The 112,104-nt window shown below is 59.6% G+C and carries 110 protein-coding genes, 3 tRNA genes, 1 other RNA gene and 1 pseudogene (1 of these 115 only partly in view); 64 read left to right on the top strand and 51 right to left on the bottom strand.

Annotated features, from left to right (window positions below):
- From OK142_RS10935 to recN, 7 genes are all read left to right on the top strand, one after another.
- Positions 1-767: the 3' portion of a D-alanine--D-alanine ligase gene (locus OK142_RS10935; RefSeq protein WP_035242234.1), read on the top strand. It extends 160 nt beyond the left edge of the window; the window shows 767 of its 927 coding nt (coding positions 161-927); the start codon falls outside the window, past its left edge; the stop codon is at positions 765-767.
- Positions 755-1,687, top strand: a complete 933-nt coding sequence (locus tag OK142_RS10930) for a cell division protein FtsQ/DivIB (protein WP_164056496.1) — start codon at positions 755-757, stop codon at positions 1,685-1,687. The genes OK142_RS10935 and OK142_RS10930 overlap by 13 nt, the downstream gene beginning before the upstream one ends.
- Complete coding sequence (gene ftsA / locus OK142_RS10925) at positions 1,684-3,015, top strand: cell division protein FtsA (RefSeq protein WP_003513208.1); 1,332 nt, start codon at positions 1,684-1,686, stop codon at positions 3,013-3,015. The genes OK142_RS10930 and ftsA overlap by 4 nt, the downstream gene beginning before the upstream one ends.
- 92 nt (positions 3,016-3,107) lie before the next feature.
- Positions 3,108-4,859 (top strand): cell division protein FtsZ, encoded by a 1,752-nt coding sequence (ftsZ, locus tag OK142_RS10920; protein WP_082182642.1) that lies wholly within the window; start codon positions 3,108-3,110, stop codon positions 4,857-4,859.
- Between the two features lie 271 nt (positions 4,860-5,130).
- The gene (lpxC, locus tag OK142_RS10915) at positions 5,131-6,087 is read left to right on the top strand and encodes a UDP-3-O-acyl-N-acetylglucosamine deacetylase (RefSeq protein WP_498682713.1); all 957 of its coding nucleotides are present in this window, start codon (positions 5,131-5,133) and stop codon (positions 6,085-6,087) included.
- Positions 6,088-6,322: 235 nt separating this feature from the next.
- On the top strand, positions 6,323-7,189 hold the full coding sequence (locus OK142_RS10910; protein ID WP_313611941.1) for an outer membrane protein assembly factor BamD: 867 nt from the start codon (positions 6,323-6,325) through the stop codon (positions 7,187-7,189).
- A gap of 15 nt (positions 7,190-7,204) precedes the next feature.
- Complete coding sequence (gene recN, locus OK142_RS10905; protein ID WP_082182640.1) at positions 7,205-8,878, top strand: DNA repair protein RecN; 1,674 nt, start codon at positions 7,205-7,207, stop codon at positions 8,876-8,878.
- On the opposite strand, the gene OK142_RS10900 is transcribed toward recN, so the two are convergent.
- Positions 8,875-9,489, bottom strand: a complete 615-nt coding sequence (locus OK142_RS10900) for a LysE family translocator (RefSeq protein ID WP_137037957.1) — start codon at positions 9,487-9,489, stop codon at positions 8,875-8,877. The two genes, recN and OK142_RS10900, sit on opposite strands and share 4 nt — an antisense overlap.
- A gap of 130 nt (positions 9,490-9,619) precedes the next feature.
- Between OK142_RS10900 and ligA the strand changes: the two genes are divergently transcribed.
- Positions 9,620-11,794 carry an NAD-dependent DNA ligase LigA gene (ligA, locus tag OK142_RS10895; protein ID WP_498682711.1) on the top strand — a complete coding sequence of 725 codons (2,175 nt, stop codon included), beginning with the start codon at positions 9,620-9,622 and terminating at the stop codon, positions 11,792-11,794.
- 64 nt (positions 11,795-11,858) lie between these two features.
- Complete coding sequence (locus tag OK142_RS10890; RefSeq protein ID WP_498682710.1) at positions 11,859-12,752, top strand: aminoglycoside phosphotransferase family protein; 894 nt, start codon at positions 11,859-11,861, stop codon at positions 12,750-12,752.
- Positions 12,753-12,756: 4 nt separating this feature from the next.
- Here OK142_RS10890 and OK142_RS10885 read toward each other — a convergent pair whose 3' ends face one another.
- Together OK142_RS10885 and OK142_RS10880 are read right to left on the bottom strand one after the other, a co-directional pair.
- Positions 12,757-13,287 (bottom strand): GNAT family N-acetyltransferase, encoded by a 531-nt coding sequence (locus OK142_RS10885; RefSeq protein WP_035242238.1) that lies wholly within the window; start codon positions 13,285-13,287, stop codon positions 12,757-12,759.
- A gap of 187 nt (positions 13,288-13,474) precedes the next feature.
- Positions 13,475-14,407: a DMT family transporter gene (locus OK142_RS10880; protein WP_313608301.1), complete on the bottom strand. Its 933-nt coding sequence runs from the start codon at positions 14,405-14,407 to the stop codon at positions 13,475-13,477.
- Between the two features lie 196 nt (positions 14,408-14,603).
- On the opposite strand from OK142_RS10880, the gene gcvA reads away from it, so the two are divergent.
- Genes gcvA through OK142_RS10865 form a run of 3 tightly spaced genes read left to right on the top strand, consistent with a single transcriptional unit; the run spans position 14,604 to position 16,696 of the window.
- A complete protein-coding gene (gene gcvA / locus OK142_RS10875) occupies positions 14,604-15,506 on the top strand; it encodes a transcriptional regulator GcvA (protein ID WP_498682708.1) in 903 nt (300 codons plus the stop codon).
- Between the two features lie 43 nt (positions 15,507-15,549).
- Positions 15,550-16,158, top strand: a complete 609-nt coding sequence (locus tag OK142_RS10870) for a 3'-5' exonuclease (protein ID WP_137037954.1) — start codon at positions 15,550-15,552, stop codon at positions 16,156-16,158.
- A 46-nt stretch (positions 16,159-16,204) separates the two neighbouring features.
- On the top strand, positions 16,205-16,696 hold the full coding sequence (locus OK142_RS10865; protein ID WP_498682707.1) for a CreA family protein: 492 nt from the start codon (positions 16,205-16,207) through the stop codon (positions 16,694-16,696).
- Positions 16,697-16,903: 207 nt separating this feature from the next.
- Here OK142_RS10865 and OK142_RS10860 read toward each other — a convergent pair whose 3' ends face one another.
- Entirely contained in the window at positions 16,904-17,371 is a 468-nt protein-coding gene (locus OK142_RS10860; protein ID WP_003522339.1) for a chemotaxis protein CheW, read from the bottom strand.
- A 69-nt stretch (positions 17,372-17,440) separates the two neighbouring features.
- Between OK142_RS10860 and OK142_RS10855 the strand changes: the two genes are divergently transcribed.
- From OK142_RS10855 to OK142_RS10845, 3 genes are all read left to right on the top strand, one after another.
- The gene (locus OK142_RS10855; protein ID WP_498682705.1) at positions 17,441-17,755 is read left to right on the top strand and encodes a hypothetical protein; all 315 of its coding nucleotides are present in this window, start codon (positions 17,441-17,443) and stop codon (positions 17,753-17,755) included.
- Positions 17,756-17,896: 141 nt separating this feature from the next.
- Complete coding sequence (gene sco / locus OK142_RS10850) at positions 17,897-18,496, top strand: cytochrome oxidase assembly protein Sco (protein WP_003494931.1); 600 nt, start codon at positions 17,897-17,899, stop codon at positions 18,494-18,496.
- Positions 18,497-18,680: 184 nt separating this feature from the next.
- A complete protein-coding gene (locus OK142_RS10845; protein ID WP_498682704.1) occupies positions 18,681-19,559 on the top strand; it encodes a 50S ribosomal protein L11 methyltransferase in 879 nt (292 codons plus the stop codon).
- 150 nt (positions 19,560-19,709) lie between these two features.
- On the opposite strand, the gene OK142_RS10840 is transcribed toward OK142_RS10845, so the two are convergent.
- Positions 19,710-19,883: a hypothetical protein gene (locus OK142_RS10840; protein ID WP_003494935.1), complete on the bottom strand. Its 174-nt coding sequence runs from the start codon at positions 19,881-19,883 to the stop codon at positions 19,710-19,712.
- Between the two features lie 293 nt (positions 19,884-20,176).
- Here OK142_RS10840 and OK142_RS10835 point away from each other — a divergent pair, with 293 nt between their 5' ends.
- Positions 20,177-22,018, top strand: coding sequence for an aminopeptidase P family protein (locus OK142_RS10835; RefSeq protein WP_498682703.1), 1,842 nt, complete (start codon positions 20,177-20,179; stop codon positions 22,016-22,018).
- Here OK142_RS10835 and OK142_RS10830 read toward each other — a convergent pair.
- Together OK142_RS10830 and OK142_RS10825 are read right to left on the bottom strand one after the other, a co-directional pair.
- A complete protein-coding gene (locus tag OK142_RS10830; protein WP_003494938.1) occupies positions 22,015-22,329 on the bottom strand; it encodes an AzlD family protein in 315 nt (104 codons plus the stop codon). The genes OK142_RS10835 and OK142_RS10830 overlap by 4 nt on opposite strands.
- The gene (locus OK142_RS10825; protein WP_498682701.1) at positions 22,326-23,045 is read right to left on the bottom strand and encodes an AzlC family ABC transporter permease; all 720 of its coding nucleotides are present in this window, start codon (positions 23,043-23,045) and stop codon (positions 22,326-22,328) included. The genes OK142_RS10830 and OK142_RS10825 overlap by 4 nt, the downstream gene beginning before the upstream one ends.
- Positions 23,046-23,195: 150 nt before the next feature.
- Between OK142_RS10825 and OK142_RS10820 the strand changes: the two genes are divergently transcribed.
- A complete protein-coding gene (locus tag OK142_RS10820) occupies positions 23,196-23,432 on the top strand; it encodes a DUF2164 domain-containing protein (RefSeq protein WP_498682699.1) in 237 nt (78 codons plus the stop codon).
- A gap of 193 nt (positions 23,433-23,625) precedes the next feature.
- On the opposite strand, the gene pncA is transcribed toward OK142_RS10820, so the two are convergent.
- Entirely contained in the window at positions 23,626-24,252 is a 627-nt protein-coding gene (gene pncA / locus OK142_RS10815; RefSeq protein WP_003494944.1) for a bifunctional nicotinamidase/pyrazinamidase, read from the bottom strand.
- A gap of 457 nt (positions 24,253-24,709) precedes the next feature.
- On the opposite strand from pncA, the gene OK142_RS10810 reads away from it, so the two are divergent.
- A complete protein-coding gene (locus tag OK142_RS10810; protein WP_498682697.1) occupies positions 24,710-25,975 on the top strand; it encodes a DUF2778 domain-containing protein in 1,266 nt (421 codons plus the stop codon).
- 27 nt (positions 25,976-26,002) lie between these two features.
- Here the strand turns inward: OK142_RS10810 and OK142_RS10805 are convergent, their stop codons facing one another.
- The 5 genes from OK142_RS10805 to OK142_RS10785 form a co-directional block, all read right to left on the bottom strand.
- The gene (locus OK142_RS10805) at positions 26,003-26,428 is read right to left on the bottom strand and encodes a DMT family transporter (RefSeq protein ID WP_082182626.1); all 426 of its coding nucleotides are present in this window, start codon (positions 26,426-26,428) and stop codon (positions 26,003-26,005) included.
- Positions 26,425-26,907 carry a DMT family transporter gene (locus OK142_RS10800; protein ID WP_498682694.1) on the bottom strand — a complete coding sequence of 161 codons (483 nt, stop codon included), beginning with the start codon at positions 26,905-26,907 and terminating at the stop codon, positions 26,425-26,427. The genes OK142_RS10805 and OK142_RS10800 overlap by 4 nt, the downstream gene beginning before the upstream one ends.
- 274 nt (positions 26,908-27,181) lie before the next feature.
- A complete protein-coding gene (locus tag OK142_RS10795) occupies positions 27,182-27,994 on the bottom strand; it encodes a glycosyltransferase family 25 protein (RefSeq protein WP_498682692.1) in 813 nt (270 codons plus the stop codon).
- A gap of 103 nt (positions 27,995-28,097) precedes the next feature.
- Entirely contained in the window at positions 28,098-30,572 is a 2,475-nt protein-coding gene (locus tag OK142_RS10790; protein ID WP_498682690.1) for an ATP-dependent helicase, read from the bottom strand.
- A gap of 101 nt (positions 30,573-30,673) precedes the next feature.
- Complete coding sequence (locus OK142_RS10785; RefSeq protein ID WP_080835126.1) at positions 30,674-31,084, bottom strand: carboxymuconolactone decarboxylase family protein; 411 nt, start codon at positions 31,082-31,084, stop codon at positions 30,674-30,676.
- Positions 31,085-31,324: 240 nt separating this feature from the next.
- Between OK142_RS10785 and OK142_RS10780 the strand changes: the two genes are divergently transcribed.
- The 4 genes from OK142_RS10780 (at position 31,325) to OK142_RS10765 (ending at position 40,961) form a co-directional block, all read left to right on the top strand.
- Positions 31,325-32,476, top strand: coding sequence for an efflux RND transporter periplasmic adaptor subunit (locus tag OK142_RS10780; protein WP_498682687.1), 1,152 nt, complete (start codon positions 31,325-31,327; stop codon positions 32,474-32,476).
- Positions 32,473-35,622, top strand: coding sequence for an efflux RND transporter permease subunit (locus OK142_RS10775; RefSeq protein WP_080835120.1), 3,150 nt, complete (start codon positions 32,473-32,475; stop codon positions 35,620-35,622). Before OK142_RS10780 ends, OK142_RS10775 begins: the two co-directional genes overlap by 4 nt.
- Before the next feature lie 133 nt (positions 35,623-35,755).
- Positions 35,756-37,168 carry an FAD-binding oxidoreductase gene (locus tag OK142_RS10770; RefSeq protein WP_498682685.1) on the top strand — a complete coding sequence of 471 codons (1,413 nt, stop codon included), beginning with the start codon at positions 35,756-35,758 and terminating at the stop codon, positions 37,166-37,168.
- A 91-nt stretch (positions 37,169-37,259) separates the two neighbouring features.
- The gene (locus tag OK142_RS10765; RefSeq protein ID WP_498682683.1) at positions 37,260-40,961 is read left to right on the top strand and encodes an AsmA family protein; all 3,702 of its coding nucleotides are present in this window, start codon (positions 37,260-37,262) and stop codon (positions 40,959-40,961) included.
- Between the two features lie 245 nt (positions 40,962-41,206).
- On the opposite strand, the gene OK142_RS10760 is transcribed toward OK142_RS10765, so the two are convergent.
- The 5 genes from OK142_RS10760 to ssrA form a co-directional block, all read right to left on the bottom strand.
- Positions 41,207-41,533: a hypothetical protein gene (locus OK142_RS10760; RefSeq protein ID WP_498682680.1), complete on the bottom strand. Its 327-nt coding sequence runs from the start codon at positions 41,531-41,533 to the stop codon at positions 41,207-41,209.
- Between the two features lie 210 nt (positions 41,534-41,743).
- Entirely contained in the window at positions 41,744-41,953 is a 210-nt protein-coding gene (locus OK142_RS10755) for a ribbon-helix-helix domain-containing protein (RefSeq protein ID WP_003494959.1), read from the bottom strand.
- A gap of 111 nt (positions 41,954-42,064) precedes the next feature.
- Positions 42,065-42,268: a DUF4169 family protein gene (locus tag OK142_RS10750; protein WP_003494961.1), complete on the bottom strand. Its 204-nt coding sequence runs from the start codon at positions 42,266-42,268 to the stop codon at positions 42,065-42,067.
- Positions 42,269-42,312: 44 nt separating this feature from the next.
- On the bottom strand, positions 42,313-42,825 hold the full coding sequence (locus tag OK142_RS10745; RefSeq protein ID WP_035220594.1) for an SspB family protein: 513 nt from the start codon (positions 42,823-42,825) through the stop codon (positions 42,313-42,315).
- A gap of 228 nt (positions 42,826-43,053) precedes the next feature.
- Positions 43,054-43,424: a transfer-messenger RNA gene (gene ssrA, locus OK142_RS10740) on the bottom strand.
- Between the two features lie 142 nt (positions 43,425-43,566).
- Here ssrA and OK142_RS10735 point away from each other — a divergent pair.
- From OK142_RS10735 to OK142_RS10705, 7 genes are all read left to right on the top strand, one after another.
- Complete coding sequence (locus OK142_RS10735) at positions 43,567-43,875, top strand: DUF2853 family protein (RefSeq protein ID WP_035242256.1); 309 nt, start codon at positions 43,567-43,569, stop codon at positions 43,873-43,875.
- A gap of 91 nt (positions 43,876-43,966) precedes the next feature.
- Positions 43,967-44,761, top strand: coding sequence for a thymidylate synthase (locus OK142_RS10730; protein ID WP_498682675.1), 795 nt, complete (start codon positions 43,967-43,969; stop codon positions 44,759-44,761).
- Positions 44,758-45,285, top strand: coding sequence for a dihydrofolate reductase (locus tag OK142_RS10725; RefSeq protein ID WP_498682673.1), 528 nt, complete (start codon positions 44,758-44,760; stop codon positions 45,283-45,285). Before OK142_RS10730 ends, OK142_RS10725 begins: the two co-directional genes overlap by 4 nt.
- A gap of 143 nt (positions 45,286-45,428) precedes the next feature.
- Complete coding sequence (gene hflK, locus OK142_RS10720) at positions 45,429-46,550, top strand: FtsH protease activity modulator HflK (RefSeq protein ID WP_082182613.1); 1,122 nt, start codon at positions 45,429-45,431, stop codon at positions 46,548-46,550.
- Between the two features lies 1 nt (position 46,551).
- Positions 46,552-47,475 (top strand): protease modulator HflC, encoded by a 924-nt coding sequence (gene hflC / locus OK142_RS10715; RefSeq protein WP_082182612.1) that lies wholly within the window; start codon positions 46,552-46,554, stop codon positions 47,473-47,475.
- Between the two features lie 308 nt (positions 47,476-47,783).
- Positions 47,784-49,325, top strand: coding sequence for a Do family serine endopeptidase (locus OK142_RS10710; RefSeq protein WP_313608853.1), 1,542 nt, complete (start codon positions 47,784-47,786; stop codon positions 49,323-49,325).
- Positions 49,326-49,415: 90 nt separating this feature from the next.
- Entirely contained in the window at positions 49,416-50,165 is a 750-nt protein-coding gene (locus tag OK142_RS10705; RefSeq protein WP_498682668.1) for an SDR family oxidoreductase, read from the top strand.
- Between the two features lie 24 nt (positions 50,166-50,189).
- On the opposite strand, the gene OK142_RS10700 is transcribed toward OK142_RS10705, so the two are convergent.
- Together OK142_RS10700 and serB are read right to left on the bottom strand one after the other, a co-directional pair.
- Positions 50,190-50,762: a GNAT family N-acetyltransferase gene (locus OK142_RS10700; protein ID WP_498682666.1), complete on the bottom strand. Its 573-nt coding sequence runs from the start codon at positions 50,760-50,762 to the stop codon at positions 50,190-50,192.
- Complete coding sequence (serB, locus tag OK142_RS10695) at positions 50,759-51,649, bottom strand: phosphoserine phosphatase SerB (protein ID WP_313608851.1); 891 nt, start codon at positions 51,647-51,649, stop codon at positions 50,759-50,761. The genes OK142_RS10700 and serB overlap by 4 nt, the downstream gene beginning before the upstream one ends.
- Between serB and miaA the strand changes: the two genes are divergently transcribed.
- Complete coding sequence (miaA, locus tag OK142_RS10690) at positions 51,648-52,544, top strand: tRNA (adenosine(37)-N6)-dimethylallyltransferase MiaA (RefSeq protein WP_498682664.1); 897 nt, start codon at positions 51,648-51,650, stop codon at positions 52,542-52,544. The two genes, serB and miaA, sit on opposite strands and share 2 nt — an antisense overlap.
- 9 nt (positions 52,545-52,553) lie before the next feature.
- On the opposite strand, the gene OK142_RS10685 is transcribed toward miaA, so the two are convergent.
- Positions 52,554-54,566 carry an ATP-binding protein gene (locus OK142_RS10685; protein WP_498682662.1) on the bottom strand — a complete coding sequence of 671 codons (2,013 nt, stop codon included), beginning with the start codon at positions 54,564-54,566 and terminating at the stop codon, positions 52,554-52,556.
- Between the two features lie 381 nt (positions 54,567-54,947).
- Here OK142_RS10685 and OK142_RS10680 point away from each other — a divergent pair, with 381 nt between their 5' ends.
- Positions 54,948-56,741 carry an acetolactate synthase 3 large subunit gene (locus OK142_RS10680; protein ID WP_498682659.1) on the top strand — a complete coding sequence of 598 codons (1,794 nt, stop codon included), beginning with the start codon at positions 54,948-54,950 and terminating at the stop codon, positions 56,739-56,741.
- Between the two features lie 19 nt (positions 56,742-56,760).
- A complete protein-coding gene (gene ilvN, locus OK142_RS10675) occupies positions 56,761-57,333 on the top strand; it encodes an acetolactate synthase small subunit (protein WP_003513099.1) in 573 nt (190 codons plus the stop codon).
- Positions 57,334-57,403: 70 nt separating this feature from the next.
- Here the strand turns inward: ilvN and OK142_RS10670 are convergent, their stop codons facing one another.
- A complete protein-coding gene (locus tag OK142_RS10670) occupies positions 57,404-58,516 on the bottom strand; it encodes a hypothetical protein (protein WP_498682657.1) in 1,113 nt (370 codons plus the stop codon).
- A 325-nt stretch (positions 58,517-58,841) separates the two neighbouring features.
- Between OK142_RS10670 and OK142_RS10665 the strand changes: the two genes are divergently transcribed.
- Together OK142_RS10665 and OK142_RS10660 are read left to right on the top strand one after the other, a co-directional pair.
- A complete protein-coding gene (locus tag OK142_RS10665) occupies positions 58,842-59,210 on the top strand; it encodes an ArsR/SmtB family transcription factor (protein ID WP_035242763.1) in 369 nt (122 codons plus the stop codon).
- A complete protein-coding gene (locus tag OK142_RS10660) occupies positions 59,203-59,733 on the top strand; it encodes an SRPBCC family protein (protein WP_035242260.1) in 531 nt (176 codons plus the stop codon). The genes OK142_RS10665 and OK142_RS10660 overlap by 8 nt, the downstream gene beginning before the upstream one ends.
- A 153-nt stretch (positions 59,734-59,886) precedes the next feature.
- Here OK142_RS10660 and OK142_RS10655 read toward each other — a convergent pair whose 3' ends face one another.
- Complete coding sequence (locus OK142_RS10655) at positions 59,887-60,732, bottom strand: aldo/keto reductase (RefSeq protein WP_137037930.1); 846 nt, start codon at positions 60,730-60,732, stop codon at positions 59,887-59,889.
- A gap of 163 nt (positions 60,733-60,895) precedes the next feature.
- Between OK142_RS10655 and OK142_RS10650 the strand changes: the two genes are divergently transcribed.
- On the top strand, positions 60,896-61,489 hold the full coding sequence (locus OK142_RS10650) for a LysE family translocator (RefSeq protein WP_313617706.1): 594 nt from the start codon (positions 60,896-60,898) through the stop codon (positions 61,487-61,489).
- 4 nt (positions 61,490-61,493) lie between these two features.
- On the opposite strand, the gene OK142_RS10645 is transcribed toward OK142_RS10650, so the two are convergent.
- The 3 genes from OK142_RS10645 to OK142_RS10635 are packed head-to-tail and all read right to left on the bottom strand — an operon-like array spanning position 61,494 to position 63,200.
- Positions 61,494-62,282, bottom strand: a complete 789-nt coding sequence (locus OK142_RS10645; RefSeq protein WP_498682651.1) for an anti-sigma factor family protein — start codon at positions 62,280-62,282, stop codon at positions 61,494-61,496.
- Positions 62,279-62,836, bottom strand: a complete 558-nt coding sequence (locus tag OK142_RS10640; protein ID WP_498682648.1) for an RNA polymerase sigma factor — start codon at positions 62,834-62,836, stop codon at positions 62,279-62,281. Before OK142_RS10640 ends, OK142_RS10645 begins: the two co-directional genes overlap by 4 nt.
- Positions 62,820-63,200, bottom strand: a complete 381-nt coding sequence (locus tag OK142_RS10635; protein ID WP_080600338.1) for a COG4315 family predicted lipoprotein — start codon at positions 63,198-63,200, stop codon at positions 62,820-62,822. Before OK142_RS10635 ends, OK142_RS10640 begins: the two co-directional genes overlap by 17 nt.
- 142 nt (positions 63,201-63,342) lie before the next feature.
- Here OK142_RS10635 and OK142_RS10630 point away from each other — a divergent pair, with 142 nt between their 5' ends.
- From OK142_RS10630 to OK142_RS10620, 3 genes are all read left to right on the top strand, one after another.
- Complete coding sequence (locus OK142_RS10630; protein ID WP_003495008.1) at positions 63,343-63,702, top strand: ArsR/SmtB family transcription factor; 360 nt, start codon at positions 63,343-63,345, stop codon at positions 63,700-63,702.
- Entirely contained in the window at positions 63,699-64,181 is a 483-nt protein-coding gene (locus tag OK142_RS10625) for an SRPBCC family protein (RefSeq protein WP_498682645.1), read from the top strand. Before OK142_RS10630 ends, OK142_RS10625 begins: the two co-directional genes overlap by 4 nt.
- 76 nt (positions 64,182-64,257) lie before the next feature.
- On the top strand, positions 64,258-65,385 hold the full coding sequence (locus tag OK142_RS10620; RefSeq protein ID WP_082182597.1) for an ATP-dependent DNA helicase: 1,128 nt from the start codon (positions 64,258-64,260) through the stop codon (positions 65,383-65,385).
- Positions 65,386-65,391: 6 nt separating this feature from the next.
- Here OK142_RS10620 and OK142_RS10615 read toward each other — a convergent pair whose 3' ends face one another.
- The gene (locus OK142_RS10615; protein ID WP_498682642.1) at positions 65,392-66,087 is read right to left on the bottom strand and encodes a MerR family transcriptional regulator; all 696 of its coding nucleotides are present in this window, start codon (positions 66,085-66,087) and stop codon (positions 65,392-65,394) included.
- A gap of 230 nt (positions 66,088-66,317) precedes the next feature.
- Between OK142_RS10615 and OK142_RS10610 the strand changes: the two genes are divergently transcribed.
- Complete coding sequence (locus OK142_RS10610; protein ID WP_035242266.1) at positions 66,318-67,073, top strand: pyridoxine 5'-phosphate synthase; 756 nt, start codon at positions 66,318-66,320, stop codon at positions 67,071-67,073.
- 71 nt (positions 67,074-67,144) lie between these two features.
- Positions 67,145-68,410 carry an NAD(P)/FAD-dependent oxidoreductase gene (locus tag OK142_RS10605; RefSeq protein WP_003495019.1) on the top strand — a complete coding sequence of 422 codons (1,266 nt, stop codon included), beginning with the start codon at positions 67,145-67,147 and terminating at the stop codon, positions 68,408-68,410.
- A gap of 241 nt (positions 68,411-68,651) precedes the next feature.
- On the opposite strand, the gene OK142_RS10600 is transcribed toward OK142_RS10605, so the two are convergent.
- A complete protein-coding gene (locus tag OK142_RS10600) occupies positions 68,652-69,698 on the bottom strand; it encodes an NAD(P)-dependent alcohol dehydrogenase (protein ID WP_003495020.1) in 1,047 nt (348 codons plus the stop codon).
- Positions 69,699-69,891: 193 nt separating this feature from the next.
- Here OK142_RS10600 and OK142_RS10595 point away from each other — a divergent pair, with 193 nt between their 5' ends.
- The 3 genes from OK142_RS10595 to ilvC all read left to right on the top strand — a co-directional run bounded on the left by OK142_RS10595 (position 69,892) and on the right by ilvC (position 72,912).
- A complete protein-coding gene (locus OK142_RS10595) occupies positions 69,892-70,800 on the top strand; it encodes an AraC family transcriptional regulator (RefSeq protein ID WP_498682639.1) in 909 nt (302 codons plus the stop codon).
- Positions 70,801-71,189: 389 nt separating this feature from the next.
- On the top strand, positions 71,190-71,843 hold the full coding sequence (locus OK142_RS10590) for a TetR/AcrR family transcriptional regulator (protein WP_003507581.1): 654 nt from the start codon (positions 71,190-71,192) through the stop codon (positions 71,841-71,843).
- 49 nt (positions 71,844-71,892) lie between these two features.
- On the top strand, positions 71,893-72,912 hold the full coding sequence (gene ilvC / locus OK142_RS10585; RefSeq protein WP_003495030.1) for a ketol-acid reductoisomerase: 1,020 nt from the start codon (positions 71,893-71,895) through the stop codon (positions 72,910-72,912).
- A gap of 69 nt (positions 72,913-72,981) precedes the next feature.
- On the opposite strand, the gene OK142_RS10580 is transcribed toward ilvC, so the two are convergent.
- Together OK142_RS10580 and OK142_RS10575 are read right to left on the bottom strand one after the other, a co-directional pair.
- Positions 72,982-74,013: an endonuclease/exonuclease/phosphatase family protein gene (locus OK142_RS10580; RefSeq protein ID WP_498682636.1), complete on the bottom strand. Its 1,032-nt coding sequence runs from the start codon at positions 74,011-74,013 to the stop codon at positions 72,982-72,984.
- 110 nt (positions 74,014-74,123) lie between these two features.
- The gene (locus tag OK142_RS10575; protein WP_498682632.1) at positions 74,124-74,576 is read right to left on the bottom strand and encodes an RbsD/FucU family protein; all 453 of its coding nucleotides are present in this window, start codon (positions 74,574-74,576) and stop codon (positions 74,124-74,126) included.
- Between the two features lie 271 nt (positions 74,577-74,847).
- Here OK142_RS10575 and OK142_RS10570 point away from each other — a divergent pair, with 271 nt between their 5' ends.
- The 5 genes from OK142_RS10570 (at position 74,848) to OK142_RS10550 (ending at position 81,471) form a co-directional block, all read left to right on the top strand.
- The gene (locus OK142_RS10570; protein WP_498682631.1) at positions 74,848-76,092 is read left to right on the top strand and encodes an aminotransferase-like domain-containing protein; all 1,245 of its coding nucleotides are present in this window, start codon (positions 74,848-74,850) and stop codon (positions 76,090-76,092) included.
- A gap of 300 nt (positions 76,093-76,392) precedes the next feature.
- On the top strand, positions 76,393-77,376 hold the full coding sequence (locus tag OK142_RS10565) for an ABC transporter substrate-binding protein (RefSeq protein WP_082182589.1): 984 nt from the start codon (positions 76,393-76,395) through the stop codon (positions 77,374-77,376).
- A gap of 9 nt (positions 77,377-77,385) precedes the next feature.
- Positions 77,386-79,080 carry an ABC transporter permease gene (locus tag OK142_RS10560; RefSeq protein ID WP_498682627.1) on the top strand — a complete coding sequence of 565 codons (1,695 nt, stop codon included), beginning with the start codon at positions 77,386-77,388 and terminating at the stop codon, positions 79,078-79,080.
- Positions 79,068-80,096: an ABC transporter ATP-binding protein gene (locus OK142_RS10555; RefSeq protein WP_498682625.1), complete on the top strand. Its 1,029-nt coding sequence runs from the start codon at positions 79,068-79,070 to the stop codon at positions 80,094-80,096. Before OK142_RS10560 ends, OK142_RS10555 begins: the two co-directional genes overlap by 13 nt.
- 265 nt (positions 80,097-80,361) lie before the next feature.
- Positions 80,362-81,471: an endonuclease/exonuclease/phosphatase family protein gene (locus OK142_RS10550; protein ID WP_498682622.1), complete on the top strand. Its 1,110-nt coding sequence runs from the start codon at positions 80,362-80,364 to the stop codon at positions 81,469-81,471.
- Between the two features lie 18 nt (positions 81,472-81,489).
- On the opposite strand, the gene OK142_RS10545 is transcribed toward OK142_RS10550, so the two are convergent.
- Complete coding sequence (locus tag OK142_RS10545; RefSeq protein WP_444567236.1) at positions 81,490-83,229, bottom strand: GGDEF domain-containing protein; 1,740 nt, start codon at positions 83,227-83,229, stop codon at positions 81,490-81,492.
- Positions 83,230-83,441: 212 nt separating this feature from the next.
- Between OK142_RS10545 and OK142_RS10540 the strand changes: the two genes are divergently transcribed.
- Positions 83,442-83,517 (top strand) — tRNA-Thr (locus OK142_RS10540).
- Positions 83,518-83,576: 59 nt separating this feature from the next.
- On the opposite strand, the gene OK142_RS10535 is transcribed toward OK142_RS10540, so the two are convergent.
- Complete coding sequence (locus OK142_RS10535; RefSeq protein ID WP_498682620.1) at positions 83,577-83,930, bottom strand: nuclear transport factor 2 family protein; 354 nt, start codon at positions 83,928-83,930, stop codon at positions 83,577-83,579.
- A 396-nt stretch (positions 83,931-84,326) separates the two neighbouring features.
- Between OK142_RS10535 and OK142_RS10530 the strand changes: the two genes are divergently transcribed.
- On the top strand, positions 84,327-84,929 hold the full coding sequence (locus OK142_RS10530; protein ID WP_003495086.1) for a J domain-containing protein: 603 nt from the start codon (positions 84,327-84,329) through the stop codon (positions 84,927-84,929).
- Between the two features lie 19 nt (positions 84,930-84,948).
- On the opposite strand, the gene OK142_RS10525 is transcribed toward OK142_RS10530, so the two are convergent.
- Positions 84,949-85,560, bottom strand: coding sequence for a DUF922 domain-containing Zn-dependent protease (locus tag OK142_RS10525; RefSeq protein ID WP_498682617.1), 612 nt, complete (start codon positions 85,558-85,560; stop codon positions 84,949-84,951).
- Positions 85,561-85,717: 157 nt separating this feature from the next.
- Positions 85,718-86,173 carry a PRC-barrel domain-containing protein gene (locus OK142_RS10520; RefSeq protein ID WP_003495090.1) on the bottom strand — a complete coding sequence of 152 codons (456 nt, stop codon included), beginning with the start codon at positions 86,171-86,173 and terminating at the stop codon, positions 85,718-85,720.
- Positions 86,174-86,314: 141 nt separating this feature from the next.
- Between OK142_RS10520 and OK142_RS10515 the strand changes: the two genes are divergently transcribed.
- Positions 86,315-86,749, top strand: coding sequence for a DUF1801 domain-containing protein (locus OK142_RS10515; protein ID WP_498682615.1), 435 nt, complete (start codon positions 86,315-86,317; stop codon positions 86,747-86,749).
- Between the two features lie 12 nt (positions 86,750-86,761).
- Here the strand turns inward: OK142_RS10515 and OK142_RS10510 are convergent, their stop codons facing one another.
- Positions 86,762-87,730: an alpha/beta hydrolase gene (locus OK142_RS10510; RefSeq protein WP_498682613.1), complete on the bottom strand. Its 969-nt coding sequence runs from the start codon at positions 87,728-87,730 to the stop codon at positions 86,762-86,764.
- 190 nt (positions 87,731-87,920) lie between these two features.
- On the opposite strand from OK142_RS10510, the gene OK142_RS10505 reads away from it, so the two are divergent.
- Positions 87,921-88,520 (top strand): hypothetical protein, encoded by a 600-nt coding sequence (locus tag OK142_RS10505; protein ID WP_498682611.1) that lies wholly within the window; start codon positions 87,921-87,923, stop codon positions 88,518-88,520.
- A 66-nt stretch (positions 88,521-88,586) separates the two neighbouring features.
- Here OK142_RS10505 and uvrB read toward each other — a convergent pair whose 3' ends face one another.
- A complete protein-coding gene (uvrB, locus tag OK142_RS10500) occupies positions 88,587-91,538 on the bottom strand; it encodes an excinuclease ABC subunit UvrB (protein ID WP_498682609.1) in 2,952 nt (983 codons plus the stop codon).
- 258 nt (positions 91,539-91,796) lie between these two features.
- Here uvrB and OK142_RS10495 point away from each other — a divergent pair, with 258 nt between their 5' ends.
- The gene (locus OK142_RS10495; protein ID WP_003495099.1) at positions 91,797-92,150 is read left to right on the top strand and encodes a DMT family protein; all 354 of its coding nucleotides are present in this window, start codon (positions 91,797-91,799) and stop codon (positions 92,148-92,150) included.
- 46 nt (positions 92,151-92,196) lie between these two features.
- A complete protein-coding gene (locus OK142_RS10490; protein ID WP_498682606.1) occupies positions 92,197-92,658 on the top strand; it encodes a GNAT family N-acetyltransferase in 462 nt (153 codons plus the stop codon).
- A 36-nt stretch (positions 92,659-92,694) separates the two neighbouring features.
- Here the strand turns inward: OK142_RS10490 and OK142_RS10485 are convergent, their stop codons facing one another.
- The gene (locus tag OK142_RS10485; RefSeq protein WP_498682604.1) at positions 92,695-93,078 is read right to left on the bottom strand and encodes a winged helix-turn-helix transcriptional regulator; all 384 of its coding nucleotides are present in this window, start codon (positions 93,076-93,078) and stop codon (positions 92,695-92,697) included.
- Positions 93,079-93,231: 153 nt separating this feature from the next.
- On the opposite strand from OK142_RS10485, the gene OK142_RS10480 reads away from it, so the two are divergent.
- Both OK142_RS10480 and OK142_RS10475 read left to right on the top strand, forming a co-directional pair.
- Positions 93,232-93,843: an NAD(P)-dependent oxidoreductase gene (locus tag OK142_RS10480; RefSeq protein ID WP_313616568.1), complete on the top strand. Its 612-nt coding sequence runs from the start codon at positions 93,232-93,234 to the stop codon at positions 93,841-93,843.
- Positions 93,844-93,855: 12 nt separating this feature from the next.
- Positions 93,856-94,332 (top strand): nuclear transport factor 2 family protein, encoded by a 477-nt coding sequence (locus OK142_RS10475; protein ID WP_313616567.1) that lies wholly within the window; start codon positions 93,856-93,858, stop codon positions 94,330-94,332.
- A 66-nt stretch (positions 94,333-94,398) separates the two neighbouring features.
- Here OK142_RS10475 and OK142_RS10470 read toward each other — a convergent pair whose 3' ends face one another.
- From OK142_RS10470 to rlmB, 5 genes are all read right to left on the bottom strand, one after another.
- On the bottom strand, positions 94,399-95,763 hold the full coding sequence (locus OK142_RS10470; RefSeq protein WP_498682602.1) for a PepSY-associated TM helix domain-containing protein: 1,365 nt from the start codon (positions 95,761-95,763) through the stop codon (positions 94,399-94,401).
- Between the two features lie 46 nt (positions 95,764-95,809).
- Positions 95,810-96,211, bottom strand: a complete 402-nt coding sequence (locus tag OK142_RS10465) for a DUF2946 family protein (protein WP_498682600.1) — start codon at positions 96,209-96,211, stop codon at positions 95,810-95,812.
- Positions 96,212-96,275: 64 nt separating this feature from the next.
- Positions 96,276-96,869, bottom strand: a complete 594-nt coding sequence (locus tag OK142_RS10460; protein ID WP_035224010.1) for a hypothetical protein — start codon at positions 96,867-96,869, stop codon at positions 96,276-96,278.
- Between the two features lie 6 nt (positions 96,870-96,875).
- Positions 96,876-97,268: an acyl-CoA thioesterase gene (locus OK142_RS10455; protein ID WP_498682598.1), complete on the bottom strand. Its 393-nt coding sequence runs from the start codon at positions 97,266-97,268 to the stop codon at positions 96,876-96,878.
- A gap of 76 nt (positions 97,269-97,344) precedes the next feature.
- Positions 97,345-98,232 (bottom strand): 23S rRNA (guanosine(2251)-2'-O)-methyltransferase RlmB, encoded by an 888-nt coding sequence (gene rlmB / locus OK142_RS10450; RefSeq protein WP_498682597.1) that lies wholly within the window; start codon positions 98,230-98,232, stop codon positions 97,345-97,347.
- 210 nt (positions 98,233-98,442) lie between these two features.
- Between rlmB and OK142_RS10445 the strand changes: the two genes are divergently transcribed.
- From OK142_RS10445 to OK142_RS10435, 3 genes are all read left to right on the top strand, one after another.
- Positions 98,443-98,527, top strand: a tRNA-Tyr gene (locus OK142_RS10445).
- A gap of 25 nt (positions 98,528-98,552) precedes the next feature.
- A tRNA-Gly gene (locus tag OK142_RS10440) sits at positions 98,553-98,626 on the top strand.
- A 310-nt stretch (positions 98,627-98,936) separates the two neighbouring features.
- Positions 98,937-100,787 (top strand): ABC transporter ATP-binding protein, encoded by a 1,851-nt coding sequence (locus OK142_RS10435; RefSeq protein WP_498682594.1) that lies wholly within the window; start codon positions 98,937-98,939, stop codon positions 100,785-100,787.
- 59 nt (positions 100,788-100,846) lie between these two features.
- On the opposite strand, the gene OK142_RS10430 is transcribed toward OK142_RS10435, so the two are convergent.
- From OK142_RS10430 to OK142_RS10400, 7 genes are all read right to left on the bottom strand, one after another.
- The gene (locus OK142_RS10430; protein ID WP_082182575.1) at positions 100,847-101,557 is read right to left on the bottom strand and encodes an anti-sigma factor; all 711 of its coding nucleotides are present in this window, start codon (positions 101,555-101,557) and stop codon (positions 100,847-100,849) included.
- Complete coding sequence (locus OK142_RS10425; RefSeq protein WP_082184467.1) at positions 101,554-102,096, bottom strand: sigma-70 family RNA polymerase sigma factor; 543 nt, start codon at positions 102,094-102,096, stop codon at positions 101,554-101,556. The genes OK142_RS10430 and OK142_RS10425 overlap by 4 nt, the downstream gene beginning before the upstream one ends.
- A gap of 131 nt (positions 102,097-102,227) precedes the next feature.
- Positions 102,228-102,659: a DUF2177 family protein gene (locus OK142_RS10420; RefSeq protein ID WP_444567237.1), complete on the bottom strand. Its 432-nt coding sequence runs from the start codon at positions 102,657-102,659 to the stop codon at positions 102,228-102,230.
- Positions 102,660-102,674: 15 nt separating this feature from the next.
- Positions 102,675-103,052 carry a DUF2147 domain-containing protein gene (locus OK142_RS10415; protein ID WP_035242315.1) on the bottom strand — a complete coding sequence of 126 codons (378 nt, stop codon included), beginning with the start codon at positions 103,050-103,052 and terminating at the stop codon, positions 102,675-102,677.
- Positions 103,053-103,082: 30 nt separating this feature from the next.
- The gene (locus tag OK142_RS10410; RefSeq protein ID WP_498682592.1) at positions 103,083-104,315 is read right to left on the bottom strand and encodes a class I SAM-dependent methyltransferase; all 1,233 of its coding nucleotides are present in this window, start codon (positions 104,313-104,315) and stop codon (positions 103,083-103,085) included.
- A complete protein-coding gene (locus tag OK142_RS10405; RefSeq protein WP_498682591.1) occupies positions 104,302-105,120 on the bottom strand; it encodes a DUF1365 domain-containing protein in 819 nt (272 codons plus the stop codon). The genes OK142_RS10410 and OK142_RS10405 overlap by 14 nt, the downstream gene beginning before the upstream one ends.
- Positions 105,117-106,490 carry an NAD(P)/FAD-dependent oxidoreductase gene (locus OK142_RS10400; RefSeq protein ID WP_498682589.1) on the bottom strand — a complete coding sequence of 458 codons (1,374 nt, stop codon included), beginning with the start codon at positions 106,488-106,490 and terminating at the stop codon, positions 105,117-105,119. The genes OK142_RS10405 and OK142_RS10400 overlap by 4 nt, the downstream gene beginning before the upstream one ends.
- A 191-nt stretch (positions 106,491-106,681) precedes the next feature.
- On the opposite strand from OK142_RS10400, the gene OK142_RS10395 reads away from it, so the two are divergent.
- Together OK142_RS10395 and OK142_RS10390 are read left to right on the top strand one after the other, a co-directional pair.
- Positions 106,682-107,470: a DUF1295 domain-containing protein gene (locus OK142_RS10395; RefSeq protein WP_498682587.1), complete on the top strand. Its 789-nt coding sequence runs from the start codon at positions 106,682-106,684 to the stop codon at positions 107,468-107,470.
- Positions 107,467-108,492: an SAM-dependent methyltransferase gene (locus OK142_RS10390; RefSeq protein WP_498682586.1), complete on the top strand. Its 1,026-nt coding sequence runs from the start codon at positions 107,467-107,469 to the stop codon at positions 108,490-108,492. Before OK142_RS10395 ends, OK142_RS10390 begins: the two co-directional genes overlap by 4 nt.
- A 61-nt stretch (positions 108,493-108,553) precedes the next feature.
- On the opposite strand, the gene OK142_RS10385 is transcribed toward OK142_RS10390, so the two are convergent.
- Entirely contained in the window at positions 108,554-108,868 is a 315-nt protein-coding gene (locus OK142_RS10385; protein ID WP_035242767.1) for a BA14K family protein, read from the bottom strand.
- 258 nt (positions 108,869-109,126) lie between these two features.
- On the opposite strand from OK142_RS10385, the gene OK142_RS10380 reads away from it, so the two are divergent.
- Positions 109,127-109,576 (top strand): hypothetical protein, encoded by a 450-nt coding sequence (locus OK142_RS10380; RefSeq protein WP_003495145.1) that lies wholly within the window; start codon positions 109,127-109,129, stop codon positions 109,574-109,576.
- Between the two features lie 477 nt (positions 109,577-110,053).
- Positions 110,054-110,423, top strand: a pseudogene (locus OK142_RS10375) (MliC family protein).
- Between the two features lie 501 nt (positions 110,424-110,924).
- Here OK142_RS10375 and OK142_RS10370 read toward each other — a convergent pair.
- Positions 110,925-111,557, bottom strand: coding sequence for a TerC family protein (locus OK142_RS10370; protein ID WP_137037900.1), 633 nt, complete (start codon positions 111,555-111,557; stop codon positions 110,925-110,927).
- A 428-nt stretch (positions 111,558-111,985) separates the two neighbouring features.
- Between OK142_RS10370 and OK142_RS10365 the strand changes: the two genes are divergently transcribed.
- Positions 111,986-112,104 (top strand): GTP-binding protein (locus tag OK142_RS10365; RefSeq protein WP_143850884.1); only part of this gene is annotated, 119 nt, incomplete at its 3' end.

The following is a 112,104-nucleotide window of genomic DNA, read 5'->3' as shown; positions in this document are numbered from 1 at the left end:
TGCGTCCCGACGTCGCCTTCAATGCCCTGCATGGGCCTTTCGGTGAAGATGGCACCATTCAGGGCATTCTCGAATATCTTGCCATTCCCTATACCCATTCCGGCGTGCTTGCTTCGGCGCTCGCCATGGACAAGGCGCAGGCGAAGAAAGTGGCCGCGGCTGCCGGTGTTCCGGTTGCCGTCGAGCGCGTCATGAACCGTTTCGATTTCACCAGCGAGCATCCGCTTTCGCCTCCCTATGTGGTGAAGCCGGTGCGCGAAGGTTCGAGTTTCGGTGTTGTCATCGTCAAGGAAGACCAGTCGCATCCGCCGCAGATTCTTACCTCGTCGGAATGGCGTTACGGCGATCAGGTGATGGTCGAGCGCTATATTCATGGCCGCGAACTGACCTGCGGTGTGCTTGACGGCGAGGCGCTTGGCGTCACGGAAGTGGTGCCGCTCGGTCACAATTTCTATGATTATGACGCTAAATACGCTGCCGGTGGCTCAAAGCATGTCATTCCGGCAGAAATTTCACCGAAAATTTACCAAAAAATTCAAACACTGGCGGTTATGGCACATCAGGCGATCGGGTGCCGTGGCGTAAGCCGTTCAGACTTTCGTTACGACGACCGCTTCTCAGAAGATGGCGAAGTTATCTGGCTTGAAGTGAATACGCAGCCGGGCATGACGCCGACCTCCCTGGTGCCGGAAATGGCGGCACATGCTGGCCGCTCCTTTGGTAACCTTGTCAGCTGGATGGTGGAGGACGCTTCGTGTTTGCGGTGATCGGCAAAAAGTCGACGGCAAAAAAGCGCGAGCAATATGCGGCGGCGGCCAATGCCGACGATCGCAGGGTGCTGCCGCGTCCGATGCGTCGCGTCGTGCGCTTCTGCGTCAGCCTGGCGACCGGGCGCATTCACATTCCGGCCCATACCGGCACCATTTCTGCCGTCGCCTTCTACGCGGTGACCGGGCTTTACGGCATGTCGCTCGGTGGACACACCAATATCGTTACCCAGACCACAACATCGGCCGCTGGTTTTGCCGTTGAAGACGTCAAGGTTTCCGGCAATTTGCAGACTTCCGAAATCGAAGTCTTCCAGCTTCTCGGCCTCGACGGCAGCACCTCGCTGATTGCGCTCGATATCGATGCGGCGCGTCGCAAGCTCGTCCAGCTTCCCTGGGTGGAAGATGTCGATATCCGCAAGGTGTACCCCAAGACCGTGGAAGTCCGGCTGAAGGAGCGTGAGGCCTTCGGTATCTGGCAGCACGGTTCGGAACTTTCGCTGATCGAAAAAAGCGGCAGCGTGATTGCGCCGCTACGCGACAATAAATTCGCCGCCCTGCCGCTTTTCGTCGGACGTGATGCGGAAACGGGCGCTGCCGGCTTTGTTCAGCAGCTGGCCGACTGGCCGGAAATCCGCACCCGTGTCCGCGCCTATGTGCGCATTGCCGGGCGCCGCTGGGATCTGCATCTCGATAACGGCATCGTCGTCAAGCTGCCGGAAGAAAACCTGCCGCAGGCGCTGCAATTGCTGGCGCGGCTCGATCTCGAGGAAAAAGTCCTGTCCCGTGATGTCGCCGCCGTCGATCTGCGGCTGGCGGATCGCACGACGATCCAGTTGACCGAAGGCGCGACAGCCCGTCGCCAGACCGCGGTAGATGCACGCACGAAGGCACTCAAGAAAGCGGAGAAGAACACATGAGCTTTTTTGGTTCTTCCCATTTCGGCCTGCCTCGTCTGAAGCCGCTTTCCTCCAAGCGCAGCCATATCGTTTCGGTGCTGGACATCGGTTCGACCAAGGTCGTCTGCATGATCGGACGGCTGACGCCGCGCCAGGAAAGCGAAATCTTGCCCGGCCGCACCCACAAGGTCGAAATCATCGGTATTGGCCACCAGCGTTCGCGCGGCGTGAAATCCGGTGTGATCGCCGATCTGGACGCGCTGGAAGGCGTTATCCGTCTTTCGGTCGATGCGGCCGAACGCATGGCGGGGCTTACCGTCGACAGCCTGATCGTCAATGTTTCGGCAGGAAGACTGGCGAGCGACATCTATACTGCGAGCATCGATCTCGGCGGCCAGGAAGTGGAAGCAAGCGATCTGCGCAAGGTTCTGGTGGCGGCAAGCCAGCAGTCCATGCGTCAGGATCGGGCGATCCTGCATTCGCTGCCGACGGGCTATTCGCTGGATGGCGAGCGCGGTATCCGCGATCCGCTGTCGATGTATGGCGACCTTCTCGGCGTCGACATGCATGTCGTGACGGTCGAGCGCACGGCGCTGAAGAACCTCGAACTTTGCGTTAACCGCGCGCATCTTTCGGTCGAAGGCATGGTGGCGACGCCTTATGCCAGCGGTCTTGCGGCGCTGGTGGATGACGAGGTCGAACTTGGCTGTGCGGCCATCGACATGGGCGGCGGCACCACGACGATTTCGGTTTTCGCCGAAGGCCGTCTCATTCACACCGACGCGATCGGCCTTGGCGGCCATCACGTTACGACAGATCTTGCACGTGGCCTCTCGACACGAATCGAAGATGCGGAGAGACTGAAGGTGGTGCATGGTTCGGCTTTGCTGAATGGCGCGGATGAGCGCGACATGATTTCGATCCCGCCGATTGGCGAAGATGATCGCGATCAACCATCGCAAGTTTCAAGAGCACTTGTAACCCGCATCGTGCGGGCGCGTATCGAAGAGACGCTGGAATTGATCCGTGATCGTATCCAGAAGTCCGGCTTCAGCCCCATCGTCGGCAAGCGTGTTGTCCTGACCGGCGGCGCAAGCCAGCTGACGGGGCTGCCGGAAACGGCACGGCGCATTCTTGCCCGCAACGTTCGTATCGGCCGCCCCATGGGGGTTGCGGGTCTTCCGGTTGCGGCGAAGGGACCGGCGTTTTCAACCGCCTGCGGACTGATGATCTATCCGCAGGTGGCGGATATCGAAATTCATGCGGCGCAAGGCGGAATGTTCTCGCCGTTTGGTACGGGTAGCGGCCGGATAGCCCGGGTAGGGCAATGGCTGAAAGAGAGTTTTTGAGTGGCCTTGTGGCGTAAGCCGGAGGTTTCAGAGTTGAGTTTTCAAGAATCGGCCAGCGGGGCGATGCGGCCAGAGAAAGAAGGAATGGTAAAATGACGATACAGCTGCAAAAGCCTGATATCACCGAGTTGAAGCCACGCATCACCGTTTTCGGTGTCGGCGGTGGCGGTGGTAACGCTGTCAACAACATGATCACGGCCGGCCTCCAGGGCGTCGATTTCGTCGTCGCCAACACGGATGCGCAGGCACTGACCATGACGAAGGCAGACCGGGTCATCCAGCTCGGCGTCAACGTCACCGAGGGTCTCGGTGCCGGTTCCCAGCCGGAAGTCGGCCGCGCCGCCGCTGAAGAATGCATCGATGAGATCATCGATCACCTGAACGGTACTCACATGTGCTTCGTCACCGCCGGCATGGGCGGCGGCACCGGCACGGGTGCAGCACCCGTTGTCGCGCAGGCGGCCCGCAACAAGGGCATCCTGACGGTCGGCGTCGTCACCAAGCCTTTCCACTTCGAAGGCGGCCGCCGCATGCGTCTTGCCGAACAGGGCATCGAGGAACTGCAGAAGTCCGTCGATACGCTGATCGTCATTCCGAACCAGAACCTCTTCCGCATTGCCAATGACAAGACGACCTTTGCCGACGCCTTCGCCATGGCTGACCAGGTTCTCTATTCCGGCGTTGCCTGCATTACCGATCTGATGGTGAAGGAAGGTCTCATCAACCTCGACTTCGCCGACGTTCGCTCGGTCATGCGTGAAATGGGCCGTGCAATGATGGGTACCGGCGAAGCTTCCGGTCCGGGCCGTGCGATGCAGGCTGCGGAAGCGGCCATCGCCAACCCGCTGCTCGACGAAACCTCGATGAAGGGTGCACAGGGCCTGCTGATCTCCATCACCGGCGGTCGCGACCTTACCCTGTTCGAAGTCGACGAGGCTGCAACCCGTATCCGCGAAGAAGTCGATCCGGATGCGAACATCATCCTCGGCGCAACCTTCGACGAGGCTCTGGAAGGTCTCATCCGCGTCTCCGTCGTTGCCACCGGCATCGACCGCGTTGCGGGTATCGGCGAACAGAACGTTGCCGAAATGCGCGCTGCTGCCGCCAAGCCGCTTATCCGTCCTTCCGCGGCCGTTGCTTCGGCTCCGGCCGCAGTTCAGCCTGCCCAGACAGCATCGCAGGCACCCAAGACCGTAGACCAGATCGCCCAGACCATCCGTTCGGCGGAAGCCGAAATGGAACGTGAACTCGGTTTCGCGGCACACCAGCAGCCGGCTCAGGATTTCCGTCCGCAGAGCAAGCTGTTCGCATCGTCCCCGGCTGAAGCACCGGTTCTCCGTCCGGCCCAGCCGGTTCAGCAGGCCGCTCCGGCTCCGGTTGCTCAGGCACCGGTCTACCATGCCCCGGAACAGGTTGCCGCTCCGGCTCCGCGCCTGCAGCAGCCGCAGGCTCCTGTCTACCAGGAACCCGCCCCGGTTGCCCGCCAGCCCGAGCCTGTGCGCATGCCGAAGGTCGAAGACTTCCCGCCGGTCGTCAAGGCCGAGCTGGACCACCGCACCCACGCCGCTCCTGCTGCCCAGGAAGAGCGTGGCCCGATGGGTCTTCTGAAGCGCATCACCAACTCGCTTGGTCGCCGCGAAGAGGAAGAAGTTCCCTCCGACATGATGGATGCGCCGAGCATGGCACCGCAGCAGCGCCGCGCCCCGCTTTCGCCGGAAGCCAGCCTCTACGCACCGCGTCGTGGCCAGCTTGACGATCACGGTCGTGCGACGCCTTCTTCGGCCAGCCACCACGACGACGACCAGCTGGAAATCCCGGCCTTCCTGCGCCGCCAGTCCAACTAAGAGCGATTCCACACGCCTCCTGAAACGCCCGGATCACACGATCCGGGCGTTTTGTTTATTTTGCGTTATTAACAGTAAATTAATTCACGTTTTCAATGATTTACGCGTGTAACAATCCGAAACGAACAGTGATTTGTCGTGGCACGTACATGTGCGTATGTATGAGGCTGGGTAGAGGAAAACATTGACTTTGCCGGTCCTTAAAACCGGCTTGAAAAACTTGAACGGCGCTTCATGAAGCGGCGCGGTTTGCAAAACAAGGCACATACGCATGACTATCGGACTGCTCGGATTTCAAACGACTATCGCAAATGCTGTTCAGCTCAAGGGCATTGGCGTGCATTCCGGCAATCCGGTTTCGATGACCTTCCAGCCTGCAGAAGCCGGAACGGGCATCGTGTTCCATCGCCTTCACGAGAATGGCAGTGTAACCGAGTTGAAGGCGGTGTCTGCCAATGTCGGCAATACCGACCTGTGCACCGTGCTCGGCCGTTCGCTATCCCAGTCAGTGGCAACGATCGAGCACGTCATGGCCGCCATCTACGCCATGGGCCTCGATAACCTCGTCGTTGAAGTTGACGGTCCGGAAGCGCCGATCATGGATGGCAGCTCCGCACCTTTCATTGAGGCGATCGAATCGGCCGGCATCAAGAATCTCGGTGCAAAGCGCCGCTATATTCGCGTCATCAAGCCGGTTCGCATTGATTCGGGTGCATCCTGGGCAGAGTTCCGTCCCTATGACGGCACGCGGTTCGAGGTCGATATCGATTTCGACACGCCGCTGATCGGCAAGCAGTCCTGGAAGGGCGACCTGACGGCGGATACGTTCAAGAACGAGCTTTCGCGCGCCCGTACCTTCGGTTTCATGCGTGACGTGGAGCGCCTGTGGGCCGCCGGTTATGCACTCGGCTCCTCGCTTGAAAATTCGGTTGTCATTTCCGACGACAACAGCGTCATCAACATGGAAGGCCTGCGTTACGCCAAGGATGAATTCGTCCGCCACAAGACGCTGGACGCCGTGGGCGACCTGGCGCTTGCCGGCGCACAGTTCATCGGCTGCTACCGCTCCTATCGCGGCGGCCACAAGGTCAATGCGAACGCGCTGAAGGCTCTCCTGAGCGACCGCACGGCCTATGAGATCGTCGAGGCTCCGGCCGCCCGCAATCAGGTACGTGCCCGCGAATTCGTTCCGGTCAACATGCCGGAATTTGCCCCCTGGTCGGCCTGAGTTTGTTTGCAGGCTATTGATTGACAGGAAAAGCCGCTCCGCTTCGGGGCGGCTTTTTCGTAATGCGGGCGAGATGTTTCCCAATATCGCCTGATATTCATGCGATTGCGCGGGCGGATGCCATAAAAATGCGTTAATGCGTCATCATTGCGTTGCCCTGCGGATGCTTTTATGGCTAGAAACGCCAGTGCAAAGCCGATGCTTATGTATTTGCGCGGGAAGTGGGAACTGTCGAATGAAGCATGTAGGGTCTGGTGCAATGAAGGGTACGATGCGGGGGATCGCCGTTTCGTTGATGTTGGTCGGTGCGAGTGTCGCCGTCACGGCCTGCCAGTCCGATCCGGATATCGACATTACCAAGCTCGGCGTTGAGACCGATCCGCCTGACGTTCTGTACAAGCAGGGGCTTGCCAACATGAACGCCGGCAACATGACCGAAGCCTCACGCAAGTTCGAGGCGATCGACAAGCAATATCCCTTTACCGAATGGGGCCAGAAGGCTCTGGTGATGCAGACTTTCATCGCCACGCGCACCAGCAAGAACGACGTGGCCATCGCATCGGGCAGCCGCTTCCTGCGCCAATATCCGCGCTCCAAGGATGCTGCCTACGTTCAGTACATGATCGGTCTTGCCTATTCGAAGCAGATTTCCGACGTAACGCAGGACCAGCGCGCCGCGCAGCGCACGGTCGAGGCGATGAACAAGGTGGTCAACGACTATCCTGATTCGGAATATGTCGCCGACGCGCAGGCCAAGATCCGTTTCGCGCGCGACCAGCTCGCCGGCCGCGAAATGCAGGTCGGTCGTTATTATCTTGAGCGCAAGGAATATCTCGCCGCCGTCTCGCGTTTCCGCATCGTCGTCGAGCAGTACCAGAACACCAACCAGATCGAAGAAGCGCTGGCGCGTCTGACGGAAGCCTATTACGCAATGGGTCTTTCCGACGAGGCGCAGACTGCGGCCGCCGTTCTCGGTAACAACTATCCCGACAGCCAATGGTATGCGGATTCCTACAAGCTGCTGAAGGGCGGCGGGCTGGAGCCGCGTGAAAACAAGGGGTCCTGGATTTCGCGTGCCGGCAAGAAGCTTATCGGCGCCTGAGACAGGGCATAGGCCATGCTGGTCCAGCTCTCGATACGCGATATCGTTCTGATTGAAAGGCTCGACCTCGGCTTTGAGGCGGGCCTTTCCGTGTTGACGGGTGAGACCGGCGCGGGCAAATCCATTCTGCTCGACAGCCTGTCACTCGCACTCGGTGGCCGCGGCGATGGCGGCCTGGTGCGCCATGGGGAGGAGAAGGGGCAGGTTACCGCCACTTTCGAAGTCCCGAACAGTCATCCCACGCGGCTTCTCCTGCGTGAAAACGGTCTCGATGATGATGGCGACCTGATCTTCCGCCGCGTGCAATCCGCCGACGGGCGGACCAAGGCCTATATCAACGATCAGGCCATCAGCGTGCAGATGATGCGCCAGCTCGGGCAATTGCTGGTCGAAATTCACGGGCAGCATGATGATCGCGCCCTTGTCGATACCGATGCGCACCGCACGCTGCTGGATGCCTTTGCCGGGCTCAGCGACGATGCCCGTGCCGTGCAGGGTTTCTACCGGACATGGAAGGACGCCGAGCGGGCGTTGAAGACCCACCGCGCCAAGGTGGAGGCTGCTGCCCGCGAGGCTGATTATCTGCGTTCCTCCGTCGAAGAGCTTGAAGTGCTTTCGCCACGTGACGGCGAGGAGGACGAGCTTGCCGACCGCCGGGCGATCATGCAGAAATCCGAACGTATTGCTGGCGATATCGCCGAAGCAAGCGAGTTCCTGAACGGCAACGCTTCGCCTGTGCCGATGATTGCTTCGATGATGCGGCGTCTGGAGCGCAAGAGCCACGAGGCACCGGGATTGCTGGAAGACACCGTGCAATTGCTGGATGCCGCGCTCGACAGTCTTTCCAACGCGCAGATGGAAGTGGAGGCGGCGCTGCGCCGCACCGAGTTCGATCCGCGTGAGCTGGAACGGGTGGAGGAGCGGCTGTTTGCGCTGCGCGCCGCCGGACGCAAATATAATGTCCCGGTGCCTGATCTGCCGGCGCTTGCGGAAAAAATGGTCGCGGATCTTGCAGATCTCGATGCGGGCGAGGAAAAGCTCGGCAAACTCGAAGCCAATCTCGGCGTCGTGAAAGCCGATTTTGACCGTGAGGCGAAGTCGCTTTCCGAAAAGCGACGCCATGCGGCAAATGCACTTTCCGAGGCTGTCATGGCCGAGCTTCCGGCGCTCAAGCTGGAGCGGGCACGCTTCACCGTCGAAGTCAGCTCCGATCCGGAGCAGGCGACGGCTGATGGTATCGACATTGTCGAATTTCACGTCCAGACCAATCCGGGAACGCGTCCCGGCCCGATTATGAAGGTTGCCTCGGGCGGCGAACTGTCCCGTTTCCTCTTGGCGCTGAAAGTGGCGCTGGCGGATCGCGGTTCCGCACCGACGCTGGTTTTCGACGAAATCGACACGGGCGTCGGCGGGGCTGTGGCGGATGCCATCGGCCAGCGGCTGCGTCGCCTGTCGAAGACCGTGCAGGTTCTGTCAGTCACCCACGCGCCGCAGGTGGCCGCGCGGGCGGCGACGCATCTCCTCATTTCCAAGGGTCCTTCCGGCGACGGAAGCGAGCGTATCGCCACACGCGTGGCGACGATGGAGCCAAACCACCGCACGGAAGAAATCGCCCGCATGCTTGCCGGCGCTTCGGTGACCGATGAGGCGAGGGCTGCGGCCGCCCGCCTGCTTGCCGCCAAGGATTAACGGCTGACGGCCACCGCCACGCCGGAGCCGATCATGACCCCGCCAGCTGCCCGGTTCACCCTGCGGACGATTCTCGGCTCCCGCAGCAGCTTTCTTGCCCGCACGGCAAGAACAACATGACCGCCGATAACAATCGCCTCCACCGCGACGATGACGGACGCCAGCGCCAGAAGGTGATCGACGGTCAGCGAAGCGCCGACGACGTTTGGCAGCAATGCCACGTAAAAGAGCGGCATCTTTGGATTGCCGAGGTTAAGTGCGGTTCCGGTCGCGAATATCGAGATGAGACTACGGCCGCCATTCATGGGTTGCAGATCGGGAACGACAGGTTCCGCTGTCCAGAGCTTAAAGCCCATCCAGATCAGATAGGCCGCGCCGCCATAGCGTAGCACCGCCATAACCGTCCCCATTTCGGCGGCGAGGATGGACAGGCCGAAGGCTGCAAGTGTGAGGAAAATCAAGATCCCAGCGACAGTCCCGGCCCCATAGGCGAGGCCGGAGGCGGCGCCATGGGTGATGGTGCGGGCGACGATGGTCATATTGTCTGGTCCGGGGCTGGCCGCGAACACGAAGAAGGCTGCTGCAAAGGCAATGAGGGTGGTGAGTTCCATGGGGGCTCCGGCATCCGTTTCATCCGGATGTTCAGAATAGCGGATTCCCCCCTGTTGAAAAGCGAGGATGGTTTTGTGTTTGCCAATAATTCGCTAAAAGCATTGCAGATTCATCCGTGAGGCTTCTTCCATGTCGAAAGACCAGACACCCGTCGAAAACCTGACCGAGCTTGAGGCCTCTTCCGAACTTGCGTTTCTGGCGGCCGAGCTTGCTCGCCATGATGCGCTCTACCATGGCAAGGATGCGCCGGAGATTTCGGACGCGGACTATGATGCGCTGAAGCGGCGCAACGATGCCATCGAGGCGGCGTTTCCGGCGCTGGTGCGGGCCGACAGCCCGTCGAAGAAAGTCGGCTTCACACCGCTTCCGACCTTTGCGCCGATCGTGCATGCGCGGCCAATGCTCTCGCTCGACAATACGTTTTCCGAAGAAGATCTGCGGGATTTCGTCAGCTCCGTCTATCGCTTCCTCGGACATCTGCCGGATGATTCCATCGCTTTTACCGCCGAGCCGAAGATCGACGGCCTTTCCATGTCCATCCGCTACGAGAAGGGCAAGCTGAAGACGGCCGCGACGCGTGGCGACGGCACGACGGGCGAGAATGTCACCGCCAATATCAAGACCATCAAGGAAATTCCGAACGAACTGCCTGCCGATGCGCCCGATGTGGTGGAGGTGCGCGGTGAGGTCTATATGGCCAAGAGCGACTTCATGGCGCTCAATGCGCAGATGGAGGCCGACGGCAAGCAGACCTATGTGAACCCGCGCAACACGGCCTCCGGTTCGCTACGCCAGCTTGACGCCAATGTGACGGCGAAACGCAAGCTGCGGTTCTTCGCCTATGCGCTCGGCGAAGTCTCGAATGGCGGCCAGCCGGCGCGGATTGCCGACACACAATATGGCATAGTCGAGAAGTTCCGGGACTGGGGTTTTCCGGTCAATCCGCTGATGAAGCGATTCACTTCGGCCGAGCAATTGCTTGAACATTATAATGAAATCGGCGTTGCGCGACCCGACCTCGATTACGATATCGACGGTGTGGTCTACAAGGTCGACCGGCTGGACCTTCAGGAACGGCTTGGCTTCCGTTCGCGCAGCCCGCGCTGGGCCACCGCGCACAAGTTTCCGGCCGAACAGGCCTTCACCACGGTCGAGAATATTGAAATCCAGGTAGGGCGCACCGGCGCGCTGACGCCGGTTGCGCGTCTGACGCCGATCACCGTCGGCGGTGTCGTCGTCACCAATGCGACGTTGCATAATGCCGATTACATCGAGGGTATAGGCAATAGCGGCGAGCGCATCCGTCCTGAAGATCATGACATCCGCATCGGCGATACCGTCATCGTGCAGCGTGCAGGTGATGTCATTCCGCAGGTGCTGGATGTGCTTCTGGAGAAGCGCCCGGCCGAGGCGGTGAAGTATGCGTTTCCGGAGAAGTGTCCGGTTTGTGGCAGCCATGCGGTGCGGGAGCGCAATGAGAAGACCGGCAAACTCGATTCGGTCACGCGCTGCACCGGCGGTTTCGTCTGCCGGGCGCAGGCGGTGGAGCATCTGAAACATTTCGTCTCGCGCAATGCCTTTGACATAGAAGGGTTGGGCACCAAGCAGATCGACTTCTTCTTCGAGAGTGAGGATCCCGCACTGTCGATCAAGACCGCGCCTGATATCTTCACGCTGAAGGCGCGGCAGGAGGCGTCTCATCTTACCAAGCTCGAAAATATCGACGGTTTCGGCAAGGTCAGCGTCAAGAAACTGTTCGATGCCATCGATGCCCGCCGCGAGATCGATCTTCACCGGCTGATCTTCGCGCTCGGCATTCGTCATGTGGGCGAAACCACGGCGAAGCTTCTGGCGCGCTCCTACGGCACCTATGAGCATTTCGAGGAGGCCATGAAGGCGGCCGCCGATCCGGCGAGCGATGCCTGGGCCGAGCTCAACAGCATCGATGGCATCGGCGAGGTCGTGGCCCGCGCCATCATCGAATTCTACAAGGAGCCGCGCAATCTCGATGTCATCGACCGGTTGATACGGGAGTTGCAGCCGAAGGAGGCCGAGAAGCCCTCGACGGAAGGCAGCCCAGTGGCCGGCAAGACGGTGGTATTCACCGGCTCGCTCGAAAAATTCACGCGTGACGAGGCGAAGGCTCGCGCGGAAAGTCTGGGCGCCAAGGTGGCCGGTTCCGTATCGAAGAAGACGGATATTCTGGTAGCCGGGCCGGGGGCAGGTTCAAAGCTTGCCAAGGCGGCGGAGCTGGGTGTGCAGACCATGGACGAGGACGAGTGGCTGGCGCTGATCGGCGGCTGAGGCACCGTCATCGCCGCGTTGTTCTGCACCGCTACTGGTCTCATCCTGAAACGGGGAACGGGACATGGATGATCGCATCGTCATCTCTACGCAGCAGGTTCGAGCGCTGATCGCAGGCCAGTTTCCGCAATGGGCGGCGCTCGATGTCAGGCCGGTAGAACTGAGCGGCTGGGATAATCGCAGCTTCCGCCTCGGTGAGGATATGCTCGTTCGCCTGCCAAGCGCTGAGCGTTATGTGGCGCAGGTGGAGAAGGAGCACCGGTGGCTACCGGAACTTGCGCCTCTTTTGCCTCTTCCGATCCCGGAGCCACTGGCGCTCGGCAAGCCCGGAGAGGATTATCCGTTTTGCTGGTCAGTCTATGGCTGGCTTGAAGGCGAGCCTCTCGCCCAGCATCTCGGGCATATCGATCTTCCAACCATAGCCGTTGATGTGGCGGCGTTTTTGAAAGTCCTGCATGGCATCGATGCCTCCGATGGCCCGCTTGCGGGTGAGCACAATTTCCACCGCGGCGGGTCGCTTGCAGTCTATGACGGCGAGGCGAGGGCGGCGGCGGCGCGTCTTGACGATGAGATCGATCGCGCGCTGGCCATGGAGATATGGCAGCTTGCCCTTTCCAGCCGCTGGCAGAGGCCGGGCGTCTGGGTGCATGGCGATATTGCAGAGGGCAATCTGCTCGTCAAAGATGGCCGCCTTTCAGCGGTCATCGATTTCGGCAGCTCCGGCGTTGGCGACCCGTCTTCCGATCTCATTCTCGCATGGAATGTGCTCGATACGGAAAGCCGAGCCGTGTTTCGCCGGGCACTGGATCTGGATGATGCCACCTGGCAGCGCGGACGTGGCTGGGCGCTGTGGAAGGCGCTGATCACGCTTGAAGCGCAGCGCGGCCGCAACGAACAAATGGCCGAATGGTCGCGCCGGACCATTCGGGAGGTGTTTGCGGATCATCTATCTGCCTGAAACATCAACGCAGACGCGCCATCACATAGGCGTCGACATATTTGCCGTCGCGATACGCATCGTTGCGCAAGGTGCCTTCACGTTCGAAACCGAATTTCTCATAAAGCCGTATGGCGGCGGGGTTGTCGGTGAAGACGTTCAGTTCGATGCGGCGGATGTCGTGCCAATTGTCGGCCGCATCGATGAGCGCCGCCAGAAGCCTTGAACCAACACCCTTTCCGGCGAAATCGTCGTGAACGGACATCGCAAGATCGGCGACATGGTACTGTCGGCCGGCTCTGCGGTATAATCCGGCGTTTCCGATGAGTTTCCCATGCCAGTCCGCGACGATGGCAATATCGGTGGGAGCTCGGTTCTCTATTGATTTTCTCGTCTTTTCAACCGTCTGAAAAGGTTGCCGAAGGGTACCGTGCCGGACGCCGGGCAGGTTGAGCATTTCGGTCAAGGCTTCGACGTCTTCAAGCCGGGTCGCGCGCAGGACAACGTCCTTCAGATCAAATGGCTTGTTTGTAATATCCGCTGGTTTCATGTTCATGCCTGTCTCCTTGTGGCGCGTTCGGAGCAGGCGTGACACCCCTGCTCTTATCGGCAGGGGTGGATGTTGATCGCTCAGTGCGCGGACATGCCTCTCCCTGCCGGTTGACCGGTAATCGTCATGTGGCGGGTGGTTGTCGTCTTGATAGCGATCATGAAGGGGAGAATGCTTTTACGATCTGTCACTGTCAAGCGGGTGCCTTGCGCAGGAAATCTCTTAGTTTTGCCGGCAGCCTGCCGTCGATTGCCGCAAGGCCGGCCGCGATCATCGCCATGCCTGCGAAATGCTTGATTTCCAGCTGTTCGCCGAGAATGAGCGAACCGAGCAGGATGGCGCTGACGGGGATGAGGAAAGTGACGAGCGCGAGGTTGGTGGCGCCGGCTGTGGCGAGAATGCGGAAGAAGATGAGATAGGCGAGTGCCGTCGACAGCAGGGCGATGCCGATGAGCGCCCCCCAGGTGCCAAGGCTCGGCATGGCAAGCGTCCATGGCTTGTCGATGAGGAGAGCAGCCGGGATCAGCATCAGCGTCGAAGAGGATATCTGGCCGGTGGCGGTCATCAGCGGCGGCACGCCCATGGCCTTGAAGCGGCGGCCGAATATGCCCGCGAAGGAATAGGAGATGGCCGCGCCGAGAATGGCGATCTGACCCCAAAGACTGGAGGCCGCGCCGCCGAAGGCTGCCGGGCCGATCATGGTGGCCACACCGACAAAACCGATGAGAACGCCGGCCAGCTTGTTACCGGTCATCTTCTCGTCGGCGGTCAGAAAATGGGCGACGATGACGGTAAAGAGCGGCGTCGTCGCATTGAGGATCGAGGCCAGCCCGCTGGCAATATGGGTCTGGCCCCAGACGATCAGGCAGAAGGGAATGATGTTGTTGAGCAGCCCCATGCCGAAAAAGGCGCGCCATACGGCCCATTGGCGCGGCAGGTGAAGACCCATGATGCGGCAGACGATAAGAAGCGCCACGGCCGCCATGCTGACGCGCAGCGTGACGATGGTGACGGGCGGCAGTTCCTTGACGGCGATGCCGATGAAAAAGAACGATCCGCCCCACAGGAGCGAGAGCGCGACGAGCATCCCCCATTCGCCGGCATCCATCTGTTTCTGTATCGCCATCTTCGTCTCCCAAGGGCATGAATTCTGACATTTTTGCAGATCGGATCGCCGCCATCCACCCGATATGGGTTGAGTTCACCTCAATTGGATATTCGCGGTTTCCGGTCGCTTCGCGTCCTGTTGCTTCTATTTACTCCCCGTTTTATGGTGTTTTCAAACGATAGTTTCTCGTCAGATAATTGAGCTGAGCTAAATCATGGCAATGGAGCTTCCGTCCCTGAAAGGATTGCAGGCCTTCGAAGCTGCCGCGCGATATCGCAGCGTCACGCTTGCTTCCAACGAGTTGAATGTCACCCCCGGCGCGGTCAGCCTGCAGATCAGGGAGCTCGAAGCCCGGCTTGGCGTACAGCTGTTTGTCCGCAAACCACGCAGCATCCAGCTGACGCGTGAGGGCGAGCGTTATTACGGCTCCCTTCGCACCGCATTCCGGATGATGCGCGAGGCGACGGCGGAACTGACGGCGCGATCCGAGATTACGGTGTTGACGCTGAGCTGCACGCCGACATTTGCCGTGCAATGGCTGATGCCGAGGCTGCCCGGTTTCCAGCAGCGACACCCGCATGTGGATGTCCGCATCAGCGTCACCAACCGGCTGGTGGATTTTTCAAGGGACGATGTCGATCTGGCCGTGCGGCATGGTTTCGGCCGATATGAGGGGCTGGAGAGCATCCGCTTCATAGATGACAGCACCTTGCCCGTCTGCTCGCCGCAGCTTTTTGAAAAATACGGGCCGCTTCGGGTGGCGGGCGATCTGCAATCCGTTCCCCTGCTGCACGACGAAAACCGTAACGAATGGCGGCGCTGGCTCGAAACGGCGGGGGCGAGAGAGGTCGACGCTTCTGGTGGCACCGTGTTTATCGACAGCAATGGCGCGCTGGATGCGGCCAAGGCCGGACATGGTGTCGCCCTGACACGGCGCTCGCTTGTTTCCCGTGAGCTTGCCGAGGGCGCGCTGATTGCACCCTTCGGCACGGATATTGCCAGCACGCTTGCCTACTTCCTCGTCTACCCACGACGAATGCTGGATAATCCCGATCTCGTGACGCTCATGGACTGGATGCTTTCGGAAGCAGGTTCGGGCGAAGTCGGTTCTCTTTGACGCCAATCCGGTTTATGCCGGAATGAAACAACGGGAATCACTTTTGAAAACTATCGCCATCGATTTTGAGACCGCCAATGAGGAAAGGGGCAGCGCCTGCTCCGTCGGACTTGCGTGGATAGAAGACGGTGAGATCGTTCGCGTCGAGGAACGGCTCATCCGGCCGAAGGATATGCGGTTTTCGCCCTTCAACATCGCCGTGCATGGGATTCGGCCTGCCGATGTCGAGGACGCGCCGGAATTCCCTGATGTGATGGAGGAGTTCATCGACGATTTTCAGGGCGCCACGATGATCGCCCACAATGCCGCCTTCGATTTCAGCGTCATGCGCGCCTCCTTCGACAAATACCGGCAGTCCTATCCTGACCTTTCCTATCTGTGCAGCGTCAAGATCGCCCGCCATGTCTGGCCGCAGCTGGAATCGCACAAGCTGAATGTGATCGCCCATCATCTCCAGTTGCGTTTCGTGCACCACAATGCCGCCGAAGATGCCGTCGTCTGCGCGGCGGCTTCAATTGCGGCGGCGAAGGCGCTGCGTGTTTCCCATATCCGTGACCTGCCGGAAAAGATCGGCATGGTCGCCGGCCGTCTCACATCCAGCGGCTATCAGCCCTGCAGCATGAAAAAACGCGTCGTCTCCCGGGTTGCGTAACTCTTCCCCGCACTTATGTTTGAAGCAGCGTAACGGAGAAGATGCGATGACGATGAAAACTCTCTCGGGTTTGTTTGCGGGCTTTCTGGCGTTGCTTCCGGTGACAGCGGCGCATTCGCAGGTCGTCGGTGAGGTTGGCGTCGACTGGATCGGCAATGATATCGTCATCGAGGCGATCGCCGATCCCAAGATCAAGGGCGTGACCTGCCATGTCACCTATTTTTCGCGCGGCGTCATTGATCGGCTGAAAAACGGCAACTGGTTCGAAGACCCTTCGAACAATGCCATTTCCTGCAGCCAGACGGGACCGGTCGAAATCGGCGACATCGATCTCTCCAAGGGTGGGGAAGAGGTTTTCCGGCAGGGCATGTCGCTGGTCTGGAAGAAGCTCGTCGTCAGCCGCGTTTACGACAAGGCGAATGACACGCTGATCTATCTCGTCCATGCGCGGGAACTCACCGATGGTTCGGCCAAGATGGCGATCTCGACGGTGCCGCTTTATAATCAGCAGGTGACGTGGGAGAAGGGCAAGCCATGAGGTTGCCGACCCTCAACCGTCATGCCGGACTTGATCCGGCATCCAGTCACGGCGCGCCTGCGCCGTGAAGAGTCTTACGCGATCAAGGACTTGATCGCACTGGACCCCGGATCAAGTCCGGGGTGACGGAGCTTTACTGAAACGGGACTGCCAAATTGAACATCCCGCCGCTTATACGGCGCTGACGTAAACGGTAGCCCGGCCCGATCAGGCCGCTTCGCGCGCCAGCTCGTCGGCGATGACCGTATCGAGGTTGAGGAAGCAGACCATGCTCTTTTCCAGCGCAACGATGCCGCGGCAGAAGCTGCGCTGTTCTTCCGGGATGATATCGGGCGCGGGCTGCAAGTCCTCGGAGCGGATGGTCATCATGTCGGAGACCTGTTCCACCAGAAGTCCGACCAGCTTGCCGCCGATATCGGTGACGATGATGGCGGAGCGTTCGGAAGGCTCGGTCATTTTCATGCCGAGGCGGCCGGCCATGTCGATGACGGGAATGACGGCGCCGCGCAGGTTGATGAGACCGAGAACATAGGGCGGCGTGTGCGGCATCGGGGTGACCGGCGCCCAGCCGCGAATTTCGCGGATCGCCATGATGTCGATGCAGAATTCCTGATCGCCCAGATGGAAGGAAACGATTTCGAGATATGCGCCGGATTGCTTGATGGCGTTGGACATGACGGCAGGTTTCCTCTGGTGGCTCTGAGCCAGGCCTCTGCATGAATTGAGCTTTATGCGGTGGCCGGAATGAACCGGGAGACATCATGTCGGGGCTTTGAAAACCGCTATGGTCATAATGCACAGCAAGATTTTAAACTTTCCCTAACAATTGCCGCGCTCCAACCTGCAAAACCCGGTATTTTGGCGGTTTTCGCGCCCGCGCAAAAAGGTTATGATGGAGACATGAACGCGCTCGTTTCCAATCCGCTGAAGTTTATTCTGGCAAGTCTTGCCGTTGCGGCTTCGCTTGCCGTCGTGCTTCTTGCCTTCGATGGCTGGGTGCGCCACAGCACGGATATTTTCCTCTCCACCGTGCAAAGCGGAATTGCCTGGTGCCTGTAAGCCTCTTCGCATTCCAGGCTTTGTGACAAATCAGCGCGGTAGGCGCAAAAACGCCCAGTTGATTTGCGGTCGCCGCTGCCGTTCGTTATCAGACGACAAGGCCCGCAATATCCAGCCGGCCTTTCGGGGTAGGATTGGACAATGAGAAATATTCGCATCGTATTGTGGGCCGTGGTGATCGTTCTTGCCGGTGTCGTCAGCTGGTTGACGATCGAGATGACGAAGACCCGTGAGGAAATGATTGAAACGGCCTATGGCGTGCCGTTTGAACTCACGGCGCAAAACGGCCAGCCAATCACCGAAAAGGCCTTTCAGGGCAAACCGACCGCGCTGTTTTTCGGTTTCACCCATTGCCCGGAAGTCTGCCCGACAACGCTGTTTGAGCTGAACGGCTGGATGGAGAAGGTGGACCCGGCCGGCGACAAGCTGCAGGCCTATTTCGTCTCCGTTGATCCAGAACGCGATACGCCTGAGATCATGCAGCAATATGTTTCCAACGTTTCGAAGCGCATCACCGGCATCACCGGCCCGGCCGACAAGATTGCCGAAACGCTGAAGGGCTACCGCATCTATGCCAAGAAGGTGCCGGTGGACGAGAAGGATCCGAATGGCGACTACACCATGGATCACACCGCGTCCGTCATCCTGCTCGACGCCAATGGCCGGTTTTCCGGCACCATCGCTTATGGCGAAAACCCCGAAGTCGCCGAGCAGAAGCTCCAGAATCTTCTGAAGGGCTGATAGAGGCGGCATAATTGCGCCAGGCTTATTGGACTGGCGCAGCTTTTGTGGCAAAGGCAAGCACAGGACCATTAAAGCGCGTCGCCATGCGGCACGCTTTAATTTTTGTTTCGACGCATGCCTTCTTCCCAAAACCGCTGCACATTTTTGGGAGGCATGCTCTAGCCAGAGAAGGCAGCCTGCCGTGAGTGAAATCCGACTTTATGTCACCACGACCGAAATTAAGGCCGGTGAAATCCTCGATCTCATGTCGGACTATTTCGGCGAGGAGGATATCGCGATCGCCACCACCGAGGTGGATGAAAAGCGCGACATATGGGAAGCCTCGGTTTACCTCATGGCCGAGCAGGAAGACGAATATCGCGAGCGCGTCAGCGCCCTGCTTGCTCCGGCCTTTCCCGGTCTCGTCATCGAGAAGGAGATCGTTCCGGATGTGGACTGGATCGCCAAGTCGCTCGAGGGGCTGAAGCCGGTGCGGGCAGGACGCTTCATCGTTCATGGGGCGCATGATCGGGACAAGGTGCGGGCGAACGATCTGGCAATAGAGATCGAGGCGGGACAGGCTTTCGGCACCGGTCATCACGGCACGACGGCGGGTTGCCTTGAGATGATCGAGGAGGTTCTGCGGGCGCGGACCGTGCGCAATGCGCTTGATCTCGGCACCGGCAGCGGCGTTCTGGCAATTGCGGTGCGCAAGATGCGTCCCATTCCCGTACTTGCGACGGATATCGACCCCATCGCCGTCAAGGTGGCGAAGGAGAATGTGCGGCTGAACGGCATCGTCTCCGGGATGGCGCTGGAGACCGCGCCGGGCTTCCACTCGGACGCTTTCCGCAAGCACGGCCCGTTCGATCTCATCATCGCCAATATTCTGGCGCGGCCGCTCATCAAGATGGCGCCGCAGCTCGTCACGCATCTGGCACCCGGCGGCACCGTCATCCTGTCCGGCATTTTGGCGTCACAGCGCTGGAAGGTGCTTTCCGCCTATAATGGCGCCCGGCTTTCCCATGTCCGCACCATCTGGCGCAACGGCTGGGTCACGCTGCATCTGCGCAAAGACTGAACCAGCGGCAATATTCCTTTCAGGCAAAAGAAAAGGCGGCGCTTTCGCGCCGCCTGGAAACCCGCGAGCACATGGGAGGAAAGTTGCTCAAGCAGGTCGACGTATTCCTGGTGAGACGCGGTGGAGGGAGGATCGCCGCGCCCGACGTGATCAGAATACGTAGCTGGACTTCGCCTTGCGACGCAGATCGGCGCGGTTCATGCCGAGCGCTTCGAGCGACTTGTCGTCGAGGTTCAAAAGTGCGGCGTTGACGTGACGGCTGACCTGACGCTCGCGTGCTTCAACGACGCGATCGAAGGCGTTGCGGAGGAAAGACTTTGCCATTGCTTCAAATCCTTGTTTGCCAGGAGAGTGTTTCTCTCGCTGTGTTGATCTGAAGATAAGCGATGTGTTTTTGTTTAGTTAGAGGGAATGCCTCAGGGTAGGTATGCGATTAATGCATTGCTCTCTGTTTCCAGTATTACTTAAATCGCAAAATATGCACAATTTATCACCGCAATCGGTTCTGTCATATATGGCTTGAAACCGGGTTTGCCCGCATGGCATTGTCCTTGCGCGCCAATGATTTGCCGGCGTGACCGAACAGCTTTCCTCATGACAGTTCCCGAAAGACGCCCATGTTCCAGACCTTCGAAAACAAATCCGCGCCGCAATTCGGCAAGGCCCGCGTCGAGGCGCTGCGCGCCGGTTTCGACTCCCTCGGCATCGACGGTTTCCTGGTGCCGCGCGCTGATGAATATCAGGGAGAATATGTACCGGAATCCTCCGAGCGCCTGTCATGGCTGACCGGATTTACCGGTTCTGCCGGTATCGCGCTGATAACGCGCGCAGAGGCGGTGGTGTTCGTCGATGGCCGGTATACCACGCAGCTCAAGTCGCAGGTTGACCAATCGGTGTTCAGCGGCGGTGATCTGGTCGGTGCGCCGCCCCCTGTCTGGTTGTCCGAGCACGCGACCGGGGGCTTTCGGCTGGGCATCGATCCCTGGCTGCATACCGGAGCTGAATTGAAGCGGCTGGAAAAGGCTGTTGCGGCCAAGGGCGGCTCGGTCGTCCTGCTCGAAAGCAACCCTCTCGACGCCCTGTGGCAGGATCGCCCTTCCGAACCGCTGGAACCCGTCGTCATCCAGCCGGAGGCCTTCACCGGCAAGCTGGCGAAGGACAAGATCGCCTCGCTGGCGGAGACGGTATCGGCCAAGGGCGCGGATGCCCTGCTGGTGACCGATCCTTCATCCATTGCATGGATTTTCAATATTCGCGGCAATGATGTGCCGCACACGCCACATCCGCTTGCCCGCGCCATCATCTATGCGGATGGCAAGGCGGATATTTTTCTCGACAAGCGCAAGACCGGTATCGAGGCAGAGGCTTATCTGGCGCAGCTGGCAACACAATTGCCGCCGTCGAAGATCGCTGATCGTCTGCACGCCATTGCCAGTGCCAAGGGCCGCATCATGGTGGATGCCGATCTGGCGCCCGTGGCGCTGACAGGAGCGATCACGGCGGCGGGCGGCACGTTGATCGAGGAGGCGGATCCCGTTCGCCTGCCGCGTGCATGCAAGAACGAAGCGGAGCTTGCCGGCTCTGCTGCCGCCCATGTGCAGGACGGTGCGGCCATGGTTGAATATCTCTGCTGGCTGGATCAGCAGCAGCCGGGCAGCGTCACCGAAATCGCGGCTGTGAAGGCCCTGGAGGCAGCGCGGGCCAAGGTGGGGCAGGGGCTGCAAAACCCGCTGAAAGACGTGTCTTTCGACACGATTTCGGGTGCTGGCGCACATGCAGCCATTATCCACTACCGTGTCACCACCGATACCGACCGGACACTTGCCGATGGCGAGATGTTCCTCGTCGATTCCGGCGCGCAATATGTCAACGGCACCACGGATATCACCCGTACCGTGGCGATTGGCAATGTTCCGGAAGAGCAGCGGCGGTTCTTCACGCTGGTGCTGAAGGGCGTGATCGCCATCAGTGCCGCACGGTTTCCGAAGGGTACGCGTGGCTGCGATCTCGATCCGCTGGCGCGCATCGCGCTGTGGAAGGCCGGGGCGGATTATGCCCATGGCACGGGCCACGGTGTCGGTTCCTATCTTTCGGTGCATGAGGGGCCGCAGCGTATCGCAAGGCTTTCGACGCAGGAGCTGCTGCCCGGCATGATCCTGTCGAATGAGCCGGGTTATTACCGACCCGGTGCCTTTGGCATTCGCATCGAAAACTTGATCTATGTGCGCGAGGCGGAAGCGGTGGCGGGCGGCGACCAGCCGATGTTCTCTTTCGAGACTCTGACCTGGTGCCCCATTGATCGCAGGCTGATCGTGGTGGGGCTGCTGACCGACGATGAGCTTGACTGGCTCAACGCCTATCACGCCGGCGTTCTGGAAAAGCTGTCGCCCTTGATCGCAGACGAGGATGTGAAGGCGTGGCTCGTCGCCGCCACGCTTCCATTGACGCGGGTGGCTTAAAACAGCGACGAGTGCCTTATCGCAATGACGATTGCCCAGCCGACCGCCAGCATCGTCAGGCCGGGGAAACGCAGGCAGACCAGAAGTGCCGCCACCATGCTGACCTTGACCTCGTATCCGCCTTCGAAAAAGGCGGGTGCGACCAGCGTGGTCAGAACGGCAACGGGAACGGCGTTCAGTCCCGCCTCCATGCGCGGCGGGATGGATTTCATCCGCGTCATCAGAACATAACCGCCGATGCGGGTAAGATAGGTGGCGATGGCGGCGAGCGCGATCAGGATCAGTGTATCGGCGTGCAGAAAATCGCTCATGGCGTTTCCACCTTGCTTTCAGGGTTGGCCTCGCCGCTCGGTTTCGGCGGGTAGAGAACGGCAACGAGAATGCCGGCAAGCGCGCCGAGGCTGACATGCCAGGGCGAGCCGACGATGTGATAGGCGACCGTTGCGCCGAGTGCACTTGCCAGCATCACCGGGTAGAAGTTCTCGCGCTGGCGAAAACTCAGGACCATACCCATGAAATAGATCGGCAGCAGCACATCGAGACCGATGGCTTTCGGATCGCCGACCATGTTGCCGAGCGACGCGCCGACAATCGTCATGACGAGCCACAGGACATAGACCGGTGTGGCAAAGCCCATATACCAGGCAAAACCGACCGTGCCGGTATTTTCATATTTCCTGACCGATTCGGCGAATTGCGGATCCACCAGCACGAAGAAGCCCGCCGCTTTCTGCAGGAAAGACCAGTTTGTGATCATTCTGGCGATGGCGGCCGAATAGAGGATATGGCGGAAATTGACGGCGAAGACCGACAGGACGATCAGCCAGGGCGCGACCTTCTGGCCGAACAATTCGATGCCGACAAGCTGGCTGGCGCCAGCATAGACGGTGCCGCTCATGATCGTGGCCTCGACGATGCTTAGGCCGTTATCAACTGCAACTGCACCGAACAAGGCACCGAAGGGGGCGGCGGAAAGGGCGATCGGAAAGCCGGTCTTCAATCCCTCGCGAAAATCTGTATTGGACATTTTTGGGAACTCCTTGCCGCCGCTCTATCGCCGTCCCGTCTGGCTGGCAAACAAATTGCATGAATGGATCGATTGATTCCCTTGAAGCATCCGTTACGTTAGCTGCATCCCGGCGCATCGGCGCCCAACTCACGAATTGACGGATGATGAATGCTTGAGAAGCAGGAAAAGGTGGTCTTGGCCGCGCGTATCAAGGACTATCTTGCCCGGGAAACGGAAACCGAGATGGGTCTGCTGCAGGCGGAAATCTTCGTGGAATTTCTGGCCGAAGAGGTTGGATATGTCTTTTACAATCAGGGCCTCAAGGATGCGCATGCCGCGATCCTGAGGCGTCTGGAGGATGCGGCGGGCGATATCGACGTGCTGGAGAAGCCGAGGCTGCGCTGACGGCGCTTCCCTTCCTCATCCCTGTGCTTGTCACATGGATCCAGCCAGCCCAAGTCCTTGGGGTGAAAGGAGTCCTCTCGTCGCGCAGACGCGCGTCGGCTGGATTCCTGTGACAGGCACAGGAATGAGGGGATGCGCCGTCACAAGAAATTCTTGGATCGTGTAGGTGGAATTCGATTAAACGTGACGGGCTTCAGTCGCGCAATATGTCGCGGCTCCTGAGAATGGCCACGCCTTTTTCCCGCATGGTCGCAATCGACGCCTTTATGCCCTGTGGATCGATGCCGCGGCTCGCATCCTCGATGAAACGCACCTTGACATCGGGTAGCATGTCGAGCGCATCGAGCACCGAGAAACTGACGCAATAATCGGTGGCGAGGCCGCAGACATCGAGCTGCGTTACGCCCTGGCGGGTCAGATAATCGGCAAGGCCGGTGGTTGCCCCCTGATCATTGTCGCGAAAGGCGGAATAGCTGTCGACGGCGGGGTTTTCGCCCTTCTGCTGGATGTAGTCGAAGGCGTCTGTCTTCAGATCGGGGTGGAATTCCGCATCCGGCGTGCCCTGCACGCAATGGTCCGGCCACATCATCTGCGGTTTGCCGGAGAGTTCGCCCATGTCGAACGGTTTCTTGCCGGGATGCTGCGAGGCGAAACTGCCGTGATTTTCCGGGTGCCAGTCCTGCGAGGCGACGATCAGGTCATAACCGCCATTGTCGATCAGGGCATTGGCGACCGGCACGACCCTGTCACCCTCGGCAACGGCCAGATTGCCGCCCGGGCAAAAGCCGTTCTGGATATCGATGAGCAGCAGCGCCTTCATGATTTTCCTCCCTTATTTGCGGGCAGGATGCCAAGCCGGCACTGGCGGATCAAGTGCTCTTTCAACGTTTGTGCCGGCGTGACGGCGTTACGGCAAAGCGGTATCCGTCGTTTTCCTGCCGCATTTGCAGCAAATTTCCGGCCAAGTCGGAATTTACCTGACGATGCGGCGACGGAAACTTTAAAGGCCGATGACGCCCTTGAGGGCATTTTTCCGGGACGAGGCGGTGCAGATGCACGCCTTATCCACGCAAGTCATTGTTTTGCCTTCGCCCGATAATGCGCAGACCTTAACGAATTATTTTTGCAGGGACTCGTAAACACTTTGGTTACCATAATTCGTCATGCTTCGAACCAGTCAGTTCCGAAACAGGCGTGGTGTCCGCCCGCTGTTCGGATGCCCCAAAATCCCTCCGGCGTTGTCCGGTTGTGCGTGAACGGTTCGAGTAACGAGTATCATGGCGTTTTCTGCTGCGGCCTATAATGGCGCCGGTCCTGCCCGGTCGTCCTGCCTCAAGAAAGGCAAATCCTCTTCGCTTGGCCGAATGGCAGCACTGCTTGGCGGCGGCGCCTTTGCCGGCTTTTTTGCCTTTGCTGCCTTCGCCTCGCTTCACGGCATGGCGGCTGCTTCACATGGCGTCGGACAGTTTGAAAAGACGCTGGTGGCCAGGCTTGATTCCGCGGAGACGGCGATAGACCGGGCTGTTGCACGGGATATTCATGTCCGCAAGTTTTCCCGTCTGAGTGACCACAGCCATGGCCAGCAGAAGGCTGTCCGCCTTGCCGGCATGATGCCCGAGATCGGCGCGAAGGAATTCGGCGAGCGTTTCGGTGCGGCTGCGAATGCGAAAGGGCAGGCGACGGTCAAGGAGCTTGCTGCGCTCCGGCCTTCGGCAATTGTCGATTCCGCGCTTGGGCGTACCACCGAGGTTGCCTATCAGAGTGCTGCTTCGCATCCGGCATTTGAAGTGGCGCTGGCGCGTCCGCAGATCGAGGAAGAGGCGAGCAGTCTGCTTCCGGACGACGTGCCGCTCCCGAGCTTCAGGCCCGAGGTGGCGGCTGCCGAGACCGTGGAGCCATCGCCGCGTCCCGCTCTCTCCAAGGCCGCCGTTGCTTCCGCACCTGCTTTCGATGCGCCTGTTCCCCTGCGTGCGCCGCAGCCGCCGAAACAGAGCACCGGCGCCATGCTCGCCTTTGCAAAGCCTGATAATCCGATGCGCGAGCCGAGCAAGATGGATGCGGTTCCGTGGCCGGATCGCGGCAACGGCACGGCGATCTACGATATCTCCTCCGGCGTCGTTCACATGCCGAACGGCGAGAAGCTGGAAGCGCATTCCGGCATCGGCAAGATGCGCGACAATCCCGACTATGTTCACGTCAGAATGCGCGGCTCGACGCCGCCTTCCAGCTACAGGCTGACAATGCGTGAGGCGCGGTTCCATGGCGTCGAAGCCATTCGGCTGACGCCGGAAAACGGTGTCAATCCGCATGGCCGCGATGGCCTTCTTGCCCATACTTACATGCTGGCGAAACGCGGCGAATCGAATGGCTGCGTGGTGTTCAGGGATTATTCCCGCTTCCTTGCGGCCTTCAAGCGCGGCGAAGTGAAGCGCATGGTGGTAGTGCCGAAGCTAAACGGCAATCGTCCGACACTCGCCAGCAGCGGCGGAAAAAGCGGTGGCAAGACCCTTCTCGGCATGTTCTCACGCGGCAGCGATTCCTGATTTTACATTCTCTTCCCGGACGGTGCTCTAGCGGCCGCGCCGCTGCGTCAGCACCATGCCGCCGAGGATCAGCAGAATACCGAGCGCGCTTGCCCAGATTTCCGGTGGATGATCGCTGAAGAGATCAAGGACGACGCCTGACACCATCTGGCCGCTGATGACCAGAAGTGCCGTATTGACCGCGCCGATGCGGGGGATCAACCAGCTTCCCGAAGCGATGAAGACAACACCGATCGGGCCGCCGATAAAGGCGAGCCAGGGTGCGTCTGCCGCACCTGGCGGAATGAGACCGCCGACGATGAGGCCGATGACTGTCAGCACCGCAAACCCGACGGCATGGTTCCAGAAGGAAGCAATCAGCGGTGAGTTGGACAGGCTGAGGCGGCCGTTGATCTGCCGGCTGAGCGCCACGAAGACGCCGCCGGTGAAAGCCATGGCGATCCAGACGATCATGCCGTTCTCCCGACCAGAATGATGAGCGCGCTGCCGCAGAGGATCAGCGCCACTGCTGCCATGTCACGTAGATCCGGCCGCCGTTTGGGCAGGCCGAAAAGGCCGAAAAGATCGGCCAACAGGCTGAAGATCACCTGTCCGCCGAGACCCAGCGCGATGGTGCCGGAGAGCGCCAGCGGCGAATTGACGGCGGTGGAGGTGAGGATGACGATGGCAGCGCCGACGACACCCCCGCAATAGGCCCAGAGCGGTGCCCTCGGCTTTTCTGCCACGCTCGCATCTTTCTTCGGGCGCCTGATGGCGAGATAGATCAGCGCCGCCACCGTGCCGGTACCATGCGCCGTCCAGGAGGAAAACAGCGCGTTGCCATAGTGGGCAAGCTGACCGTTGAAATGCACCATCAGGGTCAGAAGGCAGCCGCTGGCGAAAGCGGCGGCAAGATGCAGCGGGTTGAGGCGGGAATGCGTCGTTTCTGTCATGGCGGGCCGGGGAAAGCTGAAGATGGAAACGAGCTTTAGCCGATATGGGCCTGAAGCGGAATCGAATTGCGCCTTTTCACTGCCTCAAGGCGACATTATCCTGTGTGCTGCGGAACAAGCGATCCGGCCACGCATTATTCCACCATGAAGAAAACGACGCGCAAACCATTGAACCGGATGACGATTTTCGTCATTTCGATTTTCATTCTCGCAGCCGTGATTGCGGCGGTCTATCTCGTCGGCTTCACGCCAGGCGAAGTTTAAGCCGGGGCTGTCAATTGCTGGCGGGAACGGTCTTGCCCTTGCCGCGCTCCAGCGCAACGCTCAGCCTGGCGATGGCGAAGCGGAGGCCGCGCAGGAGGAAACGGCTGGTTTCCAGATAGGCGCGATAGGGCAGCACGGTGAAATAACGCCAGCGGGGCAAACGGTATATGCGCAGATTGTTCTGGATCTGGCTTTCCCCGTCCGCATCCTGCGTGGCGCAGAGCGGATAGATGAAGGCGCCCTTCAGGCCCGCGAGATATTCCAGATCGAACGCGATATCGTAGGCCAACCGCATGGGGATGAGCTTCGATATCCACTTGCCGGCGCGGCGGTTGACGAGATAGGCGCCCGAACCCTTTTCGCGCGTCAATGCGATCGCGAGCGAGCGGCCATTGGAAAGCGGGCGGAAGGGGAATTTACGGCCGTTGCTGACCGTCGTCAGCCGCAGCAGATCCCAGTCGCCGCCATTCAGCACCGCCTCATCGATAGCGTTGATAAAATCATTGTCGAAGACGACATCATCTTCGAGGATGAGCGCGATATCGGCATCGCCGTCCATGAACCGGTTGGCGCAGGCCACATGGCTGAGATAGCAGCCGATTTCCGGCGGCGAGGTGCGGCGGCCATGCATGAGCATGTAGGACATTTCGCTGAATTCCGGGATCGGATAATTCAGTTCGCGGCCATTGACGCCCGGAACGCGTTCCGCCTTCAGCCCGATGGCGTCGAGGCGTGCGTTCATGTCCTCGAGGCGCTTGGTGGCGCTATCCATATTGATCAGGAAAACGGCAAGCTTGCGCTGGCTTTTCGGTAAGATATGCAAAGCAGTCCTCGCCCGGTTTCTGCACCCTGTTGCAACTCCTTTATTGCAACGGCGCGACGCGGGCTACGGAAAAAGCTGGTTTCGGGCACTCATAGTTGTCGAATCAAACCTTTTCCACAAATCCATCCAGCACGCGCTTTTGTCCGGCGCGGTCAAAATCGATGGTCAGCTTGTTGCCTTCGATGGCGGAGATGTTGCCATTGCCGAACTTGATGTGAAAAACGCGGTCACCGACCACAAATTTCGACGGTGTATCGGCGACGGATTTCGCTACCAGTTCGCCGTCGATCGTGCGGGTGCGCGGGCCGCTTTCGCCATAACCGATCCGCTCCACCGCATGGCCGGAGCGCGTGCCCCAATTGTCGCGGGTCGCGTCGGAGCGGTTCTGCTGCGCGCGTTTCCAGCCGGGGGTGGAATAATTATTGGCGAAGGGTTCGGCTTTGTCGAAACGGGACTGGCCGTAGCCGCCGCGTCCGCCATAACCGCCATAGTTGCTGTCGGATGCCGCAACATCCACATGGGCGGGCGGCAGTTCATCGAGGAAACGGGAGGGCAGGGTGGATTGCCACAGGCCATGAATGCGGCGGTTCGACACGAACCAGATATGGCAGAGCTTCTTGGCGCGCGTGATGCCGACATAAGCCAGGCGGCGTTCTTCCTCCAGACCGGAGCGACCACCTTCGTCCAGCGCCCGCTGGTGCGGGAACAGGCCTTCTTCCCAGCCGGGAAGGAAGACGGTATCGAATTCCAGACCCTTGGCGGAATGCAGCGTCATGATGGACACGGCATCGAGATTTTCGTTCTGCTCGGCATCCATGACGAGGGCGACGTGCTCTAGGAAGCCGCGCATGCTTTCGAAGGCTTCCATCGAGCGGATGAGTTCCTTCAGGTTTTCCAGCCGACCGGGCGCTTCGGCCGTCTTGTCGGCCTGCCACATGGCGGTATAGCCGCTTTCGTCGAGGATCTGCTCGGCAAGCGTGGTGTGCTCGGTGTTTTCCAGCAGGCCCTGCCAGCGGCGGAAATTCTGCACCACATCGAACAGCGCCTTGCGCGCCTGTGGTTTTAGCTCGTCGGTCTCGATGATGTCGGCGGCTGCAGCGAGCATTGGAATATCGCGGGCGCGGGCGTATGCATGTAAAGCGCTTTTAGTTGTGTCGCCAATGCTACGCTTGGGCGTGTTGACGATGCGCTCAAAAGCCAAGTCATCGGCCGGTTGGCAGACGACGCGAAAGTAGGCCATGGCGTCGCGGATTTCGAGGCGCTCATAAAAACGCGGACCGCCGATGACGCGATAGTTGAGGCCAAGCGTGACGAAACGGTCTTCGAATTCGCGCATCTGGAAGGAGGCGCGAACGAGAATGGCCATGTCGTTCAGCTTGTGGTTCTTGCGCTGGAGCTGTTCGATCTCCTCACCGACAGCGCGGGCTTCCTCCTCGGAATCCCAGGCGGCATGCACCACGACCTTTTCATCATCCGGGCTGCTGCGTTCGGTAAACAGCGTCTTGCCGAGACGGCCCTCATTATGGGCGATCAGATGGCCGGCCGCGCCGAGAATATGCTCGGTGGAGCGGTAGTTGCGCTCGAGCTTGATGACCTTGGCGCCGGGGAAGTCCTTGTCGAAGCGGAGGATATTGTCCACTTCCGCGCCGCGCCAGCCATAAATCGACTGGTCGTCGTCACCGACGCAGCAGACATTCTGCGGTTCGCCCTTGGCGCGCTGGGCGAGAAGCCTTAGCCACATATATTGCGCCGTGTTGGTGTCCTGATATTCGTCCACCAGAATGTAACGGAACTTCTGGTGATATTCCGTCAGAATATCCCTGTGGCGGCGGAAGATGCTGATCGGGTGCATCAGAAGATCGCCGAAATCGCAGGCGTTCAGCGTTTTCAGCCGGTTCTGATAGGCGGTGTAAAGCTCGCGGCCCTTGCCATTGGCGAAGGCGCGGCTGTCGCCCTCCGGAATATCCGGCGGCGTCAGGCCCTTGTTCTTCCATCCGTCGATCATGCCGGCAAACTGTTTTGCCGGCCAGCGCTTGTCATCCAGACCTTCGGCCTGAATGAGCTGCTTGATCAGCCGCACCACGTCATCGGTGTCGAGAATGGTGAAATCCGATTTCAGGCCGACGAGTTCGGCATGGCGGCGCAGGAGCTTGACGCCGATGGAGTGGAAGGTGCCGAGCCAGGGCATGCCCTCGACAGCGCCGCCGACGAGAACGCCGATACGTTCCTTCATCTCGCGGGCGGCCTTGTTGGTGAAGGTCACGGCAAGAATCTGGCTTGGATAGGCGCGGCCGGTGGCGAGAATATGGGCGATGCGGGTGGTCAGAACGCGGGTCTTGCCGGTGCCGGCGCCGGCGAGCACGAGAACGGGACCATCCAGCGTCTCTACTGCCTCGCGCTGTTCCGGGTTGAGACCGGAAAGATAGTCGGGCGCAGCACGCGTCTGATCGCGCGCCGCCATGGCGCGGGCGGCAATGCCAAGCCCGCCGCCGCTTTCCGCACCGGCATTGTTCGTCGCCTTGCGTGGCGCCACGGGTTCCTCATCGAAGAACGGCATATCGTCAAAACTGTTGCTCATGCGGCCCAATGTAGTGATTCGGGATATAAAGGCCAGAACCGTGTTCTGCTTTTATTCCGGTATCGTCAGTCAAAACGTCCATTCCAAGGCATTTTTTCGCTTCATGCCTGCCTGTCGGCGTCGAAAGCGGCGTCAACGGGCACTTGCAGCGCCACCGCAAGCTGGTTGGTCTTGGCGGCAAGAGCGATGACGCGCAGCAAATCGGCATGTTGTTCGGTGGTCATGCCTTTGGCTTTGGCCGCTGCCGTGTGCGAATGGGCGCAATAGGAGCAGCCATTGGTGACGGAAACGGCGATATAAAGCATTTCCTTCACCACGGGATCGAGTGCGGAAGGTGTCGCCATCACCGCCTTGACCTCGCTCCAGGTCTTTTCAAGCAGATCGGCATCGAAGGCGAGGTAGAGCCACATATTGTTGATGAAATCCGATTTGCGGGTGGCGCGGATATCATCGAACACCGCTTTCACGCGCGGGTCGGTTTCCGGGTTTTCGGTTTTCGTCACGGTACTCATGGCTTCCTCTCATCGTGGTTCGCGGTGGCGCAGATTAGCCCAATGGCGGATATTTACGACAGGAATGCACGGATGGATTGCGGATTGGCTGCTTCTGGCGGCAATTGCGCCCAAATTACAATTACGTAAGGAACGGATTTGTGCGTTGCCTTGCCTTGGCCAAGCGGGAATACTGCACCTGTCCCGGAACGTGTCGTTTTCGGGAATATATAGTGCTGCGCGGATCAACCGGAGAAATATATGCGGGTCTGGAAACAGGTGGGTGTCAGTGTTGCCGTGGTGGGAGCGGGGCTCTGTCTCTGGGGCTTTTATTCGCCCGAAGCCCGCAATGTGCTGGCCAGCATCGGGATAGGCAAAATGCCTGCCGGCGCCGTTGAGGTTGCCGCCGCTACGCCCGGTTCGGGTCAAAACGCCGGCGGTGGACGCCGCAATGACAATGCGACCCTGATCGTGACTGCTCCCGTCAAAAAAGGCACCGTCAATGACCGGCTGAATGCGATCGGCAATGGCGAGGCGATCCAGTCCGTCGTTGTCATGCCGCAGGCTTCCGGCACGCTTTCCGAAATCCGTAGCTCTTCCGGCGCACGTGTCGTGAAAGGGCAGGTGCTTGCGCGGCTCGATGATGAAGAGCAGGTGATCGAGCGCGACAAGGCACAGGTGGTGCTGCGCAGCGCCGTTGAAAAATCCAATTCCTATAAGAACCTGAAATCCGTTTCCCGCCTTGACGTGATGGATGCGCAGATTGCCGAAGAAGCCGCCAAGCTTGCGCTGAGCACCGCCGAACTCAATCTCAAGCGCCGCGACATCGTTGCGCCGATAGAGGGTGTGGCGGGTATTGTCGCCGCCAATATCGGCGATAATGTCACCACGCAGTCAACCATCGTCAGTATCGACGACCGGTCCGAAATTCTCGTCAATTTCTGGGCTCCCGAGCGGTTTGCAACCGCAATCAAGGTCGGCATGCCGGTGGAGGCCACGTCCATTTCCCGGCCGGGTGAGACTTTCAAGGGCGAGATCGAGGCCGTCGACAACCGCGTCGATGAGGCAAGCCGCACGATCCGTATCCGGGCGAAATTCGGCAATGAGGAAGACGAGCTAAGGGCCGGCATGTCCTTCGGTGTCACCATGCGTTTTGCCGGGGAAACCTATGCCTCGGTCGATCCGCTGGCCGTGCAGTGGGATGCGGAAGGCTCCTATGTCTGGCGTGTGACCGATAATAAATCAAACAAGGTGCGGGTGCAGATCGTGCAGCGCAATCCCGATGCGGTTCTCGTCAAGGCGGAACTGGCGGATGGTGAGCCTGTCGTGATCGAGGGCCTTCAGCGTGTCAGGGAAGGCGGCGCTGTCCGCGTTGGCAACCAGCCGAAGCCCGAGGAGGTCGCCAGCCAATGACGACGCAGCCGCCCTCGGTTAAGGATTCCAAGCTCGCCTTTACGGCACTGTTCGTGCGCCGGCCCATTCTGGCGGCGGTTATCAATACGCTGCTGGTCGTTGCCGGCCTTGCCGCGCTGGTGGGCGTTGAAGTGCGCGAACTGCCTGACGTCGACCGGCCGACGATCAGCGTCAGGACCACCTATGAGGGGGCGGCGCCGGAAACCATCGATCAGGAAGTGACGCAGACCATCGAAGGTGCGGTGGCGCGTGTCAGCGGCGTCAAGTCCATTTCGTCCAACTCGCAATTCGGCACCAGCCGCGTGACGCTGGAATTCGGCGACAATGTCGATCTGGCGGTTGCCGCCAACGACGTGCGCGACGCCATCGGCCGCGTCACCAACCAGTTGCCCGATGATGCCGACGAACCGCAGATCATCAAGGCGGATTCCGACAGCCAGCCCATCATGCGCCTTGCCGTCACCTCCTCCACGCTCAGCATGGAAGATCTGACCAAGCTGGTGGATGACGAAATCATCGACCGTCTGGCCGCCGTCGACGGCGTTGCCGATGTGGAGCTTTACGGCGACCAGGAAAAGGTTTTCCGGGTCGATCTCAATCAGGCGGCGCTCGCCAGCCGTGGTCTGACCGTGACCGACGTTTCCAATGCGCTTGCCAGCGCCGCCCTCGATGTGCCGGCGGGATCGCTGAAAAGCACGACGCAGGACATCGTCGTGCGCGCCACGGCCAGCCTGACGAAGCCTGAGGATTTTTCCAACCTTCTCATCAAGGACAATATCCGCCTGCGGGACGTTGCGACCGTGATGCTGGGGGCGGACGACGAATCCACCTCGCTGCGTTCCAATGGCGTGCAGGGCGTCGGTCTCGGCGTCATCCGGCAGGCGCAATCGAACACGCTCAACATTTCCACCGGCGTGAAGGCAGCTGTCGATGCCATGTCAGCCAACTTGCCGGAAGGCACGCGCATCGTCATCACCAGCGATGACGCCGTCTTCATCGAAGGCGCATTGCACGAGGTTGAACTGGCGCTTGGTCTTTCTGCGCTGATCGTGGTCGTTGTGCTTTATCTCTTCCTCCGCGACTGGCGCGCCACCCTTATTCCGGCGATTACCATGCCGGTTGCGCTGATCGGTACCATTGTCGCGATCTACATGGTCGGCTTCTCGGTGAATATCCTGACGCTGCTTGCCATCGTGCTGGCAACCGGTCTCGTGGTCGATGACGCCATCGTGGTGCTGGAAAATATCGTGCGCCGCCGGGCGGAAGGCATGGGGCCGCGCGCCGCTGCCGTTCTCGGCACGCAGGAAGTCTTTTTCGCGGTCATCGCGACGACGGCGACGCTTGCCGCCGTGTTCATTCCACTCTCTTTCCTGCCGGGTCAGCTTGGTGGTCTGTTCCGCGAATTCGGTTTCGTTCTGGCTTTCGCGGTGGGTTTGTCCTCCATCGTGGCGTTGACGCTTTGCCCGATGCTCGCTTCGCGCATGCTGAAGGAGGGATTGAAAGAGCCGACGGGACCGCTTGCCTGGTTCGGCAATGTCTTTGCCTCCACATACAAAACGACGCTTTCCGCCTGCCTCAACAATCCGCTGATCGTCATCGTCGTGGCGCTGATCTTTTCCGGCCTGTCATGGATCGCCTTCGGCATGATCCAGAACGAGCTGACGCCGCGCGAGGATCGCGCCTCGGTCATGATGCGGGTTACCGCACCACAGGGCGTCAGCCTTGAATATACCCGCGACCAGCTGCAGCGGATCGAGGAAAATCTGCAGCCGCTGCGCGATAGTGGTGAGATCCGCAATATCTATTCGATCACCGGCATGAACGGCTCGTCCAATACTGGTTTCATGGTGTTGACGCTGGCGCCCTGGGCCGACCGTGAGCGCACGCAGAACCAGATCGCCGCCGATGTCACCTCCGCTGCCAACAGAGTGCCGGCGCTGCGCGGCAATGCGATGCAGCCGAACAGCCTCAGAATTCGCGGTGCCGGCAATGGCCTGCAGATGGCGATGGTTGGTAGCAATTATGCGGCGCTGACCGAGGCGACGCAGAAATTGCTGCTTTCCATGGAGGAAAGCGGCCTGTTCGATACGCCGCGTTTCGACAATGAGCCCAATCAGGCGCAGATTTCCGTCTCCATAGACCGCGAGCGTGCGTCGGATCTCGGCATCGATATCACCGGCCTGTCGCGCGCCATGCAGTCGCTGCTGGAAGGGCGCTCGATTGTCGACGTCTTCGTGGATGGCGATGCGATCCCGGTGCGTCTCCTGTCCTCCACCCGGCCGATCAACGATCCGACCGATCTCGAAAACGTCTTCCTGAAAACGGGTGACGGCAAGATCGTGCCGATGTCGGTCATCGCCACGCTGAAGGAAAATGCGGTTGCGCCGCAGCTCAACCGCGAGCAGCAGCTTCCCTCCGTCGGCTTTACCGCCAACCTCAAGGATGGCGTTTCGCTGGGTGAGGCGCTGCAAAAGGTGAATGAGCTTTCGCAATCCGTCATGCCGGCCGGCGCACGCCTGCTGCCGCTCGGTGAAGCGGCGACGCTGGAGGAAAATTCGAGCGGCATGTTGCTGACCTTCGGTTTTGCCATCGCCATCATCTTCCTCGTGCTGGCCGCGCAATTCGAAAGCGTGCTGAGTTCGGTCATCATCATGACCACGGTGCCGCTCGGCCTTGCCTGCGCAGTCATCGCGCTGCTGGTCACTGGGTCCAGCCTCAACGTCTATAGTCAGATCGGTCTTGTGCTGCTTGTCGGCGTCATGGCCAAGAACGGCATCCTGATCGTCGAATTCGCCAATCACCTGCGCGATCAGGGCGCCACCGTGCGCGAAGCCATCGAGAAGGCCACAAGCATCCGTCTGCGCCCCGTCATGATGACGATGATCGCCACCATTCTCGGCGGTGTGCCGCTGGTGCTGGCGCAGGGTGCCGGCGCGGAAGCGCGCATCGCGCTCGGCTGGGTCATTGTCGGTGGTCTCGGTTTTGCGACGCTGGTAACGCTTTACATCACGCCGGTCTCCTACCTGCTGATCGCCCGCTTCGCCAAACCGCAGGCGGATGAGGAAATCCGCCTTCACCGCGAGCTTGAGCTTGCCGCCCGCCGCAAGGCGCTGGAAGAGGACAAGCCGCTGCTGGCGGCGGAATAAAAACGGTTGCCGCCAAACAGTGTTTGGCGCAATCGCGATGCTGGACAAAGCATTAACCTTATCCCATACCACCTGACGGAATTTCGTAACGGATCGAATCCGTTACGGGCAGATGTTGCGGTGGAGACGGACGATGGCGCTGAAAGATGTGGTGGCGGGAAAGCGGAACGAAGAGGGCATCGCGTCGGCACTCGCGGTGCTGAAGCAGCAGCTCGGCGACAGGCTCCAGACCGGACAGGCGTTTCGCGAACAGCACGGTCACACCACCACCTATCTGACCCTACAGGCGCCTGACGGCGTCGTTTTTGCAGAGAGCGCCGATGATGTGAAGGCGGTGGTGAAGGTCTGCGCGCAACATAAGGTGCCGGTCATTCCTTTCGGAACGGGGTCTTCGCTGGAAGGGCAGGTGAATGCCCCGAACGGCGGAATCTGCATCGATTTCAGCCGGATGAATCGCATCATTGAGGTGAATGCCGAAGATCTTGACGTGACGGTGGAGCCGGGTGTGACGCGTGAGGACCTCAATGTCTATCTGCGCGATACCGGCCTGTTCTTCCCCATCGATCCCGGTGCCAACGCCTCCATTGGCGGCATGGCCTCGACGCGGGCTTCAGGCACGAATGCCGTGCGCTACGGCACGATGAAGGACAATGTGCTGGCCGTTACCGCCGTCGTCGCCAATGGCGAGGAAATCCGCACCGCCCGCCGCGCCCGCAAATCATCTGCGGGTTACGATCTGACGCGGCTTTTCGTCGGTGCCGAGGGGACGCTGGGCGTCATCACTTCCGTGACGCTGCGCTTGCAGGGTATTCCTGAAAAAATCGCCGGGGGGGTCTGCACCTTCGACAGCGTCAAGGCGGCCTGCGATGCCGTCATCATGACGATCCAGATGGGGGTTCCGGTCGCCCGTATCGAATTGCTGGACGAAGTGCAGGTGCGGGCCTGCAACGCCTATTCCGGCCTGAACTACGCGGAGAAACCGACGCTCTTCGTGGAGTTCCACGGCACCGAGGAAACAGCGGCGCTGCAATCGCAGCAGTTCGCCGAGATCGCGGCCGAATGCGGCGGCGTCGATTTCCGCTGGACCAGCGACGCGGCTGAGCGCAGCAAGCTCTGGAAGGCGCGGCATGACGCCTACTGGGCTTCCCGCGCGCTTGCGCCCCATCTCGACGGGCTTTCCACCGATGTCTGCGTGCCGATTTCGCGGTTGGCGGATTGCGTGGTGGAAACGCAGCAGGACATCGAGGAAAACGGCTTTCTGGCGCCGATCGTCGGCCATGCGGGCGATGGAAACTTCCACGTCCTCATCCTCTTCGACGGCAAGGACGCTGAAAGCGTTGCGAAAACCGAAGCCTTCGTTGCCCGCCTCAACCGCCGCGCCATAGCCATGGACGGCACCTGCACCGGTGAACATGGCATCGGCCAGGGCAAGATGAGTTTTCTGGCCGAAGAGGCGGGAAATGCGCTCGATATGATGCGTGCCATCAAAACGTCGCTCGATCCCGATAACATCTTCAATCCGGGCAAGTTGTTCCGTCTTGTCTGATCATTCTCATATTTGATTGGTACAAAAGGCTGCTTGCCGTTAAGGCAGAAAAGAATAGGTTTGCAGCGTTCGCGAAGGGAGATGCAGGTCAGTGCTCGGGCGTATTCTGGTTTTTCTGGGCGGACTGCTGGCCGTGGTGCTGTTTTCGGCGCTGCTTATTCCCTATTTCGTCGACTGGACGGATTTCCGCCGCGATTTCGAGGACCAGGCAAGCCGTATCCTCGGCAAGAAGGTGGTGGTGCATGGCCGCGTCGAAGCCCGTATCCTGCCTTTCCCTTCGGTGACATTGCATGATGTGCGCGCCGGAACGGATGCGGATGGATCGCCGCTCATTCAGGTCGCCCGTTTTTCCATGGATGCCGAGCTTGCACCTTTCCTCTCCGGCGAAGCGCGCATCTTCGATATGCGCATCGAGGAACCGAAAGCCAAGATAAGGCTGCTGAAGGATGGCACGCTGGACTGGATGCGCGGCAGCCGGGCGGAAATTCCCGCGCGCACCGTGGTTCTGGAAAGCGTACAGATCGAAGGCGGGCAGATCGAATTCATCGACGAGCAATCCGGCCGCAACCGTGTCGTGACCGGTCTCAATGCCGACATGTCCGCCAATTCGCTGGCCGGGCCGTGGAAGGCCGAGGGACGCGCTGCCGTTGACGGACATCCGGGCTCCTTTTCGCTTTCCAGCAGCGAGCCGGATTATGCCGCCGGCCGCATGGGGCTCAGGGTGCGGCTGGTGCCCGACGAACATCCGGTCGAGGTTGATCTCGATGGCGTGATTGCCGCAACAGCGGGAAAACCGGCCTATAGCGGTTCTTTCTCCTTCAGTTTCCGTGAAGACGAAAAGCAGAAGCAGCAGGCCGGACAATCGCTGTTTTCCTCGCCGCGCACCCGCGGCAGTTTTGAACTCACCAATGAGAGCGTGCGTATCCCGAGCTACCGCATGGAACTCGGCGGCAGCGAAAATCCCTATGTCGTGACCGGCGAAGCGACGCTCGATACCGGCGCCAAGCCGGAATTCCTGCTGACGGCCGACGGCCAGCAGATCGATGTCGCCCGCTTCGCGCCACCTGTCGTGCAGACGGGCAAGACCTCGCGCCAGCCCACCGCCTCGGTGCGCCAGCGCATCGAGGCCTTTGCGGCCATGGTGGCCCGCATTCCGGTGCCGCCGGTTCCGGGTAAGGCCAGCATCAGCCTTCCGGCGCTCGTTTCCGACGACACGACCATTCGCGACATCCGGCTGGATGTGCGCCCCGACGGTAGCGGCTGGCAGGTGGTGAACGCCGTGGCGACGCTGCCCGGCAGGACGCAGCTGGAGGCCAAGGGATCGCTGACGCTGCTCGGCGGCCCCGCTTTCAACGGCAATCTTCTCCTCGCCTCCAACCAGCCTTCGGGTCTGGCGAACTGGCTTTCCGGTTCCGTCGATCCGGCGATCCGCCAGCTCAATGCCGCCGGTTTTTCAGCCGATGTCTCTCTGACGACGCTCAACCAGCGTTTCGACAATCTCGAGCTTGCGATTGGCGACGCTTCGCTGAAGGGGCAGCTGGAACGGCGCTCGGACGGCAAGACCTCCAATCTTTCGATCGATCTTGCTGGCAACGAGATCGACCTCGATGCCCTGAAGGCGCTCGGCAGCCTGGCGCTTGGCGACCAGGTCGGCAGTTCGGTTCTCGACCATCGTATCGATGCCAAGTTCAAGGCCGACCGGTTCAATATGGCCGGCGTAACCGCAAATCATGTCGAAACCGCTTTCACCATGGCGGGCGGCGTTCTTTCGCTTGAGAAGATGACGGCCGGCGACATTGCCGGTGCCGAAGTCAAGGCGAAGGGGCAGTTGCAGGGCTCGCTGCTGAAATATGCGGGCAAGGGCACGGTGAACCTGCATGCGACGGACATGCAGCCGTTCTTCACCATGCTGCAGCAGAAATTACCAGATCATCCATTCCTCAGCCGTCTGGCGGCGAGTGCGCCCTGGTACGCCAATTCCGACCTTGCCATGGATGTTTCGGTCAACAGCGAAAATGGCGGTGCCAATGTCGCGGTTTCCGGCACCGTCAATGGCAGCCGCCTGTCGGCCGTCGCCAAGATGCCGGATTTCCTGTCGATCACCGACGACACCGCGATGTCTCTTGAAGCGGTCCTGAAAAACCAGTCGACGGCCATCCTGTTCGGGCAGGCCGGGCTTGATCCATTGCCGTTCGATGCGGATGGGGAGGGGCTTCTTTCCATCAAGCTCAACGGCACGCTCGGTTCGCCCGCCCAGACCGATATTCGCTTCTCGACGGAGCGCACGCATTTTTCGATGAACGGCTCCTTTGCCGTTGCGGCCGCCAATTTCGGTGAGGGCAGTGCGGATGTGGCGCTCGAAAGCGCCGATATCGAGCCATATCTCATCATGAACGCCGTGGGCCTGCCGCAGCTTGGCGGCGGCATGGCGTTGAAGGCCAATGGCAAAGTGGCGGTGGATGGACAGAAGATTGCTCTTTCCGGGATCGGTGGGCAGGCTGGCGGCAACCCGTTCTCGGGCAATCTGACGGTTGAACGTGCCGCGCCCTATCCCGTTACCGGCGACCTTGCCGTCAGAACTGCCGATCTCGCCTGGTTGGGAGACGCGATTTACGGACCGGTGATCGATCCGGAAACCGGCGCGCTCGATGCCAAGCCTCTTGCCATGCCGGCTTTCCCGCAGCTCAAGGCTTCGCTATCGCTGAAGGCGGAGAGTTTCGAGGCCGGTCCCTTCGGCACGATCACCGGCCTTTCGGCCAAGGTCACGCATGATGAGGGCAGTCTGGCGCTTGACGACGTTGCCGGCACCTTCATGGGCGGCAAGCTGAGCGGGCGGCTCGCCATGTCCACGGGGCAGGGGGCGGGCATCTTTCGCACCAAGATCGCGGTGGCCGACGCCAATCCGGAGCCGATATTATGGGCGAACGCCAATGGCCCGGTCGCGACCGGCCGGGTGGCGATTGACCTGACCGCTGAATCGACTGGCAAAAGTGTTGCCGAGATCCTGAAATCGGCAGGCGGCTCGGGTGAAATCCGTGCCAATGGACTGGTTCTCAAGGGTCTCAATCCCGGCGCCTTTCCGCCGATCCTGCAAGGGGCGGATGGTCTGCAGCAACCGATCGACGCGCCCAAGGTACGGCCGCTGGTCGACCAGAGCCTCTGGCAGGGTGAAGTTGCGCTCGGCGATGTGGCCTTGCCTTTCTCGCTGAATGGCGGCGCGCTTCACTTCCAGAATTTGCGCGCCGGGATCGATCCGGTGACGCTGACCGCGGATGCGACGGTCGATATTGCCGCTTCGACCGTGAATGGCGACCTTGATCTTCTCTTCAATCCCGGCACGGAGACGGTCGCCGGGGCCGAACCGTCGGTACGCCTCAACTACAACGGCCCGCTTGCCGCACCGGCTTTGACGACCGATGTTTCGGCACTCAGCAACTATCTGTCGCTTCGGGCTTTCGAAAAGGAACGCCGCCGCGTCGAAGCCATGCAGGCAAGCGTTCTTGAAAAACAGCGCCTGCGCCGCGAGGTGGCTCTCTACCGTTTCGAGGCGGCCGAACGTCAGGCGGAGAAGGAGCGGGTGGAGGCGGAAGCCAGGGCCAAGGCGGAAGAGGAGGCGCGGCTGAAGGCCGCGGCCGAGGAGAGGCTTCGGCAGGAAAAGGAACAGCAGGAGCGGTTGCAGCAACAACAGCAACAGCCCGCTCCCGAGCGACAGTCCGCACCTGTTTTGATTGTGCCGCCGACGGAGAACGCCATCAGGGAACTTTCGCCGGAAAACGCGCCGGCTAATCCGTAAGTTTTTCGCGATGGGCAGCAATCGTTCTGCCGGTTGCAGAAGTTATGAAACCCTTCCCCAAACGCCTCGTCATCCTCGGGCTTGACCCGAGGATCCACAATCGGGCGCGACCATGGATCCTCGGATCAAGCCCGAGGATGACAAGGCGTTTGGGGAGAGGTTAGAGACTTTGTCTCAGGATGAATTTTGGAGCGGTCCGGATACCTGACGCTTCAACTGCTTTGCCAAAATTATCCGATAGCCCGTCAAATCCAGCTTTCGCGCTCGCCGAAAGGCGTATCGGCGTCGAAATTTTTGGTGCCGATCCTGCTGCTTTCGCCTGACAGGATGGGCTTGTCCGCGCTTTCGCCCGGGGAGGCCGATCTGTCGGCGCTGTTTTCGAGCGCTTCGAGCTCAGCCTTCATAGATGCGATTGCGCTCTTCAGCTCTTCCTGGGCTTTCGCTTCGGTGACCTGGGAAAGCTCCGACTGCTTTTCGGCAATCTGCGCTTTTAATTCGGAAACGGTTGAAGACGAGGTTGAGGAGGAGAGGACGGAAACAGCGATGCTCGTTCCCGAAACGGCGGAAACCATGGGGCGCCTCGTGGCGGAACTGTGGTTGGAAAGGTCTGAAACAGAAATTGAAAGCAAGGCTACGCAATACGGGGATGCCTTGGAGCGCAGATTAATCAGCTAATGTTTAATGAATGCTTTCACTGCGTTATGAGTTTTCGGCGGGAATATTAGTGGTCAACCGGCGCGGAAACCGGGCTCGGGTTTCAATCGCTCACGCTACCGAAAATGTTAGCGGGTCTTGAGCCAGTTCAGCACATAGACCCGCAAGGATGAGGACAGATTGCTGTCGGCTGGCCGGTTGTCGTCTATTTCGGCAAGCAGGGCGGCGAAGCTGATCTTGCGCTTTTCGGCGATGATTTTCAGCTCGTCCCAGAAGGCATCCTCGAGCGAAATGCTGGTGCGGTGGCCGTGCAATGTCGCGGAATGCTTGCGGATCATCAGATTGCTCTCCGGCTGGAAATCTCAATCATATTTCGCCGGTAAGCCTCTGTTTCGCTATTGTGTGATGATTTCCCGGGAGGATTTTTCCTGGCCTTCAAGGCCGGATGATCAGTCCCTGTCAGTCCTGTCGTCGTCTTTTTCGAGCCGCCCCTGATCGAGCGCCTTTTCGGCTTTTTCGTTAAGGGCCGATGTCAGATTTTTTTCCGCCTTTGTCCGGCCGAAGGACAGGCGGTTTTGCTCCGCCTGTTTTTCTTTTTCGCTGCGGGCTTTCTGCTTTCGAAACTGACGCAGATTGACGATATCGGCGGCCATGCGGATATGTCTCCTTGAGTTTCGCGCGGTCAGACAGGAAGCTGTTATTGCTTCTTACGGAAAGCATCCAGCGAAACGACGGAGCCTTCCTTCTTTTCCTCACCGGCCTTGGGGGCTTCGGCGGTGGAAGCCGGTTTTGCCTCGTTGGAAACGGGGTAGGCGGTAATTTCGGCGTCTTCCATCTCTTCCTCGTCGGCCAGGGGCACATCGAACTCAAGTTCGAAATTGACCGAAGGATCGTAGAAACCGCGAATGGCGTTATAGGGAATGACCAGCTTTTCCGGGGTGTCCGAGAAGGACAGGCCGATTTCGAAGCCGGTTTCGGTCACCTTCAGGTCCCAGAACTGGTGCTGGATGACGATGGTCATCTGCTCGGCATATTTTGCCTTGAGGTGCTGGGAAATCCGCACCCCGGGCGCGCCGGTCAGGAAGGTGATGAAGAAATGGTGGTCGCCGGGCAGGCGGCCGGTTGCGGCCACTTCACCCAAAACTTTACGAATAACGCCGCGAAGGGCATCCTGTGCGAGAATGTCGTAACGGATATGATCCTGCCCCATGCGGTCCTGTCTTTCCCTTATTCGAACGTCTTTTAAAGCGCGGCGCGTCATGCGCGCCAAGGACGCTGTAACACTTTGAATCTTTGCGTAATCCTTGAGCCAGGATCAATTCGGTCCTGACGGCTACGCGTTGCCCAAGTATACGCAATGTCCTGAACGGCAGCAACGGAAAAGCCGATGCCGATCGCAAGTCAGCTATCATATAACCAATTCAGGCAAAATGGAGAAGGTGGAGGTTTCTGTTGCCAGGTACCTCCGAACCCCGCCTCACGGGGCTAACCGTGAGGACTTAGAGCGGAATTCCCGCACCGCCATTAGGCAGCGAGAGCGTATTCCTTAGCGTTGTTGTCGTTTGCAACTACACTTGTGACCCGATAACGGCGGTATCATGCCGAGCAAAAGTTCGATCTTTACGCCCTTGTCGATCCTATTTCGCCCCCATCAAAAGCCGGCCTTGTTCAAGAAAGCCGCCGGTTTTTGGTGGAGGCGCCGGGTACCGCCCCCGGGTCCAATAGGTTTATTACACCGACCGTTTATCGCCATAGCCGGGTTGCCCCGGCAAGGCTCATATAGGCGTTTCCCGTGGCCGAGAAAAGGGGGGCGATGACAATTCCATGAAAAGGTTTCGTGTTTGCGCCCGGCAATTTAGACTATTCTTGACGACGAGGGATTGCTGACACATTCTCCGTGCAACCGGTCACCAGAAACAACACCGGGCCGGGGACACACGAAGGAGTGGACATGACTGACTATCTCGCAGATGTGAAGAAATACGATGCAGCAGCCGACGAAGCCATTGTCGGCAAGATCGTCAAGCATCTCGGCATTGCCTTGCGCAACCGGGATTCATCGCTGGTGTCCGCTTCCGATCCGGAAGAGCTTGCGCGTGTGAAGGCGAGCTGGTGCGGCAAGAAGCTCGGCGTGACCGATGACAGCGCCGACAAGGCGATTGATGCCACCGCCAAGGCCATGGCTGCTGATCGCTCCAAGTCGCGCGTCACTTTCTATTACCTTGTCGCCAAGGAACTGGGCAAACTCCAGTCGCTCTGATTTGAGCCGGGGATAGCCCTGAATAGGTGATTGGTTCTGCCGCCCTGTGCTATTATATTCCACTGATATCAGGGAATCGGCGGCAGAACGCATGAAACAATATCTCGATCTTCTTCGGCATGTGATGGAAACCGGCTCCGACCGTGGAGACCGCACCGGCACCGGCACGCGCTCGGTCTTCGGTTACCAGATGCGTTTCGACCTTTCCGAAGGTTTTCCGGTTCTGACCACCAAGAAACTGCATCTGCGCTCGATCATCCATGAACTGCTGTGGTTCCTGAAGGGCGACACCAATATCGCCTATCTCAAGGAAAACGGCGTTTCCATCTGGGACGAGTGGGCCGACGAGAACGGCGATCTCGGCCCGGTCTATGGCGCGCAATGGCGCTCCTGGCCGGCCCCCGATGGCCGCCATATCGATCAGATCGCGCTTCTGATCGAGGCCCTTAAAACCAATCCCAATTCCCGCCGTCACATTGTTTCTGCGTGGAACCCGGCGCTGGTGGACGAGATGGCGCTGCCGCCCTGCCATTGCCTGTTCCAGTTCTATGTTTCTGACGGAAAGCTGTCCTGCCAGCTCTACCAGCGCTCGGCCGATATCTTCCTCGGCGTGCCGTTCAACATCGCTTCCTATGCGCTTCTGACGCTGATGGTGGCGCAGGTCACCGGCCTGAAACCGGGCGATTTCGTCCACACGCTCGGCGACGCGCATATCTACGCCAACCATTTCGAGCAGGCGCGGCTGCAGATGACGCGCACGCCCAAGGCCCTGCCGACGATGCGCCTCAATTCTGACGTCAAGGACCTTTTCGCCTTTAAATTCGAAGACTTTACGCTTGAGAATTACGAGGCCGATTCAAGCATCAAGGCGCCGATCGCGGTATGAGCGAGCCGCGCGTCACCCTCATCGTCGCGGTATCGGAAAACGGCGTTATCGGCCGCGACCTCGACATGCCGTGGAAGCTTTCCACCGACCTCAAGCGCTTCAAGGCGATGACGATGGGCAAGCCGCTCATCATGGGCCGCAAGACGTTTCTGTCCGTGGGCGAGCGTCCCCTGCCGGGCCGGCCGCACATCATCGTCAGCCGCAATGCAGACTACAGACCGGCGGGTGTGGATGTCGTTTCATCGCTGGAAGACGCCCTGAAGCTTGCCAAGACAAAGGCTGCGGAACTTGGGGTGGATGAGGTTTTCGTGGCCGGCGGCGGGGAAATTTACCGTCAGGCCATGCCGTTTGCCGATCAACTTTCCGTCACCCATGTGGCGGTAAAGCTCGATGGCGACACTTTTTTTCCGGAAATAGATCCGACCGTGTTTGAAAAAGTCGAGGAAAATGCCGCTCCCGCAGGGGAAAGGGACAATTATCCCGTTCTGTTCACCACTTATTTGCGAAGAGCCGCGTCAAAGTGAACTATTTACCCTGATTGGGTATTTAGTTACCACCTCTGCGTTGAAACGGACGCTTCTCCTTCTTATAACGGGTCGATATTCCCGCCGCACGCGAGCAATCGCTTTCGAACGGAACCGGGAGAGGCTTTTATAAAGAGGTATTGATGCCCTGGAGCAATCAGAATGGCGGCGGCGGCCCTTGGGGCGGCGGCGGTGGAGGAAACAACCAGGGCGGCGGTGGCGGCCCATGGGGGCAGGGGCCTAACCGGCCTCGCGGCGGTGGCGGCGGCGGCAATGGCGGTCCGCCCGATCTGGAAGAGATCATCCGGCGCAGTCAGGACCGTTTCAGGAATGTCCTGCCGGGCGGCTTCAACGGCGGCGCGGTTGCGATCCTCGTTCTCGTCGTTCTGGTTTTCCTCGGCATCCAGTCCATCTACACCGTCCAGCCGGATGAGCGCGGCGTTGAACTGCGTTTCGGACGTCCGAAGGACGAAATCTCGATGCCGGGCCTGCATTTCCATCTGTGGCCGATCGAGACGGTTGAAATCGTCAAGGTGACCGAGCAGCAGCAGAACATCGGTTCGCGCGCCTCGTCTTCCTCGTCGAGCGGCGTGATGCTGACCGGCGACCAGAACATCGTCAACGTGCAGTTCTCGGTGCTCTATACGGTTTCCGATCCGAAATCCTACCTCTTCAACGTTGACAGCCCGGCTGAGACGCTGCAGCAGGTATCCGAAAGCGCCATGCGCGAGGTCGTCGGACGCCGTCCGGCACAGGACATTTTCCGTGATAACCGTCAGGCGATCGCGGCAGATGTGCGCACCATCATCCAGTCCACCATGGACGGCTACGGCGCCGGCATTTCCATCAATGCCGTGGCTATCGAAGATGCGGCGCCGCCGCGCGAAGTGGCTGATGCGTTCGATGAAGTGCAGCGTGCCGAGCAGGACGAGGATCGTTTCGTTCAGGAAGCCAACCAGTACGCCAACCAGAAGCTGGGTGCCGCACGTGGTCAGGCCGCACAGATCGTCGAAGAGGCGAACGCTTACAAGTCGCGTGTCGTCAACGAGGCACAGGGTGAGGCGCAGCGCTTCATCTCCATTTACGATCAATATCGCACGGCACCGGATGTGACCCGTCAGCGTATGTTCCTGGAAACCATGGAACAGGTCCTGAAGGGCTCCAACAAGGTCATCATCGACGAGAAACAGGGCGTGGTGCCTTATCTGCCTCTGAATGAGATCATGCGCGGCAATACCGGCGCAGCACAGCAGGGAGGCAACTGATATGAGCAACCGTCTTACGGCCGTTCTCGTCGGTCTCGCCGTTCTGCTTTTCTTCGGCTATTCCTCGATCTTCGTCGTCAACGAGCGCCAGCAGGCCATCGTCGTGCGCTTCGGTCAGATCCAGGACGTGAAAACCGCGCCGGGCCTCTATTTCAAGCTGCCCTTCGCCTTCATGGATGCCGACCGGGTCCAATATGTCGAGAACCGGGCCCTGCGCTTCGATCACGACAATATCCGTGTTCAGGTATCCGGCGGTAAGTTCTACGAGGTTGATGCCTTCGTCGTCTACCGCATCACGGATGCACGCCGCTTCCGGCAGACGGTCTCCGGTGACCAGATGTCGGCGGAATCGCGGCTTCGCACCCGTCTCGATGCGTCGCTGCGCCGGGTATACGGTCTTCGCGGCTTTGAATCCGCCCTTTCGGATGCACGTGCATCGATGATGCAGGAAGTGCGTGACGACCTGCGTCCCGACGCGGAATCGCTCGGTATCAGCATCGTGGATGTCCGCATCCGCCGTACCGATCTGACGCAGGAAGTGTCGCAGCAGACCTTCGAGCGCATGAAGTCGGAACGTCTGGCCGAAGCCGAACTGATCCGCGCCCGCGGTAATGAAGAGGCGCAGCGCCGCCGCGCTATTGCCGACCGCCAGGTGGTGGAGTTCGAATCCGATGCACGTCGCCAGTCCGAAGTGCTTCGGGGTGAGGGCGATGCGGAGCGCAATAAGGTGTTCGGAGAGGCTTTCCAGCGCGATCCGAGCTTCTTCGAGTTCTATCGTTCGATGGCGGCCTATTCCAGCTCGCTCAGCGGAACCGGCACGACGCTGGTCCTGTCGCCGGACTCGACCTTCTTCCGTTATTTCAACAACATCGACGGTGCTCCGTCCACGCCGCCCGCCGCGCCTGCGCCGGCACCGGCGAACTGATAACGGATCAAATACTAGTGGAGGGGCCGGTTTTTACCGGCCCCTTTCTTTTTGACGGCCCCCCGCGCACGACGTCAACCTCGGGCTCGACCCGAGGATGACGGAGGTGAGGGTTGAGCCGCCGTGTTGGTAATTTTAGGGCGGGTTTTGGCCGGCCCTTTCCTTTGGGTCGGTTTTCGTGGCAAAGCTGTAGGTCGGGGCAGGGCGTCATCCGCCTGTTCACGAAAAGGTATTTTTACACTTCATCATTCCGCCTTATGCTTTGACGATATATGCAGGGCAAGACTATTTGAAACGCGAGGACGCTTATGGCCGTGACCCTTCTTTCGCCTTTTCGCAGCAGCATTGCCGCAGTCGCGGGCATCGCGCTTGTGGCGGGTAGCCTTTCGGCCCCGGTTGCGGCATGGGCGCAGAGCCACGGGCCGGCATCGGTGGCCGATCTCGCCGAGCCGCTTCTGGATGCGGTGGTGAATATTTCGACGTCGCAGAACGTCAAGACCGAAGGCAAGGGCCCCGTTCCGCCGAAGCTGCCGGAAGGGTCTCCCTTCCAGGAGTTCTTCAAGGATTATTTCGACAACCAGAAACCGGAAGGTGGCGACAAGGTCAGTTCGCTGGGATCCGGCTTCGTCATCGATCCGGCCGGCTACGTCGTCACCAACAACCACGTCATCGAGGGCGCTGATGCCATCGAGGTGATTTTCCCGAACGGGTCGAAGCTCAAGGCGACGCTTGTCGGCACCGATACGAAGACCGATCTTTCCGTATTGAAGGTGGAGCCGAAAACGCCGCTGAAGGCCGTCAAGTTCGGTGATTCGCGCAGCATGCGCATCGGGGACTGGGTGATGGCCATCGGCAATCCCTTCGGCCTCGGCGGATCGCTGACGGTCGGCGTCATCTCGGCGCGCGGCCGCAACATCAATGCCGGTCCCTATGACAATTTCATCCAGACGGATGCGGCGATCAACAAGGGCAATTCCGGCGGCCCGCTCTTCAACATGAAGGGTGAGGTAATCGGCATCAATACGGCGATCATTTCGCCGAGCGGCGGTTCGATCGGTATCGGTTTCGCCGTTCCGACGGAACTCGCGCAGAATATCGTGCAGCAGCTGATTGAATTCGGCGAGACGCGTCGTGGTTGGCTCGGCGTTCGCGTGCAGCCTGTCACGGATGACGTGGCCGCGAGCCTCGGCATGGAAAGCGCAAAGGGTGCGCTGATTTCCGGTGTCGCCAAGGGCGGTCCGGTGGAAAACGGCCCGATCGTGGCCGGCGATGTCGTGTTGAAATTCGACGGCAAGGATATTCACGAGATGCGCGATCTCCTGCGGATCGTGGCGGAAAGCCCTGTTGGCAAGGAAGTCGACGTGGTTGTGCTGCGCGACGGCAAGGAAGAGACCCTCAAGGTTAAGCTCGGCCAATTGCTCGACACGCCGGATGAAAAGGCATCAACGGATGATCCGCAGGCCGAGGACGGTGACGGCGGCGTGGTGACGCCTGATGATGGCGGCAGCGACGATCAGGCGCAGGACCAGACCCCCGAGGTGCGCGAAGCACCGCAGAGCGTGCTCGGCATGAACCTCGTTGTTCTGAGCAACGAGCTGCGGGCGGAGAAGGGTATCGCCGAAAGCGTCGAAGGCGTGCTTGTCGCCAGCGTCGATCAGGGTTCGCCTGCCGAACAGAAGGGCATGAAGCCGGGCGATATCATCGTCGAGGTCGGGCAGGATTTCATGGAGGTTCCGGGCGATGTGCTGGTGCGCATCAACGGCCTGAAATCGGAAGGCCGCAAGAATGCGCATATGATGGTTGCAGATGCTCAGGGCAATCTGCGCGTCGTGGCGTTGCCGCTGGAATAAAGCGCCTTTCGCCCGGTTCGTCAGGAATCGGGTGGTTGTGATCCCGGCCGCTCTTTAATTCTTGGTCTCCATCGAACGGAGGCCAAGGATATGAAATTACTCGAAAACAAGGTTGCCATCATCACCGGTGCGTCATCCGGCATCGGCCGGGCGACGGCAAGGCTGTTTGCCGAACAGGGTGCGGCCGTCATCATCAACGCGCGTGGCGCAGCGGCACTTGAGGATGTGGCTTCCGCCATTCGCCAGGCCGGCGGTCGCGTTCACACCGTCGTGGGTGACGTCGGCATTGCGGAAACCCATGCCCGCCTGACGGAGGCGGCCATGACCATCTTTGGCGGTCTCGATATCGCCGTCAACAATGCCGGTGCGGTTGGGGCGATGAAGCCGCTTGCGGAGATTTCGGTCGAGGAATGGGATCATGTGATCGCCGCCAATCTCACTTCCGCATTTCTCGGCGTGCGCAGCCAGATCCCCGCGATGTTGAAGCGGGGAGGCGGTTCGGTCGTCTTCATCTCCAGCTTCGTCGGCACAAGCGCCGGCATACCCGGCATGGCAGCCTATGGCACATCGAAGGCGGCGCTGATGGGGCTGGTGAAAGGCATTACTGCCGATTACGCCGTCAAGGGCATTCGCGCCAATGCGCTGCTTCCGGGCGGCGTCGATACGCCGATGGCGGGAGATGCGGCCCAGAAGGAATGGGCGGCGGGGCTGCATGCGATGAAACGCATTGCGGAGCCGGAGGAGCTGGCGCAGGCCGCCCTTTTCCTCTCCAGCCAGATGTCGAGCTTCGTTGCCGGATCGGCCCTGTTTGCCGATGGCGGCAATGCGGCGGTGAAATAATTGCCGAACTGGCGGGCGAGGGCGTTACTGCGCCTGTCGTGCCCGCCATTCCTCCAGCGTCAGCGCATAGGTGACGTGAGGGCGCAGATGCGGATGGGTATCTTCCGGCACGCGCGGATGATCGAAGTCGCGCGAAGGGTCACGCTTCAGGCCGATGCGCTCCATCACGCGCGTCGAACGCTGGTTATCATGGACGGCAAAGGAGACGATTTCCGGCGTCTCCTTTTCATCGAAGGCCATGACGAGCAGCGATTGCGCGGCTTCGGTGACATAGCCATGGCCCCAGTAGCGGGTGGCGAGCCGCCAGCCGATCTCCATTGTTCCGATCGGGAAGGGCGGATCGAGGTTCATCACGGGGGAGATACCGCAGAAGCCCATGACTTCGTCGGTCTCACGCAGTTCCATGGCATAAAAGCCGTAACCGCTGCCGCGGATCATGCCATTGATGGTTTCGAGAACCGCGTCCGCTTCCGCATGGCTGCGGCGGAAGGGGAAGAATTCCATGACCTTTTCGTCGGCATTGATTTCGCGGAACAGATTGCGGTCGCTCTCTTTCCACTCGCGCAGAATGAGCCTTTGTGTCTCACGGATGATCATGGAATGACAAAATCCGTCTTGCGGTAACCCTGAATGTAAAGCAGCGCGGTGAGATCGCCATGGTCGATGCGCATCTGCGCCTCTGCCGCAACGGCGGGCTTGGCGTGCAGGGCGACACCCGCGCCGGCCAGATGCAACATGCCCAGATCATTGGCGCCATCGCCGACCGCCATTGCCTCATCCGGCGAGATGCCGAGTTTTGTGGCGATATCGTTCAGCGCATCCACCTTGGCCTGTTTGCCGAGGATCGGTTCGGCAACGGTGCCGTCGAGCTCACCATTGGCTTCGCCGAGCAGATTGGCGCGGTTCTCATCAAAACCCAGCATGGCGGCCACACGGCCGGTAAAGACGGTGAAACCGCCGGAAACGAGGGCGGTATAGTAGCCCTTGGCCTTCATGGTGGCGATCAGCTCCTTGCCGCCGGGGGTGAGCGTGATACGCTTTTCGATGACGTCGTCGATGACGGAGACCGGCAGCCCCTTCAGCAGCGCCACGCGCTCCCTGAGCGCCGGCTCAAAAGCGATCTCGCCATTCATGGCGCGGGCGGTGATGGTGGAGACCTTGTCTTTCAGTCCCACTTCGGCAGCCAGCTCGTCGATGCATTCCTGGCCGATCATGGTCGAATCCATATCGGCGATCAGAAGCTTCTTGCGTCGCTTGTCCTGTTCCTGAACCACGATATCGATCGGCTGGCCGGCAAGCGCGCCTGCAATGGCGTTGCGGGCCGCTTCCGCATCCGTGCCGGATGGCAGGGCAATATCGCAGGCAATGCCGTCAGCCAGCCAGTAGAGGCCCGATGCGTTGACGGCCTTTGCGGCGGCTTCGCCGAGGGCCGGTGTCAGAACAGGATTTGACGGATTGGCGATAAGCGTGGCAACGAAAGCCATGATGAAAAACCTTGATGAGAATTTTGATGCGATCCTGATAACCGGCCCGACGGCAAGCGGCAAGTCCGCGCTTGCGCTTCGTTTGGCGCGGGAGCGGGGCGGTGTCGTCATCAATGCCGACAGCATGCAGGTTTACGACACGCTGCGGGTGCTGACAGCCCGGCCATCCGAGGAAGAAATGGAGGGCGTGCCGCATCTACTTTATGGCCATGTGCCGGCGAGCAGCCTCTATTCCACGGGCGAATGGTTGCGTGAAATTTCGGCCCTGCTTTCGGATTTGCGCACGCAAGAGCGTTTTCCCGTTATCGTCGGCGGCACTGGGCTTTATTTCAAGGCGCTGACAGGTGGCCTGTCCGATATGCCCGCCATTCCGGACGAGATACGCGACAGGCTGCGGTCCAGGCTGGTCGAAGAGGGGCCGACGTTTCTCCACGCGGAATTGTCGCGGCTTGATCCCGCCATGGCGGAAGGGCTTCAGCCGGGGGACGGCCAGCGGATCGTCCGGGCGCTTGAGGTCATCGAGGCGACCGGAAAGTCGATCCGGGATTTCCAAAAGGCCAGCGGCCCGGTGATCATCGACCCCGAGCGTGCGCAGAAATTCGTCGTCCTGCCGGAGAGACCGGTGCTGCATGACCGTATCAACCGACGTTTCGAAACCATGATGGAGAGCGGTGCGGTGGAAGAGGTGAAAGCCCTTCTCGCCCTCAATCTCCCGCCCGATGCGACGGCGATGAAGGCGATCGGCGTTTCTCAGATTGCCGATATGCTGGCCGGCCGCATGAGCGAGGCGGAGGTGATCGAAAAATCGGCGGCCGCCACCCGCCAATATGCCAAGCGGCAGATGACCTGGTTCCGCAATCAGATGGGGCCGGACTGGACGCGTATTCAGCCGTGACGGCGACCGTCAATCCTTGCGATAGAGGCTGCCGAGCGGTTTCTTTAGCAGGCTCTCCCGTAGCGACGGGCGTGTATCGCCGGGGGGCGGGCCATTCTGCGCCTGCATCTGGAAACCGGCCCTGCGCAAGTCGTTGACGGCACCGGCGGCGGTGTCGGCTGCTGGCGCCGGATTTTGCGGCGCTGAGGTCGCGCGTCCGGGCAGCATGTCGGGGCGGTACGGCTCGTAACCCTCCGTTGCTGCTGTCCCCAATTCGCGCTTCCAGCGGTCGATGTCGTCCGCCTCTTTTGGGACGGAAACCGGTTCCGGCAGATCGGAAAAGGCCGCTTCAACGCTTTGCTGGAAGCCGGTGATGACTGGCTTGGCTGTGGCGCGCATACGCGTCACGATGTTGTTCAGGTCGACTGTATCTGGTGTTTCGTGGGGTACGTGGCTGACCGTGCCGCTCGCCTTCGGCAATTTGGCCATGGGCACGCGGTTGAAGCGCATGCGCATTGGCACACCCACCGCTTCGCCAAAGGCGATGGCCTCGCCGTTGCCGATGGACGACAGAAAGCTGGTGGTTGAGGTCGATGCATTCGGTACGGCGGACAGAATGATCTTCTGGTCGATCTCGTTCGACAGCCGCATGGCGAAAACGGTCGAGCATTGCGACAGGATGGTCTGATCCAGCTCGCTTGGCCGCTGGCTGATGACGCCGAGCGAAATGCCGTATTTGCGGCCTTCCTTGGCGATCTGGGCGATCGACTGTCGGGTTGGGAAAAAGCCGCGCTCGGGGTCAGCCGGAACATAACGGTGTGCTTCTTCGCAGACCACCAGCATATGCAGCGAACCGCGCGCCAGGACGGCAAGTTCGAAGGACATGCGGCAGAGGACGGAGACCACCGAGTTCACCACCTCGGAAGGAATGCCGGAAAGCTGGAAAACCGAGATGGGTTTGCCTTCCCCGGGAATACGGAAAATATGCGCCACCGTCTCCAGGATGGTGTCGCTGATCGTATTGCTGGAGAACATGAAATTGTAGCGAGCATCGTTGATGGCCGAGAGGATGCGGCCTTTCAGGGAGCGCAGCGCCGGCTTTTCACCGCGCCCTTCCAGCCGTCCGATACGCTCGTCGACAAGCGCCAGAAGGTCGGCCATGCGGTAGGGCACCGGCGTATCCGGCGTGATCGCGCTCTTGTCGGATGTGCGGCGAACGGCGGAGCCATCCGAGCCGCGAAATGCCTTTTTCGCCTCCGGAATGATGTCGCGAAGGACATCCATCTCTTCCGGCACCGGCTTGCGGCCCCGGAAAATCACTTCCGCGAATTCCTCAAGGCGCATCAGCCAGAAGGGAAGGTCTAGCGTATCGGTATCGATGACGACTGAATGATCGGGAAACGCGGCCGCAAATTCATTGTGCGGATCGAGAATGAGGACACGCAGCTTCGGGTCAGTCTCGATCGCCTTGTTCAGCAGCAGGGAGACAGCGGTGGTCTTGCCCACGCCCGTCGATCCAACGACGGCGAAATGTTTCGCCAGCATCTGCTGGATGTTGATGGCGGCACCGATCGTGTCGTCCTGCGTCAGCTTGCCGATGACACAGCTGTCGCGCTTGCCGCCGTCGTAGATCTTGGCAAGGTCTCCCGTGCGGATGCGATGTGCCACCGCACCTAGATAGGGATAACGGGAGATGCCGGTGGAAAAGCGCTCGCTGCCGTCCTCGGTGCGATAGACTTCGCCGACGAGTTCCACATCGATCAGCAGCCTGTTCGCCCTGTCCGAGGACCAATATTCCTCGCCGGTGCGCATGGCGTATACCAGCGCCGCGACACGGCTCGTTCCCATTTCGATGGAAATCAGGCGGCCAACGGACCAGAGCTGGGCGACATCGGTTGAGCCGATCTCGGTTTCGGCGGCAATGGTCGCATGGGCGCCATCGCAGGCGATGACGCGGCCCAGCATGCGGTTTGGCGGCTGCTGGCCGGATCGCCGTTCGTTTTCGTCCATTCGGGACGCTTTATGAAACTCGTCGTTATTCACGTCATATCCCGGTACATGCGGATGATCGCGGTGGTTCGGGCAGTATCTGCGGCTTCGAGAGTAAAAGATTATATTTAACAACCGGTGTATCGGTTGTGTTCGAAAATTTCGTCCACGGCGTCTTTCGGGCAATAAAAGAAGCGGACGCCGATTTTTTCCGCAATATGCGTTGACGACTGGCGCTTTTCTGGCTAACACTCCGGCCCATGAAAAATCTTAACGTACTTATCGTGGTGGGACGGCGCATGGGCAGGATGGTGTAACCATCCGGCGAAAGCACCCATGCGCTGAACGAGGCTCCTTAAGGGGCCTTTTTTTATGTCTTCAAACAGGCCCTCGGGCTCCTCGATATCCAAAGCCAAAGCGGGATGGAAACAGGCAATGACGGATAAGGACAATACGGAAAACAGCAATCGCATGACAGGTGCGGAGATTGTTCTGCAGGCGCTGAAGGACAACGGCGTCGAGCACATCTTCGGTTATCCCGGCGGCGCCGTGCTTCCGATCTATGACGAGATTTTCCAGCAGGAAGACATCCAGCACATTCTCGTGCGCCACGAGCAGGGCGCCGGCCATGCGGCCGAAGGTTATGCCCGCTCCACCGGCAAGGTCGGTGTCATGCTCGTCACGTCGGGTCCCGGCGCCACCAATGCGGTGACACCGCTGCAGGATGCGCTGATGGATTCCATTCCGCTCGTCTGCCTTTCCGGTCAGGTTCCGACATCGCTGATCGGTTCCGACGCTTTTCAGGAATGCGACACCGTCGGCATCACGCGCCCCTGCACCAAGCACAACTGGCTGGTAAAGGACGTCAACGAGTTGGCGGGCATCATCCATGAAGCCTTCCGCATCGCGCAGACGGGCCGTCCCGGTCCCGTCGTCGTCGATATTCCGAAGGACATCCAGTTCGCCACCGGCACCTACACGCCGCCTTCCGCAGCCATTCAGCAGAAGAGCTACAAGCCGAAGGTCCAGGGCGATCTCAACGCCATTCACGCGGCCATCGACTTGATGTCGAAGGCGAAGAAGCCGATCTTCTACACCGGCGGCGGCGTCATCAATTCCGGCCCGGAAGCGACGCGGCTGCTGCGTGAGCTGGTGGAATTGACCGGTTTCCCGATCACCTCGACGCTGATGGGTCTTGGCGCCTATCCAGCCTCCGGCAAGAACTGGCTCGGCATGCTGGGCATGCACGGTTCCTACGAGGCCAACATGACGATGCATGATTGCGACGTCATGGTCTGCATCGGTGCGCGTTTCGATGACCGAATTACCGGTCGCATCAATGCGTTTTCACCGAACTCCAAGAAGATCCACATCGACATCGACCCGTCCTCGATCAACAAGACGGTTCGCGTTGACGTGCCTGTCATTGGCGATGTCGGCCATGTTCTGGAAGATATGGTTCGCCTGTGGCGCGCCTTGCCGAAGAAGCCGGAAAAATCGCAGACAGCCGACTGGTGGGCCCAGATCGAGCGCTGGCGCGCGCGCAATTCCTTCGCTTACAAGAACTCCAATGATGTCATCATGCCGCAATATGCCTTGCAGCGGCTTTATGAGGCGTCGAAGGGACGCGACACCTACATCACCACCGAAGTCGGCCAGCACCAGATGTGGGCGGCGCAGTTCTTCGGCTTCGAGGAGCCCAATCACTGGATGACCTCGGGCGGTCTCGGCACCATGGGTTATGGTCTGCCGGCGGCCATCGGCGTTCAGGTTGCGCATCCGGAAGCACTGGTTATCGACATTGCCGGTGACGCCTCGATCCAGATGTGCATCCAGGAAATGTCCTGCGCCATCCAGTACGGTCTGCCGGTGAAGATTTTCATCCTCAATAACCAGTATATGGGCATGGTGCGGCAGTGGCAGCAGCTTCTGCATGGCAACCGCCTGTCCAACTCCTACACCGAAGCCATGCCTGACTTCGTCAAGCTGGCGGAAGCCTATGGCGCGGTCGGCATGTATTGTGACGACCCGAAGGAGCTGGACGACAAGATCGCCGAAATGATCGCGGTCAACAGGCCTGTCATCTTCGATTGCCGTGTTGCCAATCTTGCCAATTGCTTCCCGATGATCCCGTCTGGTAAGGCTCACAACGAGATGCTGTTGCCGGATGAGGCGACGGATGAAGCGGTTGCCAACGCCATCGATGCAAAGGGCCGTCAGCTAGTCTGAGCCGGGAGAGGAAAAGGACATGAACGCACACCTACAACCCACCGGCTCCGCCTATTTCATCCAGAAGGAAACGGCTGCCGTCGAAAATCATACGCTGTCGGTTCTCGTCAGCAACGAGCCGGGCGTTCTCGCCCGGGTCATCGGCCTGTTTTCCGGCCGGGGCTACAACATCGAAAGCCTGACGGTTTCGGAAACCGAGCATGAGGCGCATCTGTCGCGCATCACCATCGTGACACGCGGCACGCCGATCGTGCTCGAGCAGATCAAGGCGCAGCTGGAGCGCATCGTTCCGGTGCACCGGGTTCTCGATCTCACCGTTCGCGCCCGCGAACTGGGTCAGGAACGGCCGATCGAGCGCGAAGTGGCGCTCATCAAGGTCGCCGGCTCGGGTGAAGCCCGCGCCGAGACGCTTCGCCTTGCCGATGCGTTTCAGGCCAAGGTCGTGGATGCGACGGTGGAGCATTTCATCTTCGAGATCACCGGCAAGTCGTCCAAGATCGACCAGTTCGTGGCCATCATCAAGCCGCTCGGCCTGATCGAAATCTGCCGCACCGGTATTGCCGCGATGAACCGCGGTTCGCAGGGGATGTAATTTCCGCAAGGAAAGTAATTGCCGTTGAATATCAAGCCCGCGCAACGTCGCGGGCTTGTCTTTTTTCCACCTACAGTCCGGTGCGCTTTCCAAAGGGTATGATGCGTGCGTTTCCTGTACGACCAGGATTCTGTGGTGGTTCATCCGCAGGTCGTGTCACGACGAGACGGCCGCCGATACCTTCGGCCAGAGACTCGCTTTCGCGCATTTTCCGAAGCTCGGCTCTTGCTTCCGGCGTCGCGGTTCCTATCAGCCGTTCAACGCCATCGACACCGCCCGGGACCGTCAGCCGGCGTTTGATATCGTTCGCCCTATAGCCATGTTTGCGGGAGTAGCGAAGGGTCAATTGATATTGGTCCGGTAAGTCTTGTCCGGCCGTCGCGGCGACATGGCGAACCCGATAAGAAACGGAATCGTCCTCTATCCCGAAGACGTCGCCATCGGGGATAATATATCCGTTTTTCTCGGTAGCAATTTTGATGAAGGTCAGCGCGCCCGCATATAGTTCTGACCAGGGAACGGGTGCTGCTTCCACATTGATTTCGCGCCCGATATAGTCTGCTGCTCCCAGCGTCTGGATGCCGACACATTGCTCCGTAGTACCCGGTGGTGGCTCGTCACGGTAAATGCGGGGGTGAACTGTCAGGGGTCCTATCGGCTCTTCGACAAATGCCGTGAAACTCTCGGCCGAAAACAGCATGTTGCTCTGCGTCCAGTGGATGAGGCTTGCCGGCACATTTGCGCAGATCGTTTCGCAGGCGATGGATAGGCATCTTACCCGGTCCAGAAACTCGGCAAGCGAATGGCCGGGCTGGTACATGCCGAGTTCACTGAACAGGCTGGCAATGCCCTTTTCCTGCATCACTCCGCCAAACACGCCGTGCTGTATATAGACGAGCAGGTGGGATTTATGGCGCCGGATTCGGTCGATGGCATCGGGCACCAGCATAACGGAGATCGGCGAGCCGAGCGTGCCAGCGAAAACGCCATGATCCGCTGGACCCGCGACGAACTCGACAGTGAGCTGAAGATCGTTTGGCCCGAACATTTGCACATAGGTCGAAGACATTCCGGGGCACGCCAGGGTTACGCCGAGCCGGTTGAATACGGTCTGAAGCTGCTTAACCAGATTTGGCAGTGGCGAGGCGGCGATGTTGCCTTCCAAAAGGATGGCGGCCTGCATCTGGTTTGTATATTTCCCAATCATGATAATATTGATCCCGACTATTATGCCAATATCATGGGTTAATCAGGTTTCTTTGATGTAAATATAAACGAAGTAATTTAATCAATAGCGTTTTTTCCGTATTGCAAGTGTTATTATATTAGAATGTTTTGATGTTGTCGCCGCAATCGACGCGCATGCTTCTTCTGTTTGGCGATTGGCCATCTACGTTTCTGCACTGGTTCAGTCGGCGGCAGGCGATGACGTGGGGTGAGATTTGCCCTGCGTTTATATATTCAACCACATGGTTGACTTTCCGGACCGTCAGCTTATATTCAACAACATGGTTGAATTATCTGTTCCACATCTCGACACTGTCTTTCATGCGCTTGGCGATGCGACGCGACGCACGATGCTGCGCGATCTTTCCCGTGGGGAGCGAACGGTGAGCCAGTTGGCCGAGCCGTTCGACATATCGCTCGCGGCGGCATCCAAGCACATCAAGGCGCTGGAAAATGCCGGGCTTATCCGCCGCGAGGTGAGGGGGCGCACGCATGTCTGTCGCCTTGCGCCGGAACCCTTGGCAGACGCGCATGAATGGCTGGATTTCTACCGGCAGTTCTGGAACAGCCGCCTCGATATTCTTGAGCAGATGCTCAGGGAGGATGATCAGGGAAAGTCCCCTGCAAATGGAGGAAATGACAATGGCTGATATTGCAATGCCTGACACCTATGGCCGGCTCGTCGAGCCGACGACCCTGAAGATAGAACGGCTCCTGCCGGGGCCGATCGACCGGGTCTGGGCCTATCTGACACAAAGCGACCTACGCCGCCGGTGGCTGGCATCCGGTGAAATGCGGCTTGCGCCCGATGCGCCGTTCGAACTGGTCTGGCGCAATGACGAGCTTTCCGACCCGCCGGGCCACCGCCCGGAGGGTTTTTCCGAAGAGGACAGGATGGCTTCGCGCATCATTACCGTTATTCCGCCGCATCGCCTCGTCTTCAGTTGGGGTGAGGGTGGTGAGGTATCGATCGAGCTTCAGGCTCTGGGCAAGGACGTGCTTCTGACACTGGTCCATCGTCGACTGGCCAATCGGAAGACCAGGCTCGAAGTCAGCGCCGGCTGGCATGCGCATCTCGATATTCTCGCTGCGCGTCTCCAGGAAAAGGAACCCAAACCCTTCTGGGACAGCTGGCTGGGGCTGAAAGAGGAATATGAGCACCGCATACCATAACCAGGTGCTGCGTATTTTGAAAACTGACGGCGCGGTTTGCCGCGCCGTTATTGGCCGTTGCAGCGGCGCACCGAGGACCGGTTTTCTGCGCTCACATTTTGATTCAACGGCTTGTGTCCCTGATTCCAAAAAGTCTCTTAACGCTCTGTTATATCAAAGCATTTCCAGCGGCGCCTTGCGCATCGGCGGCGGGAAGGCGGCGTCTAATGCGGCCCAATCCTCATCGGTGATTTCGAGATCTGTCGCACCACGGTTCTCTTCCACACGCGCAGTGTTTGCGGATTTCGGAATGGCGATGACGCCCTCCCTTTCCAGAAGAAAGGCCAAGGCCAGTTGCGCCGGTGTGGCCTGATAGGCTTTGGCGATGCGGATAAGCTCGTGGTTGTTGAGGATGCGACCCTGCTCGATCGGGGAATACGCCATCAGCGGCACGCCATGCCACTGGCACCAGGGCAGAAGCGAAAATTCCGGCCCGCGCCGGGACAGGTTGTAGAGCACCTGATTGGCGGCGCATTTTTTGCCGTCTGGAACGGCGAAAAGCGCCTCCATGTCGTCGGTGTCGAAATTGGAAACCCCCCAGTCGCCGATCTTGCCGTCCTTTTTCAGCCTTTCAAAAGCCGCCACCGTTTCTGTGAGCGGGTGCTCGCCGCGCCAATGCAACAGATAGAGATCGAGATGATCGGTGCCGAGCCTTGCGAGGCTCCGCTCGCAGGCTTCAATCGTTCCTCTGGCGCTGGCGTTCCAGGGATAGACCTTGCTCACCAGAAACACCTCGTCGCGGCGGCCGGCGATTGCCGAGCCCACCACCTCTTCGGATCGGCCATCGGCGTACATTTCGGCCGTGTCGATCAGCGACATGCCGAGATCGATCGCCTTGCGAATGCTCTCGACCTCCTGCGCTGCGGATGATCCGCTCTCTCCCATGTTCCAGGTGCCAAGGCCAAGGGCTGGAACCTCTTTTCCGGATGGCAGGGTGACGGAAGGCATGTCGTCATACATGGGCTCGCTCCAGCGTTGGTTGAGGGGACAATAGCCCTTTGTTCCGACTTCTCAAACCCGGCAGGTGAATGATCGATCCATCAAAAAATTTGACTGCGCCGATCGGGTGAGCGGACTGGTTTGACGCTGGTTCGGCGGATAGGGTCTTTTCACAGGAGAGATCATGACTGTCGAAACCTTCGTTGCGCTGGTGCTGTTTGCCTTCACCACCTCCATCACGCCCGGCCCGAACAATATGATGCTTTTTGCGTCTGGCGTGAATTTCGGTTTCCGCCGCACCATACCGCATATGCTGGGCATCGGGGCGGGGTTCCTGTCCTTGCTGATTGGCGTCGGATTTGGGCTTGGCGCGCTGCTGCACTCCGTGCCCCTGCTTTATACGGGGCTGAAATTCGCGGGCGGGCTTTATCTTGTCTGGATTGCGTGGAAGATCGGCACATCCCGCAGCCTGAATGAAGGGACGGTCGCCTCAGTGCCGATGAGCTTTCTTGCCGCTGCCGCCTTCCAGTGGGTCAATCCGAAGGCGTGGGTGATGGCCGTGACGGCGATGGCGACCTATACGGATGAGGGGCAATATCTCATCACCGTTCTGATCGTCGGTGTGGTTTTCGCCGCTGTCAATCTCCCCAGTGTTTCGACCTGGGCGGGCTTCGGCTCGGCGCTGCGCGACTGGCTGTCCGTTCCCGTGCGGCTCAAATGGTTCAACATCACCATGGCGATCCTTCTGGTCGTCAGCCTCTGGCCGATGCTGAAATAGGCGCCTAGGCCGGGAACTGGCGGTAACATTCCTCGGCGATCTTCTGCACCTCGTCACGCGTCAATTCGGCGGAAACGGCATAGCCCAGTTCGTTGTCGATCCAGTAGAAGGTCTCGATGCCATCGGCGCTGGCCATTCGGAAGCTGGTGGTGCGGTTTTCCTCGTTGTGGCCGATCAGCACCGTTACCCGGCGGCCGGTCTTGTCCTGATACATCAGCATCGCGCCGGGCTTGCCGCTGACGGGAATGAGACGCCCGCCAACGAGATCGTATCCGAGTTTGGAAAGATCGGGGATCGCGAAGGGGTAACCGAGCCGCTTGCCGAGCCATGTCGCAAGGTGCTGCTGCTCTCCGGCTCCGACTTCGACGGGATGGCGGACTTCACTTGCGTAAATGAGATAGGCGGATTTTGCCTGCGCGGGGATGTCCGTCGGCAGCGATGCCAGCACCACGTCCTGCGGTGTGGAGAAGGATTGCGGCAAAAGCCTGCCGGCTACCGTACCTGCGGTGAAGATCAGCAAGGCGGCTGCCGTTCGCAGAAGAAGCGATTTCACCTGCCATGCGGGTTTTGTTTTTTTGGCGGTAAACATCGACATGTCGTGCGGATGCGAAGCGGCGTAGGCGGCGAATGTATTTCGCAGGGTTTCGGCCTGTTTCTTCCAGTCCTCCACGCGGCTCTGCTCTTCCGGCCTTTCAGTCAGCCAGGCCTCGACAGCCGCGCGATCATCCTCGGACAAAAGTCCGTCGACATAGGCGTGCAGGTCGTCTTCGGTTATGGCGTCTGGCCGTTTCATCGTGGTCTCCGCAGGGGAATGATATTATCCGCCGCCAGGTGCTGGCGAAGGGTTTCGCGGGCGCGGGACAGTCTGGACATGACGGTCCCCACCGGAATCGACAATGTCTCTGCCGCCTCCTGATAGCTGTAACCTTCCACCGTCACCAGCATCAGCACCGCCCGCATCTCGGGTGAAAGAAGGGCGAGAGCGCCGTGCAGCCGGTCGTTCTCCAGCGTATCGCCGAGCGTATCGGCAACGGCGATGGTTTCATGGTCTTCAAGGCTTTCCGACGGATGACGTTTCTCGGCGCGGTGGCGGTTGCGATAAAGATTCGTCATTATCGTGTAAGCCCATGTTTTCAGGGCCGTTCCGCGCCATTGCCTTCTGTTGGTCAGCGCCTTTTCCACGCAGTCCTGCAGAAGGTCTTCGCCATCGGCGTCGGAACGGGAAAGGCTGCGGGAATAACGCCGCAGCATGGGTATCAGCGCCAGCATCTCCGTTTCGAAGTTGCCGGCTGCGGGGGAGAGGCTCCCCCGCTTTTCGCCATTCATGCCATCAGGGTTTTGCGGCATCCCATACACCGTTCATACCGTCGCCGGTGGCATCGCCTTTTTTCATGTCCTTGGCCCAGTAATAAAGCGGCATGCCGTCCTTTGCCCACTGCATCTTGCCGTCCTTGCGCGTCACGACGGAATAGGCTCCCTCGGCCTTGTCGCCCGTGGCTGCGAAAAACGGCGGCCAGTTCACCGCGCATTTGTCATAGCAATTGGATACGCCCTTCTTGTCGTTCTTGAAAGTGTAGAGCGTCATGCCTTTTTCGCCGGCAAGAACATTGCCTTTTTCGGTCTTGACCGTTTCGACCGCAGGGGCCGCATAGGCCGTTCCGGCAAAAGCCAGAACGAGGGCGGGAACGATAAAGCGCATCTTCATGGACATATCCTCCTTGGTTCGGGCAGCCTCTGCCGCCAGCACATCAAGAGACACCGCAGGCTTCCGGTTTATTCCGTGCCGCGACGTGTTTTTTGTGATTTTTAAACTTATCCATTGAGCTAAGTGTTTTGCCGTGATACTTAGCCTTATGGAAAACTATTCAGATGAACTCGATGATATCTTCCAGTCCCTTGCCGATCCGACCAGGCGAGCGGTGATTTTGAGGTTGGGGGGCGGGGAGGCGAGCATCGGAACGCTTGCCGAACCCTTTGACATGGCCCTGCCATCCTTCATGAAACACATCCGTCAACTGGAGGGTGCGGGGCTGATCGTGACGCGCAAGCAGGGCCGGGTGCGGTTCTGCTCGCTGGAAAGAGGGCGGTTTTCGATGCTGGAGGGCTGGCTGTCGCAACAGCACGCCATCTGGGAGGGCCGCACGGACCGGCTCGAACAATTCGTCATGGCGCAACAGGACAGGACCTCATGGAAAGGGGAGAATGACAAATGACCGACACTTTCAATCCCGATCTCGATCTGAAGATTTCAAGGATCATAAGGGCGCCGCGCCGGCTCGTCTGGAATGCGTGGGTCGACAAGACCAGTCTCGAACAATGGTGGGTGCCGCATCCCGGCCAATGCCGCGTCGAGAAAATGGAGCTTTACCCCGGCGGCGCGTTCGAGACGCGCTACAGTGAGGACGGCAAGGCATTCGGCGATCACATAAGCGGGTGTTTCCTGGCGGTGGATCATGAGGAACGTCTGGTCTTCACCGATGCGCTGACGGCAGGCTTTCGTCCCTCCGCCCGCCCGTTCCTCACCGCCGTCATGAGTTTTCGCGACCACCCTGAAGGTATGGAATATGTGGCCTATGCCATGCACCGAAATCCTGGGGATCGCGACAGGCACGCCGAGATGGGTTTCTTTGACGGCTGGAACACGGTTGCCGAGCAACTGGCGCAGCTTGTTGAAAGACAGGCGGTGAATTGAGGCCTTTCTCGCGGCATGATTCATCTTTCGTTCTTTTTCTGTTGCGCATGGTGCTCGAATCCTGCGATGAGGGCGCATGTTATTTTCACCGCAACAGGACGAAGCGCTGAAGGCTGTTTCCCGCTGGCTGAAGGAAGGCCGGACGCCGGTTTTCCGGCTGTTCGGTTACGCCGGAACCGGCAAGACGACGCTTGCCAAACATTTTGCGGAAAATGTCGATGGGGAAGTGCTGTTTGCGGCTTTCACCGGCAAGGCGGCGCAGGTGCTGCGCTCGCGCGGGGCGACCAACGCCCGCACCATCCATTCGCTGATCTATCGCCCGCGCGGTGAAGAAACGGTGGAAGATGAGGAAACCGGCAAGACATCCATAGCGCCGATGTTCTCCATCAACCGCCAGAGCCCGCTTGCCAAGGCGGCACTCATCATCATTGACGAATGTTCGATGGTGGACGAGCAGCTCGGCAAGGATCTGATGAGTTTCGGCACGCCGATCCTCGTGCTTGGCGATCCCGGGCAGTTGCCGCCGGTTTCAGGCGGTGGTTTCTTCACCGAGCAGGAGCCGGACTATCTGCTGTCGGAAATCCATCGTCAGGCCAAGGACAATCCCATCATTCACCTTGCCATGGATGTGCGGGAAGGCCGCGAGATCATGCGCGGCGATTACGGCGCTGCACAGGTGATCTCCAAGTCCGAGGTGACGCAGTCGCTCGTGCTCGATGCCGATCAGGTGCTTGTCGGCACCAACCGCACCCGCCGCCGTTATAACCAGCGGCTTCGCGAGCTGAAGGGTTTTTCGGCAGATTATCCGCAATCCGGCGACAAGCTGGTTTGCCTGAGGAACGATCCGGCCAAGGGCCTGCTGAACGGTTCGCTGTGGCAGGTCATGAGTTCATCGCGCGAAACGGTGAAACCCGGCATCAACCTGATGATACGGCCCGAAGACGACGATATGGATCGCGGCGCGGCCAAGATCAAATTGCTGAAGGCCGCGTTCGAGGATGTCGAGACCGAAATTCCGTGGTCCACCCGCAAGCGTTATGACGAGTTCGATTTCGGCTATGCACTGACCGTGCACAAGGCGCAGGGTTCGCAGTGGAACAATGTGGTTCTCTTCGACGAGAGCTATGCCTTCCGCGATTCGCGCGAAAGGTGGCTATATACCGCCATTACCCGCGCGGCGGAGACACTGACCATCGTTCGCTGATCGTGACTATGCACGGATAACACCCAGGAGAACCGCCTTGGCGACCGCCTGAAAGCGGTTGCTGGCATTGAACTTGCCGATGATTTTTGCCTCGAGCACGTTGAGGTCGGTTCCTGAAAGACCAAGGGCGCGGGCAAGCCTCACCGGCGCATAACCCTCCGCCATCAGTTCAAGACATTTTCGTTCGGTGTCGGTCAGCGCGATGTCCCTGGCAGGAGCTCGCTCCTCGCCATCGAGCCCGTCCGCATCGCTGTCGGTGACGAGCAGTTCCTCGATCTGCTGCGCCTGACGCTGAAGGGTGGAAAGCTCGGCCGTCAATTCCCTCTTTCGCTGCCTCAACGCCGCGTGAAAGACGTCGTCCGCCTCTTCCTGCGAAAGCGAGCGGACCAGTTTTTCCATGATCTCGGTAATGGAAGCAACGGAAATGCCCACTTCGCGGCAGACATTGATGACCGCCATGCGTCTGACGTTGCGGTGGGTATAGACCCGCATCTGGCCAATGCGCTTCGAGGTCAGCAGCGCCTTTTCCTCATAAAAATGGAGGGTCCGGTGCGTTACTCCGAAGATATTGGCCATGTCGGCGATGGGAACCGGTTCGGCGGGCAGGGAGGAGGGCAGACTTATAACCGGAAGGAAACCGCTGTTTCTTGGATTGGATTTGTCCTCGTCGCCGTGTTCAAACGGCATACGGCCATCCTGCATCGTTTCCCCCTTTTGCGCTCTTTGACAGTGTCTGTTTTTTAAGTGGCGTCGATCGCTTGTTCCCCCGCGACGACCCCTCTGATCAAGACATCATGCCAAACGCTACATAAGAACCGTAACGTGTATTGTGTGTTTTCGTTCCCATATTCCAAAAAATTTTATCGGCCTCCTTGCGGTTGGCGTCAACCTGCGTGAAACAGGATGTCAATTCCGAACCGGAGCCCGATGTCATGCCAGCGAAACTTTCCGTCAATCTGAACGCAATTGCCATGCTGCGCAACCGTCGCGATCTTCCGTGGCCGGATGTCGCGCATTTCGGGCATTTGGCACTCGCTGCGGGTGCAAGCGGGCTCACTGTACACCCTCGTCCCGATCAGCGCCATATCCGCTTTTCGGACCTGCCGGTATTGCGCGCCCTGATCGATGACAGCTTCCCCGGCGCGGAATTCAACATCGAAGGATATCCGACCGAGGATTTTCTCCTTCTTTGTGAAAAGACGCAGCCGGAACAGGTCACACTGGTGCCGGACGACCCGTCGCAGGCGACCTCCGACCATGGCTGGGATTTCCGCAAACACGCCGTTTTCCTGAAAGACGTCGTGGGACGCCTGAAGGCCGGTGGCATGCGGGTCTCGCTTTTCGCAGATGGCGACGGCGAGCGCGAGCCGGTGGAACTGGCGGCCGAGACGGGTGCTGCCCGTATCGAGCTTTATACCGGTCCCTATGGCGGCTGTTTTGACGATCCGCAAAAGGCTGACGCGCTTGTCGAAAAGCTCGGGCAGACGGCGGATCATGCAAGAGCGCTCGGACTTGCCGTCAATGCCGGTCATGACCTCACCGTTGCAAACCTGCCCAAACTGATGAAACGCATCCCTGATCTGGCCGAGGTTTCAATCGGTCACGGATTGACGGCAGATGCGCTTGAATATGGCATGACTGAAACAGTCCGGCGTTTTTGTCAGGCCTGCGGTCAGGCTATTTCATAACCAAAGTCAATTTTTTCGCCTATGCTTTGGCTGCGCATGCTCCGTGCGCGAGCTTTTGAAGGCAGAGACATATGCAAGAACATCATGTTGTCGTCGTGGGTGGAGGCTTCGGCGGTTTGCAACTGGTACATGGGCTGGAGGGGGCCCCTGTCCGCATCACACTGATCGACCGCCGCAATCACCATCTGTTCCAGCCCCTGCTTTATCAGGTTGCGACGACGGCGCTGGCGACATCCGAAATCGCCTGGCCGATCCGCCACCTCTATCGCGACCGCAAGGAGGTGACGACCCTGCTTGCGGAGGTGACCGGCGTGGACCGGGCGGCGCGGACCGTGCAGCTGAATTCCGGTCAAGTGATCGGTTTCGATACGTTGGTATTGGCCACCGGCGCGCGCCATGCCTATTTCGGCCGTGACGAATGGGAGCGTTCGGCCCCCGGCCTGAAGACGCTCGAAGATGCGACGACAATCCGCCGCCGTCTGCTTCTGGCCTTCGAACGGGCCGAACTCGCGACCAGTGAAGAGGAGCGGCAGGCACTGCTGACCTTCGTCATCATCGGCGCAGGTCCGACGGGCGTGGAAATGGCGGGCATGATCGCCGAGCTTGCCCACAAAGCGTTGCCGCCGGAATTCCGCAATGTGGATACCAGAAAGACCCGTGTGCTGCTTGTCGAGGCCGGCCCTCGCGTTCTGCCGGTTTTCACCGAGGATCTTTCCGCCTATGCGAAGGAAGCTCTGGAGAAACTCGGCGTCGAGGTTTTGCTTGGCACGCCCGTTACAGCGTGTACCGATGAAGGCGTGACGGTGGGCGAGACCTATTATCCCTGCCGCACGGTCGTCTGGGCCGCCGGTGTGCAGGCGTCTCCCGCCGCGAAGTGGCTGGATGCCGCCGCCGACAGGGCAGGCCGCGCCATTGTCGGGCCGCATCTAAATCTGGAAGACGACGACAATATCTTCGTCATCGGCGATACGGCCGCCGTCAATCAGGAGAACGGCAAACCGGTGCCGGGCATCGCACCTGCGGCAAAACAGCAGGGCGCTCACGTGGCGAAGGTCATCAAGGCGCGGCTCTCCGGCAAGCCGTCACCGTCGCCGTTCCGCTATAGCCATCAGGGCAATCTTGCGACTATCGGCAAACGCGCGGCGGTGATCGATTTCGGCAGATTCAGGCTCAAGGGCGTGCTGGCGTGGTGGATCTGGGGGCTTGCCCATATCTACTTCCTGATCGGAACGCGCTCAAGGCTGGCGGTGGCATGGAGCTGGCTGTGGATCTATCTCAGCGGCCAGCACAGCGCGCGGCTGATTACGCAGAAAGAGACGTTGAAGGACGAGGCCTGAGGGCAGGGCGAGCAAAGGGCGGGAAGCATGGCTTCCCGCCCTTCGTGCTTATGACAGCTGCGCCAAAGCTCTCGCCGTCATGCCGGTTCCCGGAACAAGCCCGAGGATGATCCGGCATCCAGCCGACGCGCGTCTGCGCGGCGAGAAGAGGTTTTTCAGCCCAAAAACTTGGGCTGGCTGGACCCCGGATCTAGTCCGGGGTGACGGCGTGTGGACGTGGCGTGTGTGCCTAATCCAACGCTCACGCGTCGAGCGACGCCATATCGATGACGAAGCGATACCGCACATCGCTCTTCAGCACGCGCTCATAGGCTTCGTTGACGTCCTGGATGTTGATCGTCTCGATTTCCGAGACGATGTTGTGCTCGCCGCAGAAATCCAGCATTTCCTGGGTTTCCTTGATCGAACCGATCATCGAGCCGGACAGGTTCTTTGCGCCGAAGATCAGCGCGAAGGCGTGGACCGGGATCGGATGCTCAGGCGCGCCCACCACGACCATGCTGCCCTTGGGCTTCAGGAGGCCGAGATAGGCGTTCCAGTCGATGGCGACGCCGGCCGTGCAGATGATCAGGTCGAAGGTGCCGGCCAGCTTCTCGAAGGTCGAGGCGTCGCTGGTGGCGTAATAGTCCTTCGCGCCGAGTTTCAGGCCGTCTTCCTTCTTCGACAGTGTCTGGGAAAGAACGGTGATATCCGCGCCCATGGCAGCACCGAGCTTGACGCCCATGTGGCCAAGGCCACCCATGCCGACAATCGCGACCTTCTGGCCGGGACCGGCGTTCCAGCGGCGCAGCGGCGAGTAGAGCGTGATGCCGGCGCAGAGAAGCGGTGCGGAAGCATCGAGCGGCAAGTTGTCCGGGATCGACAGGACATAACCTTCCTTGACGACGATCGAGTCGGAGTAACCGCCATGGGTCGCGGTCTTCGTGAAGGGATCGACGTCGTTGTAGGTCTGGACGAGGCCGGGCATGTAGTGCTCGTTGTCCAGATCGCGGGTGGCGCAGCCGACGCAGGAATCAACGAAGCAGCCGACGCCGACATGGTCGCCGACCTTGAACTTCGTAACCTTGGAACCGACGGCTTTCACGACACCGGCGATCTCATGGCCGGGAACGATCGGGTAGACGGCGTTCTTCCATTCGTTGCGGACGGTGTGGATGTCCGAGTGGCAGATGCCGGCATATTTGATGTCGATGACGACGTCGTCATCGTTCGGCTCGCGGCGTTCGAAGGTGAACGGGGTAAGCGGCTTTGACGCGTCGGTCGCAGCGTAACCTCTTGCTATAGCCATCTGAATATCCTTTCGGGGGTGGGGAAGTGACGGCGGAATATGCGACGGAAGCTTGGGAAGGCGTTAGAGCGATCCTCCAGCCTTTTTGCACGATCCTGCAAAAATATGCGGGCGTGCTCTTTGCGCGGGCCGGGAGGCTTTCTAGATAAATGACATCCGCTGCATTTCCTCCTTCAGTTAAGGGAATTCCCCTATGTCCTTGCCGTTCAATCTCTATCAGGAGATCGCCTCCATCGCCGCGCGATATGCCACCAGCGACGGCGAGATGCAGACGGCGATCGAATCTCTCGGCATCAGCCGCCGCACAACGCCCAGCGCGCCGTGCCACGGCAGCTACCGCCCCTGTTTCGCATTGGTGATCCAGGGATCGAAAAGCGTCCAGCTGGGAACGGACACCATCAATTACGGCGCGGGCGACTATCTCCTGACATCGCTTGACCTGCCGGTTGCCTGGCGCGTGGTGGAGGCGAGCAAGGAGGTTCCGCATTTTTGCATCGCGCTTGCGATCGATAGTGAAAAGCTGCTCGACCTCATGCGGCGCGTGCCCATCGACCCGCCTGCGGAGCCGGCGAACGCGCAGCGCGGCATCGTCGTCAATGCCGCCACGCCGGAGCTGCTCGATGCGGCCATCCGGCTGATGCGCCTGCTCGATCGCCCGGCGGACATCGCGGCCATGGCGCCGCTGATCGAGCAGGAAATCCTCTACCGTATTCTGACCGGACCGGCGGGCGGGCAGCTGATGAACATCATCGCTGCCGGCGGCCATGGCAACCGCATCGCCCGCGCCATTGCCTGGCTGCGAGAGAATTTCGCGCGCCAGCTGCGCGTCGAGGATCTTGCGGAGCATATCGGCATGAGCGTGTCGTCCTTCCATCATCATTTCAAGACGATTACGGCCATGACGCCGGTTCAGTACCAGAAGCAATTGCGGCTGCATGAGGCGCGCCGGCTGATGTTGCTGGAGCGGCTGGATGCGGGCACTGCCGGCCATCGCGTCGGTTACCAGAGTCCTTCGCAGTTCAGTCGGGAATATAGCCGCTTTTACGGATTGTCGCCGTCGCGGGATATCGATGCCTCGCGTGAGATCAGCGTGGCTGGGTAGGTTGTGCGTCGGTTAGTGGATCGTGGCGGGTGTGGCTTACCCCCCTCTGCCCTGCCGGGCATCTCCCCCACAGGTGGGGAGATTGATATGAGGCTAAGCTTCGCCCATCTCAAGGCCAGAGAATGAAGCGGCGCCAAAGCCGCTTGCCGATCTCCCTCCTTGTGGGGGAGATGCCCGGCAGGGCAGAGGGGGGTAAGCCACACCCGCCACGATCCACTAACCGACGCACAACCGCGTAAAGCTCACCAAGCCGGCATTCACCCGGCACCGCACCGCGTCAATTCTCGTCCTCCCCGGAAGAATCCGCTTGACCCCAACGCTGCCTCCGCTTAAATGGCGCTCGAACCGTACCGTACGGTACATTAATCGAGCCCCTGGAGTGGAAAGACTTGGCTTCCGACCCGATCACAGCGCAGGAATTTTCGCCGCGCCAGAACGCCGTTCTGGATCAGGCATTGCGTCTATTGGTCGAGGGCGGCGAGAAAGCGCTCACCACATCTGGGCTGGCGCGTGCCGCCAACTGTTCGAAGGAAAGCCTCTATAAGTGGTTCGGCGATCGTGACGGCTTGCTGGCGGCGATGATCACCTTTCAGCAGAGCAAGGTCCGCACCTTCGAAAAGGCGGGCGACCGCGTTTCCGCACCACAGCTTGCCGATCACCTCGAGGTTTTCGCGCATGATCTGCTGGACGTGCTGGCGGGCGATGTGTCGCTGGCGCTTAACCGTCTGGCGATAGGGCAGGCGAGCCGTGACGGCTCGAAGCTCGGCGATCTGCTGCTGGAACGCGGCCGTCGCCAGATCGACCGGCGGGCGCGTGGGCTGATCGAAGCGGGTCGCCGTTCCGGCTATCTGCGTTTCGATGATGCCGAAGAGGCGTATCGCAGTTTTTACGGCCTCATCGTTTCGGATCTGCATGTGCGCATGCTGCTGGGCGAGGCGCCGGACAAGGATTTTTCCGCCCGGGCGAAGAAGGCCGTCGTCGCCTTTCTGACCCTCTACGGCACGGAAAAGGTACATTCGGAACTCAGCGGCAAACCCGCCTGACATTCCGGTTCAGACAACTGAGAGACAAGCATTAGGGAAGGACCATAAAATGCGCGTTTATTATGATCGTGATGCCGATCTCAATCTCATCAAGTCCAAGAACGTCGTCGTTGTCGGCTACGGTTCCCAGGGCCGCGCCCATGCGCTGAACCTCAAGGATTCCGGCGCCAAGAACGTCGTCATCGCTCTGAAGGCCGGTTCGCCGACCGTCAAGAAGGCGGAAGCTGACGGCTTCAAGGTCATGACCGTTGCCGAAGCCGCCAAGTGGGGCGACCTTCTGATGATGGCGACCCCGGACGAACTCCAGGCTGACATCTACAAGGCCGACATCGCCGGCAACATCCGTGATGGCGCAGCAATTGCTTTCGCACACGGCCTCAACGTTCACTTCGGCCTCATCGAGCCGAAGGCATCGCTCGACGTCGTCATGATCGCACCGAAGGGCCCTGGCCACACGGTTCGCGGCGAATACCAGAAGGGCGGCGGCGTTCCCTGCCTCGTTGCCGTTCATCAGAACGCTTCCGGCAACGCCCTTGAACTCGCTCTCTCCTACGCCTGCGGCGTTGGCGGCGGCCGTTCGGGCATCATCGAAACCAACTTCAAGGAAGAGTGCGAAACCGACCTCTTCGGCGAACAGGTCGTTCTGTGCGGCGGTCTCGTCGAACTCATCCGCGCCGGTTTCGAAACTCTGGTCGAAGCCGGTTACGCACCGGAAATGGCCTATTTCGAGTGCCTGCACGAAGTGAAGCTGATCGTCGACCTGATCTATGAAGGCGGCATCGCCAACATGAACTACTCGATCTCCAACACGGCCGAGTGGGGCGAATACGTCACCGGTCCGCGCATCATCACTGCCGACACCAAGGCTGAGATGAAGCGCGTTCTGCACGACATCCAGACCGGCAAGTTCACCTCCGAATGGATGCAGGAATGGAAGGCCGGCGGTGCCCGCTTCAAGGGTATCCGTCGCAACAACGACTCCCACCAGATCGAAGAAGTCGGCGCAAAGCTGCGCGGCATGATGCCCTGGATCGGCAAGAACAAGCTGGTCGACAAGGCTGTCAACTAAGCTTCATTGACTGGTAGAGAATAGGAAGGCCGGAGCGAAAGCTCCGGCCTTTTTGTTTTCGATGTGCCATCACACGATGGCGTCGTCTTCCTCGACGATAACGGAAACCGGGAAGTGATCGGAGAACCCACCAAGGTTGACGTTTTTGACCGCATCGCCTTTCGACAGGCCGAAGCGGATCGGCCCCTCATTCTTGCTGTGGCTGACCATGGCGGCAATGGCTTCGATTTTTGCCGTCTCCTCGCGCGCCTTGAAGCCGCTGCTGCCGGTCAGAAGCGATCGGGAAACGAGGATCTGATCGAAGATATTGGCGTCTCCGTTGAAATAGAGCGTGCCATAGATCGTTCTTGCCGTGCCGACGGAATCGACCACCGGCTGGCGCAGGTAATTCCAGGTAAGATTGTAGAACATGGCCGATTGCGAGTTTTCGACATCGTCGCGCTCGCGGGTGGAATTGGCGTGGTAGCGTAGCGATGCATCGGAAGGATCGTCGTTGAAGTCGCCGAAGGCGACAACGGCGATGTCGTTGCCTTTCTCTTCCCTGATCCGCTGATGCCAGTAGCCCAGCGTCTCACCGGCGGTCATGCGAAAACCGGCGCTTTCCACCGCGCCGCCAGAGCGCGACGGCCAGTGATTGGAGAGCGCGATAAGCTGGCGGCCGCCCTTGGTGATGAAAGTACACTGGGTAATGTCGCGCGTGCCGGTGCGGCGCATCACGAAATGGCTGAAAATCTCGTTCTCGTTGATCAGCAGCTTTTTGCTGTCATAGATGAAGGCGGTATCGATGCCGCGCTGGTCCTTGCTGGAATCGGCATGCACGACACGATAAGAACGTGCGGGCATGAGGTCGTTCAGATGTTCCGCCAGCGTCTCCAGAACGAAGCGGTTCTCGACTTCGCAGACACCGAGCAGATCCGGTCCCGCGCCGCCGATCTGGCTTATGATCAGACCGAGCTGCTTGACCTTGGTCTTGAACAGATCCTCCGTCCAACCCTTCAGATCGTTCTTCAGCCGCTCGGCAATCCACGGTTCTCGCGCCGGATAACCCTCCGGCGCAAACAGGTTTTCGACATTCCAGAACGCCAGGACATATTGGGTCATGATCCGCACACCTCCGGTTGGTTTTTCAAGCCTAGTGGAAGTTTTTGCCACAACAACTTGAAATTGCCATGAAGGTGGGCGGCCGGTGCAATTTTCCCGTTTTTTTGGCCTTACTTCGCCGGCGGGATGACACCCTTTGTCAGAAGGAAGCAGCCATAAAATCGGGTTTCACCCGTGGTAATGACGCAATAGGCTTTTTTTGCCTGCTCGTAGAAGGCGAAGCGCTCGATGCCATACATGGGAGCGGATTTTCCTTCCGCAGCGTCGATTTCCTTCTGCACTTCCACCTGTACCGGCTCCAGCTGATCCGGCGCGCCCATCACTTCCATGCGGCCGACGGAAGGCTGCAGCGGCGTGTCGAGCGGCAGGACGGAGAGGATCGCCTTTATGGCGCGGGCTGCGGAGACGTTGTCGATATGCAGCACCTTGCCGACGGTCGTGTGGCGGGCAACCGAATCGGAAGGGAAGTTGGTGTCGGAGATCACCAGCGTATCGCCGTGACCCATGGCGCGCAGCGCGTGCAGGACATCGGCATTCAGCGCCGGGTCGATATTTTTCAGCATGTTGTCTCACTCCCATGATGCTTTCGCCGCGTTGCGGCGCGCGCAATCCAGCCGGAAAACCTTGCCGCGTCAATCTCAAACGGAAGATTGTGAAGCTTTGCGCAAGGGTGTATTTGGCTTTGTCCGCAAAATCGGGCCTCAACAGGGGCCGGTTGCGGGCAATGTGCAGGGAGGCAGAAATAATTCGAAAAACTGATAAGTCAGTATTGCTGACGTATCGACATTTCTGTAAAGATGCACGCATAAAAACGACACAAGAGGAAACGTACCCATGCTCAATTGGGAACAAATTTTCGCCACGCGCTCTTCGCGCATGAAAGCGTCCGAAATCCGCGAGTTGCTGAAGCTGCTCGAGCAGCCCGATATCATCTCCTTTGCCGGCGGTATTCCGGACCCGGCTCTCTTCCCCGCAGAGGAGTTCCAGCAGGCTTATGCGGAAATTTTTTCGGGTTCGCAGGTCAATTCGGCGCTGCAATATTCGGTGAGCGAAGGTTACAAGCCGCTGCGCGAATGGCTGGCGGGCGAGATGGCCGAGATCGGCATCGACTGCACGGCCGACAACGTTTTCATCGTTTCGGGCTCGCAGCAGGGTCTAGATTATCTCGGCAAGCTGTTCCTGTCGCCCAGGGACACGGCGCTGGTGACATGGCCGACCTATCTCGGCGCGCTTTCCGCTTTCAACGCCTATGAGCCGAATTACGACCAGCTGAACCCCGGCGGCAACCGCACGCCCGAGGCTTACCGCGAAACTGCAGCCAAGCTCGGCGGCGCGGTGAAGTTCGCTTATCTCTCTGCCGATTTCTCAAATCCGACCGGGGAAACTGTTGATCTCGCCGGCCGCGAAAAGGTTCTGGCGCTGGCCGACGAGCTGGATATCGCCGTCATTGAAGACGCCGCTTACCAGTCACTGCGTTATGATGGCGAGGCTGTTCCGCCGATCATGGCGCTCGACATCGCCCGCTCGGGCGGCATCGAAAACACCCGCACCATCTATTGCGGCAGCTTTTCGAAGACGCTCGCACCCGGCCTTCGCGTCGGTTACATCGTCGCGTCTGCGCCCGTTATCCGCAAGCTGGTGCTGATGAAGCAGGCCGCCGACCTGCATTCGTCGACGATCAATCAGATCGCCATCGAACGTGTCGCCTCGCGCGGTTTCGACAAACAGGTCGCCAAGATCAAGGCCGCTTACAGCGCACGGCGCGATGCGATGCTGTCGGCGCTCGACAAATACATGCCGAAGGGCACGCACTGGACCAAGCCGGAAGGTGGCATGTTCATCTGGGTCACCCTGCCGGAAGGCATGGATGGGGCTGCACTTCTGGCGAAATCCATCGCCACGGAAAAGGTCGCCTTCGTTCCCGGCCGGGCGTTCTTCGCGGATGGCTCCGGTACGAATACGCTACGCATCAGCTTCTCCTGCGCCAATGAGGCGATGATCGAGGAAGGCATGAAGCGGCTTGGGCGGTTGATCGCGACGGCGCAGGCGACGTCGGGCGAGGTGGTTCCGGCGATTTGAGGGCGGCGGCTTACGGCAGCGGTGGAGGGTGCGGTTTCACCCCCCTCTGTCCTGCCGGACATCTCCCCCTCAAGGGGGTAGATCGACTCGCGGTTAAGGTATCGCCTAACGCAACAGTTGAAAATGAAGTGCTGTCAGCGCCTCTTGCCGATCTCCCCCCTTGAGGGGGAGATGCCCGGCAGGGCAGAGGGGGGTGAGCCGCAAGCGCCACAACAGATTACACCCCAAAAATCCTGCCTGTCACATACATGTTATGCAATCATGTTTTAGCGGTCCCACCAAACAACAGGGACTGGACCCATGAAAACGCTGCTCTCCGCTTTCACCGCCATCGTGTCGCTCGGCTTCATCGCCACCGCCGCCAATGCTGCCGATCTGGTGCTTTACACCAGCCAGCCCAACGAGGACGCGCAGGCGACCGTTGATGGTTTCAAGGCTGCCAATCCCGGTCTCGAAGTTGAATGGGTGCGTGACGGAACGCCGAAGATCATGGCCAAGCTGATGGCTGAGATCAATGCCGGCAATCCGGTTGCCGACGTGCTTTTGATCGCCGATACCGTGACGCTGGAGCGCATGAAGCAGGCTGGCCAGCTTCTCGCCCACAAGTCTGCGGAAGCCAAGAATATCGACGCCTCGCTCTACGATGCGGACGGCTTCTATTATTCCACCAAGCTCATCACAACAGGCATCATGTACAACACCGCCGCTGCGATGAAGCCGACCAGCTGGAAAGATCTGGCCAAGGCGGAAGCCAAGGGTCTCGTGACCATGCCGAGCCCGCTGACCTCTGGCGCAGCGCTGATCCACGCGCAGACGCTGGCCGCCGCAAACGGCCTCGGCTGGGACTATTACAAGCAGCTGAAAGCCAATGAAGCCATTGCCGGCGGCGGCAACGGTGCGGTTCTGAAGTCTGTTGCATCAGGCGAGAAGGCCTATGGCGTCGTCGTCGACTACATGCCGATCCGCGAAAAGGCCAAGGGCGCACCGGTCGAGTTCGTCTTCCCGGAAGAGGGCGTTTCGGCCGTCACCGAGCCGGTTGCGATCATCAAGGGCACCAAGCACGAGGAAGCGGCGAAGAAGTTCGTCGATTACGTGTTGTCTGAAAAGGGCCAGCAGGGCTTCGTCAAGCTCGGTTACATCCCGGTTCGTGCCGATGCCGGCATGCCTGAAGGCTTCCCGGCTCGCGACAAGATCAAGGTTCTGCCGCTCAGCGCCGCTGATGCGCTGAAGAACTCCGAACAGGACCTGAAGATATTCTCCGACATCTTCGGCTCCAAGGGCTGATATAGCGGCATGTCCCGAACAAGTGCCTATGGAAACAGCCAGCCGCGCTGGCTGTTTCCTTTTGTGGTGAGTGTTGTTTTCGCGCTCAGCGCCCTGCCGCTCGGGCGGCTCGCCTATACCGGCATCATTTCGTCACTCAATGGTGACATATGGCGGCTTCTGGCCGATCCGGCCCTGTGGGATGCGGCGCTGAACACGCTCTCCACCTCGTTTTTCGGCATGCTGATCTCGCTTGGCATCGGCGGCGCCTTCGCGCTTTCGCTGACGCTCTGCGACATACGCGGCAAGTCGATCCTGAGCTTCCTGTTCATGCTGCCGATGATGATCCCGCCACAGGTGACGGCGCTGTCATGGATCGGCATGACCGGCCCGTCGAGCACGCTTTTGAAGGCTATCGGCCTTGCGCCGCCAATGGGGTCTCCGCAGCCGCTTTATTCCATTGCGGGCATCGCGCTTCTGCTCGGCGTGCAGCATGCGCCCCTTGTCTATCTGTCGCTGCGCGCCGGTCTGCTTGCTTTGCCGCAGGACGGCATCGAGGCCGCCAAGCTTTCCGGTGCTTCGCCACGCCGCGTGTTGTTCGATATCATCCTGCCGCTCTCCACGCCGGGATTGATTGCGGGCGCCGCGATCTCCTTCGTTTCCAATGTCGGCAATTTCGGCATTCCGGCAATCCTCGGCATTCCCGCCTCGATCTTCACTTTGCCGACGCTGATCTACAGCCGTTTTGCCAGTTTCGGCACCAGCACCTTCGGCGATATCGCCATTCTCTCCACCATGATCGCCATCATCTCCGTCGCTGGTCTCGCTTTGCAGGAACGGGCGATGAAAGGCAGGGACTATCGCATCATCGGTCTTTCCGGCAAGGCGGCGACCTTCCGGCTTGGGCTGTGGCGGGTGCCGGCGGAGCTTGCCCTGTGGCTCGTGCTGTTCTTCATGCTGGTGGCGCCGCTGACGGCGCTGGTGGCAAGCTCGCTCGCGCCTGCCTATGGCGTGCCGCTCAGCCTCAAGACCGCGACGCTGCATGCCTATGAGGAATTGCTTTACCGCCAGAGCGTGACGCGTACCGCCTTCCGCAACTCACTGTTTCTGGCGACGGCCACCTCGCTTTGCCTGCTGGCGGTGACGGTGCTGACGGCTTATTTCCTGGTGCGCGGCAAGAGCCGTTTCATGTTCCTGCTTTCGGCGCTGGTCGATATTCCCTATGCGCTGCCGGGGGTGGTGATTTCCGTCTCCTTCGTGCTGCTTTTCGCCGCTCCCATCCCGCTTGTCGGCATCACGCTTTACGGCACGATCTGGATCATTCTGCTCGCCTATTTCTCCTCCTTCTTCGCTGTGAGCCTCAAACCCATGGTCAGCGCCTTCCTGCAATTCGATCCGTCACTGGAAGAGGCGGCAAGGCTCTCCGGCGCCGGTTTCTGGCGGCGGCTGAAGGATATCATCCTGCCGCTGGTCGGGCCTGCGGCGGGGGCATCGGTCATCCTCGTTTTCCTGATCGCCTGCAATGAGCTGACGGTCTCGGCGCTGCTGTGGTCGGCCGGCACCCAGACGCTCGGCGTGCTCATCTACAATCTCGATGACAGCGGCAGCTTCGATCTTGCCTCGGCACTTTCGGTGCTTGTCGTCATCATGGTGATTTTCCTCATGGCCCTGCTGGAAATTCTGGGGCGCTATCTGCCGAAAGGAGTGGTCCCTTGGCGAAACTGATCCTCAACCGCCTGTCGAAGAGTTTCGGTGCCGGTTCGAAACCAGCCGTGGACGATGTGTCGCTGACGGTGCGCGATGGCGGTTTTCTCGCTCTACTTGGGCCCTCCGGCTGCGGCAAAACGACGGTGCTGCGCATGATCGCCGGTTTCGAACAGCCGACCGACGGTTCCATCCTGCTCGGCGAGCGGGTGCTGGCGGATGCTGGCAACATGGTGCCGCCGGAGCGGCGCAACATGGCGATGGTGTTCCAGTCCTATGCGCTGTGGCCGCATATGTCGGTCGCTGACAATGCCGGCTATCCCCTGAAAGTACGCGGCATTTCGGGTGAGAAATATCGCGAGAAGGTGCGGCTGGCGCTTGCCGCCGTCCGCCTCGAAGGCTTTGCGGACCGCCGTCCAGCGGAACTGTCCGGCGGCCAGCGGCAGCGTGTGGCGCTGGCCCGCTGCCTCGTCACGGAACCCGATGTGGTGCTGCTCGACGAACCGCTCGCCAATCTCGACCGGCATCTGCGGCAGGAGATGGAAGAGACGTTTCGCGAGTTTCATATCCGCTCCGGCGCGACGATGATCTACGTTACTCACGATCAGGCAGAAGCCATGGCGCTGGCAACGGATGTCGCCGTCATGTCGCAGGGCAAGCTGCTTCAGGTCGCACCGCCCGCCGAGCTTTATGCGCGGCCGGAGGGCCGGCTTGTTGGCTCGCTGGTGGGGCAGGGGGCAATCCTCACCATGCCGGTGCCGGAAGGCACTTCTCGGGATATCGAGTGGGCGACACTTCGGGCGGCGATGGAAAGCGGTCGGCAATTGCCGCAGGCTGACATTCTCGTGCGGCCGCAGGATGTGGTGCGGGATGCGGAGGGCATCACCTGCACCGTCACCTCGGTTCTCTATGAGGGCGAGCGTTATGCCCTGCGTCTCGACTTGCCGGACGGGCAGGTGCTTCGGGCGTATTCGCGGGAAGCTGTTGCAATAGGTGATCGTCTGTCGGTCGCCATTCGTGCGGCGTGGCGGCTTTAGGGTGAAAAGGGTTACTCCCTCATCCCTGTGCCTGTCACAGGGATCCATTCAGCCCAAGTCCTTGGGCTGAAAGGACTCTTCTCGCCGCGCGGACGCGCGTCGGCTGGATTCCTGTGACAAGCACAGGAATGAGGGTGGAGTATGCTTCAGCGTGCGGAGTCCTACGGTCCATTGTGGTTAATCTGATCGAACGCGACTTGCCTCAGGCTACTGGCGAGGCCGAACGGGAGCGGTTAAGCTTTCCTTGCAGCAATAGGATTGATTCATGTCGCTTCGGCTCGCCACCTTCAATATCGAAAATCTCCTCACCCGCTTTGATTTTACCGGCTTTCGCAACCAGACGCGGCGCGACAGGGCGATCCAGCTTTTCGATATTCGCGACGAGGCGACCTATCAGGCCTTGGAAAGCGCGCGGACAGTCTCTTCCACCGACGATACGCGCCAGCTTTCGGCGCTCGCCATCGCGGATGCGGATGCCGATATTCTCTGCTTGCAGGAAGTCGACAACATGGCCGCCCTGCAGGCTTTCGAATATGGTTATCTCTACCGGATGGTCGGCAACGGCTACCTTCAGAAATATCTGGTCGAAGGCAATGACAGCCGCGGCATCGATGTCGCCGTCGTCATGCGCGAGGAGACGCGTGACGGAGACAAGATCGAGGTCGTCGACATCAAGAGCCATGCCGCGCTGACCTATCGCAATCTCGATCTCTTCAACCCGGCGCTGGCGACAACCAACCAGATCGACGACAAGATTTTCAAACGGGATTGCCTGGAAATCGATCTGAGGATCGGCGGCAAGCCGCTGACGCTCTACGTCACGCATTTCAAATCCATGACCAATTCCCGCGATCCGGTCGATGCCCGGCTCGCCACCATGCCGGTCCGCGAGGCGGAGGCCATGGCCGTTCGCCGCATTATTGAAAACCGCTGGGGTGCGGGCAATGCCCGCAACAAGAATTTCGCCATCTGCGGCGACATGAATGATTATCAGGAACGCATCGCGATTTCCGGCGACCGGCGCAACGGCTACAGCTTTACGCCCGTCGAGGAGGCGAGGAGTGCACTCGATATCTTCACGGCTGATGAGTTTGTGACCAATCCGATGTTGCGCCGAGATGTCATGGACCGCTGGACGCTCTATCATTCGCGGGGCCCGCAGGAGCAGCACCTGTGCCAGCTCGACTATATCTGGCTTTCCCCGCATCTTGCGCAGATCAATGCGACGAGGGTTCCCGAAATCATCCGCGCCGGCCAGCCTTACCGTACGGTTTTTCCGCCGGGGCAGGAGGTGGAGCGTTATCCGCGCACCGGATGGGACCGCCCCAAGGCCTCGGACCATTGCCCTGTCGTGATGACGCTGGATCTGATCTGATCTGTCATTACAGGCTGCCTAGCCGTTGGCGACCTTCGGAAAGTAGGTTGCCCAGACCCTGTTGCGGCCCGCACGCTTGGCCTCGTATAGCCGGTCGTCCGCAATCGCGATCAGCTCGTCCCAGCTGTTGATTGCGCGCGCTTCCTGCCAGACCACGCCGAAACTCGCCGTCAGCGACAGCCCGCTTTGTTCATCGATGATCTGCGCTTCGATCAGGCGGCGCAGGCGATCTGCTGTGGCCGTGGCAGTGGCATGGCTGACATCCTGCAGCACGACCACAAATTCCTCGCCGCCATAGCGGGCCAGAATATCGTGCTTGCGCAATGCGCTCCTCAGGAGCCCAGCGGTCTTTTGCAGGGCGAGGTCACCCATGGCGTGGCCATAGCGGTCGTTGATCGATTTGAAATGATCGATGTCGACAATCATCACGCCCAGTGCCTGAAGCTGGTCCTCGCCGGTCAATATTGTGCGAACGGCTTTTTCCAGCGCGCGGCGATTGAAGACGCCGGTCAGCGCATCGGTTTCGGAAAGCGTGCGCAACTGTTCGGCCAGCGCGCGCTGCTGGTTCTCCATTTCCCCCTTCTGGCGAAGCTGTTCACGCAGGAAATCGAGTTCCTGGAACATCTTCTTCACTTCCGGGGCGACCCTGTCCTGACAGAGCGCCTCTGAAAGATCGCCCGCGGCGATCGCGGCGATCTGCGTTCTGACGGATTGCATGGGCTGGAACAGCGCCGTCCTGTAGACCGACGCCAGCCGCAGCAGGACAAGAACAGCGATGCTGGCGATCAGGAGCGAAACCCCGCCATAGATCAGCGCCTCCTGCTTCTTTCTCTCCATTTTGGCCCGGGTTTCCGCGAGAATAAGGTCGCGCAGCGTATCCGAGGTCCGCATGCCGAGAATATAGTTTTCGGAGAATCCGCGAACGCTTGGGCGGGCGGACGGCATGACGATCGCAATCGTGTTCTGCGCATAGCGAAGCGCCTGGCCGAAATAATAGGTCTCAAAATCGCGAAACGCCTTGTCCAGGCGCGGTGTCGACAAATAAGCGGCGGTATAATTCCACAGCGACGATTTGAGCAGCATGAGGCTCTGCATCTCGGTGTCGAACTTTGCGCGATAGCTTAGCTGGTCCTGTCTGTTCGCCTGCAGGCTCATGACCACGTAGGAGCCGAGGCGGCCGATCCTGTCACGCATCACACCGGCTGTACCCGTCATCGCAATGTCGATCGCGACATCCGGCGTCTTCATGATGATGGACCGTGCAGCCCTGCCGCGAAGCAGATTGATGCTATCCGCCGCCTTGAACATCGATTTAATGGCATTGGCCATGGCACTTTGACTGCGCGCGGCGGGCGGAAGCGCTGCAACCTGATCCACCGCCTCTCGCGATTGCGCCAGTTTTCGGCGGGTGTCGGCAACGGCTTTTGCAAGTTCAGGCTGAGTCGCGATCTCCACGGCGAAAGAGGCTTCCAATTGAGACAACTTGTCGTCCGTTGCCTTGCGCGCCGCCGCAAGACCCTCGACCAGCTTAACATCCGCAGAGGTTGCTCCCATCAGATTGTTGGCGGGGCCGCGCTCGGCTGACACCAGCCATGCGGATTGGAGAGCGGTTTCGAAGCGGGTGAGCTGCTCGGCATTGTTGCGATAGCGCAGGTAATTGGAGACGCTCGGCAGCGCGGCAAGGGTGGCCAGCAGGATAGAACTCACGGCGATGATGATCGTGCCTGTCAGCTGTATTTTCTGTATGCTCGCGCGCATCTGATGCGTTATTCCCGCTGGAATGGTTATGGTTTATCGCAATCTTAGCCGCCGCACGTAAATACTTCGCTTATTTTGCAGGGCTTTCGCATGGATTGCTTACATGCCGGCCAGCGCCCGGCCACGGTGTGGAAAACACGTCCAGCGATGGTGTGCGGACAATTTTCGCTTTACACCAACTCAGAATCTGATAGTTGGCAAGGCACTGGCTTGCCCTTGTAGCTCAGTTGGTAGAGCACCTGATTTGTAATCAGGGGGTCACGAGTTCGAACCTTGTCGGGGGCACCAGTATTTTCAAAGGCTTGTCCTTACCCCATCCGTTTTGTTAGCGTGTCTTTCGTCAATGCCTATGGCTTGATGTGATAGAGCTTGTGCACGATCGACCAGTTGCCCTCGCGTTCCAGCAACGACAGATATTCGTAAAAATCCATGCCGTCGAAACGGGTCGTCAGCTTCACAGAGGCGCTGTCGCCCTCCTTGTCGATTCCAAGGATTTCGAAGGTGGGGTCGTGATCGGGGAGGCCGCGTTCGCTTTTTCGCATCTGGTCGACGAAATCTTCGAGCGATAGCCATTCGGTTTCGCCTTCGTAAGTACCGACGATGTTGGCGCGCGGATCGAACACGTCACGCATCAGGCTCTCATCCGCATAGGCCATGGCATGCACATAGTCCGTGACGGTCTGGGTAATGGTTTGCGGCATCGGATCATTCCTCCCTTCAGATCCAAAAGCCAAGCTTACACCTGTTGATGACGTTCCACCATAACCCCCTGAAAACGTGCCGGTTACGTCTCTGGCAGTGCTGTTTCAGGAGCGGTTGCGGCAGGAATGGTGCGCGGTGGGCGGCATGTTTTGCCGCCGCTTTCCACAATTTTGTCCCGCCTGTGATTATAGTCGCCTTGGGTCCGACAAATTTCGGTATCAAGGGCTCTTCCGGCGGTTGCGACGCGGCATATGGCAAGGCTTTTGTGTGGGCTTTACCGGTTTAAGGGTCGGGGCGGGGTGCCGTGAGGGTGGATTTGGCCTATGATCCGCCCGTGCGGCGCAAGGGAATGGTGTAAGGCACGCGGGTAACATGTTGCGTTTGAAGGTGTTTTTGTGATCGATCCTTATGTTTTGCTTGGCGTGGAGCGCGATGCCGACGAGGCGGCGATCAAGTCGGCCTACCGGAAGGTTGCCAAGGCTGCCCATCCCGACAGCGGCGGTGATGGCGAGCAGTTCGCACGCCTGCAAACGGCTTACGAGCTTTTGAAGGATCCGGTGCGCCGCAAGGTATTCGACGACACCGGTTACGATCCGCAGCTTGCCGATGCCAAGGATCTGAAGGGCCTGCTGATGCTTGAAACGCTGGTCAACGAGTTCATTCTGGACGAGCGCGAGCCCGGCAGCTTCGACCCCGTGGCCGCCATGCGCCGCAAGCTGACCGACGATATTCTGAAGAGCCGTTTCCATATTCTCGAGCTGGAACGCCACCGCACACGGGTGCGTAAACACATGGACCGGCTGGGCAGGAAGCCGGAGACCGATGTGCTGAGCTCCATGCTGCGTGCCCGCAGCCAGTCCATTGCCGAAGCCATCCGCAATGCGGAAGCCCAGATCGAGGCCATCGAGCAGGCCTATACGATGCTGGAAGGCTATTCCTACGAACTGGAAAGCATATCGCTCTCCGAACCCTTGCTGAAAGGCGAGGCGGCGGAGTAGGCGTTGTCGCCGAGCCTCTTCAGGGACCGTTGACGAGAGCCAGAATGAGCTGGTGCACCCGGCCGCCCGGGGAAAGCTCGTCCCGGTCAAAATCGCGCCCGCGCTGGCGCTGCTCGTTGGAAAGCTCGCCCAGCCGCTGCTGCAGAACGACGCGGACCTTCTGACATTTCGGGTCGTTTTCCGCTCTGAGGCCGGTGCTGAAGGCCTCGATCTTTCTCACCATATCGAGAATGTGTTCGCCATGCACACGCTCATGGGTTTCGACGCCGGAAATGAAAGTTTTCCAGCTGGCGGCGACAGCCTGCGGCAATCTGGCCGGGGCTTTCGGCCAGGTATAGATGATGGTGAGATTGGGCCGTGCCGTTGCCAGCACGCAGGCGCCGTCCGGCCGCGGGCGGTAGTCCCGCCGCCATGTCAGCTTGAAGGTGGTGTGGGCGATGGCCTGCACGCCGGCTGTCGGGCCGCGTTCGCCGATGGACTGGTAAAGGGCACCGCCCGTATCGCCGCTGATCGCATAGGTTTTAATCTGCTCTGCGGGCTTCCAGTCGGCTGTCTGTGCTGACAGCGGAAGGGCACTCAGCAATATCGCCACAGCGCTGATGGTGAGGGAAGAGAGAGTTTTGGCGGGCACGCATCGATCCTTGGTGTCTTGCGCGCCGAAGATAGGCGAGAGCCGGGCTGCTAGGCAAGCGCAGCGAGAGAAGGATTGCCGGAAACTGCGCGAAAATTCCACGCACGAAAAACCCCCGCGACGGATCGCGGGGGTCAAGCTTGCGACTGCAGGGGTATCAGTCGTCCAGCTTGTCGTAGTCGAGCTTGGGCGCGTTTTGCAGCGCTTCCTTGGTGGTGTCGACATAGGCCTTCCAGGTGCCGTTGTCGTTGTGAACCGCGACGGAAGCCGGGTCGAGCACCACATAGCTCTTGTCGATGCCGAGGAAGCCGCCAACGCTTGCAACCAGGCCGATCACAGATTTGCCGTCGCCGATCACGACATCCTCGATTTCGCCGATATTTTCATTCTGGGCGTTATAGATATCCAGACCGTCGAGCTGGGAGGCGGTGAGGTCGGTCTTCTGGACATTGACGAATTTCAGCGGGCCGTTGGCCTTGGTGCCCATGGTGATACCCGGACCGGACAAAGTGGCATCGGCGCCGGCAGCAGGGGCGGTGGCAGCCGTCTGGGCAAATGCCACGGAAGACGTGAGCGCTGCTGCGGCAGCGAGAGCGATGACCTTGATTTTCATGATGTTTCTTCCCTTTGTATGCTGAACCTTGCGTTCGGGGAAGAAACGGTGGAGCGTGAATTTGGTTCCGCATGGGACGACAGGAAAATTTGGTTTATGCTGGTATAGGGAGCACTGGCACGAGGAAACGGGGAGGACGTTATGGCAAAAAATACGATCAGCAGGGACGCGGAAGAGACCGCACCATCGGTTCTCATCGACCGGAAGATCGCGGAGCTTGGCGACTGGCGGGGCGAAACGCTCGCCCGCATCAGAGCGCTGATCAGGAAGGCCGATCCGGATGTGACGGAGGAGGTGAAATGGCGCGGTGTGCCCGTCTGGGAGCATGCCGGCATCATCTGCACCGGCGAGACCTACAAGAGCGCCGTGAAGATGACGTTTGCCAAGGGTGCCGCACTCGAGGACCCGGCCGGTCTTTTCAATTCGAGCCTTGAGGGTAATACGCGGCGCGCCATCGACTTTCACGAGGGAGATGAGATCGACGGGGGGGCGCTTATGGCGCTGATCCGCTCGGCCGCCGCATTGAACCTTGCCGGAAAAGCCGGGAAAAAGCCGGCGAAGAGCCAGGCTGAATAGTCCAGAAGGTGGTCAATCCTTCGCGATGTCCGTTGCCTTGTCCCATTCCCCGTCGATGAACTTCAGTGCGTCGATGATCGAAACCTTCCAGACGGACCAGACATGATCACCATCGGTGATCCGCAATTCCGATTTGCGGTCATCGGCCTGGAGCGTTTCGTGCAGGGCGATGGCGCCGCGCCAGAGGAAGAAACCATCGTCGTCGCCGACCGTCAGATAGGTGGCAGGCAAATCCTGGCTTTCGGCGACGTGCTGCGCGACGAGCGTGAAGACGTTCTTTTCGTTGAAAAGTCTTGCGTCGAAGGGCGTGCCGAAGGCACCGGAGAAGTGATCGCCGGTGGAGGGCAGTACGACGCCGCTGGTGACGGTGGTGCGGTCGACGCGGTGGAAGAAGGCGCTATCCTGAATGAGCTTCAGTTCGGCGGGGGTCTTGTCTAGATCAGAGGCGGGCACGTTCTGCCAGATTGCGCCGGACAGGCTGGCCACTGCGCCATAGAGGTCCTCGTGGCCATAGGCCAGATGCAATGCACCGAAACCGCCCATGGAAAGTCCGGCAATGGCGCGCCCTTCGCGGTCTTTCCGCACCGGCAGCGTTTTTTCCATCTGATGGCGCAGATCGCCGGTCAAAGCAGTCTCGTAGTCGCCGGGACCGCCGACGGCGGCGGAATCCACATACCAGCTGTTCTTGACACCAGGCATCACGACGACAAGCGGGCGGATGGCACCGGCCGCGATGAGCGTATCGAGCGTCTTTTCGATATTGCCGAGATCGCGCCAGCTGTTCTGGTCGCCATCGTGGCCGTGCAGGAGATAGAGCACCGGCCAGCCGTTTTCCGGTGGAGCGCCATCCGGGCGGTAGATGTTGACGGGGAGCGGCGCATTCAGGGCCGCACTGTGGAACGTGGCGTCCTCGATCTGGCCGGCAAAGCTCGGGGTGCAGGAGAGGAAAAGGTATGAGAGGGCCAGATTTCTGAGATGCATGCCGTGTCTCCTTGCTGCTTGCCATTCCATAAGGGCGGTCAACGTTCAAGGGAACCGTGAGTTCCGGAAGACGTAACACTGCTGCAATGTCACTCCCTGACATCTGAGGACCGGTATGACGGTGTCAGGTCCGGAAAGGATTGTTCCCGCCAAGGCCATTGCACACATTTGATAATTTCGGATTTAGAACATGGTGCCATTGATGTTATCGCGTTTCACACGATCGCTTATTTTACTTTTTTTCCTTACCGGCTGCATGACCACGCCCATCTCGAGTATTCCCAAGCTGATGCGGCTCGACTTTCTGACGATGAATTTCGAGCATGTGCGTGTAGGGTTGCAGCTTCCTGCCCATCTGTCGTTGGGTTCCGGTGATGCGGTGATGATTATTCGCAGCGTTACAGACGGCGTAAAGGGTGAGACTGTTGAGACATTTGCGTTGATCGAGGATAAGGACGTCGCTGCCCGCGCGCAGTTCCACGCGGAAAAGCGGGCGGGGACCGCCACAAGCGTGTGGAGAATAAAGCCTGAAGAGGTTTCACGGCTTGCAGCATTGCAGGAGAAGGTGCGCCTCTCCCGCATCGAGGGGCCGCGCATCAGGGGGAGTACTGAGATCGAGATATTGCGGGCCTGTGTCAAAGGCGTTCTCCCGACCGGCCCGGTCTATTTCTCGACTTACATCAAGCCTGCGGAAAATGAAGACTACATTGCCATGACCGTGGATGCGGATCTGACGAAAGTGTTTGGCGCGGGCCAGGTCGCGGCGCGGATCAGACAGTGCGGCGGCTGATCGCCGTTGCCGGAGCGCGTGAGTGCTCCGGATACATAACTGGCACTGAATATCACCGGGAGGGCGTCAGCGCCCCGGCCGGCCCGTCTTGCCTTTCGTTCGGCTTTTGCGCTTCTGCTCGCCGGGGTCCTCATAGGAACCCGCGCCGATCTTGCCGCGCACTAGAGGGCGGGGATCATCGGTCGCGCGTTCTGGCTGACCTTCCATGAGCGGTGAGAAACGTTTGCCGGCCCCTGTCTCGGGCTTGCCGGGAACTTCGCCACGCACGGGTTTTTCGGTCCTGCCCACGGTCATCTCGTCCAGCGTGTTCTTGCGGAACAGGGGCTTGCCCGCGTCCGAACCGGGGCCCATTTCGTCCAGTGCCGGTTTGGCGAAGAGGGATTTTTCACCTGTGGCGGTCTCTGTCCTACCGGATGTCTCCGCCTCCGGGGAGATCGACAAGTGGCTGCGTCTGTTGTTTTTTCCACCGCCTTCGATGGCGCGGGCCTCTTCCTTCGCCATCGGGTCATCCATGGTGGCGAGTTCGGCGGCCTTGAGGCGCTTGATTTCGTCGCGCAGGCGGGCGGCCTTTTCGAAGTCGAGGTCGGCTGCGGCATCGCGCATGGATTTTTCCAGCGCGTTGAGGTGGGACTGCAGATTGTTGCCGACCAGATGGCCGCCATCGGCGAAGCCCTTGCCGGAAGCGCCTGATATATCGGCCCTTACGTGGTCCCGCTCATAAACAGAATCAAGAATATCGGAAATTTTCGCCTTGACCGATTCCGGCGTGATGCCGTGTTCGGCGTTATAGGCCATCTGCTTTTCGCGGCGGCGGGAGGTTTCCTCCATCGCGCGCTTCATCGAGCCGGTAATGTTATCGGCATAAAGGATTACCTTGCCGTCGACGTTACGGGCCGCGCGGCCGATTGTCTGGATCAGCGAGGTTTCCGAGCGCAGGAAGCCTTCCTTGTCGGCATCGAGGATCGCCACGAAACCGCATTCGGGAATATCGAGACCTTCGCGCAGAAGGTTGATGCCGACAAGCACGTCGAAAGCGCCGAGGCGCAGATCGCGGATGATCTCGATGCGCTCCAGCGTATCGATATCCGAGTGCATGTAACGCACGCGAACGCCCTGTTCGTGCAGATATTCGGTCAGGTCCTCGGCCATGCGCTTGGTCAGCACGGTGCAGAGCGTGCGATAACCCTTGGCGGCGGTCTCGCGGATTTCTCCGAGAACATCGTCCACCTGGCTACGGGCGGAGCGCACTTCCACCGGCGGATCGATAAGGCCTGTCGGGCGGATGACCTGTTCGGCAAAGACGCCGCCGGCCTGTTCCATCTCCCACGAGCCGGGGGTGGCCGAAACCGCGACCGTCAGCGGACGCATCGCATCCCATTCCTCGAAACGCAGCGGCCGGTTATCCATGCAGGAGGGCAGGCGGAAGCCGTATTCGGCCAGCGTCGCCTTGCGCCTGAAGTCGCCGCGATACATGCCGCCGATCTGGCTGACGGAGACGTGGCTTTCGTCGATGAACAGCAGGGCGTTGTCGGGGATATATTCGAACAAAGTCGGCGGCGGTTCGCCTGGGTTACGGCCGGTGAGATAACGCGAATAGTTTTCGATACCGGCGCAGGAGCCGGTCGCTTCCAGCATCTCGATATCGTAACGGGTGCGCTGCTCAAGCCTCTGGCCTTCCAGCAGGCGTCCTGCTTTCTCAAGTTCGGCGAGGCGGACCTTTAACTCTTCCTTGATCGACTTGATCGCGCCGTTCAGCGTCGGGCGCGGGGTTACATAGTGCGAATTGGCGTAAATCTTGACCGATTGCAGGTCGCCGGTCTTCTGGCCCGTCAGCGGATCGAATTCGGTGATGGAATCGATCTCGTCGCCGAACATCGAGATGCGCCAGGCGGCATCTTCAAGGTGGGCGGGGAAGATTTCGATGGTATCACCGCGCACACGGAACGAACCGCGCTGGAAATCCATGTCGCGGCGCTTGTATTGCTGGGCGACGAGGTCGGCCAGAAGCTGGCGTTGGTCCAGCCGGTCGCCCACCTGCATCTGGAAGGTCATGGCGGTGTAGGTTTCCACCGAACCGATACCGTAGATGCACGACACCGAAGCGACGATGATGCAGTCGTCGCGTTCCAGCAGCGAGCGGGTGGCGGAGTGGCGCATCCGGTCGATCTGCTCGTTGATCGAGGATTCCTTCTCGATGAAGGTGTCGGAGCGCGGCACATAGGCTTCCGGCTGGTAATAATCGTAATAGGAGACGAAATATTCCACCGCATTGTCGGGGAAGAAGTTCTTGAACTCCGAATAGAGCTGCGCGGCCAGCGTCTTGTTGGGGGCGAGGATGACGGCGGGGCGCTGCGTTGCTTCGATCACCTTGGCCATGGTGAAGGTCTTGCCGGAGCCGGTGACGCCGAGCAGCACCTGGCTGCGCTCGCCGGAATCGATGCCCTCCACCAGGTCGGCAATGGCAGTCGGCTGGTCGCCGGCGGGCTGGTAGTCGGAGGCCATGCGGATGGCGACGCCACCTTCCGATTTCGGCGGCCGGGCCGGGCGGTGCGGCGTCCAGAGCTTGCCGTCCTTGAACAGCGGATTGCCGCTCTCGATCAGTTTCGACAGCGCATCCACCGTTGCGGTGACGGCGCCCGGCGCGAGATTGGCGGCTTCCTCCAGCGACACGTCCATGCCCGCGACCGGATTGAGACCGGCGGCGGCCCGGGTTTTCGGATCGCTCGACGCGCCGATGGAAACGCCACGGGAAGTCTTGGACGCGGTGGTGTTCTTCGCTGTCTTCGAGGCCGCCTTTTCCGCTTCCTTGCGGGCTTCGATCTCGATCTTCTTGCGGTGCTTGCCCGCTTTTGAGGCGACTTCGCGCTGGGTTTCCACCGAGCCCGCCTCGGCTTCCGCCTCCAGCTGCTTCACCCAGTCGGCGACGCTGCCGCTGAGCGGCGCGCCTTCGAACGACGATTGCGGGGCTTCCTCGAAGCCGGAGTTCGAGGGCGAAGGTTTTTTCGGTGATCTGGCCATGCGCGAAATATGGAGGGAGTCACGCGCAAAGGGAAGGGGAGGCCGCGAAAAAATGAGTACAAAAAGGAAACAGGCATGCGGAACAAAATTAAGGCGGATGCGTTGCGTAGCGGCTGAATGCAGCTTTACCGAAACCTGTCGAAAATCGATTCCGGTTTTCGCGCCGATGCGCTAGAGCAAATCCATGCGGGCGGAATGATGGTTGCGTTTTCAAACTGCCTTTTATGATATCCCTTCCTTCATATCCCAGGAACCATCATGCCGTTTTCGATCAGCCCTGCCCACATCTGGCCTGTCCTGATGCTCGTCGCCTCCAATGTTTTCATGACTTTCGCCTGGTACGGGCATCTCAAGCACAAGGGCAGTGCGCTCTTCCTTGCGATCATCGCAAGCTGGGGCATCGCCTTCTTCGAATATATGCTCGCCGTGCCCGCGAACCGCATAGGCTCGGAAGTCTATTCCACCGCGCAGCTCAAGACCATTCAGGAGGTCATCACGCTTGCGGTCTTCGCGCTGTTCTCGATCTTCTGGCTGAAGGAGAGCATCACGATCAACCATGTAATCGGTTTTGCGCTGATCGCTTTCGGCGCGTCCTTCATTTTCCGGTCCTGAAACGGCAACCGCCAAGACCGGGCACAACAGAGAAGGTGATCCATTGATGAAAATACGCCCTGCAAGCATTGATGATGCGGCCGGAATGGCGGCGGTTCAGAACGAGATATTCGCGGCTGGCCTTCGAAAAGCGCCGACAGACGTTGCGACCGTGCTGGAGAATTACATCGAGCACGCGGACCGTATCGAATGCGTGGTTGCCGAGGATGAGGACGGGCGCATTCTGGGGTTTCAGTCGTTGCGTTACGCATGGGCTGACAATCCCTACGGCGTGGCGAAAGGCTGGGGCATTATCGGTACTCATGTGAGCCCACAGGCGGCCCGAAGAGGCGTGGGATCCGCCCTCTTTGCCGCCACGCGCAAGGCGGCGGAAGATCGCGGCCTGAAAAACATCGACGCCAGCATCGGCGCTGACAACCCGCTCGGGCAGGGCTATTATGAAGCGATGGGCTTCACCACCTATCGCCAGCCGGAAGGGCTGGTCTGCAAGGTCTATCGGCTGGGCTAGACAGGGCCTCGTTGCGGATCGGTGCTGGCTTGACGGTTAACTGCGGTTGTCATTTTCGGCGTAAGCCAGCCGCGCCTTGCAGATGCGGACGTGGTTTTCATCGGCCCATTGCACCAGCAACTGCATCGGCACCAGAAACGAACGACCGAGATTGGTGAGTTCATACTCCACGCGTGGCGGCACCTCGGCATAAAGCGTGCGGCGGATGAAGCCGTCTTCTTCGAGCCGTTTCAGCGTGCGCGACAGCATTTGCTTGGAAATATCATCGATCCTGCGGTTCAGTTCGTTGAAGCGCAGGACGCCGCCCTGCAGGGCTTCCAGAACGAGAAGGCTCCATTGATCGCCGATGCGATCCAGCACGTCGCGGATGGGGCAGGGCTGGTCGAAGGCAAAAACTTCTTTCGTCTGCGTATCCGCCATGTCCTTACCCCTTGCCCTTTTACCCTTGCAGGTCATCGCCATGTGACCAGATCAGCCGCCGCTGACTTCTTGCGGCTATGGCTGCGATACCATAGCTCTTCTTCGCGGTCTATAATTTAGACCGGTAACGATAGTGACAAGAGGAAAGAAGCCATGGCTAAAATCGCGCTCATCGGCGCTTCCGGCAATGCTGGGTCCCGTATTCTGAAGGAACTTTCCGACCGGGGACATCAGGTGACGGCAATCGCCCGCAATCCCGAAAAGATCGCCAGCCTGCCGAATGTGGTGGCAAAGAAGGGCGATGTTTTCGATCAGGCAGGGCTTTCGGAACTGCTGAAGGGTCACGATGCCGTGATCAGCTCGGTGCATTTCACCGCCAGCGATCCAGCAACGCTCATCGAGGCCGTGCGCGCTTCCGGCGTTCAGCGTTATCTCGTGGTCGGCGGGGCTGGCAGTCTCGAAATCGCACCGGGTCAGCGCGTGGTCGATCTGCCGGATTTCCCGGCCGCCTACAAGGCCGAGGCCACCAAGGGCGCGGAGTTTCTGGATATTCTGAAGCAGGAAAAGCAGCTCGACTGGACCTTCCTGTCGCCGTCAGCCGAATTCGTCCCGGGTGAGAGAACCGGCAAATTCCGTCTCGGCAAGGATAGCCTCCTCAGCAATGACGAAGGCAGCCGTATTTCCTTCGAAGACTATGCCATCGCGCTCGTCGATGAAATCGAGAAGCCGCAGCATTCCCGCCAGCGTTTCACCATTGGTTATTGAGAGGTATCACCCATGAATTTCGCAACACGCCGTCTTGCCATCGCCGCTTTCGCCCTGGTGCCCGCCTTGATGGCTGCGCCCGTTCTGGCGCAAACCGCAACGCGGGATTTCGCGCAGGAAGAAGCCAATCGCAAACTGGTGATCGAGTTCTACGATACGGTCTTCAACAAGCATGAGGTAGACAAGGGCGCCGCTGTCCTCGTCGACAGCTACAAGCAGCACAACCCGATGGTGCCGGACGGCAAGGCGCCGTTCGTCAACTACTTTACCGGCTTCTTCAAGGAGAATCCGCAGTCCAAGGCGCGGATCGTTCGCAGCGCCACGGATGGCGATCTGGTCTATCTGCACATTCATTCGACGGAAAATGAAAGTGATCGCGGCAGGGCCATCGTCGATATTTTCCGGGTCACCGACGGCAAGATCACCGAACACTGGGATGTGATCCAGGAGGTTCCGGAAAAGGCGGCGAACAACAATACGATGTTCTGAGGCGGCTTCCGCCCTCTGGCCAAAAGCATGGAACCGGCCGGGATTGCTCCCGGCCGGTTTGTCTTTTCAGAGCGCGCGCCGCCTCTGGCGGGCCTGAATGGCCATATCCAGCGCCAGCATTACCAGCAGGCTCGCGCCCACCAGCGGGAACAGGATGCCGCCGATGGCGAGCAGAGCGATCAGGCCACGCAGGACGCGTTTTTCCTGCGGCAAAGGCGGTACGCCGAGTGAACCTTTCGGGCGACGCTTCCACCACATGATGCCGGCGGATACGGCAAGCAGGACGATGCCGATACAGGCCATCACGAGTATAATCTGATTGGCGAGGCCATATTGCTGGCCCAGATGCACATTGATGCCCCATTCCAGCGCCTTGCCGAGCGGGCCGTAATCGGCATAACTCATGTCGATCAGCGGTTCGCCGCTATATTGATCGAGATGGACGACGCGCTGTTGCGCCAGATCGTCCGGATAAATCGAGCCGCTATAGACCCCTGTAGGTTTCCCCGGAAGCGCTACCGCATAACCGGGGGCAAGGCCAAGTCCCTCGAAACGGACGATTGCCTCATCTATTCCGATCGGCCGGCTTTCGGCAGCGGCCGTCGATTCCGGAACTTTTGCCTGTTCCAGCGACCAGCTCGTTTTTGCCACGTGATCGAGATGGTCGCCCGACATGGGAACATCGGTGCGCACCCCCGCCGGATAGCCGAAATTGCTGCCATTTGCCCATTCATTCACCTTCGCACCCCAGACGCCCGACCAGGGCATGCCGGTAACGGCGAGGAAGACGATGAAAAAGCCGACAAAAATGCCGGTAACGGCATGGGTATCGCGCCAGAACACCCGTTTTTTGGGCGTGCCGCGCACCGTGATGACGCCACCCGTCTGCTTGCGTGGCCACCAGAGATAGATGCCGGTAGCGACAAGGAGGATGGACCAGCCGGCGGCGATCTCGATGAGATAACGGGTGTAGGTGCCGAAATATTTCAGGCTGTGCAGGTAACGGATCGTCCACATGACGGTGCCGCGATCCGGCAGGGAGCCAGTTACCTGCGCCGTATAGGGGTTGACGTAGACGGCGCGTTTCCCATCCGCCGTATTGACGGTGATTTCCGTTGAGGCGCCCGGATCGGCAGGTGTCGTATATTTGACTGCCGTGCCTGGAATGGCTGCGAGGGCTGCCGCCACGATCTCGGAAGGCAGTGCTTTGGGGGCGTCCTGCACCACCTCTATGCGCTTCAGATCCGAATGAATGAGATTGTCGATTTCGTCGCGAAACAGATAGAGCGCGCCGGTGACGGCGAGCGATATCATGAAAGGCAGGACGAAGAGGCCGGCATAGAAGTGCCAGCGCCATACGGCGCGATAAAGATTGACGGACGAGGAATGCGCAGGCGCGCGCTCGCCCTCGAAAGAGGTCGTAACGGACATAAATGTCTCCGCGAGAAGATTGATTTTCCGGCGAGCCGGGAAGGTCTCAGTTTTGCGGAGCGGAAGGCGGCGCGCGCGGGCGCGATTCCCGATTGGGTGGCGATGGCGGCAAAGCCGCGTCGAAGTTCACAAAAGCGACTTCGTCCGTCGGCGTGATCTTGTCCGCCCGTTCGACGGGCGTGACTGGAAGAGTGGCGATCGTGGCCGAGGCGAGACGGCAGAGCGTGCCGCAGCAGTCCGCGGTAATCTTGCTGGCGGGGTCCTGCTTGCCGCCGCCTTCAGGCATATGGCTGGAACAGATGATCTCATCCGCGGCAAGCGCGGCCATCGCCATATTGCCGCTGGTCAGGCCATTGGCGAGACCCTGCAAAAGGAAAAGCAAAACCGCCAGCGTGGCGATGGCGCGAGCCGAACTCCTGTCCTGCATGATCCTGCGAATAAATCCCATGGAATCGGAATGTCATATTTGCGGCGAATTGTCACCGCGACACAATGACAAGAGGTGCGGTTCTTCAGGCCAGCAGGTCGTAGGTGCGGAAAATCCAGGCGATCTGATAGATCAGCGCGAAAACCACAAGAAACCGGTGAAAGCGGCGATTGTCGATGAAGACCGCCAGCGTGAACAGAATGACGTAAATAGCTGTACGGATGAGATATTCGGCACCGAGGGAGGAGAGATAGTCCTGCCCCTTCAGCAGCGTGTCGCCGACATCCGTGATAAAAAGCGCTGCCAGAAAGGCGAAGAACCAGCTTTTCCGGGAAAAGAAATAATCCTCATACCCCTTATATTCCTTCATCTCCGTCGGAAACAGCAGCACGCACAGGAAATAGAACAGCGAGCAGAACAGGATGAGGAAGAGGAAAGCGCCGAAGCCGAGAACGTGGCCGGTGGCGGAAAGCCGGTGTTCCCACCACCAGAAATGCACCAGCATCAGAAAGAGGAACGCTACCCAGCCGATATGCAGGGGATAGATGCGCTCCTTCTTGGGATGCTGGACGAAACCGGCAAGGCCGGTCAAAAGGCGGGCGAGGCTGAGGCCGACCACCATGCCCATGACGGCACGGATGTGCGAATAGGCTTCCGCAGCGTTGACGGCGGCCTCCATGGCGCCTTACTCCGCCGCAGGAATGGGCGTCGGCTGCCCGTTTTCGTCCATCGCCACCATGATGAAGGTGCCGGCAGTGACCTTTTCCAGCTTGTCGTAACGCGAACGCTGCGCCCAAGCCTCGACCGTCAATGTAATCGAGGTGCGGCCGACACGGGCGATATCGGTATAGATCGACAGCGTGTCGCCGATCTTCACCGGCAGTTCGAAGGCCATTTCCTTGACCGCCGCCGTCACGACGCGACAGCGCGAACGCTCCGCCGCACGGATGCCGCTCGCCAAGTCCATCTGGGACATGACCCAGCCACCGAAAATATCACCGGCCGGATTGGCGTCTGCCGGCATGGCGAGCGTCCGCAGCGTCAGCTCGCCGGTCGGTTTGATGGGCAGGTCGGTCATGTCGGGATTTGCTCCTTGCGAATGTCAAAGGCGCAGCATGCGTTGCGCTTTGCGATTTCGCAAGGAAGGGGAAGCCTCAAGAGGAGGCTTTGCCCAGAAATTGCTGCGTTGCGTAAAGGGCGATGGCCGCCGCATTCGACACGTTGAGCGATTTGATCTCGCCCGGCATATCGAGACGCGCGAGCGCGGAGACGGTTTCGCGGGTCTTCTGGCGCAGCCCCTTGCCTTCGGCTCCCAGTATCAGCGCGATCTTTTCGCCGCTGAAAGTCTGCTCGATGGGGGCGGGGCCTTCCGAATCCAGGCCGACGGAAAAGAAGCCAAGCTTGTGCAGCTCACCCAGCGCATCGGCCAGATTGGTAACCTGGATATAGGGGATGAGTTCCAGCGCGCCGGAGGCGGATTTCGCCAGCACGCCTGACTCGGTCGGACTGTGGCGCATGGTGGTGATGACAGCACCGGCATTAAAAGCGACTGCCGAGCGCATGATGGCGCCGACATTGTGCGGATCGGTCACCTGATCGAGCACGAGGATGAGCGGGCTGTCCTGCAAGGCATTGAGCTTCTTGACCGGCAGCGGCTTGGTTTCCAGCATCACGCCTTGATGGATCGCCTCGGGGCCGAGTACCTTGTCGATATCCTGCGGCGAAACCATCTCGACCGGGAAGGGCTGGGCATCCGCTTCGCCGATATCCAGACGCGCAAGGGCGTTCTGGGTGACGGACAGCTTGATCAGCTGCCGCTCGGGATTGGCAAGCGCCGCACGCACGGTATGCAGGCCGTAAAGATGGACCTGATCGGGCGCCAGCTGCGGCGGCTTCCAGTCATCCGCACCGCGGTTCCTGCGCTTCGGCTGCTGCGGGGTTGGAATTTCGCCCCGCTCGCGTTTGGCATCGCGCACGGCACGGCGCAAGGTGGCGTAATGCGTGTCGCGGGTGGATTTGTTGTTGGGATCGTCTTTGCTCATGGCGCCTTATATCTCCGCAAAGAGGCGTATACCAGCCCCCGCGATAATCCACAGGGCGGTAAAGATGTTTGAATTTTTTCCCGAAAATTCGTGAAAGGGCGTGTTGACAGAAACGAACGAGGCCGTCATATACGCGCCACAGACGACGCAACGGCGCTTCGCCGCAGCGAAATCTTAAAGAGCTTGGTCGCTCGATCCTAGCAGAAAGCTGGAGGGATGCCCGAGTGGTTAAAGGGGACGGACTGTAAATCCGTTGGCTACGCCTACGTTGGTTCAAATCCAACTCCCTCCACCATTCTGCACGGATCGAAATCACCACCGCGGGTATAGCTCAATGGTAGAGCAGCAGCCTTCCAAGCTGAATACGCGGGTTCGATTCCCGCTACCCGCTCCACTTCTCCCCCTACATTATCAATTGCGCCCAACATTCTGAATTTGCTGCATTTATCGTGTGCGCAAAAAGCCTTCCGGCATCGTCATCAGCATTTGTTTTATTGGTCCAGCCAGTTCGATGGTCTGCATTGGAATTCAGGCGCGGGCTTTCATCGGCTCATGGTCTGCACATTGACGTCGATCTCTGTTGCGGCCGTGCGACGGCCGCACCTCCCATTGTTTGCAATTGAGGTCGCGGGCGGCACGTGGTTCCATGACGGATGCGTCGCTGATTCCTCCCCGTCGATACCAAGTTGTGATCCGAGAGGCCCATGTCGATTTCAGATACGATTTTCCGCCCTTTCGAGACGTTGATACGGCCGCTCGACATTCCCTTTCATCCGCTGCCGTCGAAAGGCCCGGTCGCGGTGCTTTTGCATTTCATTTCAATGTTTCGCGGCGTCCTCATTGCTCTTGCCCTGTCGTCCATGGCCGTGGAAGCCATCAATCTGTCGATCATCTGGGGATTGTCGGTCATCGTCGACGGCGTGACGGCGCAGGGTGCGGAGGCCTTTCTGCGAAACGAATGGCCGATGCTCGCCGTTCTCGGCGTGCTGATCTTCCCGGCCATGCCGGTCGCGTCGTTTCTTCTCAACACGCTCACCTCGCACACGCTCGGCATCGCGATGCCGGCGGCCATCCAGTGGCAGGGTCACAAGGCGGTGGAGCGGCAGGATCTCGCATTTTTCCACGAGCTTTACGCCGGGCAGGTCGCTTCGCGTCTTTCGCAGGTGTCGTCAGCCGTTCAGCAGCAGATCATCAACGCCTTTCAACTTGCACCGCGCTTCCTGCTGCAGATGGTCGGCTCCCTCGTTCTGCTCTGGGCGCTGTCCTGGCAGCTCGCCTTGCCGGTGCTCATCTGGATCGTGCTGAATGTGGTGCTGGCCGTCAAACTCGCTCCTGTCTTCACCGAGCGGTCGCGGCGGTCGGCAAAACAGCGAAGCCTCGTCTCGGGCGCAATCACCGATCTCTATAGCAACATGCAGATGATCAAGCAGTTCGCAGCCGAAGATAGTGAGGCCGGAGCCATCCGCCGTATCCTGAACAAGGCCGTGCATACACAGCATAGGGAACAGCGTGTTTATCGCGCATCGGAACTGGTCGTCGTCGCGCTCAACATGGCATTGTGGCTGGCGATCCTGTCCCTCGGTTTTTCCGGTCTGGTGAAGGGCTTCATAACGGTCGGGGAATTTGTCGGCGCCGTTTACATCCTGCAACGGCTGTCGGGCCATACGTTCACCTTCCTGCAGATGGGCCAGCAGATATTTCAGGCGATCGGCACCATCAAGGACGCCATGCCCGTGATGACGACGCCGCCGACCATTACCGATAAAGCGGACGCTGCCGCGCTCACCGTTTCGCGTGGCGAAATACAGTTCGACCGCATCCGCTTCGCCTACAAGTCGGGCAGGCCGGTGATGGATGATCTGTCCCTGACCGTCCGTGCCGGGGAGAAGGTCGGACTTGTGGGACTGTCGGGTGCGGGAAAGACGACGCTGGTCAATCTGCTCCTGCGCTTCTACGACATTCAGGGCGGGGCCATCCGCATCGACGGTCACGATATCCGCGATGTCACGCAGGCCAGTCTGCGCCGCAATATCGGGGTGATTGCGCAGGATGTGGCGCTGCTGCACCGTTCCGTCGGAGACAACATCCGCTATGGGCGGCCGGAGGCGACGCAGGACGACATCGAGCAGGTGGCGAAAGTGGCGAAGGCCGACGCTTTCATTGCCGATCTTGCCGACAGCGAGGAGCGCAAGGGATATCAGGCCTTTGTCGGAGATCGCGGCATCAAGCTTTCGGGCGGACAAAGGCAGCGTGTCGCCATTGCCCGCGTGCTTTTGAAAGACGCTCCTATCCTGATACTCGACGAGGCGACGTCCGCGCTGGACAGCGAGTCGGAGGCGGCCATTCAGGAAAAGCTCAATCTGGTGATGGAGGGCAAGACCGTCATCGCAATTGCGCATCGCCTGTCCACCATCGCCAGCATGGACCGGATCATCGTTCTCGATCATGGCCGGATCGTCGAAGAAGGGCGACCGGAGGAACTGGTCGAGCAGCGCGGGTTGTTTGCGCGGCTCTGGAAACGTCAGAGCGGGGGCTTTATTCCGGAAGACGAGTGATCGAGCGACGGGCGGGAGACGCGTCGCTCGGCGATACCTTGTCGCTGCCTTAAGTCGCCTTACAGGTGGCGTGCGGTGCCGACGGCAATCACAGGACCGGTCGCCTGACCGGTTGGCGAGCCGCCGAAAGGCTCGACACTGATGGCGAAGGTCGTGCCTTCGCTGATATTGCCACGCATATCCGCGGGAATGATGAGGTCGCCATTCGCGCCGGGCTGGAACACGCCGAGCGAGCGCGTCTTGCCGCCATCCATCACCAGCCAGAGTTCCAGTGACTTCTCGTCGATCTTGCCGGTTGCAACAGGAACGATGCGCATCCGTCCCGATTCTGCATCATAGGAGGCGAGGAGGTTGACCTGGCTGTCCGTTGTCGCGAGTTCGGCGACCAGCGGGGTGGTGTCCTGCCATTTTTCGGGGAATGCGGCGTAAACGACGGCCGCCACGGCGGTTGCACTCGTTGCAACCGATATCCACCGCCAGAAGGATGCCGAACTCCACAGGCTGCCATTGGTGTTGATATCCTGGCGGCCGAACAGGCGTTCTTCTATGCGGGCAAGAACAGTTGCGCCCGGCATCTGCTCCTCATACTCGGCATTGAAGTCGGAGAATTCCATCTCCCAGCGCTGGACGAGTTGCGCGAAGGCCTTGTCGTCCTGCATGCGGCGTTCAACCTCGCGCCGCTTTTCGATCGGCAGCACGCCAAGCACATATTCGCCGGCGAGGACTTCGTCGCGCGAATGCATGCCGTCGCTGTGTTCGCCCGTCGTCATCGCTGCATGCACTCTCTGAGTTTGAGAAGGCTGCGTCTCAGCCAGGTTCTGACCGTGTTGAGCGGCACCCGCAATTCCTCGGCGAGTTCGAGATAGCTTAAACCCTCCACATAGGCGCGGCGTATCGCCTGTGCATGAACGTTTTCAAGTTCACGCATGCACTCATCGATCCTGCGGCCCTCATCCGCCAGAACGATCTGCTGCTCCGGATTGCGGATGCTGTCGTCGGCAATGTCATAGGCCTCGTCAATGTCATCAGTCGACGGTTTACGCGCCCTGATCGTATCGATCGCGTGGTTGCGGGCAATGGCGGCAAGCCATGTCGCCGGTTTGCCAGCACTTGCGGCAAATGTGCGGGCGCGCTGCCAGACCTTGATATAGATCTCCTGGAGGGCCTCTTCGGCTTCGGTCCTGTCACGCAGGATCTTCAGGCAAATCGCAAAAAGCTTCGGGCTCGTGGCCTGATAAAGCGATACGAATGCCGAACGATCGCCCATGCCGACGCGGTTGATAAGGCTTGCGATCTCTGTGCCTTGCATTCGAACGTCCCTTGCTGCGCTTCCTTTATAAGGTTGTCTTTTGTGGGAAGGCAAGGCATGCTCAAAATGAAGTTCGCGTCTTTTGCGCCAGGGGATGGCCGGGTGGAAGCAGCTGTCGAGGCTTGCCGTGGTCATAATACACCTGCCGGATTTTCCAGCGGACCGACCAGCCTTACCGTGGCGAGGTAACCGATGATGGCGGCCGCCGCGGAGACGAAGGTTCCCCATAGGAGATCAGCGATGGTCAATGTCGTCGACCAGTTTTTCAATGTCGCCTGATTGGTGAGATCATATGTGGCATAGGCCATGAAGCCGACGGCCGCACCATAAAGCAGCGCGGTCGTCCATTGGCCCGACATCAGCGCCGGCCGAACCGCGAGGAAGGTCAATCCTGCCGCGTAGATGAGATAAAAGACGATCGCCGGGGCAAGCCGGAAGTTTTCCGCCAGGAGATCGCCGATGGCCGGGCGATAGAGTCGCGATGCCATGGTGCTCAGCCAGATGAAGTCGATCACCAGAAAAGCGATGAGCGTGAAGAAATAGGCTGCGATATAGGTCTTCATCGGTCTTTATCCTTTCTAATCGATCCGGGTCCAGCTGATGCCCTTGCACAAGAGACCGGCGACGATGCAGCCCTTGGTGGTCATGCTGCTGCCATCAACCGTCACGGTTATCCTGTAGGATTTGTCGCGTTGCGGATCGAAGGCCGTGCCGGAATAGACGCCGTTTTCATCGGGCTTGATATCCATGACCAGCCGGTCGCCGGTCTTTTCCTTGGGCGTGCCCGGCTTGATCCAGGTGTTGGTGGCGCAGATATTGTCGCCGCAGGGCGCGATCAGCACTTTGGCGTTGCCGTCGCCGCGCGCCCAGTTGCCGTCGATGTCAGCCGCCCCGGCTCCGAAGGCCGCAAGCATCGGACATAGGGAGGATGCGATTATCAATGCTTTGATTTTCATCGTCTTTCTCCGCAATTGTTGCCCCGCCTTTTACCTGTGCTCAATCGTGTAGAAGCCGACATTTATGGTCCCCTCGGTAAAGCCGGCTTCGCAGTAGCAGAGGTAATAATCCCAGAGCCGCCGGAAGCGGTCGTCGAAACCAAGGAGCGAAATCGTCTGCCATCGCGCATGGAAACGCTGCCGCCATTCCGCCAGCGTGCGGGCGTAGGACTGGCCGAAAAGCTCCGTATCGGTCAGGCTCAGGCCCGCTCTGCCAATTGCTTTTTCAAGCGCTTCGTCAGATGGCAGGAAGCCGCCCGGAAAGACGTATTTCTGGATGAAGTCAGCCTTGCGCCGGTAATTGTCGAACCGACCAGGTTCGATGGAGATGATTTGCAGCACCGCGCGGCCGCCGGGTTTCAGGCAACGTTTCAGCGTTTCGAAATAGCTCGGCCAATAGGCTTCCCCGACCGCTTCGAACATCTCGACGGAAACGATACGATCGAATTTGCCGCCGACATCGCGATAGTCTTCCAGTTTCAGATCGATGCTTCCCGCCCTGTCCGCTTTTTCGGCTGCTGCTTTTGCCCAGTTCAATTGTGAGGGCGAAAGGGTGATGCCTGTCACGTCGGCATTGGCCTCGGTAGCCAGGTGGATGGCGAGTGCGCCCCAGCCGCAGCCGATTTCCAATATGCTTTCGCCGCCATTCAATTGGAGTTTGTCCGCGATGCGGTCGAGTTTTTTCAGCTGGGCCGCCTCAAGCGTCGGCGTCGTGTCGTCGAAGATCGCGGAGGAATAAAGCATCGAGGGATCGAGCCATTGCCTGTAGAACTCGTTACCCAGATCATAATGCGCCTCGATGTTGCGACGGCTGCCGCGTCTGGTATTGGCGTTGAGCCTGTGACCAAGGCGGTTGAGAAGGCGCATCGGCGGGCTGCCGCGCATCGAACCCGTGAAGGCTTCGCGGTTCTGGGCCGCAAAACGGATCAGCGTCGTCAGATCCGGCGTCGTCCAGTCGCCATCGATGAAACCCTCGGCAAAACCGATATCGCCGTTGAGGATCAGCCGCCTCAGCGCGCGCCAGCGATGGAGGACAAGCGTTGCCTCGCAGCCGTCTTTTTCGCCGTATTTTTCAACGACGCCGCCGCCTGGAAGAATGACGCGCAGCCTTCCGGTTGAGACCTTGTTCAGCAGCCTGCCCATGAGCCAGCCGCCGGGGCCGGCGCTGCGGTTGGAAAGTCTGTTTTCGGCCGATGCTTGCGTAAGATTGTCAAACGGGGTCATTTATCTTGGCCTCGATTTGCGACGATGAAGGATGAACGAAAGAGACGGGTGAAGAGGGCGGAAGCGGACGCTTGCGGAACCGCACGCCCTTCAGCCAGATTTTGAGCGCTTCCCAGTGAATGCCGCCGATCACCCTGAGCGTGAGAAAGGGGATGGCGAAGAACGCCTTCAGAAGGGCTGCGTCGGTCAATTCGACGCGCCGGGCGAGGTGCCGGGCGGTCAGAACCGGCCCTTCGCCGTCGAAGGTGTCGATGACGATCTTCAGCCTGTCGCCGGGCGGTATGACGCGGAAAACATAGTGGAGGTCCATGTCCATGAACGGTGAGACATAGAAGGCCTTGTCGCAGCGCTGGACGATTTCCGCCGAACCGTCTGCCTCAACCGGGATCAGATAGGAATGTCTTTCGCCGAACGTATTGTCGACTTCCCAGAGAATGGCCTTCAGCGATGCGTCCTGCCCGTAGCAGAAGAACACACTCAGCGGGTTGAAGGCCCAGCCCAGCAGACGCGGCATGGTGAGCAGGCGTATCGGCCCGCCATCCACCGGCACGCCCGCCGCCAGCATCGAGGTCTCGATCTGCTGGCGAAGTCCGATCGCGCTCCTGTCGCCGCGGTCCCTGCGATGGAAAGAAAACAGGTTGAACCGGTCCACGGAGAAAAGTCGCAGCTTTTTGTCGAGCGTATCCAGCTCGTCGAGGTCGAGAAGCAGCGAATAAATCCGGTAGGCCAGCCTGTGCGCTTTCGGTTTGAAGCGCGCATGGGTCACATGTCCGGGAAAGAGGGCGGAGGCGAGGTGAGGCATCATGCTATCGCCTCTATGAGTTCGGTGTCGGTCGCAATCGCAGTCATATCAAGGCGAACAATCCGGCCGCTGTCTTCGGCGACCTGCCAGGGGCGCTTCAGCCCGCCCAGGTCTTCCGCGACCGCAAGGCCTGCCTGAATGCCGTCTTCATGAAAACCCGAGCCGAAATAAGCGCCGCAGAACCATGTGTTTCGCAACCCCTGCAGGGCCCACAGTTCCTGCCGCATCTGTTCGGTGCCGGCGTCGAAAACAGGGTGGTGGTAGGTTTCCTCGGCGATGATCTTTCCCTGCTCCGGCTCGCGCGCCGGATTGAGCGTTACGAAGGTGTCAGGGGTGTCGCCCAGAGGTTGAAGCTTGTTCATCCAGTAGGTGATGCTTGGCTGACCCGTTTCAATGCGGGTATCTGCCACATAGTTCCAGCTCGACCAGGCGGCGCGCCTGCGTGGCATGAAACTGCTGTCGGTATGCAGCACCGCCCTGTTTTTCGTGTAGGTGAATGCCCCGAGAATGCGCCGTTCGGCGCGCGTTGCATCGCTCAGCATATTCAGTGCCTGATCGGCATGTGTTGCGATCACCACATCGTCAAAACGCTCGAATTTGCCGCTTTCCCCGGCGATTTCGATGTAACCCGGGATACGGCTGATATGTTTGACCGGCGTCGACAGCCGGATGCGGTCGGCGAATGGCGTCGTGATGCGTTTGACATATTCCTGAGCGCCGCCGACGACAGTGCGCCAGACGGGCCGGTTGCGCAGCAAAAGCAGGCCATGGTTGCTGCAGAATTTTATGAAATGCGCCGCCGGGTAACGGCCCACCTCCATTGCCGGCGTCGACCATATGGCGGCCGCCATGGGATAGAGGTGATCATCTCGGAACGCCGATCCATAGTGATTGCGCGACAGGTAATCGTCGAGCGACATGTCGCCCATGACGGGCAGGTCGCGCGGGGCGTTGCGGTAAAAGCGCAATAGATCTGACAGCATCGCCCAGAAGCGTGGCCTGATGGCGTTTCTCTTCTGCGCCAGGAGGCCGAAGCCGGTGCCGCCGGAATATTCGAAACCGCCGTCATTCAGCGAAACGGCAAAGGACATGTTGGATGCCGCGGTCGGCACATCCAGTGTTTTGAAAAGTGCTGTGAGATTGGGATAGGTCGTTTCATTATAGACGATGAAACCGGTGTCTACGGAAACAGGTCCTTTTTCAGTCGGGAAAGTCACCGTGTTGCTGTGGCCGCCGACACGGTCCGCCACCTCGAAAACCGTGACATCATGCCGTTGCGACAAAAGCCAGGCCGCGGACAGGCCGGAAATGCCTGTTCCGATCACGGCGATGTTTCGCCGGCTGTCTTTTCTTTTGGCTTCGATGTCGAACATGTTTCCTCGCTATTGCATTCACAATTCAGCCTTTGGGACTGCGACAGATACGAGGGAGCTGATCGATAAGTTTCACCGCCGCGCAGATTTTTCGGAATTTTGTCTGCTGCCTGAAACTCTTTTGCCGTCTCGGCCGTAGTTGCATCACCAAAAGCGGCGTGATGCCCTTTGATACAGCGAGCGTAATGGTGATGATGTCTGTTGTGGCAGCCCTTGCCGTATTGATGTCGGTGCTGATGGCGGCAGCCTGGGCGTTGCAGCGATTGACAGGCTCAAGCGGCTGGATCGATACCGTCTGGTCCGCGAGTGTGGGGCTCGGCGGCATTGTCGCGGTCCTGTTTTCCGATGGAGATGCCTGGCGCCGGGGAGCTGCTGTTTTTCTCGTGATCGTGTGGTCGCTGCGGCTTGCGGGTCATATCGGCCTGCGCACGAGGGGCGGCGGAGAGGATCCGCGTTATGCGAAACTGATCGAGCAATGGGGCAGCAATGCCTCGCTGCGGCTTTTCGGTTTCCTCCAGATCCAGGCCATCGCCGCCTTTGTGCTTGTGCTCGCCGTCTATCTTGCCGCCAGCAACCCTCAGGCTTTTCCACGCTTTACGGATCTGATTGCCTTATTCGTCGCGGCCGGTGCGCTTGTCGGTGAAGCCATATCCGACGCGCAGCTTTCGCGGTTCAGAAAAACACCGGCGGCCAAAAGCGGCTTTTGCGAGACGGGTCTCTGGCGCTACTCCCGTCATCCGAACTACTTTTTCGAATGGCTTTTCTGGTGTGGCTTTCCGTTGCTGGCCATCCATGCGCAACCCTGGTCATGGATGTCGCTTGCAGCGCCGGTCATGATGTACTGGCTGCTCGTCCATGTCTCCGGCATTCCGCCGCTCGAAGAACACATGCTGAAGTCGCGCGGCGAAAAATTCCGCGCCCTGCAGAACCGCGTCAACGCTTTTTTTCCGGGACCACGTAAAAACGAGGATATGCCATGAACATGCTCGCATTCGCCATCAATGCAGCCGAGCGCGCGCCACTGAGCGACAGCATCACCCTTGCCGGCATCGACCTTCTCTGCGCGCGAACCAAGCGCAGGCTTGCCGGCCTGCCGGCGGACGCCGAGCCGGCATTTGCGGCAGACATGGTGAGATTTCCCGTCGCTACCCATACGGACGACGCAAACAGGCAGCATTACGAAGTACCGGCGGAGTTTTTCGCGATCGTTCTCGGCGCGCAAAGAAAATATTCCTGCTGCTTTTATCCCAATGCTGACACCACGCTTGATGACGCTGAAACTTTTGCGCTGGCAGAAACCGTGTCACATGCCCGCTTGCAGGATGGCATGGATATTCTTGAGCTCGGTTGCGGCTGGGGCTCGCTCTCCCTTTACATGGCAGGCCGTTTTCCCAATGCACTGATTACGTCTGTTTCGAACTCTGCTTCGCAGCGCCAATATATAATCGAGCGCGCGAAAGAGCGTGGGCTCTCGAACCTGTCGGTGGTAACGGCTGATATGAATGATTTCACGACCGACGGCCATTTCGATCGTGTCGTATCGGTGGAAATGTTCGAGCACATGTCGAACTGGCAGACGTTGTTTGAGCGCGTCCGCTCGTGGCTGAAGCCGGAAGGCAGGTTCTTCCTGCACGTCTTCAATCACCGCGACCGATCCTATCGTTTCGATCATGGCAATCCGGCAGACTGGATCGCGCAGCATTTCTTCACCGGCGGCATCATGCCGGCTTCCGATCTTCCGCATCGTTTCGACGGGCTTTTCAGCGTGGAGCAGGATTGGCGCTGGTCAGGATCGCATTATCGCCGAACCGCTCTCGACTGGCTGAAGAATTTCGATCGGGAGATAGATCGCATACGGCCAATCCTGCAGCGCGTTTATGGCGCCGATGCGAGATTGTGGGAAAGACGCTGGCGGCTGTTCTTCCTCGCGACGGCAGGCCTCTTCGGACATGACGATGGTGAGGTATGGGGCGTCGGGCACTATCTGATGAGACCTGCCTAGCTTGCCAGATGCGCTTGGTACTACTGGGTCGGGGCTGGCCCGGCCCGGCATCCGGGTTTGGTCAGTAGGGCGAACGACACTGCATCCGCGTCCCGGCCGACGCCATATAGGTGTTGTCGGTCGGATGGTAAGATGTGTAACGCGCCGCACACCATTTGATATGGCTGACTTCTTCCTGAGACAGCGCGTATCCGTTCGACGCGCCTTCCTCACCCTTTCCTGCGGCAAAGGCCGATGCGGGGGAGGCGGGCTGTGTCTTTTCCTGCAAATCCCTGGCAGGTTGTATGATGCTCAGCGCATGGGCGGGCACGACGGAAGCGGCAGATAATGCGACGCCAAGAGCGAGCGCGGAGATGGTCTTCGGCATCCTCAACATCGATAAATCCTCGTTATTCGTTCGAGATGCTAACGAAAATTTAGGAAATTCGTTCCCGATGGCTATTGACGCCACACGAACACGTGATTCTCCGAGGGGCCCGAGTGACCTGAAGTTGAAGTCCATCGGCGCCACACTTCCATGCTGGCGGAGATGGCGTGCCGTCAATTCGACGTCGGGTCCTTGCCGCACTGCTCGTTGACAAGCGGAAAATCCGGTCGGATAGTCGGCCGGCAATCATGCAAACGGGAGTCTTCAATGATTAACAGGGTTGTCATTCTCTCATCCTTTGCGCTGCTGGCTTCGGCGGCGTTTGTCTCCCCCGCAGCCGCACTCACCATGAAAGAGTGCAGCGTGAAATATCAGGCGGCGAAAGCCGACGGATCCGCCAAGGACGTAAAGTGGAACGATTATCGCGCCAAGTTCTGCGGCAGCGATGCGGCGGCCGAAGACGCCGCCGATGACAAGCAGGTCGCGGCCACAACTGAGAAAGAACCCGAAAAGGCGACGATAAAGGCCCCGAAGGGCGTCGCTTTTCCGAGTGCTGTCGATAAGAAATATTCAAGCGAGACCCCTGGTAAGGCCCGCCTGAAGACCTGCGTCGATTCCTATCACAAGAACAAGAATGACGGCACGCTCGGCGATCTGAAATGGATCCAGAAGGGCGGCGGCTACTGGAGCCTGTGCAATACGGCACTGAAGAGCTGACACGGTTCCGTGACGGTTGACGTCGCTGACCCACCGAGGCGTCATGAGGCCTGCAAACCCCGCTCGACCAGGGTGGGGTTTGCCGCAGGCAACCCCGTTTTCGGGTGGGTAAAATCTGCGAATGGTTTGCTTTTCAACATCTTGATAGAAAGAGCTAACCCTGCGGTTTGACCCGCATACAGCAATTCAACGGTTGAGGTTGTCGCGTGATGGCCGACCGATAATGTGGGCGGATGACCAGACGATTTCGAAACTATCTCGCCGTGCTGGCCATATCATTGCTGATGTGGACGGTTATTCTGGGCGTCGTTTACTGGTTCTTCCAATAGAAATTGCCGCAGTGTCTCGACCGAAATCGATCACGCCCTGCTTCCCCGGCTGACGGGCCGGCAAATTTCACGTGTGTGGCAATGAGCGGCCCCATTTTGGCTTTTCTGGCGTGGCCTTATGGTGGCGTCACATCAGGAAAGGGCCATCATGAAAAAATCACTCGCCGTCATGTGTTTTACCGTCTTGTCTTTGTCAGCCGCTTCCAGCGCGCTTGCCGAGGATCTGGTGATTCCACTTCCGAAGGATACGACGGTCGAAAAGGTCGAGACCGTTTATCAATGCGCCGCCGATAAGGTCGAAGCGACCTATTTTCAACGCCGGTGATATCAGCCTTGTCCGGCTGGGGCTGAAGGACGGCGTCGTTGTTGCCGCAAACGTCATTTCAGGCTCGGGAGCCAGATATCAGGGCGGTGTCCATGTCTGGTGGTCGAAGGGTGAGGAGGCCGATCTTTACGATTTGATGGCGGATCCGGAGATGAAGAAGCCGGTTCATTGCGTGGAAGTGAAGAAGACCTGATCGTCGGCGGCTGCCTGAAGGGAGCGGCGGCAGGGCGGTTGTAAAAACCTTGCCATGCCGCCGGTCAGCGTTGAATTGCGCGCGTGATGTGTTCAGCCAAGAACGAGCGACACGAGCAGCGCCAGCAGGATGAGAGAGCTTGCGACAACGCCAAGCTTCACCCGTCTAAGGCGGCGGGTACGACCGCCGCTCCAGTCATAAGCCATTGGCAGCTTTACCTTTCTTTTTATTATTATGACTTATTGCTAGCTCCCTAGGCTTGCCCGTGGCTGACCTCAATTGCCAGAATGTATAGGCGAGAAATCGCGATTTCCCTGTCTTCTCCGAATGTTGCAGCGCTTCGGGCGGCTGATTCCCTTTACGTCTTTTCCGAAAGCCGGATGCTGATTTTCGAGGCCGAATGAGGCGTTGGAAGCGGCGGCTCCGATGTTCGCACGGCACAAAAAAGGCCCGGAAAACCTTGTTTCCGGGCCTGTCGATCGCTAGTCGTTTCGGGATGCTTCAGCCGAAGTAGGGCGTGATGTAGGGCCAGACCTCGATCACGCCGTGGTAAAGCATGTTGAGCGCCACATAGATGATGACCATCAGGCCGAGATAGGAAATCCAGCGGTAGCGGTGCAGCAGCTTGGCGACGAAGTTGGCGGCAAGACCCATGAGGGCGATCGAAACGATGAGGCCGATGATGAGCACCGTCACATGTTCCTGCGCGGCGCCAGCCACGGCAAGGACGTTGTCCAGCGACATGGAGACGTCGGCGATGACGATCTGGGTTGCGGCCTGGAAGAAAGTCTTGTGACCCTTTGTCAGATCGGCCTCTTCGTCCGTCACCTCGTCTTCGATGGAACCTGCGGCCTCGCGCAGTTCGGACCACATTTTCCAGCAGACCCAGGCCAGCAGCAGGCCGCCGAAAAGTTGCAGGCCGACTATGGACAGAAGCTGGACGGTGACGGCGGCAAAGCCGATGCGCAGAACCGTGGCGGCGATGATGCCGACCAGGATCGCCTTGCGGCGAAGATGCGCGGGAAGGCCGGCGGCGGCAAGGCCGATGACAATGGCATTGTCGCCCGCCAGAACGAGATCGATCGCAATGACCTGTAAGAATGCCGTGAAACCGGCGGCTGTGAAGATTTCCATGGGATGGTCCTGAAACGGATGGAAGGTCGCGCGGGAGAACGCGGCTGATCGAGATGTGGCATGGGTGCGCACCCGGCGCATCGTTCCGCTCGCCCGTCTCCCCCCGGCGATGACGTTTCCTTAAGCCATGATGACGGTCGAGGTAAAGAAGTTGTGATGAAGAAAAAGCTTGTTTAGCAATTCGATTGTGCGAAGAGGAGCGTCTGCGGGTTCCCGCCCGCTCGTTCCCTCCGCTCCTGTTGCGGCAAGGTTGAAGCGGCTTTGAATATCGCAAAGCGCACACCATATAGGCGCCTTGAGGCACGCGATCAGCGTGTGCGAACGCGCTTTAACAATTAAGTCTTGCGCATTCGCTTACAAAGCCTTAAACGGCGACACCAAACCGGTTCGCCGGGGAAACTACTTCACGTTCACAGGAAGCAATTCACATGGCAAAGAGCAAGTTTGAGCGCAATAAGCCGCACGTCAACATTGGCACGATCGGTCACGTTGACCATGGCAAGACGTCGCTGACCGCCGCGATCACGAAGTTCTTCGGCGAGTTCAA

Source organism: Agrobacterium sp. BT-220-3 (assembly GCF_025910175.1).
Lineage (GTDB): Bacteria > Pseudomonadota > Alphaproteobacteria > Rhizobiales > Rhizobiaceae > Agrobacterium > Agrobacterium oryzihabitans.
Note: the sequence above shows the minus strand (reverse complement) of the source record. Positions and strands in the feature narration are given on the sequence as shown.

Coding starts and splice junctions, on each gene's coding strand:
- ftsA (WP_003513208.1), top strand. CDS start 1,684: ATGAGCTTTTTTGGTTCTTCCCATTTCGGCCTGCCTCGTCTGAAGCCG.
- ftsZ (WP_082182642.1), top strand. CDS start 3,108: ATGACGATACAGCTGCAAAAGCCTGATATCACCGAGTTGAAGCCACGC.
- lpxC (WP_498682713.1), top strand. CDS start 5,131: ATGACTATCGGACTGCTCGGATTTCAAACGACTATCGCAAATGCTGTT.
- OK142_RS10910 (WP_313611941.1), top strand. CDS start 6,323: ATGAAGCATGTAGGGTCTGGTGCAATGAAGGGTACGATGCGGGGGATC.
- recN (WP_082182640.1), top strand. CDS start 7,205: ATGCTGGTCCAGCTCTCGATACGCGATATCGTTCTGATTGAAAGGCTC.
- OK142_RS10900 (WP_137037957.1), bottom strand. CDS start 9,489: ATGGAACTCACCACCCTCATTGCCTTTGCAGCAGCCTTCTTCGTGTTC.
- ligA (WP_498682711.1), top strand. CDS start 9,620: ATGTCGAAAGACCAGACACCCGTCGAAAACCTGACCGAGCTTGAGGCC.
- OK142_RS10890 (WP_498682710.1), top strand. CDS start 11,859: ATGGATGATCGCATCGTCATCTCTACGCAGCAGGTTCGAGCGCTGATC.
- OK142_RS10885 (WP_035242238.1), bottom strand. CDS start 13,287: ATGAACATGAAACCAGCGGATATTACAAACAAGCCATTTGATCTGAAG.
- OK142_RS10880 (WP_313608301.1), bottom strand. CDS start 14,407: ATGGCGATACAGAAACAGATGGATGCCGGCGAATGGGGGATGCTCGTC.
- gcvA (WP_498682708.1), top strand. CDS start 14,604: ATGGCAATGGAGCTTCCGTCCCTGAAAGGATTGCAGGCCTTCGAAGCT.
- OK142_RS10865 (WP_498682707.1), top strand. CDS start 16,205: ATGACGATGAAAACTCTCTCGGGTTTGTTTGCGGGCTTTCTGGCGTTG.
- OK142_RS10860 (WP_003522339.1), bottom strand. CDS start 17,371: ATGTCCAACGCCATCAAGCAATCCGGCGCATATCTCGAAATCGTTTCC.
- OK142_RS10855 (WP_498682705.1), top strand. CDS start 17,441: ATGAACCGGGAGACATCATGTCGGGGCTTTGAAAACCGCTATGGTCAT.
- sco (WP_003494931.1), top strand. CDS start 17,897: ATGAGAAATATTCGCATCGTATTGTGGGCCGTGGTGATCGTTCTTGCC.
- OK142_RS10840 (WP_003494935.1), bottom strand. CDS start 19,883: ATGGCAAAGTCTTTCCTCCGCAACGCCTTCGATCGCGTCGTTGAAGCA.
- OK142_RS10835 (WP_498682703.1), top strand. CDS start 20,177: ATGTTCCAGACCTTCGAAAACAAATCCGCGCCGCAATTCGGCAAGGCC.
- OK142_RS10830 (WP_003494938.1), bottom strand. CDS start 22,329: ATGAGCGATTTTCTGCACGCCGATACACTGATCCTGATCGCGCTCGCC.
- OK142_RS10825 (WP_498682701.1), bottom strand. CDS start 23,045: ATGTCCAATACAGATTTTCGCGAGGGATTGAAGACCGGCTTTCCGATC.
- OK142_RS10820 (WP_498682699.1), top strand. CDS start 23,196: ATGCTTGAGAAGCAGGAAAAGGTGGTCTTGGCCGCGCGTATCAAGGAC.
- pncA (WP_003494944.1), bottom strand. CDS start 24,252: ATGAAGGCGCTGCTGCTCATCGATATCCAGAACGGCTTTTGCCCGGGC.
- OK142_RS10810 (WP_498682697.1), top strand. CDS start 24,710: ATGGCGTTTTCTGCTGCGGCCTATAATGGCGCCGGTCCTGCCCGGTCG.
- OK142_RS10805 (WP_082182626.1), bottom strand. CDS start 26,428: ATGATCGTCTGGATCGCCATGGCTTTCACCGGCGGCGTCTTCGTGGCG.
- OK142_RS10800 (WP_498682694.1), bottom strand. CDS start 26,907: ATGACAGAAACGACGCATTCCCGCCTCAACCCGCTGCATCTTGCCGCC.
- OK142_RS10790 (WP_498682690.1), bottom strand. CDS start 30,572: ATGAGCAACAGTTTTGACGATATGCCGTTCTTCGATGAGGAACCCGTG.
- OK142_RS10785 (WP_080835126.1), bottom strand. CDS start 31,084: ATGAGTACCGTGACGAAAACCGAAAACCCGGAAACCGACCCGCGCGTG.
- OK142_RS10780 (WP_498682687.1), top strand. CDS start 31,325: ATGCGGGTCTGGAAACAGGTGGGTGTCAGTGTTGCCGTGGTGGGAGCG.
- OK142_RS10775 (WP_080835120.1), top strand. CDS start 32,473: ATGACGACGCAGCCGCCCTCGGTTAAGGATTCCAAGCTCGCCTTTACG.
- OK142_RS10770 (WP_498682685.1), top strand. CDS start 35,756: ATGGCGCTGAAAGATGTGGTGGCGGGAAAGCGGAACGAAGAGGGCATC.
- OK142_RS10760 (WP_498682680.1), bottom strand. CDS start 41,533: ATGGTTTCCGCCGTTTCGGGAACGAGCATCGCTGTTTCCGTCCTCTCC.
- OK142_RS10755 (WP_003494959.1), bottom strand. CDS start 41,953: ATGATCCGCAAGCATTCCGCGACATTGCACGGCCACCGCACCAGCATT.
- OK142_RS10750 (WP_003494961.1), bottom strand. CDS start 42,268: ATGGCCGCCGATATCGTCAATCTGCGTCAGTTTCGAAAGCAGAAAGCC.
- OK142_RS10745 (WP_035220594.1), bottom strand. CDS start 42,825: ATGGGGCAGGATCATATCCGTTACGACATTCTCGCACAGGATGCCCTT.
- OK142_RS10735 (WP_035242256.1), top strand. CDS start 43,567: ATGACTGACTATCTCGCAGATGTGAAGAAATACGATGCAGCAGCCGAC.
- OK142_RS10730 (WP_498682675.1), top strand. CDS start 43,967: ATGAAACAATATCTCGATCTTCTTCGGCATGTGATGGAAACCGGCTCC.
- OK142_RS10725 (WP_498682673.1), top strand. CDS start 44,758: ATGAGCGAGCCGCGCGTCACCCTCATCGTCGCGGTATCGGAAAACGGC.
- hflK (WP_082182613.1), top strand. CDS start 45,429: ATGCCCTGGAGCAATCAGAATGGCGGCGGCGGCCCTTGGGGCGGCGGC.
- hflC (WP_082182612.1), top strand. CDS start 46,552: ATGAGCAACCGTCTTACGGCCGTTCTCGTCGGTCTCGCCGTTCTGCTT.
- OK142_RS10710 (WP_313608853.1), top strand. CDS start 47,784: ATGGCCGTGACCCTTCTTTCGCCTTTTCGCAGCAGCATTGCCGCAGTC.
- OK142_RS10705 (WP_498682668.1), top strand. CDS start 49,416: ATGAAATTACTCGAAAACAAGGTTGCCATCATCACCGGTGCGTCATCC.
- OK142_RS10700 (WP_498682666.1), bottom strand. CDS start 50,762: ATGATCATCCGTGAGACACAAAGGCTCATTCTGCGCGAGTGGAAAGAG.
- miaA (WP_498682664.1), top strand. CDS start 51,648: ATGATGAAAAACCTTGATGAGAATTTTGATGCGATCCTGATAACCGGC.
- serB (WP_313608851.1), bottom strand. CDS start 51,649: ATGGCTTTCGTTGCCACGCTTATCGCCAATCCGTCAAATCCTGTTCTG.
- OK142_RS10680 (WP_498682659.1), top strand. CDS start 54,948: ATGACGGATAAGGACAATACGGAAAACAGCAATCGCATGACAGGTGCG.
- ilvN (WP_003513099.1), top strand. CDS start 56,761: ATGAACGCACACCTACAACCCACCGGCTCCGCCTATTTCATCCAGAAG.
- OK142_RS10670 (WP_498682657.1), bottom strand. CDS start 58,516: ATGCAGGCCGCCATCCTTTTGGAAGGCAACATCGCCGCCTCGCCACTG.
- OK142_RS10665 (WP_035242763.1), top strand. CDS start 58,842: ATGGTTGAATTATCTGTTCCACATCTCGACACTGTCTTTCATGCGCTT.
- OK142_RS10660 (WP_035242260.1), top strand. CDS start 59,203: ATGGCTGATATTGCAATGCCTGACACCTATGGCCGGCTCGTCGAGCCG.
- OK142_RS10655 (WP_137037930.1), bottom strand. CDS start 60,732: ATGTATGACGACATGCCTTCCGTCACCCTGCCATCCGGAAAAGAGGTT.
- OK142_RS10650 (WP_313617706.1), top strand. CDS start 60,896: ATGACTGTCGAAACCTTCGTTGCGCTGGTGCTGTTTGCCTTCACCACC.
- OK142_RS10645 (WP_498682651.1), bottom strand. CDS start 62,282: ATGAAACGGCCAGACGCCATAACCGAAGACGACCTGCACGCCTATGTC.
- OK142_RS10640 (WP_498682648.1), bottom strand. CDS start 62,836: ATGCCGCAAAACCCTGATGGCATGAATGGCGAAAAGCGGGGGAGCCTC.
- OK142_RS10635 (WP_080600338.1), bottom strand. CDS start 63,200: ATGTCCATGAAGATGCGCTTTATCGTTCCCGCCCTCGTTCTGGCTTTT.
- OK142_RS10630 (WP_003495008.1), top strand. CDS start 63,343: ATGGAAAACTATTCAGATGAACTCGATGATATCTTCCAGTCCCTTGCC.
- OK142_RS10625 (WP_498682645.1), top strand. CDS start 63,699: ATGACCGACACTTTCAATCCCGATCTCGATCTGAAGATTTCAAGGATC.
- OK142_RS10620 (WP_082182597.1), top strand. CDS start 64,258: ATGTTATTTTCACCGCAACAGGACGAAGCGCTGAAGGCTGTTTCCCGC.
- OK142_RS10615 (WP_498682642.1), bottom strand. CDS start 66,087: ATGCAGGATGGCCGTATGCCGTTTGAACACGGCGACGAGGACAAATCC.
- OK142_RS10610 (WP_035242266.1), top strand. CDS start 66,318: ATGCCAGCGAAACTTTCCGTCAATCTGAACGCAATTGCCATGCTGCGC.
- OK142_RS10605 (WP_003495019.1), top strand. CDS start 67,145: ATGCAAGAACATCATGTTGTCGTCGTGGGTGGAGGCTTCGGCGGTTTG.
- OK142_RS10600 (WP_003495020.1), bottom strand. CDS start 69,698: ATGGCTATAGCAAGAGGTTACGCTGCGACCGACGCGTCAAAGCCGCTT.
- OK142_RS10595 (WP_498682639.1), top strand. CDS start 69,892: ATGTCCTTGCCGTTCAATCTCTATCAGGAGATCGCCTCCATCGCCGCG.
- ilvC (WP_003495030.1), top strand. CDS start 71,893: ATGCGCGTTTATTATGATCGTGATGCCGATCTCAATCTCATCAAGTCC.
- OK142_RS10580 (WP_498682636.1), bottom strand. CDS start 74,013: ATGACCCAATATGTCCTGGCGTTCTGGAATGTCGAAAACCTGTTTGCG.
- OK142_RS10575 (WP_498682632.1), bottom strand. CDS start 74,576: ATGCTGAAAAATATCGACCCGGCGCTGAATGCCGATGTCCTGCACGCG.
- OK142_RS10570 (WP_498682631.1), top strand. CDS start 74,848: ATGCTCAATTGGGAACAAATTTTCGCCACGCGCTCTTCGCGCATGAAA.
- OK142_RS10565 (WP_082182589.1), top strand. CDS start 76,393: ATGAAAACGCTGCTCTCCGCTTTCACCGCCATCGTGTCGCTCGGCTTC.
- OK142_RS10560 (WP_498682627.1), top strand. CDS start 77,386: ATGTCCCGAACAAGTGCCTATGGAAACAGCCAGCCGCGCTGGCTGTTT.
- OK142_RS10550 (WP_498682622.1), top strand. CDS start 80,362: ATGTCGCTTCGGCTCGCCACCTTCAATATCGAAAATCTCCTCACCCGC.
- OK142_RS10545 (WP_444567236.1), bottom strand. CDS start 83,229: ATGCGCGCGAGCATACAGAAAATACAGCTGACAGGCACGATCATCATC.
- OK142_RS10535 (WP_498682620.1), bottom strand. CDS start 83,930: ATGCCGCAAACCATTACCCAGACCGTCACGGACTATGTGCATGCCATG.
- OK142_RS10520 (WP_003495090.1), bottom strand. CDS start 86,173: ATGAAAATCAAGGTCATCGCTCTCGCTGCCGCAGCAGCGCTCACGTCT.
- OK142_RS10515 (WP_498682615.1), top strand. CDS start 86,315: ATGGCAAAAAATACGATCAGCAGGGACGCGGAAGAGACCGCACCATCG.
- OK142_RS10510 (WP_498682613.1), bottom strand. CDS start 87,730: ATGCATCTCAGAAATCTGGCCCTCTCATACCTTTTCCTCTCCTGCACC.
- OK142_RS10505 (WP_498682611.1), top strand. CDS start 87,921: ATGGTGCCATTGATGTTATCGCGTTTCACACGATCGCTTATTTTACTT.
- uvrB (WP_498682609.1), bottom strand. CDS start 91,538: ATGGCCAGATCACCGAAAAAACCTTCGCCCTCGAACTCCGGCTTCGAG.
- OK142_RS10495 (WP_003495099.1), top strand. CDS start 91,797: ATGCCGTTTTCGATCAGCCCTGCCCACATCTGGCCTGTCCTGATGCTC.
- OK142_RS10490 (WP_498682606.1), top strand. CDS start 92,197: ATGAAAATACGCCCTGCAAGCATTGATGATGCGGCCGGAATGGCGGCG.
- OK142_RS10485 (WP_498682604.1), bottom strand. CDS start 93,078: ATGGCGGATACGCAGACGAAAGAAGTTTTTGCCTTCGACCAGCCCTGC.
- OK142_RS10480 (WP_313616568.1), top strand. CDS start 93,232: ATGGCTAAAATCGCGCTCATCGGCGCTTCCGGCAATGCTGGGTCCCGT.
- OK142_RS10475 (WP_313616567.1), top strand. CDS start 93,856: ATGAATTTCGCAACACGCCGTCTTGCCATCGCCGCTTTCGCCCTGGTG.
- OK142_RS10470 (WP_498682602.1), bottom strand. CDS start 95,763: ATGTCCGTTACGACCTCTTTCGAGGGCGAGCGCGCGCCTGCGCATTCC.
- OK142_RS10465 (WP_498682600.1), bottom strand. CDS start 96,211: ATGGGATTTATTCGCAGGATCATGCAGGACAGGAGTTCGGCTCGCGCC.
- OK142_RS10460 (WP_035224010.1), bottom strand. CDS start 96,869: ATGGAGGCCGCCGTCAACGCTGCGGAAGCCTATTCGCACATCCGTGCC.
- OK142_RS10455 (WP_498682598.1), bottom strand. CDS start 97,268: ATGACCGACCTGCCCATCAAACCGACCGGCGAGCTGACGCTGCGGACG.
- rlmB (WP_498682597.1), bottom strand. CDS start 98,232: ATGAGCAAAGACGATCCCAACAACAAATCCACCCGCGACACGCATTAC.
- OK142_RS10435 (WP_498682594.1), top strand. CDS start 98,937: ATGTCGATTTCAGATACGATTTTCCGCCCTTTCGAGACGTTGATACGG.
- OK142_RS10430 (WP_082182575.1), bottom strand. CDS start 101,557: ATGACGACGGGCGAACACAGCGACGGCATGCATTCGCGCGACGAAGTC.
- OK142_RS10425 (WP_082184467.1), bottom strand. CDS start 102,096: ATGCAAGGCACAGAGATCGCAAGCCTTATCAACCGCGTCGGCATGGGC.
- OK142_RS10420 (WP_444567237.1), bottom strand. CDS start 102,659: ATGAAGACCTATATCGCAGCCTATTTCTTCACGCTCATCGCTTTTCTG.
- OK142_RS10415 (WP_035242315.1), bottom strand. CDS start 103,052: ATGAAAATCAAAGCATTGATAATCGCATCCTCCCTATGTCCGATGCTT.
- OK142_RS10410 (WP_498682592.1), bottom strand. CDS start 104,315: ATGACCCCGTTTGACAATCTTACGCAAGCATCGGCCGAAAACAGACTT.
- OK142_RS10405 (WP_498682591.1), bottom strand. CDS start 105,120: ATGATGCCTCACCTCGCCTCCGCCCTCTTTCCCGGACATGTGACCCAT.
- OK142_RS10400 (WP_498682589.1), bottom strand. CDS start 106,490: ATGTTCGACATCGAAGCCAAAAGAAAAGACAGCCGGCGAAACATCGCC.
- OK142_RS10395 (WP_498682587.1), top strand. CDS start 106,682: ATGATGTCTGTTGTGGCAGCCCTTGCCGTATTGATGTCGGTGCTGATG.
- OK142_RS10390 (WP_498682586.1), top strand. CDS start 107,467: ATGAACATGCTCGCATTCGCCATCAATGCAGCCGAGCGCGCGCCACTG.
- OK142_RS10385 (WP_035242767.1), bottom strand. CDS start 108,868: ATGTTGAGGATGCCGAAGACCATCTCCGCGCTCGCTCTTGGCGTCGCA.
- OK142_RS10380 (WP_003495145.1), top strand. CDS start 109,127: ATGATTAACAGGGTTGTCATTCTCTCATCCTTTGCGCTGCTGGCTTCG.
- OK142_RS10370 (WP_137037900.1), bottom strand. CDS start 111,557: ATGGAAATCTTCACAGCCGCCGGTTTCACGGCATTCTTACAGGTCATT.